Below are 115,343 nucleotides of genomic sequence, written 5' to 3' on the forward strand. Positions count from 1 at the left end.
CAACCGGCTCACCTGCTAGTTTATCGAGTTCAATAATGGAGCCCGCTGATAGCTCAAGAATTTCCTTTACCGATCGTTTTGTTCTGCCAAGCTCAACCGTAACCTGTAGTGGAATATCAAGAAGCATATTTAAATTCTTTGATTCAGACTCTTGCAGGTGAACAGGCTCAAAGTTTGAAAAGACTGCAGGCTGTACATTCGCCTTTGGACCTTCAGGAAATGCTGAACCAAAATGCTGTGGTCCACTTTGGTGACCTGTTTGCTGATAGGACTGCTGATATGCCGCTTGCTGATTCCCAGGTGATGGATGCTGTTGGTAGCCTCCTTGTGGATACACAGGTTCATGCTGCACGTTTTGCGGCTGACTGTAGCCCTGCACTTCAGGCTGTTTATCAAATGCAAATTCTGGCTGTGTGTGTGATGAATTTGCTGGAGTGTTCACTTTATCCTTTACACTGGAATCATTCGATTCACCACCACCAGGATTCAACAATTCTTCAACCAAACCTTTTGCAAAATGAAGCGGCAATAGCTGCATAATATTTGAATCTATTAAATCACCAATTTTTAGTCGGAATGATATTTTCACTAAAATATCATCATCAGGAATTTTATCGGTTCCTTCCCCTTCTTGTACATCTAACATATCAATCATAGGAGGAGAAATATCTACCTTCTTGCTAAATATAGTCGACATTGAAGTTGCTGCAGAACCCATCATTTGGTTCATTGCTTCCTGAACTGCGCTTAACTGGATTTCGCCCATTAATTCAGAAGGATTCCTTCCATCCCCACCCAGCATTAAATCAGCAATAATGGCCGCATCCTCTTGCTTAATCACTAATAAATTACTTCCATGAAATCCTTCTGTATAACTAACTTGAATAGCAACATATGGATGCGGGAATTCCTCTTGTAATTTTTTTTGTGAGATGACAGTTACTGTCGGCGTTGTAATATCTACTTTTTGATTTAGTAAGGTAGATAAAGCTGTAGCTGAGCTGCCAAATGAAATATTTCCGATTTCTCCTAAAGCGTCTTCTTCCATACTTGAAAGATAATCTTCAACAGTAAAGGAATCATCCATTATTTCTTCAGTATCCTCATCATCTCCACCACGTAATAGAGCATCGATTTCATCTTGTGATAGCATATCACCGCTCATCATCGACGTCTCCCCCTTTCACTATATCCAACACTTGAATGGCTAGTTTCTTGTTTACTTTTCCTGGTTGTCCAATAAATTTCGGAATATCTCCAACTTTAATAATGAGCGGTTGTTCAATTTGCTTATTCAGCTCAATAACATCCCCTATATCTAGCATTAAGAAGTCTTGGATGCTAATTTCAGAATTTCCAAGTTCGCTGACAATTGGAACTTCTGCACTTTGAATGTGTTTCTCTAATCTTTCTATTTCTTCCGGCACGCGATCTTTTTTATCCGTCTGCATCCAATAATGGACGGAAAGCTTAGGAATAATAGGTTCAAGAACAACATGCGGAATACAAATATTCATCATGCCGCTTGTTTCTCCAATGGTTGTATTTAATGAGATAACAACAACCGTTTCATTTGGTGAAACCATTTGCAAAAATTGCGGATTCACTTCAAAATCCATTAGCTGTGGTTCCATATCAACAATAGTGCTCCAAGCTTCTAAATAATTTTCAAATGCACGTTCAAACGTATTGGACATAATCTTTGTTTCAATCTCGGTTAAGTTTTCGACATTATTAACGCTTGTCCCTTTCCCGCCCATCATTCGATCCATTAATGCATACGCGATGTTCGGATTGACCTCCATTAGGATCCTGCCATCTAAAGGCGGCACATCAAACACATTTAATATGGTCATTTTAGGAATGGAACGAATAAATTCTTCGTATGGAATTTGGTCAGCAGATGCCACCGTAATTTGTACATACGTTCTTAATTGAGCAGAAAAAAATGTCGTCAAAAGCCGCGCAAAATTATCATGGATTCTTGTTAAACTCCTAATTTGATCTTTTGAAAATCTTAGCGCTCGTTTGAAATCATACACTTTTACTTTTTTCTCAGTTTGTTCCTTCTTCAATTCGTCTGCATCCATCTCGCCTGTAGATAATGCAGACAACAGGGCATCTATTTCATTTTGTGATAAAACTTCCCCAGACACGTTCCCTCACCTCCAGTAAAAAACTATGGCTCATTTTGCTAATGCTGTGACTGTTCATTATTTTGTTTATATTGTAAAGTCATGCAACATCATCTCAGAAAAAGAGCAATCAATTAAATCGATACTATTTGCTATTGGAGGAGAGATTCGGTGATATAGACCTCTTCTACCTTACCCTTTTGCATGAGGCCATTTATTTTCCCTTTTAATGCCTCTTTTAACTTCAATTGACCTCCTTTTCCCTGTATATCTTCAGCGGTCATTTCTGATAGCTCTTGGATAATAATATCCTTTACTTGAAAATCTCTTTTCTCTAATTCTTCTTTTGCCTTTTTGTTATCTGTTTGAATCTTGAAAGAAATACGAATAAAATCATTGCTTGCTAAGTTGGTAGTTAGCTGTGGAACATCAACAGACGCTTCCAAAACTTCATCGATCGATGGTTCTTTTGAACCGGACTCATCATTATTAAGCTGCTTGACAACAATAACTGCAACAGCACCAACTAGGGTAATGGCAACAAGCATAATTATCATAATCATTACAAGCTTATTATTCTTCATCTTCATCTTCCCCCACATGCTGATGCCCTAGAAGGCTTACAGATTGATAGAAATCTTTTACTCGCTGTATAACGATCTCCTCCGTCTCCTTCACAACATATTTCCGCCCATTCGTGAGTGTAATAGTTGTATCCGGAAACGTTTCAACCGTTTCGATAAAAACAGCATTCAATACAAATGCTTTCCCGTTTAAACGCGTTACCTTAATCACTGTATGTTCAGGACTAAAAGGCAAAGCCTCTTAGCCCTGTCCCTCCCTTAGCCTATCGTTTTAAGTTAACTAACTCTTGCAGGATTTCGTCTGATGTTGTAATTATTCGTGTGTTGGCTTGGAAACCACGTTGAGTAACAATCATTTCAGTAAATTCCTCAGAAAGATCAACGTTGGACATTTCTAAGGAACCTGCTGCAATTGATCCTCTACCACTACCAGGAACATTAATATTTGCAGTCCCTGAGTTAATTGTTTCTTGGAATAAGTTATTCCCCGCCTTTAAAAGTCCTGAAGTATTACTGAATTTTGCCAATGCAATTGTTCCAAGGCTTCTAATCTGTCCATTTGAATACACACCATTTACTTCACCAGTAGGACCAATATTAAAACTTTCTAATTTTCCGGATAAATTCCCATTAGGATTAGCTTGTGCTGTGATTGAATCTCCGTCTTGTTTAAGTTTATCAACATTAATTTTAGCAGTTCCTGCATCTGTTAACTCGAGTGTTGATAAATCTATATCAGCAGGTGCAGTATATGTTTTATTTGTTGCATCATATGCTAATGTAACTGTTATACTCGCTTTTGGATCAGTTGTAGATTTTTGATTTGTAATCTTAACTTCCCAAGTCCCAGAATCATTGACAACATATTGATAGTCTAGAGTATGTTCAACACCTTTTTCATCAACAATTTTCATCTGTTGAACATCACTGGCTGCACCAGGTTTTAAAGTCGTCGGATCTGGCAAACTACCATTTAAATTTATTTCATTAGTTGCTAGTGCAGGTAATGTAGCATTCACATTCACTACAATATCTTCAAGTACCCCAGATTTATATGCTTGTACTTTAAGACCATCCGAATTTACAAGAGTTCCGTTATCATCAACATAAAAATTTCCTGCTCGAGTATACAAAACCTGATCACCTTGTTTAACTACAAAATAACCATCTCCATCAATTCCCAAATCAAGAGCACGACCGGTTGACTGTAAACTTGATCCGGTATGAATGGTATCAATAGTTGCTAATGCTGAGCCAAGGCCAATTTGCATCGGGTTTGTTCCACCACGATTGTCTGTTGCTGCACTTGCCCCAGCAACCATTTGGTTCATCGTGTCCTTAAAAGTAACACGACCTTTTTTAAAGCCATATGTGTTTACGTTAGCAATATTATTACCAATTACGTCTAGTTTTGTTTGGAAGTTCTTCATTCCGCTTATTCCTGAGTACATTGAACGTAGCATTTATAAGTTACTCCTCTCTTATACGGCCTGCTTCGATCATTCGGCAAGCCATGGCTTCCTTTTGCAGGTCCAGCCATCTTTTTATTGGTCTAACAGTATTGTGCCATTGATATTCGTGAAAATTTGTGTTCGGGCTTCTTCCCGATCCATTGCCGTGATCACTGTATTATTTTTTGCGCTGACAATTAATGCTGCATCCTTTAGTAATACAAGTGATTCCTTTACACCCTTATTTTTTGCTTCTTGAACTTTTTCTTCAATCTGATTCCATCGCGCTTCATTAATATGTATCCCTCTTTGCAGCAGGCGCTCTTTTGCATGTTTACTTACAGTTAACTTACTGTCAGTCTGTAATGCATGTTGAAAATGGACAGAAAATTTATTGTTCGATTGATAGGTCTGATTGACCGATGTTGCTTTGGGTTTAATAACGGCCTTTGATTGAATCGGATGAAACATCATTTTATCCATTCAATCACTTCCTTGTTTTTATTCAATTTTTGTAATTTGTGAGGAAGAGATTGTTTTTCCACCTTCTAGTTCAAAGACTGTTTTTCCATCCTTAAATGATACAGATATAACTTTTGCAGAACTTTCTTTTTTATCTTCACCTATGAAAGTAACTTTCTTACCGATCATCATACTTGCCTGAACCATCGCATTTTCTTTTGATGTTTCATTGATTTGAGAAATATTTGCTGGTTCTAACTTTGTTCCATCATCAAGAATAAAAACCACACTATTATCCTTAAATTGAACTGAGGCCACTCGACCTGTTCCTTCTTCAATCACAGGATCCTTCCCCTGCTCCTTTGACGGAGTAATTTTATGCCAAGTGATATCTTTTCCGACAAATTGATTATAGGCAATAATTTGGCTTTGCTCTTGAACCTTTACAAAATTCTCCATTGTTTTCCCCATGTTTGTAATTTGCTCTAAAGTGGAGAAAGTTGCCATCTGTGCAATAAAGTCTTTATCCTGCATGGGATTCGTTGGATCTTGATTTTGAAGCTGTACCATTAAGATTTTCAGAAAATCATCTTTTCCTAGTATGTCTGAACCTGTTTTTCGCTGTTTTTGCTGATAGTCAGATAACAGCAGCGATGAATCAATTGTATTTGTCATTTCGCATCCCACCTACGCTTCCGTATTAAGAAGTGCTTCTTCAAATGAGTGTGTAAAATTATCATTTGATTGCTGTTCCTTTTGTTCTTCCCTTGGCTGCTGTCTTTCCTGCCCATGCTGCTGTTCTCTATTAAAGGTCCGGTCCTGCCCTGTAAACTGTTGAGAGATTTCCACTCTTTCAATTTGAATATTTTGTGAACTAAACGCCTGCTTTAATCCATTAAGCTGTGATTCCATCATATCTTTTGCCGTAGATGTAGATGTTAGGATTCTAGCAATAATCATTGAATCCTTTTGAATTAGTTCTACTCGAAGTGCACCTAAATGCTCAGGATTTAATTTGATGAAAAGCTTCTGTGTGCCGCCATTCGTCATAAATTTACTTCTAGAGAGAATAGATTCAAACTGTTCTATCAACTGTTCTGCCGTTACAGGTCTTTGTGTATTCGTCATCAGCGTTAATTGCTCAGGCTTTGAAAGCTGCTGAAAATGAAGAAATCCTGGATGAACACTATCTGTTTTAGTCAATGTCGTAGTTACTTTTTCACCGCTGATTTCCGTACTAACAGGCGGCACTGGAGTTTTACTGTTCATTTCCTGAACAACGTTATTGAACGTCTTTTGTAAATACTCTTCTCTTGCCGCTGGCGCTTGAGCATTTAATTTAAGTTCCAGCTTGTCTTTTATGCTTTTTATTAAATCTTTTAATCTTGTTTCATTGCCGTATGAATCCTGTTGGGCTGCTATTAGATCAAATAGCTTTACTGCCTTCATTCCTTGTGCAAGATCTTTATCTGGTACGAGATTTACATTTTGTTGTATTTGCAGGGATGAAATCAATTGTAATAACGAAAAAATCGCTTCATTTACATCATCTTTTGAAGGACCTCCGTCAGCCTGTTTTAATAAATCATTATCAATTACATTTTCATCAGAAGAAGTCAATTGCTTGTAAAGATTCGTTAACAGCTGTAAAAGTTCTTCAGCAGAAACATTTAATTGTTCTTGGATAAGAGATACAGCATCAACGTCATTTTGAAGCATTGTTTTTCCTAACAGTTCACTTCCATTTTCAAGCTCAAGGATATCATTCATTTGCAAAAACTGAACAAGTCCAGCAAGTTCATCACTTGTGAGTTCATTTACCTGCTCCATAACTCCCAGACTATCTGACGACTGAGGAGTTCCAGCCATCATATTAGTAAATAGCATTGAAAACCCATTTGCATTTTTTCCTGCAGTTGCTGAATTCCCGCCTGCCGCTGAAATAAGAGAATTGATGGTTCCTAAGCTTCCTATTTCCACTTTTTTCACCTCCCTTCATTGAAAAAACAGTTATTCACTCTCTTCGACTTTTGCTGATAAAAGCTCCGTATATCTTGCTGCTTCCTCAGGCTCCATATTCTCCATAATTTTTGCAAGCGTATCTGATTTAAGATTTGAAAGTATCTGTAATGCTTCTGTTTCGCTCATTTGTGAAAGAATGGGAGCTGCCTTTTTTGCCGAGATTGTTTCGTATGTTTTGAGAATATCCTTAAATGCTCGTTTGTTCTCTTCTTTCATCGCAGTCAGTTCATCGATTTCTGCTTGAAGCTGCTCCTTTTCAAGATCAGCTCTGGAAATTTCTTGATCCTTACTCTCTAATTCCGATTCAAGCTTTGTAATCTTAGCTTCACGATCCTTAATTTCCGCCTCAAGTTCGATCATTTTTGTTTCAATATCTTTTGCTGAGTCGGAATCATCATCCGAAATTGCAGATGAAATGAATGGGATTTTTTGCCCATATTCCTTTGTTAGCTCAAAAACATTGTAACCAAGAATTGTCATCACAATTAGGGCGACCGTTACGGTAAATAACAGCGGAATAAGGACAACAAATATGAAGCTTTGAAACTTTGATGTTTTTTTTGATTCTAATTCTTCTGCAACTTTATCCACGCTATCACCTAACTTCCCCGACTCATAAATTGCTGGATCGAGATATCATCCATTTGTTTGCCTTCTAACTGTTTCATATTTTCAGTGAAATTCGTAAAGTCTTTTTCTTTAATCTTTTCATATTTCTTTACTTCCATATTCTTTTCCATCAGTTTTTCTTGGTAAAAATTCATATGATTTCTAGCATTAATCACAATTTGTTGATAATGATTAATTGTTTTTTCAAGATTATAAATAAAATGCTGATGGTGCCTCATTTCTTGAACAGGTATTCCATTTACAAGCCTTTCGGATTGGTAGCTTTCAAGATCTTCTTTTTTCTTAAGAAGGCCATATAACTTTTCTGCAGCCTCTTCGAATTTTCTGACTGCCTGATTATACACATTAAAGGCTTCATCTTTTTCTCTTTCTTTTATAGAAAGGATTTTTTCGAATTTATATTGGTACTGCACAAAAGTTACTCTCCTTTCCCAATTAGACTATATAATTGCTGAATACTTTCCTGAAATGAAATCTTTTCATGTGTCGCCTGTTTTAAGAACGTAATAATCTCGGGGTAAAGTCTGATTGCTTCATCAATATCCATAGAGGAGCCTTTCTTGTATGCTCCAATATTAATTAAATCTTCGGAGTTTATATACGTACTTAATACTTCCCTTAATTTCTCCGCCGATTTTATATGATTTTCATCGACAATATTATTCATGACCCTGCTAACACTTTTCAGTACATTGACAGCAGGATATTGACCTTTATTTGCTAAAGCACGATCAAGAACAAAGTGACCGTCCAATATGCCACGAACCGTATCCGCAATTGGCTCATTCATATCATCGCCATCAACTAAAACTGTATATATGGCAGTAATCGAGCCTTTTTCATTTGTTCCGGTTCTTTCCAATAGCTTAGGAAGAATAGCAAAAACAGAGGGTGTGTATCCCTTTGTCGTTGGTGGCTCGCCAATTGCAAGACCTACTTCCCTTTGGGCCATTGCCACCCTTGTAACAGAATCCATCATCATCATGACATTCAAGCCTTTATCACGGAAATATTCCGCAATTGCTGTAGCCGTGAATGCGCCTTTTATTCTCATTAGTGCAGGCTGATCTGAAGTGGCAACGATCACAATTGATCGGCTTAAGCCCTCTGGTCCAAGATCCTTTTCAATGAATTCCCGAACTTCTCTTCCACGTTCTCCAATCAGTGCAATGACATTTAAATCTGCCGTTGTATTTCTTGCTATCATTCCAAGCAATGTACTTTTCCCAACACCACTTCCCGCAAATATCCCAACACGTTGGCCAATGCCAATGGTTAAAAGACTGTCGATCATGCGCACCCCGACTTCAATTGGTGAAGAAATCGGAGGTCTTTGTAGCGGGTTTGGCGGATCTTGGTCTGTTGGTACGGAAGAAAGTCCTTTTGGCAATGCTGAACCATCTAGTGGCTGGCCAATCGAATCAAGAACTGAGCCAATTAACCCGGCACCTACTTTTATTTCTAATGGTTTAGAAGTAGCTTCAACTAAGCTGCCTGGGGCAATATCATTGATCGTTGTATAAGGCATTAGAATGACATTTTCATCCTTGAACCCTACTACTTCTGCCTTTATAATTCTTTTCCGTTTTTGCCCTACATGAATATAGCAAACGTCCCCAATGGAGCTTTCTGGCCCTTGGGATTCGATCATCAGTCCAACAACCCTTTTCACTCGCCCATAACGTTTAAATGTATCCAATTGGTCAATTTCTTCAATTAAATCAGCGAGTTCCATTTCTTATTCACCCTCTAGCAATTCGATAAGCTTTTGCTTTATTTCTTCTAGCTGACTATCAATGCTCGCGTCAATTCTTCCATTTTCAGACTCTATGAAACAGCTTGTTTCAGATAAATCATCATCTGGATAAATATAAAAATTAATATCCTTTGGAAATAATGCCATAATTTCATCTTTATTTGCCAAAAGAAAATCGTAATGCACAGGGTGTACATGAAGCTGAACTTCCTTATTATCTCTTGCTTCTTTTAATGCTCGCTTTACAATGGATATAAATTCTTCTTCATTCTCCTGCAATTTTTTTCCGAGAATTTTACTAGCAACCTTTACTCCAAGCTCAAGGATTGTTCTTTCAGAAGAATCTACATGCATACGATAATCCCTTTTTGCTGATTCAACTACATCCCGTGCCGATTGAATGATCTCGTGCACCTCATTGTATCCTTGCTGGCGTCCTTCTTCTAAACCTTGTGTAAAACCAATTTTGCGTGACTGTTCAACTATTTCTATCTTTTCAATTTCAAATGCTTGTCTCTCTTCTTCCACTCGATCAAGAAGATTTTTGGCTTCAATCTGAGCATTGCCAATTATAGATTCGGCTTGCAATTCCGCTTCGCTCATCATTGTTTGTATATGTTTTTCTGTCTCGGCTGGTGTGTATTCCGTGTCTTCTTTCGGATTCAACGGTTCAAGAACTTTTATGGATATAATTCTCTCTTCACTCTGTACTGGAGGTGCCCATCCAGTTGCTTTGATGAGCCTAGACAATAATATCATCTCCTCCGCCACGGGCAACAACAATCTCTCCAGCTTCCTCTAGACGACGGATAATCGCAACAATTCTTGATTGTGCCTCCTCCACATCGCGAAGCCTTACAGGTCCCATAAATTCCATTTCATCTTTAAAGGTTTCAGCCATACGAGAAGACATATTTTTGAAGATGATATCTTTTACTTCATCGCTAGAAACTTTAAGTGAAAGCATTAAATCTTCGCTCTCACAATCACGAATAACTCGTTGAATTGCACGGTTATCAAGCGTAACAATATCTTCAAATACAAACATTCTCTTCTTAATTTCCTCTGCCAATTCTGGATCTTGTATCTCTAATGCATCCAAAATAGTACGCTCTGTTGAACGGTCTACACCATTAAGAACATCAACAACCGCTTCAATACCACCCGTTTGTGTGTAATCCTGCGTAACAGTTGCTGAAAGTTTTCTTTCGAGTATTTGTTCAACTTCATTAATAATTTCCGGGGAGGTACTATCCATCACAGCAATCCTACGAGCAATATCCGCTTGCATTTCCTGTGGAAGCTCTGACAAAATCTGCCCCGCCTGGGCCGCATCCAGATAGGATAAAATTAATGCTATCGTTTGCGGATGCTCGTTCTGGATAAAGTTCAAGATTTGTGCTGGGTCCGCTTTTCTTGCAAAATCAAATGGCCTAACTTGTAAGGATGAGGTCAATCGATTAATAATAATGGCTGCTTGCTCATTTCCCAAAGCTTTTTCAAGAACTGTTTTTGCATAACCAATCCCGCCCTGAGAAATATAATCCTGCGCTAAAGCAATATTGTGGAATTCCTCAAGAATTTCTTCCTTAGCCTGTGATTCGACCTTACGCACGCCCGATATCTCTAAAGTTAGTTTCTCAATCTCTTCCTCACTTAAATGTTTATAAACAGAAGAGGCCACCTCAGGACCAAGGGAAATTAAAAGAATGGCTGCTTTTTGCTTACCCGTTAATTCTTTTTGATCTCTTTTTGCCACTATTCATTCCCCCTAATCTTCAGCAATCCATGTACGTAACAGTTTTGCAAAGTCCTCTGGTTTTTCTTTAGCCATTTTCTCTAACTGTTTCTTTCTCATGGTGCTCTCTGTTTCATGTTCTTCGTTTACGTCAGGTACATGTAAAAGTTCCTCTTGAATAATACTTTCTTCTTCTTCTCTCGCACGTTTCTTTTTTGCCCTAATAAATAGGAAGATAAGCAGTGCGATAATCACTAATAGAACGCCGCCTACAATGTATGCCCATAAAGGAAGAACAGGCTTTGTTTCATCTGGAAACTCAACTTTTCCATTGAAAGGCTGAACAGAGACAACAACTTTTTCATTTATATCCTCTTCTGTAAGTTCCCCGCCATTAGCTTGCTTATCAATCGTTGTCCGTACAATTGTTCCAAGGATTTTTGTTATATCATCAATTCTTTCCTGCGGAAGCTCTCCATCTTTAGGAGGATTTACCATTACTTGAATCCCTAAATCCCTTACCTTATATGGACTTTCAACAATTTCCTTACGGATTTTATTTACTTCATTATTAATAGTTTCTTCAATTCGTTCATAATCCCCATTTGCTCCATTTCCTTCAAGATAACTAGAACCAAGCGCATCGCTAGGATCTTCCCCCTGAGGAATTCCTCCAACTGCATCCCCATTCCCTGTAAAAGTTTCTGTAATTTTATGCGCACTAATCGCAATGCCTTCCATATCTTCTTCATTTACAGGTGTGACAAGATTCTCTTCTCTGTTTTCCTGAGTAAAATCAATATCTGTTGATACAGACACAACTACATTTCCTGGCCCCATCAAAGTACCAAGCATACTCTGTACTTGGCGCTGAACATCTTTTTCAATTTGCTTTTTTATTTCATGTTGTGTCGCAAATGTAGATCCAGACTGAGAGTTTTCATTTTTTTCTAAATCAAAATACTCAAAATTTTGATTCATTATGACGATATTATCAGTAGGTAAGTTAGGAATACTTTTTGATGCTAAATGATACAATGCTTTTACTTGCGAATCTTCAAACTCGTAACCTGGTTTTGTATTTAAGATAATGGACGCAGAAGCTTCTTCAGAAGGGTCGCTAACGAAAATACCTTTCTCAGGTAAATTAATCATCACTTTCGCATCCTGTACGCCATCAATCCCCTTCATTAGATTAGCTAGTTCAGATTGCATGGCATCCAGTTTTAAAACGTTAAATTCATTTTCTGTCATACCAATACCAGCATTTTGGCTGAAAAAGGAGTAATCAATGCTGCCCGATTTCGGAATGCCCTCAGCAGCTAGTTCTACTTTTAGAGTATCCACTACTTTTTCTGGTACTTTTATTGTTGATCCGCCATCAGTAATTTCAGATTGTATTCCTCTACCATCTAAGTTCTCTTTTATTGTGCCTGTTTCAGATGGAGACAGATTGCTATAAAGTGGTACAAGCGTTGTTCTTGTAGAAAAATAGGAAATTAGTGCAATTAATACAATTAATAAAAGAGCGGAACCAAAAAGCATTATTTTCTGCTTTTTGGTTCGGCTGCTAAAATATTCTTTCACTTTATCTTTATATTTTAGAAACGATTCTTTCATCTTAATCCCCCGGTTATTCTGTCTCATATTAGGCTTTCTAATAACCGCAAATTATTAGTTTTCAGCTTTATTCAAGAAACCTATAATTGCTCTTTTTCCATTTATGACTCAGCTTAGTTTCGATAAGTTTGCAAAAATCTAGACTAAAGCTCTTCCATTAAACTTGCATTCTCATTGTCTCTTGGTATGCTTCAATCACTTTATTTCGAATTTCTAATGTTGCTTGCATAGTTATACTTGCCTTTTGAGAAGCAATCATTACTTGATGCAAATCAATATTTTCTCCATTTACAAGCTTTTCAGTCATTTTATCAGATTGAATTTGTTGTTCATTCACTTTTTCAATTGATTCCTTCAACATGGAAGCAAAACTTTTTTGTGCTTCGTAAGGTGTATTTGTATGAACCCTATTTTCTGTTTGAGGTTTTAATACGTGAGCTGCCGATGTAACTGACCCAATATTTATCATTTATGCTTCCCCCTTACTTGCCAATTTCAAGCGCCTTCATCATCATGCCCTTAGATGCATTAAAAACGGTTACGTTCGCTTCATATGATCTAGTTGCACTAATTAAATCTACCATTTCCCGTAAAGGATCAACGTTGGGAAGTTCTACATATCCTTCATCATTCGCATCAGGGTGTTCTGGATTATACACAAGCTTGAATGGTGTTTCATCTTCAACTATCTTAGTTACTTTTACTCCATTTCCAACAGAGCCATCCGAATGTTTATTCATTGCAACATTTAAAAAATTTGAAAATTGCCCTTCTTTCGGTTGAAGGACAACGGACTTACGTCTGTATGGCTGCCATTCTCCGTTCACATTCTTTGCTCTTGTTGAATCAACATTTGCCATGTTTGAGGAGATAACATCCATACGTAATCGTTGTGCAGATAACGCTGACGCAGTATTATTCATACTATGAAAAATTGACATCCTTATTTACCTCCCCTTATAACACTTTGTAAGCTAGAAAATTTCCCGCTTATTCTTTCAATTAGTGCATTATAATAGATTTGGTTCGTAGCTAAATCTGCCATTTCATTATCTACATCCACACTGTTCCCATTTTCATTAAAAGAAACATTTTTCCTTGTAACGATTCCCTTATTAGACGGTTCGCTAATACTAAATTCATAATGTCTACTATCAGTACGATAAGCGGGTACCCCTTGCTTAACAGCCGCCTGCAATGTTTCTTTAAAACTAACATCTTTCGCTTTATATCCAGGCGTAGCTTCATTGGCAATATTTTGCGATATCACCTTCTGCTTAAGAGAAGAGTAATTCAAACCCTTTTCAAGGGATGTTATCGTATTAGAAAACAATTTCATATACGCACCTCATTTTTATTCAGTTCATTGTAAATATATTAATTAAGTATGTATGATTTTGATGATTATTCTCATAATTTGTCGACCTATAGTACATTGTAAAGAAAATGAAATAATATGTCCATGCACAATAGATTACTTTTAACAGGACATTCGACCCATTTTTATTATAATTTGATAGAATTCATTCTGGTACAGGAAATCATTGTAAATAATTACGAATTTCCGAACAAATAAAAATGCTGACGGAGAAATTACATATGTATGCACGTTTTTTATCTAATTTATTAGTTCTTTTGTAGTAAGTATTACTTACTGCATTTTATTTTTCTGCATTGTAATGGTCTTGTAATAAAAAACGCCAACTTGTCGAAAGTTGGCGTTTTTTAACATATTATTGTTTGTTAAATTGTATTAAAATAAATTAGTTTGATTTTAATTTTTCTAGTTCAAATAAAAATTTGTCGTTAAGCACCTTAATGTAAGTACCCTTCATACCAAGGGAGCGTGATTCAATAACACCAGCGCTTTCTAATTTTCTAAGGGCGTTAACAATTACTGATCTTGTAATTCCTACTCGATCAGCAATTTTTGAAGCAACCAATAAACCTTCTTTGCCGTTTAATTCTTCAAAGATATGTTCAATTGCCTCAAGTTCGCTATAAGATAGTGAGCTAATAGCCATTTGGACCACAGCTTTACTGCGGGCTTCTTCCTCAATTTCTTCCGCTTTTTCACGAAGGATTTCCATCCCTACTACAGTTGCTCCGTATTCAGCAAGAATTAGATCATCATCATGGAACTGCTCCTTTAATCTCGCAAGAATTAAAGTACCTAAACGGTCTCCCCCACCAATAATTGGAACAATAGTCGTTAAACCATTGCTGAAAAGCTCTTTATTTTCGATAGGAAACGCTGTATATTCACTATTCACATCAAGGTTTGAAGATGTTTCCTGAATGTTAAAAAGACTATTTGTATATTCTTCAGGAAATTGGCGTTCTTCTAGCATTTTTTTCATGCGTTCATTTTCAATTTGCTGGTTCGCTGCATAGCCTAAAAGTTTTCCTCTTCTGCTTACCACATAAATGTTTGCTTCAATGACGTCACTTAAAATTTCTGCCATTTCTTTAAAGTTTACCGGTTTACCTGCAGCTCTTTGTAACATTGCATTAATTTTTCTCGTTCTCGTTAATAAATCCATTCTTTCTTCCTCCTACATGCTAACACAAGTCCTATTTTTGATTATTTTATCTTGTCTACCCTTTCACAAACCATTTAAAACAAAACCTACAAAATGAATTGACTTAAATCCTTGTTTCTTGAGATAGCTCCTAATTTCTCCTCAACGTATTGCGGAGTAATTTTAATTTTTTCCAGCGTAATTTCTGGTGCTTCAAAAGATAAATCTTCTAGCAGCTTTTCCATGATCGTATGGAGACGCCTTGCACCAATATTATCTGTATTTTGATTCACTTCAAAAGCAAATTCAGCGATCCTACGAATAGCATCGTCAGAAAATTCAATTTGTATACCTTCCGTTTCCAATAATGCTTCATATTGTTTAATTAGTGCATTATCGGGCTCAACTAAAATATTGAAAAAATCGTCAACAGTCAGTTTCGTCAGTTCAACCCGAATCGGAAAGCGCCCTTGTAATTCAGGAATCAAATCTGATGGTTTTGCCATATGGAAGGCACCTGCTGCCATAAATAGGACATGATCAGTTTTCACAGAACCGTATTTTGTCACGACAGTTGAGCCTTCAACAACAGGCAAAATATCTCTCTGCACTCCCTCTCGAGAAACATCCGCACTCGATCCGCCACTATTTTTGCTGGCGATTTTGTCAATCTCATCGATAAAGATAATCCCTGATTGTTCTGCTCGGAATACCGCCTCTTGTGTCACTTCATCCATGTCAATCAGTTTTTGTGCTTCCTCATTTGTTAAAACCTTTCTCGCTTCACTTACAGTCAATTTTCTTTTTTTGCGGCGCTTTGGCATCATACTGCCAAGTGCATCCTGCATGCTCATTCCCATCTGTTCCATTCCTGAACCTTGAAGCATATCGAACATGGAAGGCTGCTGTTCCTCTAGCTCAACTGTAATAATTTCATTTTCAAGTTCGCCTAAAGCAAGCTTTTCTTTCACAACTTTCCGTTTCCCTTGAAGATCCAAATCATCCGTTGTTTGATTATCCTGTTCAGATTGAACGTTTCCACCGCCAAATAACATTTCAAGGGGGTTCTTGTAGTTTGCAGACTTTTTACTAGATGGCACGAGCAATTCAACAATAATTCGATTTGCACTTTCCTCTGCACGTTCCTTTACACTTGCCATTTTCTCCTCTTTGACAAGTCGTACAGATGTTTCAACAAGGTCTCTTACCATCGATTCAACATCTCTGCCAACATAGCCAACTTCAGTAAATTTCGTTGCCTCAACCTTAACAAATGGAGCCCCAACTAATTTTGCCATCCTCCTAGCAATTTCAGTTTTACCAACTCCTGTAGGTCCGATCATTAAAATGTTTTTGGGACTGATTTCATCACGCATTTGCTCATCAAGCAAGCCGCGGCGATATCTGTTCCTTAATGCAACTGCAACTGCTTTCTTCGCATCTTTTTGACCAATAATAAATTGATCTAGCTTTTCAACAATTTGGCGGGGTGTTAAGTTCGTTCCTTTAACCATGATCGCACACACCTTCCCTTAAAGTTCTTCCACAATGATATTGGAATTTGTATAAACGCATATTTCAGCTGCCATCTCAAGAGACGCCTTCGCTATTTCTTTAGCTGATAAATGATCCCCTGCATAACGCTTTAATGATCTCCCAGCAGCTAAAGCATAATTCCCTCCTGATCCGATAGCTAAAACACCATCGTCTGGCTCAATGACTTCTCCCGTCCCAGAAATAAGGAGAAGATTTTCCGCATTCATTACAATAAGCATTGCTTCCAACTTTCGTAAAACTTTGTCGCTTCTCCATTGTTTTGCAAGTTCAACTGCTGCACGCTGCAAATTGCCATTATACTCCTCAAGTTTCCCTTCAAACATTTCAAACAACGTAAATGCATCAGCAACTGAGCCGGCAAATCCAGCAATTACCTTTCCATTAAACAGCTTTCGAACCTTTTTCGCAGTGTGCTTCATCACAACCGCATTTCCAAAAGTCACTTGGCCATCTCCAGCCATTGCACAATTTCCATTGTGCTGCACTGCGAAAATAGTTGTCGCGTGGAATTGAGACATGATTAATCCTCCTCTTACTTTTAATCCATTGTCCTCTTACTAGCCAATACCTTGCCTAAAACAAACCAATCATTATTTAGGCTCTAGGATGATGGGTATTATATGTTTTTCTTAAATATTCATTCGACACATGTGTATATACCTGTGTTGAAGACAAAAAAGCATGACCTAGTAATTCTTGAACCGTTCTCATATCAGCACCATTCGCAAGCAAATGAGTAGCGAACGTATGTCTAAGCATATGTGGATGTATTTTACCCGTCAAGGTAGATTTTTCAATCAGTTTATCAAGGATCAATCTTATCCCTCGAGATGTTAACTGCCCCCCCCGAAAATTTAAGAATAAGTAATCATTGGGAGTATCTCTTTTTGAAAGCAGGCTCTTGCGACCATTATTTATGTAATTCTGAAGTGCATCATGCGCAAAGCTTCCAAATGGTATATAACGCTGTTTATTTCCTTTTCCATGGACAAGCACAGTTGAAAGATACATATCCAAATCCTTCATGCGAATCTGACTGCATTCACTCACACGCATCCCAGTCGCATAGAGCAGTTCAAGCAACGCTTTATTTCGCTGGCCTAAATGAGTTTCCGTTTCACAGGCATGAAATAAAGCCTCCATCTCCTCTTCATAAAAAAATTCCGGAAGCTTTTTTTCTGCCTTTGGGATAAATGCAAGCGCAAATGGGTTATCTAGAACTAGCCTTTCTCTAACCAAAAACTTAAAAAAACTGCGAAGGCATGAAATTTTCCTTGCAACGGTCTTTCTGGCAAGTTTCTCATCATACAACTTTGTTAAGTAAATTCGAACATCTAAATACTTAACTTCATTCAGGCTGACTATTGATTGTTCAGTCATGAACATAAAGAATTCACTGATGTCATGGTGATAATGTTCAATAGTATATTGTGAATAATTTTTTTCAATTTGTAAATATTCAATAAACAAAGTTAACGAATTGTTCACATTTGGATCCATTCAATCACCTCACAAGGGCTTCTAAATCTTATCACATTTTAGAAGCCCTTGCAATTAAATCTCCTTATTTTTCGCAAAGTTCTGAATTGTTTCTAACGCCCTTGTTGCATGTTGCTCATTTCTTTCTTTTTTCCCCTTTATCTTAACAGGAAGATCTGGCAATAGGCCAAAATTGGCATTCATAGGCTGAAAGCTTTTTTCATTCGCAGAAGTAATATATCTAGCCATACTGCCTATAGTCGTTTCATGAGGGAATTCAAGAAGCTCTTGGCTCTTTACAAGACGTGCTGCATTGATTCCAGCAACTAATCCGCTTGCTGCAGATTCTACATACCCTTCTACACCCGTCATTTGACCAGCAAAAAATAGATCCTCACGATTATTAAATTGATAGGTAGGACGAAGTACTTTTGGTGAATTAATAAAGGTATTACGATGCATTACCCCATAACGGACAATCTCAGCGTTTTCTAGACCTGGAATTAATTGAATCACTTCTTTTTGCGGGCCCCATTTTAAATGCGTTTGGAAACCTACGATATTAAATAATGTTCCTGCCGCATCATCCTGTCGAAGCTGAACGACTGCAAACGGTCTTTTCCCGGTTTTCGGATCTTCTAAACCAACAGGCTTCATTGGACCGAACAGCATTGTTTTCTTTCCTCTTCCAGCCATTACTTCAATGGGCATACACCCTTCAAAAAAGATTTCTTTTTCAAATTCTTTTAAAGGAACGGTTTCAGCAGAAATTAATGCTTCGTAAAAAGTATTGAATTCCTCTTCAGTCATTGGACAGTTTAAGTATGCTGCTTCTCCTTTATCATAACGAGACTTTAAATAAACCTTATCCATATTAATTGATTCCTTTTCTATGATTGGAGCTGCTGCATCATAGAAATATAAATATTCTTCACCCGATAATTCCTTAAGTTTCAACGAAAGTGCTTCACTTGTAAGTGGTCCTGTTGCAATAACAGTAGGGCCTTCAGGAATCTCTGTCATTTCTTCTGTAATAACAGTTACATTTGGATGGTTTCTGACCTTATCTGTTACCAAGGCAGCAAACTCATGTCTATCGACTGCTAAAGCTCCACCAGCTGGAACGGCGCATGCATCAGCAGAAGCGATAATTACAGAGTTCAACTTTCTCATTTCTTCTTTCAATACACCTACTGCATTTGTTAATGTATTTGCTCTCAATGAATTGCTACACACAAGTTCAGCAAATTTATCTGTATGATGTGCCGGTGTTTGTCTAACTGGTCTCATTTCGTATAGGCGGACTTGGATTCCACGATTAGCAATTTGCCAAGCGGCTTCGCTTCCAGCTAAACCAGCACCTATGACATTAACTGTTTCTTTCATTGGTAAGAACCTCCAACTAACTATGTAAATGAAACTTCACTCTTAACTTTCCCAAATTTCAAACCATCTTGCATTATATACTACGTTCGTAAAATAATAAAGTTTTAAATATAAGAAGAAAAATTTATTTTGTACACACAAGACAAAGATTAACAGAAAAGAGTGAGCCATTTAGCCCACCCTTACCCTTGCTTTTCTTCCTTGTAGTCACATTCTACGCATTGCACCTGGACACCCTTTTTAAGCTTCTTCTCTACAAGAAGACTCTCACATTTTGGACAGCTGCGCGGCAGCGGTTTGTCCCAAGAAATAAAATCACATTCAGGGAATCGATCGCACCCATAAAAAATCCGGCGTTTTTTACTTTTTCTTTCAATAATATTTCCTTCTTTACAGCTTGGGCACTTTACTCCAACCTCTTTAACAATTGCTTTCGTATTTCTGCAATCAGGAAAGTTACTGCATGCCATAAACTTCCCGTAACGGCCCATTTTAAAGACCATTGGATTTCCACACTGCTCACAATCTTCTCCAGCTGGCTCATCCTTAATCTCTACTTCTTGCATTTCTTTCTCCGCTTTTTCGAGTTGTTTTTCAAAATCACTGTAAAAATCATCAATGATTTTGACCCATTTGACTTTCCCTTCCTCAATATAGTCTAAGTCCTGTTCCATTTTAGCAGTAAACTCAACATCAAGAATATCAGGGAAGAACTCGAGGATTGATTCTAAAACAATTTCCCCCAGCTCTGTAGGAATAAACCTTTTATTATCTAAAGCAACATACCCGCGTTTTTGAATGGTGTCTATCGTCGGCGCAAACGTAGAAGGTCGGCCAATGCCAAGCTCTTCAAGTGTTTTAACAAGCCGCGCTTCTGTATATCTTGGTGGCGGTTGTGTAAAATGTTGCTTTGGTTCAATATCTTTCTTTAAAACAATATCTCCTTCTTGAAGATCTGGAAGCATCTTATCTTTTTCCTCTGCATTGTCGTCTGTGCCTTCCACATATACTTTCATAAAGCCAGGAAACTTCACTTTGGAACCAGTAGCTCTAAAAATGACATCTTCATTCTTTAAATCAACACTCATTGTATCCATAACCGCTGAAGCCATTTGGCTAGCGACAAACCGCTCCCAGATGAGACGGTAAAGCCGCAGTTGGTCTCTTGATAGAAATTCCTTTAAACTAGATGGCTCCTTAAAAATACTTGTTGGACGAATCGCTTCATGTGCATCCTGAGCATTTGATTTTTTCTTCTCTTTTTTCTTTCCTGTCTGCAGAAACTCTTTTCCATATGATTGTTCAATATATTGTGATGCTTCACCTTGAGCAATTTCTGAAACCCTAGTAGAATCGGTTCTCATGTAAGTAATCAAACCAACTGTCCCTTCTTTGCCAAGGTCAATCCCCTCATAAAGCTGCTGTGCAAGCATCATCGTTTTCTTCGCTCGAAAATTCAATTTCCTTGCAGCTTCCTGTTGGAGTGAAGAAGTAGTGAACGGTGCTGCAGGATTTCGTTTCCGTTCCTTTTTTGTGACAGATGTCACCTGAAATTTATTTCCATCCATTCTGTTAAGAACATTTTCAACTTCTTCTCTTGATTTTAATTCGCACTTTTTATCGGCAGCTCCATAAAAAGCTGCTTCAAACTTTTCTTTTCCTTTTAAGAACTCCCCATCAATTGACCAATATTCTTCAGGAACAAAGGCTTGAATTTCTTTCTCCCTGTCAATAATTAATCGAACAGCTACCGATTGAACACGTCCAGCACTTAACCCTTTTTTTACTTTCTTCCATAATAAAGGACTTATGTTATATCCAACTAGACGATCAAGCAGCCTTCTTGCTTGCTGAGCATCGACAAGATCCATATTAATTGGTCTAGGATGCTTAAATGATTCTTTTATAGCATCCTTTGTAATTTCGTTAAAAACAACGCGGCAATCAGATGTAACATCCATATTGAGACTATGAGCCAAATGCCAGGCTATTGCCTCTCCTTCACGATCCGGGTCAGCCGCGAGGTAGATTTTTTTTGCTTTTTTGGCTGCTGTTTTCAATTCTTTTAATACAGGGCCTTTCCCACGGATAGTTATATACTTTGGTTCAAAATTATTTTCTTTATAAACACCCATTTGACTTTTTGGAAGATCCCGAACATGTCCCATAGATGCTTTCACTTTATATTTTTTTCCTAAATAACGTTCAATCGTTTTTGCCTTTGCGGGCGACTCAACGATTACAAGAAACTCTGACATCAATAGTCCTCCTTAAGAGGGATTTTTAAAATTATTTAAACACGTACCGATTTGGGAATAGATAATAACATATAACATACGATTCACTATGCTTTTTATTTATATATATTTAACATCAGCCTAGTGTCATTATATTAATAAATGGCAATGGAAATAGTTTTCCTGCTTGAAATTGATTGCATCCAAATTAATATATAAATGTATAAACAATCCAATATTATCTTGAAATTCTCCATTATTATTGTACATATATTACATATTTGTCAAACATAATCGTAATGTTTCGTAAGCGCTTTTATACTTTAACACATATCTAGATATAAATCTAAAGAATATGTTTTTTAGAAATTATACAGCAATTTTCTAAAAATAATACATAAAGTTTAATATATTAATTCTTCTAATATATCTTCCGGCGTATTGACCAGTTTCGCACCAAGCTGAATGAGCTCATTTGTGCCCCTTGAATATGGACTAAATATACTGCCTGGTAGAGCGAATACTTCTCTTCCTTCCTGTACAGCACAGTTCGCAGTTATCAGTGAACCACTTTTGCTTTTAGCCTGAATAATGAACGTTCCTTTGCTAATTCCACTTATTATTCGATTCCTCATGGGGAATTGCCATCTTTCTGGTTTTGTATGTGGGGGATATTCTGAAATAATTAAATGGTTTTTCATCATTTTTTCTGCCAAATTTATATTTGCAATTGGATAAATGTGGTATAACCCTCCAGCAATTACACCAATCGTATGCCCATTATTTCGGATGGCTGAATGATGGGCAATTGTATCAATTCCCTTCGCAAGACCGCTTACAATAATTATTCCCCCTTCTATTAATCTCGGTAGTATATAATTTATCGCTTGCTCTCCGTAGTCTGTATACTGTCTAGAACCGACAACAGCTAACAGATTGTTCTTTTTCAATAAACTTACATCCCCTTTTGCATAAATTACCCATGGAGGCTGATAGGTTTCTTTTAATAAAAGTGGATATTGATCATCAAAAATCGTAATTATTCGTATGTCATTTAGTATATATTGTTGGATTTGTTCATGAATAAGATAAGAATGAAGATCATTAAGAGCTGTTTTAATGGAGGATTTTTGAGGGTTTAAATCATCAAATCTATGGTCATAAAGAAATTTGAGCTCTGGGTCTGCCTTTAAAATATGATAAATTGTCTTCCAGCCAATTCCTTTGCAATGATGCAAATGAACTAGCCTTTTTGTAAATTCATCCATTGGAACCTCCTATTTTATTATTATACTAAGTGGTTTAGAGTAGAGGAAAATACTGGGGAAAGATGTATAAATAGTCCCCCTTCTTAGGGGGACTACTCATTAAGGTATTCATTCACATATTAATGTGTTTTACATTTGTCATAGAGGCCCTTTTCTTTAAGAACCTTAATTAATGTTTCTCCCATTACTGATGGTGTATCTGCAACTTCAATGCCGCATTCATTCATTACGCGGATTTTCTCATCAGCTGTACCTTTCCCACCTGAAATAATAGCACCTGCATGTCCCATACGTTTTCCAGGAGGTGCTGTGCGTCCTCCAATAAAACCAACAACAGGTTTAGTCATATTCGCTTTTACCCACTCTGCTGCTTCTTCTTCAGCTGTTCCGCCAATTTCACCAATCATGATCACAGCATATGTTTCAGGATCTTCATTGAACGCCTTCAACACATCGATAAAGTTTGTTCCATTAACTGGGTCGCCACCGATACCTACAGCTGTTGTCTGTCCGATTCCTGCTTCAGTTAATTGATGAACTGCTTCATACGTTAATGTTCCTGAACGAGAAACAACACCTACATGACCCTTAGTATGAATATATCCTGGCATAATTCCAATTTTACATTCATCCGGAGTAATTACACCTGGGCAGTTTGGCCCTACTAGGCGCGTTTTCTTGCCTTCCATATAGCGTTTCACTTTAACCATATCCAGAACTGGGATATGTTCAGTGATACAGATAGCTAAATCCAGCTCAGCATCAACAGCTTCCAAAATAGCATCTGCAGCAAATGGAGCCGGGACATAAATAACAGAAGCAGTTGCACCAGTAGCTTGTACAGCTTCCTGAACTGTATTAAATACAGGCACTCCTTCTACTTCAGAACCGCCTTTTCCAGGTGAAGTTCCTCCAACAATCTTTGTACCATATTCAAGCATTTGTTTTGTATGAAAAAGGGCTGTTGAACCCGTAATCCCTTGAACAATAACCTTCGTATCTTTATTAATAAAAACGCTCACGTCAATTCCCCTTTCTTATCTCCAATGCTTAGCCAACTAAGGAAACAATTTTTTGTGCACCGTCAGCCATAGACTCAGCTGCAACAATCTCAATATCAGATTCTGCAAGAATTTTCTTTCCTAAGTCTACATTCGTACCTTCTAAACGAACAACTAATGGTACTTTCAAGCCTACTTGCTTAGCAGCTTCAACAACACCTGTTGCGATAACGTCACACTTCATGATTCCACCAAAGATATTAACGAAAATACCTTTTACATTAGGATCAGAAAGGATAATTTTGAATGCCTCTGTAACCTTTTCTGCCGTAGCACCGCCCCCAACATCAAGGAAGTTAGCTGGATCGCCGCCATAATGTTTAATGATATCCATTGTAGACATCGCAAGACCTGCACCGTTAACCATACATCCGATATTTCCATCTAATGAAATGTAGCTAAGGTCATATTTTGATGCTTCGATTTCTTTTGCATCTTCTTCTTCAAGGTCACGATACTCTAGTACGTCTTTTTGACGGTATAATGCATTTGAATCAAAGTTTAATTTGGCATCCAATGCCATAACTTTTCCATCGCCAGTGACAACTAATGGGTTAATTTCAGCGATTGAACAATCCTTTTCAATGTAAGCTGTATATAAACTCATCATGAATTTAACAGCTTGTCCGACTAGCTCTTTCGGAATATTGATGTTAAATGCAATGCGGCGAGCTTGATACGCACTTAAACCAACAACTGGATCAATTTCTTCCTTGAAGATTTTCTCAGGTGTTTTTTCTGCTACTTCTTCAATTTCTGTTCCGCCTTCTTCAGAAGCCATCAGAACAACTCGTGAAGTGGCACGGTCTAGAACTAAACCAATATAGTATTCTTTTTTAATGTCACAGCCCTCTTCAATTAGCAAGCGTTTAACTTCTTTTCCTTCAGGACCTGTTTGGTGCGTAACAAGTGTTTTGCCAAGAATTTCATTAGCATATGTACGAACTTCATCTAAATTTTTCGCAACTTTAACACCGCCAGCCTTCCCACGGCCGCCAGCATGTATTTGTGCCTTTACTACACAAACTTCTGTGCCTAATTGTTTTGCTGCTTCAACAGCTTCGTCAACTGTGAATGCAACTTTTCCATTTGGTACTGCTACCCCGTATTTTCTGAGGATTTCTTTACCTTGGTACTCATGGATATTCATTTCCCATCCTCCTATAACTCTTTACAAAAATAGACTGCGCTTTCATTTTATAAAACTACACAAACCTTGTCCACCTTTATTAGGGAAATATTATATTTCTTTTAAAATTTCTAAAATTTAGAAACTAAAATACCCTCTACTTATTACAATATTCACTTGATAAAGGGAAAATATTATTTTTTTAGTATAAAGTACATTGACGAACATCTGCTCACAACCAAGTATGTTAATATCGGCCTGCCTAATATTACTGCACTGGTTATTACTTCGTATATAAATGCTTGTTCAATTAATCAGACCGACGTAAATCAATAAATTTAACTATTTTTTTTCACCGCTTCGTCCGTACGATAAATAAATGCAAAGATTTCAGCTACGGCTTGATATAGTTCATCTGGAATTTGCTCGTTGATTTCTAGCTTTCCTAGAAGTTCGACCAAGGATGGATCCTCCTGAATTGGAATATGATTCTCCTTTGCTTGTCCAAGGATGTTTTCAGCAACTAAGCCCTTCCCTTTTGCAATCACTCGAGGGATATCTTGTCCAAATTTATTGTATGATAATGCCACTGCCTCTTTCCGCAAATGCTTCTCCTGCTTCATATCCGAAAATCAACCCCGTTTACTTGACTCGTTTGAGTAGGCACTGCAATCTTTGCCTTTAATTTATTCACATTCTCTTCTTTTGGTTTTTCAAAAACAATAGATGATAGCTGGTAATTGATTTTTGATAAATTTTCCTTTAAATGAGGGATGAAAGGAGCAGCGAGCATTCTCAAATCAGTCCGCTCATTTATTATCGAAATGTTCATTATTCTATTCTGCACCTGTAAGTCAACAATTGTTTCCTTCAATTGATTCAGATTCAGATAGAAAAGTACACGGCAGAAATTAGGATCGATTTTACCATTCTCCGTTTTCCTTCCACTCCATTGCATAGTTAAGTCTGATTTCATCTCCCAAAAAGACAATGGCACTTGAAATACATATTGCTGAATCGGCCCTACCTCCTGTGAGAGCAACTGGAAGCCTGTTATTTTGAATAATAGCTTCTCTGCTGTATCTTTTATTGCTGGTGAGGCTTCCTCGGATAGCAACTGCATCAGAAGCGGTTTAAGCGTATCTGCTTTATTAACAATATCCCCTTCTCGGTTTTTCAGTCCACTTAACAGCTCGTGTTCGTAAGAAAGGCCGATTGAGTGTACTAAATGTTTGATCTGATCCTTTACAGCATGCGAATTATCCCACTGTACCCCAGCTATTTTTATGTCATTCTTGATCTGATTGATAAGTGTTTGTTCTTCATTAGATAGACTAGTCGTCATTTTAGCCTGATCCATGAATAGCATGTTATCCAGTTTTGAAAGTGACTGTTGCGTTTGGCTTAAAATAGGAAGAATTTGCTTCCATACTGCGGTACGATTGGGTAATTCCATCCTGTCAGTCTCTTGTGCTAATAAATGAAAAATGGCTTTTGCTAAAGCTTTCATATCCCTTTCATTTAAGGGAGGGGAAATGTTAGAGCTCCTTATTTCAGATAAGACTTTCTGGATCTCGCTTAAAGCTTTCGATTCCGCCCCGCCGTTCACTTCACTTTTTAGTAAATTTTGAAGCTTAGTTAGCGTTAAAATGAGCTCCTCTCTGCTGCCGTTACGATTATTTTCAACGATTTCAGGAATTATATTTAACGGTTGAATGCCTTTCGTCTGCACGATGCCTGCATTTATCCATTTTTCAAGAGCTTGCTGGATCATCCCCTCTTCACTTGTATTTGAAGAAATGAACCCTGTGTTCTGGAGGAATTGAAAAGCTGTTTTTGATTGTAGGTGGTCCGTTGAACTAAGCCAGTCTTTTACTAGCTTTATTAAAGCAATATTGCTCATCTTTTCCTTTTCCGTTATTATCAGTTCTGCTAATAATGCTGAAAGCTTATTGCTGGAGTCCGTTGGCATGCCATCCTTGATCTGAGTTAACAGGTTTTCCATTAACAAAGACATAGGTTCATTTTTCAGGATAGAAGTCAGGGAATAGAAGACATCCTTTGTAAAAGGGAGCTGCTGAGTCAACAATATTCTAATCCCCTCTAATCCTTCCTTAAAAGATTCGCTGCCTTTCAGCCATTCAGCTGCCATATGAATCGTATCCTTCGTAATTGGAAGCTGTTCTCTCAAAAAGAACTGGAGCAAGGAAACATTTTCTTTTGTAACTGGAATGTTCAGCTGTCTTAATAGGTTCTCAACTGAAAATTGCTTTCCATTTAAGCCAAGTGATTCCATTACTTTTAGCTGTACCTGCCCATCCATAGATTGAACCTGAAAAAAGTGCCGGTCATTTACAGATAGACCTACCTCTAATTGAGCAATAATCTTTTGAGAGCCAACCTGTACTTCAGCCATCTGATTCGGAAAGAGCTTTAAAACTTTCCCGCTAATAATCTGCCCTGGTCGAAAGGTAAGGGGTCTATTAGTCGCTAGTTTATTTTGTGAGATTAAATCCTGAACGATATTCAACGTTCGCATGCTATCACCTTCTTCCTATTTGTCCACATACTCCTTTATCGGAGAAAAGCTTTTTCGATGATAGGGAGTAATACCAAACTTTTGAATGGCAGCAAGATGCTCTTTTGTTCCATATCCCATATTTTTCGCAAACCCATATTCAGGGTACTCATTGCCTATACCGGACATTAGCCGATCACGTGTTACCTTTGCAATAATTGATGCAGCTGCAATAGATATACTTTTCTCATCACCTTTAATAATAGCTTCAAACGGATACGGAGTGTCGAGTTTAACTGCATCTATTAGTAGAAAATCAGGTTGTACATTTAAATGGACAACAGCATCTGTCATAGCCTTTTTCGTCGCTTCATAAATATTAATACGATCTATCTCATCGACATGGATTATTCCAACACTAATTGCAGTCGCTCGGGATTGAATGATTTCAAAATATTGCTCACGCTTTTGCTCTGAAAGCTTTTTCGAGTCATTAAGACCTGGTAAATAAAAATCGGCAGGTAATATAACAGCTGCCGTTACAACAGGACCTGCCAGCGGGCCTCTCCCCACTTCATCTATACCAGCAATATGTTGATAGCCAAGATTTCTGTATTTCTGTTCATACCTAGTCATTTGCACATATTTTTCGTGTACCTTTTTCTCTTCTTCCTTCCGGCGGTGCCACTTTTTTAAAAGGTGTTGAACGCCCTTTCGTTCATCATTGGCTAGTAATTCTATAAACGAATGATCGATTTCATTCTTTGCTATTAATATTTCCTCGATTTCACGAATGCTAATTTTTCCCATGATTTTCCCCTTCAGTTTCTATAACCTATGTATCGGCATTTTATCAAAAAAATGAAGGCCTTCTATAAGGAGAAGGCCTTGGTGTTAGATGATATTAATTGTTCGCTGGATCATTCTAATAAGTCTTCAGGACGTTCCAAAGTAACAGCTCCTAATTTCTCTGTTCGAAACTCTCTAATCACTAGTTCTGTCACTTTATCATAATCGATTTCGCCCCGTCCCATAAGGCATCCTCTCACCTTGCCAATCGCATCAAACATTTCAACAATATCTTCAGGAATAACTTCCATTTGATAGCGGTCTTTCAATCGATCTGGATAATATTTTTCAAGAAAACGAAGACCAAATACGGCAATGTCCTGTAAGTTTAAAATCGTATCCTTTATTGCACCCGTAAGGGCCAGTTTTAAGCCAACTTCTTGATCTTCAAATTTCGGCCATAAAATCCCTGGAGTATCAAGCAATTCTAGTTCCTTTCCTACCTTAATCCATTGTTGCGCTTTCGTTACCCCTGGCGTATTTCCGGTTTTTGCAATATTTTTTTTTGCAAGTCTATTAATTAACGTGGACTTCCCAGCATTTGGAATGCCAACAATCATTGCTCGAATCGCCCTAGGTCTTACACCCTTTGCTCTCATCCGATCAAATTTCTCCTGTAGTATTTCCTCAGATGCAGCAACAATTTCTTTCATCCCTTGCCCTGCCTGAGAATTTATAGCAAGAGCCTTTATTCCCTTCTCTTTGAAATATTTAATCCATTGCTTTGTCGCTTCTTTATCTGCCATGTCCGCTTTATTAAGAAGAACTAATCTTGGTTTATGCTGAATGATTTCATCGATCATTGGATTTCTAGAGGAATATGGAATTCTAGCATCGACAAGTTCAAAGATGATGTCCACAAGCTTTAGTTTTTCTGTTACCTGTCTGCGGGCTTTCGCCATGTGACCCGGAAACCATTGGATGGTCAAGGCTGCCACCTCCATTTGTAAAATTTTGAAGTAATTAACTTTGAATTATGGTACTTTTTGAGGGGAGAGATAGGAGGTTGATGAGAAGCAAATAGCCTATGAACCAGTTGCTTCCCATCGATTATTTTACGATACGAATATCTTCTATTGGCCAATAAATAATCCCTGTATTCCCTAGTACTTTTTCCATCGGGACAGCCCCAATATGACGACTATCCTTGCTGTATCTACGATTATCACCCATAACAAATAGATGACCTTCAGGAACCGTTTCCGATCCTATTTTTTCTTCAAGAGTAAATGGTTCAGTTAATGGACCATCAATCACTTGTTTCTTATACTCATCCAAATATGGTTCTTCATATGCTTTTCCATTTACATAAAGCGTGTCATCTTTGTATTCAATCCGATCACCTGGGAGACCAATGACTCTCTTTATGTAATCCTTATTTTCTGGTGCATGAAAAACAATGATATCGAAACGTTCGGGCTTGCCAATTTTATAACTGAACTTGTTTACAATCATCCGATCTTGATCATGCAATGTAGGCATCATTGACAATCCATCCACTACTATTGGAGCAAATAAAAAATATCGGATAACTGCAGCTAACAATACTGCAATAACAAGTGCCTTTGTCCATTCCCACAGTTCATTTTTCTTCTTAGCCATGATTTCCCCACCAATCTCTTGTAAAAAATATCCATTAAAAAATCCACTTTTAATGGGCTCGTTATATACCTCTAATATATATATTACAAAAATCTCCCTAAAAAAACAGGATAGGAGCCTTATATATTTATTATTAATCAAATATGTAAATTTATTTGCTAAGAAAAAGGAGCTTGTTGAACAAGCTCCTTTCCGCTTTTTTTATTATCGAATTTCTTTGATACGAGCTTTTTTACCACGTAGGTTACGTAGGTAGTAAAGTTTCGCACGGCGTACTTTACCGCGGCGGATAACTTCAAGCTTCGCAATCTTTGGTGTGTGTACAGGGAATGTACGCTCTACGCCTACACCGTAAGAAATCTTACGAACTGTGAAAGTTTCGCTGATTCCACCACCACGACGCTTAATCACAACTCCTTCATACACCTGAATACGCTCACGTGTTCCTTCAACAATACTTACGTGTACACGTACAGTATCACCAGGACGGAAAGAAGGAAGATCTGTACGAAGTTGTTCTTTTGTGATCTCTTCAATTAATTTATGCATCGTTTTCAACTCCTTCCAACAGATGCTCTTGCACATCATTTCTTCCAATTGCAGCGGAACATCTTAATAAGACGAAAACTGAAGTTGTCCAGCTGCAGCCCTAGCCCCCTCGAGGTCATAAGCCGCTCCGACTTTCTTCCAGCCTAAGTCACAAAAAATATTGTAACATACATAGCAATCAACATCAATGCTATTTACTCTCTTTTTTGATTTCTTCTAGCCATTTTTTTTGTATCGCAGATAATTCTATCTGTTCAAGTAAATCCGGCCTTCTAAGCACAGTCCTTCTTAATGATTCTTTCGTCCGCCATTCATCAATAAGCCGATGGTTGCCTGAAATAAGAACGTCCGGTACCTTCATCCCTCTGAAATCTGCTGGACGTGTATAATGAGGATGTTCTAACAGTCCAGTACTAAACGAGTCACTTAAGTGAGACTCTACTTTTCCTAACACACCAGGCAGGAGACGAACAACGCTATCAATGACAACCATTGCTCCAAGCTCCCCTCCTGTTAGCACAAAATCACCAATCGAAATTTCATCGGTCACGACATGTTCACGAATTCTCTCATCGTACCCCTCATAATGGCCGCATATAAAAATAAGGTGATCTAAACCAGCTAACTCTTCCGCTTTTTTTTGGGTATATTTCTCTCCTTGCGGACAAAGAAGAATCACCCGAGGGACTGAGGCGCTTTTTTCACGTAGATCTGCAACCGCATCAAAAATGGGCTGAGGTTTTAGAACCATTCCAGCTCCTCCCCCATAAGGGTAATCATCAACCGTTTGATGCTTATTATCAGCATACGCTCTAAAATTCACTACATTGTAATCTACCGCTTTATTTTCTGACGCTCTTTTTAATATTGATGAACCGAGGACTCCTTCAAACATTTCTGGAAAAAGGGTTAAAACATCAATCTTCATCATGAAAGTAGTCCTTCAATCGGATCAATGATTACGTTCTTAGCTTTTACATCTACTCTTTTTACTACATCTTTTATGTAGGGAATTAAAATATCTTTCCCGCCTTTCCCCTTGATCACCCATACATCATTGGCACCCGGTGAGAGAATTTCTCGGATTTTTCCGATTTCCTCTCCCTCAAGTGTTGTAACTGTACAGCCAATAATTTCGTGGTAATAATATTCATCCTCTTCGAGCTGACCAAGCTGGTCCTCAGATACCTTTAATATACCACCCTTCATTTTTTCTATATCATTAATATTTTCATACCCTTCAAAAGTAAGTAAATCAAATGACTTATGAGTACGATGTGATTTAATTATTAGCTCGATGGGGGTATTCGTGTCGGGCATAAATAAAGTTAATTTATTTCCAGGCTTATAGCGTTCATCAGCAAAATCTGTTTTTGAAATTACACGTGCTTCTCCTTTAATTCCATGTGTGTTTACGATCTTACCGACATTAAACCATTTTTCCATCCCGTATTTCACCTCTAACGTATTTCATCAATAATGCCATCTTTTATTATAATTGTCTTTTCTTTTTGCACCGCTTCCCAGCGATCTCCTACTTCAATATCGATTATTGCATTTACTTCTTTTTCCTTCAGCTCACTGCCTAATGGTAGTATATGTAATTGTTCAATTTGAAAATCAAGCAGCTTTGCTTTTTCTTCCCGCTTTTGAATCTCTTTCTCAAAATGCATCCTAATATTATTGGGCTGAAACCTTTTCTGTTTTTCTAATTTTTTTAATTCAAATTGGAGCTGTTCGCACTCTTTTTTTAGCTGTTGTTTATTTTTCTCATAGCTTTCTAGCAGCACCAATTTGCTTTTCTCCGTAAGAACTTGCTTTACCACGACAGATTGAATTATTTTCAACAGGCAACGCCTCCCAAGGGCTGTGAACGTGTTCTAGCACTCATTTAAAGTATATGAATTCCTTTGATAATTGGAAAAAAAGGAGGGTATGAACCCTCCTTTCTCTCGCTTTTCTTATTGTCTAGCTTCGGCGCCTAGTCCCTCAAGGTTATAAGCCAATCTGCCAAGAAGGTTAAATTACAACCTTCTCGACAGCTCGTCTTATACTTGTCGGGACTAAGCAAGGCGCTTTCGCTTTTCTTATTCACTAATCTCTAAGAAGATTTTCTTCTGTTGCGAGGATCCTGCTGCATAGACAACAGTTCGTATTGCTTTCGCAACGCGCCCTTGCTTCCCAATTACTTTCCCCATGTCAGTCTTGTTGACAGAAAGCTGATAGGTCACGCGATTTTCTTCTTCAAGAACCATTACTTGAACATCTTCCGGAAAATCAACAAGGGGCTTCACAATCGTTTCAATAAGTTCTTTCATGTGTTTATGAATTACTTACCGTTTTTTGCGTTATGGAATTTTTCCATAATGCCTTGTTTAGAGAATAGGTTACGAACTGTATCTGATGGCTTCGCACCAGTTTGAAGCCATTTAAGAGCTAATTCTTCATTAATATCAACGATTGCAGGATCTGCAACTGGATTGTAAGTTCCTACTGTTTCAATGAAACGTCCATCACGTGGTGAACGAGAATCAGCTACTACGATACGATAAAAAGGAGACTTTTTTGCTCCCATACGTTTTAAACGAATTTTTACTGCCATTTTAATAAGCACCTCCGAATAGTTTCACACAAGATAGTATATTATCAGATTCCTAAATAGTTTGTAAAGGTTTTTTTCTTTACAGCTAAAATTTTTTTTCTTCTTTCACCTAAAAAGGATTAAATGGAAGCTTAAATCCACCTTTTTTCTTTCCTTTTGGCGAGCCGCCTGTCATTTGTTTCATCATCTTTTTCATATCTTCGAATTGCTTAAGCAAGCGATTCACTTCAGGAACAGTCGTTCCACTTCCCTTAGCAATTCGTTTACGTCTGCTCGCATTAATCGTTTCCGGATGAATTTTCTCATCCTTTGTCATCGATTGAATGATTGCTTCCACATGGGTGATCTGTTTTTCATCCACTTGAAGATTATTTAAACCTTTAATTTTATTAGCTCCTGGCATCATTTTCAGAAGCTCATCGAGTGGTCCCATACTGCGAACCTGACCTAATTGTTCCAGGAAATCATCGAATGTAAAAGAAGCATTGCGAAATTTCTGCTGCATTTCCTTGGCTTTTTCTTCATCTACATTCGCCTGAGCCTTTTCAATTAGCGTAAGAACATCGCCCATTCCTAATATCCGTGAAGCCATACGTTCCGGATGAAAGGGTTCGAGAGCGTCTAATTTTTCTCCAAGACCAACAAATTTAATCGGTGTTTCAGTTACTGCACGGATCGATAATGCTGCTCCCCCACGTGTATCACCATCAAGTTTTGTCAGTACAACACCTGTCAGACCAAGCTGTTCATTGAAGCTTTTGGCCACGTTGACCGCATCTTGTCCAGTCATCGCATCAACGACTAGGAATATCTCATCTGGTTTAGCGAGCTCTTTAATATCTTTAAGCTCATCCATCAGAGCTTCATCCACATGCAAACGGCCAGCTGTGTCGATAAGAACATAATCATTATGATCTTCTTTCGCCTTTGCAATTGCCTGCTTTGCTATTTCAACTGGGCTTACTTGGTCACCAAGTGAAAATACAGGCATATTTAATTGCTTCCCAAGTGTTTCAAGCTGTTTAATCGCAGCCGGTCGATAAATATCTGCTGCAACAAGCATTGGATTACGGTTGTATTTCTTGCGGAGTAGATTGGCAAGCTTACCAGTCGTTGTTGTCTTACCCGCACCTTGTAAACCAACCATCATAATCACGGTTGGCGGCCGGTTAGAAACGGCAATTTTGCTTTGTTCTCCACCCATTAACTCCGTAAGCTCTTCCTTAACAACCTTAATAACCTGCTGTCCAGGCGTTAAACTTTTGAGAACTTCCTGGCCAACAGCTCGTTCACTTACCTTTTTAACAAAATCTTTGACGACCTTAAAGTTAACATCCGCCTCTAATAGGGCAAGACGAACTTCACGCATCATGTCTTTTACATCCGCTTCATTTATCTTTCCCTTGCCGCGGATCTTCTGGATTGTATTCTGCAGTCGGTCGGCTAATCCTTCAAATGCCATCTTGCCGCCTCCTAATCTAATTTCTCAAGCTCGGCTACTGCCTTGAAAATTGCTTTATTTTCAGGATCATCTTTTGCAAGCATTTCTTTTATTTTGACAAGCAGTTTGCTCCGCTCTTGAAATTTCTGAAATAATAACAGCTTCTCTTCATACTCTTCAAGCATTGCTTCAGTACGTTTAATATTGTCGTATACCGCTTGTCTGCTAACATCGTATTCCTCTGCAATCTCTCCAAGTGAAAAATCATCCAGGTAATAAAGGGACATATAGCTTCGCTGCTTAGGAGTCAACAACGATTGATAAAAATCATAAAGATAATTCATTCTCGTTGTCTTTTCTAACATCCCTACTCCCCCTTGTTAAGTGAAAAGCCTTTACAATAGTAAGTTTACCTAGAAGCACAACGCATGTCAATAGAAAAGCGGAGGCGACTTGCTTATCTCCGACAAGCATAAGACAAACTGGATGGAAGGTTGTTCTTTAACCTTCTAGCCAGGTTGGCTTGTGACCTCGAGGGGGTAGGAGCCGCAGCTGGACAGAGAAAAGCGGAGACGACTGCTGGACATTGAAAAACAGCTGGCATCCATTTTGCCAGCTGTTTTTCCTCCCTGTTTTTATGCTTCCTTTTCAACTAAGTCTGCAAACAACCCGTATACATATTGTTCTGCATTAAATTCCTGAAGATCATCCATTTTTTCACCAAGACCTACAAATTTCACCGGAATATTAAGCTCATTTCTAATAGCTAAAACAATTCCCCCTTTTGCTGTTCCATCTAGCTTCGTCAATACAATTCCGCTCACATCTGTTGCTTCCTTAAATGTTTTCGCTTGGATCATTGCATTTTGACCGGTTGTTGCATCAAGAACCAATAATACCTCATGTGGCGCTCCTGGAATCTCCCGTTCAATCACGCGCTTCACTTTTTCAAGCTCTTTCATAAGATTTACTTTGTTTTGCAATCTTCCTGCTGTATCACAAATAAGAATATCTGCTTTACGGGATTTAGCAGCTTGTACAGCATCAAACATTACTGCTGCAGGATCGGAGCCAGCTCCTTGTTTAATGACCTCAACACCGACTCTTTCTCCCCATACCTCCAGCTGTTCAATCGCACCGGCACGGAACGTATCACCAGCTGCTAACAATACCTTTTTTCCTTCACTCTTAAATTTATGGGCGAGCTTTCCAATTGTTGTTGTCTTTCCAACACCGTTTACACCAACAAATAGAATAACTGTTAAGGAGTCGTCTTGCATATTTAATTCAGCAGATCGGTCCCCGCCTGCTTCATAAATTTCAACAAGCTTTTCAGAGATCACACTTTGAACCTCTTGCGGATCCTGGATATTTTTACGCTTTACTTCCATTTTTAATTCTTCAACTAGCTTCATGACAGTATCAAAGCCGACATCCGCTTGGATCAAAATTTCTTCAAGTTCTTCAAAGAAATCCTCATCCACTTTCCGATATCTAGCAACAAGATCATTCACTTTTCCGGAAAAATTATCTCTAGTTTTCGCCAAACCATCTTTAAACTTTTCTGTCACACTATCCGTTTGCTTCGTGATTTTTTCTTTTAATTTTTTAAAAAAACTCATGATTTCACTTCCTTTTATTGGGCAACTAATTCCTTCGTTTCTTCCAGACGAACGGATACTAATTTAGAAACACCTGATTCCTGCATCGTTACTCCATATAGCACATCCGCCTCTTCCATCGTTCCTTTCCGATGGGTGATGACAATAAACTGTGTTTCTGTGCTGAATCTCTTTAAATATTGACTAAAGCGAGATACATTCGCCTCATCAAGCGCTGCTTCCACCTCATCCAAAATACAGAATGGAACAGGACGTACTTTCAAAATTGAAAAAAGCAGTGCGATTGCTGTTAGTGCACGTTCACCACCAGATAATAGTCCAAGGTTTTGCAGTTTTTTCCCTGGCGGCTGTGCAACAATCTCAACACCCGTATTTAATAAGTCTTCAGGATTTGTTAATTTAAGATCGGCTCTTCCTCCGCCAAATAATGAACGGAAAACAGTTTCAAAATGATAGCGTATCCCCTCAAACGTTTCTTGGAAACGTTTTTTCATTTCAGTATCCATTTCATCTATTACCTGAAATAAAGTATCTTTTGCTTCCTGGAGATCATTTTTCTGTTCAAGTAGAAATTCATACCGTTCAGAAACACGGTCATACTCTTCAATTGCCCCTAGATTGACAGTACCAAGCTCTTCAATTGCCAATTTAATCAGTTTTACTTTTTTCCTTGCTTCATCTGCGGGGATAGTCAACGGATATTCTTCCTTTGCAGCATCGAAGGACAGTAAATATTCCTCGCGTAAATGGTTTAATCTATTTTCCAATTCAACATCAAGCCTATTCAGCTTTACCTCTTGATCCTTTAATGCTTCAGTCATCCCTTTATGCTGTCTCTTAAGTTCTTTTGTTTCAAGCTCTAAGTCCTCTAGTGCAGCTTGAAGCTTTAAACGTTCTTCTCTTCTTGAAGAGATTAGCGCAATTGTTTCTGTTTTATCCTGAAGCTTTCTTTTAGCCGCATCCTCAAGCTGCTGTTCACCTGAAAAGCTATTGGTCATTTCTGAAGATAATAATTCTATATCCTCTTTAATCGTTTCTAGCTTTTCTTTATTTAATGACAATTCTAAGGAGAGTGCTTCGAATTTATCTTTCTTATGGTTCAATTGCTCAGTTATTGAAGCATATTTCACTTTTAAATCATTTATTTCAGAATAAAGAGATTCCTTTGAGGATTGCTGCATGTTTTTCTGATCAGTTAACCTATTAATTTCTAAATCGAAAGAAATAATCTGATTTTCAATTTCCGACAGCAACGTATTTAGCTCCGACTTTCGTGTGATCAATCTTTCCTTGTCTTCAGAAAACTGTGCCTTATCAAGATCATACAGAGACAGTCTTTCATTCAAGCTTTTTTCTTCAAATTCTACTTCCCGAAGATCGCTTTTGACAGCTTGTTCCTTTAGTCGAAGCTCTTCCCCAGTTTTTCTATGCGTCTCAAGACTTTCTTCAAGCTTTTGAATATCTGCCTTTAGCATCTTCACTTGCTCTTCCATGCTAAGTGTTTTCGTTTCCATATCGATAATTCTAGTCTTTAATTCCTCGAGCTCACCTTTTCTGCTTAAAATGGAGGAAGATTTTTGTTTCAGCGCGCCCCCTGTCATTGAACCGCCAGGATTGACCACATCTCCATCAAGTGTGACGAGACGGACCCGATATTGCAGAATCTTCGCCAATTCATTTGCACCTTGCAAATCTTTCGTAATTACTACATTCCCAAGCAAATTATTGATCGTTTCATTGTACTTTACATCTGTGTCTATTAATTTTGCTGCCACACCAATGTATGCAGAATGATGTTGAATAGATTGAAGCTGCCCTTGGTTTAAGCTCTTCCCTTTTATCACATTTAGTGGAAGGAATGTTGCTCTGCCGAAAGAATTTTTCTTCAAGTACTGGATCGCATCCCTGCCATCCTTTTCAGATTGAACAACAATATGCTGCGTCGCTCCACCTAAGGCTGTTTCAATGGCAATTTCATAATCCTTAGGTACTTGTATTAATTCAGCAACGGCACCCTCGATCCCGTTCAACTTGCTTCCTCGTGCCTTTAAAACCTCTTTTACACCTTGAAAGAATCCTGAATAATCATCTTCCATTTCTGCAAGCATTTCTTGTCTGGATTTAGCCTTCTGCAAATATTGATAGGCTTGATACAGTGTTGTTTCTTGTTTTTGGTAGTTATTTTTTGCCGTTTCTAGCCTTCTTTGCTCATCTCTATATTTCTTTACCTGCTCGTCCAATTCATTCTGAACGCTTTGAAGAAGAGATTGAACGGTTTCCTTCTTTTCTATAATTGCTTTTCGCGTTTGAATAAAACCTTCATTGTCTTTTTCAAGCCTAGATACTCGATAGCCCAATTGGCTTTCCTGCTGCTCAATATTTTGCAGTTCATTTTTAGCAGCTGCTTGTTTACTTAGAACTTCAATATAATCACTTTTAAGTGTTTCAAGCTTTTCCTCTGTATTTTCGCTAAATAGCTTAAGCTGCTCTTGCTTTTTCTTTAATTCCTTTTGCAGCACAGAAGCAGCTTGTTCTACTTCTACTAATAAATGTAATTGCTTTTCTTTTTCCTTCGTCAATTCCAAGTCTTTGTTTGTCAATTCTTCTAAACTTCTATGGAGCTGTTCTTTATTCTGGGAAGCATTCTTCTTTCTTTCTTTTAAAACTTCTTTTCTTCCTTCAAGCTTTTCAAGCTCTTCACTCGCATGGAGCAATACATTCTGCAAATCATTAATTGATTCATCAATCGCTTGTGCATGGTCCCTCAATTCTTCGATTTTTGCCTCTTTGCTTTGCAGTGTTGCTGAATGCTTTATTTCATTTTGCTTGTGAAGTTCTAATTCCTGCGAAAGTTTCTCCCATTTCGAATGTAAATCCTCGATTTCGAAAACAGTAAGTGCCACTTCAATTTTTTCTAGTTCTTCCTTATGTTCTAAATAATCCTTCGCAATGGATGCTTGAATTTTTAATGGTTCTACTTGTGTTTCTAATTCAAACACTATGTCATTCACACGATTTAAATTCTCTTGTGTTTCAGAGAGCTTTCCCTCTGCTTTTTTCTTTCTTGTCTTATATTTAAGAACTCCAGCAGCTTCTTCAAAAATGGTTCTTCTTTCTTCAGCTTTACTGTTTAGTATTTCTTCTACTCTACCCTGACTAATGATGGAAAAGGCTTCTCTCCCTAAACCTGAGTCCATAAATAAATCAACAATATCTTTTAGCCTGCAAGTTTGTTTATTTATTAAAAATTCACTTTCCCCAGAGCGATATACTCTTCTTGTGACGCTCACTTCGTTATAATCAATGGGCAAACGCTGATCCTCATTATCTAAGGTGAGCGTAACCTCTGCAAAATTCAACGCTTTACGCGAATCGCTCCCAGAAAAAATAATATCTTCCATTTTTGCACCGCGTAATGATTTTGCTGATTGTTCCCCCAACACCCAGCGAATGGCATCAGTAATATTGCTCTTCCCGCTTCCATTGGGTCCTACAACGGCTGTGACCCCAGGAACAAAATCAACCATGATCCTCTCAGCAAACGATTTAAATCCAACAACATCTAACCGTTTTAAAAACAAATACTGCTCCCCCTTACCCCAGGGTATTACTCCCCTAGTTCTTTTCGCCTTTTACGTATGACTTTTTAACACCTCAAGTGCCATTTGGGCAGCGTGCTGCTCTGCTTCTTTCTTCGACCGGCCAGTTCCAATCCCTAATTCTTTTCCATTCATAGATACTCTCGAAACAAATTCCCGATTATGTGCAGGCCCTTTTTCTTGTAATATTTTATACTCTATCAAACCTATGCCATCCCGCTGAATAAGCTCCTGAAGCTGGCTTTTAAAATCCATCACATGCGCAAATGCACCTGAATCGATCTTTGGGAAGACAATTTTTTCTAAAAAACGAATAACGGTTTGGAGCCCTTGATCAAGATAGAGCGCACCAATAAATGCTTCAAATACATCTGCAAGCAAAGCAGGTCTTTCCCTTCCCCCAGTCATCTCCTCGCCTTTTCCTAATAAAATTAACTTCCCAAAGGAAAGTTCATGTGCAAATGCCACTAATGAAGGCTCACAGACGACCGCAGCCCTTAATTTCGTTAGTTCTCCTTCACTCATCATTGGATACTTTAGGAATAGAAAGTGCGAAACAGTTAATTCAAGGACCGCATCCCCTAAAAATTCTAATCTTTCATTATCTTCATGTGGTTTACGGCGGTGCTCATTTACATAAGATGAATGGGTGAATGCTTGCTTTAGTAGTTTCTCATTTTGAAACTGGATCCCTAGCTTATTCTGAAATTCTTTGAATTGCTTATCTATAGAACGAATCATACGTTTTTCTTTGTCTTTTCCGTTATTATGCATATTGTTTCACCCTTGTTAGATATAAAATTGTCTTCTATCAATAGCTATTCCCGTTTTTACAGAATAAAGCCCCGTTTTACGAACGGAGCTTTAAGAATATCGTATTTACTGTCCACAATTACCTAAAAAATAACCCAGGTAATAATGGACAGGAAATACGAATTTTTTAGTGCAGTGAGGGCTTGTGTACCCTCACTGAAAAAGTTTAATTGATTCTCTTAGATTATTGCTTCGCTTGTATGTAGTTAACAGCATCACCAACTGTTGCAATCTTTTCAGCGTCATCATCAGAGATTTCCATATCAAACTCATCTTCTAATTCCATTACCAATTCTACTACATCTAGGGAATCAGCGCCAAGATCATCTTTAAATGAAGCCTCAAGCTTAACCTCTGATTCTTCAACACCAAGACGGTCTACGATAATCTTCGTTACGCGTTCTAATACATCTGCCATACTTATTCACCTCCCCTCAAGATATTATAGAGTATTTTTCACAATTAATAAATGCTCCAGCGTGAATTTTTAATTTCAGCAAAAAAACTAATGGGTCGGCGATGTTCTCACATCCGACATCCAGTCTACATCACCATTCCACCATCAACATGAAGGGTTTGCCCAGTCATATATCGACTGTCCTCAGATGCTAAAAACACAACAACATTCGCAATATCCGATGGTTCACCGAATCGAGCTAATGGGATTTGCTTTAGCATTTGTTCCTTTACATCCTCAGTTAGCTTATCTGTCATATCGGTCGTAATAAATCCTGGTGCAATCGCATTTACAGTGATTCCGCGAGAAGATAGTTCCTTAGCAGTTGTTTTCGTCAGACCAATTACACCGGATTTTGCAGCAACATAATTCGCTTGGCCAGGATTGCCACTTACACCTACGATGGATGAAATGTTAATAATTCTTCCACTACGCTGCTTCATCATTTGTCTTGTAACTGCTTTTGTACAAAGGAAGACTCCTTTAAGGTTGATGTTAATTACATCATCCCATTCCTCCTCCTTCATTCTCATAAGAAGATTGTCTTTCGTAATTCCAGCATTATTGACGAGAATATCAAGCTTTCCAAAGGTGTCCATTGTTGCCTTTACCATATTAGCTACAGACTCGCTATTTGAAACATCGCACTGAACAGCGATCGCATTTCTTCCTAGCTCCTTAATTTCAGCAACCACTTGATTTGCTCTTTCTTCACTTCCGGAATAGTTAACAACAACGTCTGCTCCTTGTTTTGCAAGACCTAGTGCAATCTCTCTTCCAATTCCTCGAGAAGCACCTGTTACAAGGGCAACTTTCCCTTCTAGCTTCATTGACTTTCCTCCTTTAAAGACTCAATTACCTCAAGACACGTATCTTTATCTGAAACAGCATATATCCGGGCTGTTTTATCAATTTTCTTTACTAAGCCAGATAGTACCTTGCCTGGTCCAATTTCAATAAACGTGTCGACACCTAAGGAAATCATTTTTTGAATAGAATCTTCCCATAATACAGGGGAGTACAATTGTTCAATTAATCGATTCTTTATCTCTGCAGATGTAGACATTTCTGTTGCAGAAACATTTGCTATCACAGGAATTCCGGCATCATTTACTGAAATTTCATTAAGTATGTCTTTAAATTTTTCAGCAGCAGGTTTCATAAGCTCTGAATGAAATGGACCACTTACCACTAATGGCATTGCACGCTTGGCACCTGCTTCCTTTGCTCTTACTGATGCAAGCTCGACCCCTTTTTTGGAACCGGAAATAACAATCTGGCCAGGACAATTTAAATTAGCTAATTGAACAGGGTGTCCCTCGTTAGTAATCTCTGATGTAACAGCAGCTAGTTTGTCCCGGCCAAGTCCTAAAATTGCAGCCATCGAACCTTCTCCATTAGGAACTGCCTCTTCCATAAATTCGCCTCTTTTTCTAACCGCATAAACGCCATCTTCAAAAGAAAAGGCTCCAGCAGCAACAAGTGCCGTGTATTCTCCAAGGCTATGCCCTGCAACATAATCTGGTTCAATACCTGATTGTTTAAAAAACTCTAAGATCGCAATGCTAGTTGTTAAAAGGGCAGGCTGCGCATTCGTTGTTAAGGTCAGCTCTTCTTGCGGACCTTCAAAAATAAGAGCAGAAAGCGGAAATTTCAGTTTTTCATCCGCTTTATCGAAAATAGACTTTACCTTTTCATCCAATTCAGCTAAAGATTTGCCCATTCCAACTGTTTGAGAACCTTGTCCCGGAAATAGAAATGCTATTTTACCCATTTCAACTCTCCTTTTTCAAGTTTATTTTGAAGCTTCCTTTTCCACTGCTTCTTTGATCGTTTGTGAAACTGCATGTTCAACCATGTTTCTTGTTTGTTTAACAGCACTGAATAGTGCATTAGCATCTGATGAGCCATGTGCTTTTATAACCGGTGCTTTTAAGCCAAACAAGCCAGCACCGCCATATTCCGAATAATCCATTTTTGATTTCAATTGAGTGAGATCTGGTTTCAAAACAGCTGCAGCCATTTTACTTTTAAAGCTGCTAGTCAGTGCTGTTTTCATCATTTTAAAAACAGAGAGTGCTGTGCCCTCGATCGTTTTAAGAACCATATTTCCAGTAAAGCCATCGGTCACTACGACATCAGCAACCCCATCCAGCAAATCACGTGCTTCTACATTGCCAATAAAATGAATATTTGCTTTCTGAAGAAGCTCAAACGTATTCTTAGCAAGCTCATTCCCTTTTTTCTCTTCTGTTCCAATGTTCAAAAGACCTACTCTAGGATTAGATACCCCGCGAACCTTTTCAGCGTAAATAGCGCCCATAATTGCGTATTGCAGCAGATGCTCTGGTTTCGCATCAACATTTGCCCCTACATCAAGTAGCAGGAATCCTTCTCCGCCAATTGTTGGTAATGTTGGTGATAGGGCTGGGCGTTCAATTCCTTCAATTCGGCCAACTACGAAAAGGCCTGCAGCCATTAAAGCTCCTGTATTCCCAGCGGATATACAGGCATCTGCTTTTCCATCCGCTACCTGCTGTGCAGCAAGAACCATAGAAGCTGTTTTCTTGCGCCGTACGGCTCTAACGGGCTCATCCGTTGGCAAAATGACTTCATTTGTATGTAAAACTTCCATTCGTTCTTCGGATGATAAATATTGTCTGATTTTTGACTCGTCTCCAACAAGAGTTATGTGAATATCTTTATACTCACGTATCGCTTTCATTGCCCCTAGAACTATTTCCTTAGGCGCATGGTCACCGCCCATTGCATCAATTGCTATTTTCATATATCTATAACTTCCTTTGTTATTAATTTGAGGGGGAATTCAAGACCTTCGTCCTACTTCAGAACGAAACATATCAAATTCACCTTTAAAGACAATTTCATTATTAACAAAGCTAGTCACTTCTACAATTGTTCTTCCTTTTTCAGAATCTATGTTGACTACCCTTGCCTTCGCAATAACCCTTTCATTTTGTTTCACAGAGCGGGTAAATTGGATATTTGCTTTGGCAGTTAATGCTAGTTCATCATTGATTAACGCAACTGCAAGCGAATTTGCTTGGGCAAATAAGTGATGCCCTCTGGCAATTTGGTTTCTTCTAAATACATGCTCTTCTTTAATATCCAATATGGATATAGCTGTTTTATCCAGCTCTACATCAATTATTTCACCGATTATTTCCTCTATTGGCAGTGCCCGCACTTCATCATCAAATCTTTTTTCAGCGACATTTTTAATCCGTTCGCGCAATTCAGGGATCGATAGCTCTAGACGGTCCAAACGAATGGTTTGAACACTAACCATAAACTTTTCCGCAAGCTCTTCGTCCGTAACAAAAGGATTCTCCTTTATTGTTGTCATTAATAATGCCTGCCGTTCCTTTTTAGTTCTTTTCATTTAACACACCGTCCGCGATATTAAGACTAGGTACTAATAGTAGTATATAATTATGAATCGCTTTAATCAAGTTTTTCTCCTTCTAAAACTCCTGATACCTTCAAATAATTTCTTAAATACATATATTCAGAGGAATGCCAAAACTCATTTGACTGTATCAATAAAGCAGCATCATTCCTTGCAGTCTCTAAAGCCCGATAATCATGAACCATATCTGCCACTTTAAATTCGGGAAGACCACTTTGCTTTTTACCAAAGAAATCTCCTGGACCTCTCAGTTCAAGATCCTTTTCACTAAGGAGGAATCCATCATTTGTATCCGTCATTATCTTCATCCGTTCCTTACCGACTTCTGTTTTAGGGTCAGCAAGTAAAATACAGTAGGATTGCTCACTTCCTCGTCCCACTCTCCCTCTAAGCTGGTGAAGCTGTGCAAGTCCAAATCTTTCCGCATCATAAATGACCATCATCGTTGCATTTGGCACATTTACTCCTACCTCAACTACTGTAGTTGATACAAGCACTTGTTTTTCATTTTGGCTAAATGCCTTCATAACCGATTCTTTTTCGTCTGAAGTTAGTCTACCGTGCATGAGTCCGATTTCATATCGTCCATTAAAATAATGTGTTAAGTTGCTGTGAACATCAATCGCATTTTGAACATCTAATTTATCTGATTCCTCGATAAGGGGGCAAATGACATAGGCTTGATGACCGGAACGCAGTTCTTTCTCCACGAAAGCAAGTACGCGATCAAGCATATCAGGCTTTGTCCAATATGTTTCAATGATCTTTCTTCCAGCAGGCATCTCATCAATAATCGACACATCCATTTCACCAAAAACAGTGATCGAAAGGGTTCGCGGAATAGGGGTAGCGGTCATAAATAGGACATCAGGATTTTCTCCCTTTTCCCTTAAAACTCTACGCTGTTCCACTCCAAATCGATGCTGCTCATCTGTAATGACAAGCCCAAGATGATGAAATTCGACCTCATCCTGAATTAATGCATGGGTTCCAATTAAAATATCGATTTCCCCTGCTTTTAATAATTGTAATATTTCTTTTCGTCGTTTCCCTTTTACAGAGCTAGTTAATAACTCACAGCGAAGCTGAAACGGTTCAAGCATCGCCTTCAGCGATTCCATATGCTGCTCGGCCAGAATTTCCGTTGGTACCATCAATGCCCCTTGAAAACCGGCAGTTGTACTAGCGTACAAAGCAATTGCAGCAACTGCTGTTTTTCCTGAACCAACATCCCCCTGTAATAGCCGATTCATCCTAAAAGGAGATTTCATATCTGTTAGAATTTCATTCACTACCCGCTTCTGAGCATTTGTTAGCGAGAAAGGAAGTGATTTAAGAAATGATTGTAAAGATTCAAGATTATATGCTTGAGCAATCCCATTCGTATGGTCTCTTTCAATTTTCCTTAACGCCTGCATTTTTAATTGAAAATAGAAAAATTCTTCATACACAATCCGTCGTCTTGCTTGCTTAAGCTCTTGCTGATCAGTTGGAAAATGCATCATCCTTATGGCTGTTTTCTTATTTAAGAGCTTGTAGTTTTTTATATATTGTTCAGGTAATGTTTCTTCAATATATTCCCCGAATTGGTTAAAGGCTAAATGAATAAATCTTCTTAAACCCTTAACTGTTAGCTTTCCCTTTACTGTATATACGGGTTCAAAATCTTTAGACTTCGTCTGTGTACCAATATGTATTTCACTTGCCGTTATTGTTTGTCTATGCTGATCCCATTTTCCTGTTACTGACACCGTTTCATTAATGACAATCTTTTTTTTCACGTAAGGCTGGTTAAATAGAACGACCTGAACAAGATACCTTCCCACAAGTACTCTTACTGTTAATCTTGAACGCTTTCGTCCATAATAAACGAGAGAAGGCTCACTATGTACCTTCCCTTCAATTGTAATTCTTTCTTCATGCTTTACATCAGCTAAATCACGAAGACGATAATCTTCATAACGATATGGGAAATATTCCAGCAAATCATTAACTGTTCGTATCTTCATTTCACCAAGAATTTCTTCTGTTTCTCCACCGATTCCTTTAATGGCTGTTATTGGCTGATTTAAGATTTCATTCACGATACTTAGCGGAAAATATCATATCCGCCATCCCCCTCCCTTATTTATTTCATGACAAAAAAGAAGGGGATCCCCCTTCTTTTAACGAAATTTATTCAATAGCGAAGATAAATGCATATAGCGGCTGCTTTCCGTCATGCACTTCGATTTCTATATCTTCATTTTTTTCTTCTAAAAAGCTAACTAGTTCTTGAATATCCTCATCAGCGGCATCTTCCCCTTTTAAAATGGTGACGATTTCTGAATCCGCATCAATCATGTTCATTAATAAATCTTTTGCCGTTTGGACTTTATCTTTATTCTTTACGACAATTTTACCTTCATTAATCCCCATGAAATCATTCTTTTCAATTTCAAGACCATCAATGCTTGTATCTCTAACAGCAAATGTCACTTGCCCCGTTTTCACATGCTGTAATGCATCTTTCATCACTTGTTCATTTTGCGATAAACTTGTACCTGGATTAAATGCAAGCAATGCAGACATCCCTTGTGGAACTGTTTTTGAAGGAATAACAATCACTTCTTGGTCAGAAACCTCTGCTGCCTGCTGCGCTGCCATAATAATGTTTTTATTGTTAGGCAGAATAACCACATTCTTAGCGTTTACTTCATTAATAGCTTTAACAATGTCCTCCGTACTTGGATTCATTGTCTGACCGCCTTCAATAACTGCATGTGCACCAATGCTGCGGAACAAATCAGCAATCCCGCTTCCCATAGAGACAGTTACAATCCCATATTCTTGTTTTTCTTTTTTTGATACATTTTCAGAAACAAGTGGTGTTTGTACTTCATCAACTAAATTAGAATGCTGCTGACGCATGTTTTCAATCTTCATGTTGATCAGGCTGCCATAACGCTGGCCATATGTTAAACAGTCTCCTGGCTGTTCAGAATGAATATGTACTTTAACAAGTTCTTCATCAGCAATAACTAATAAAGAATCTCCATATTTGCTTAAATCCTGACGGAATTTTTCTTCACTAAATGGGTTATTTGCAAGCTTTTTACTTTCAAATTTCACCATAAACTCTGTACAGTACCCAAACTCAATATCCTCTGTATTCATAAAACTATGGACGTTTTTGTGGTGTTCCGCACTAACTAGCTCGTCCATTTTTGGAAGAGAAGCAGGTGCATCCGGCAATTCTTCCCCTTTCAATTCAGCAAGAAAGCCTTCGTATACGAACACGAGTCCTTGACCACCACTGTCAACCACTCCTACTTCCTTAAGAACAGGCAATAAGTCAGGTGTACGGTTTAATGAAGCTTTTGCCTCTTTCACTACCTCATCCATAATAACAATGAGATTATCTTCATTTTTCGCTACTTGGACTGCTTTTTTAGCGGCATCCTTTGCAACAGTTAAAATTGTTCCTTCAACAGGTTTCATTACTGCTTTATAGGCAGTTTCTACCCCGCTTTGGAGTGCAGCAGCAAAATCTTTGCCATTTACTTCAGCTTTTTGTTCAATCGCTTTTGAGAATCCACGAAATAACTGTGACAATATGACACCGGAATTCCCTCTTGCCCCCATCAGCAAACCTTTTGAAAGTGCTGACCCCACTTTTCCAATATGGGGCTGAACATTATTCTTTACTTCCTTTGCGCCTGAAGTCATGGATAAATTCATATTTGTTCCTGTATCCCCATCAGGAACTGGAAAAACGTTGAGTGCATCTACCAATTTCGCATGGGCGGATAAATGGTTTGCACCCTGAATAACCATTTCGGCAAATCGTTTTCCGTCTAAAACTTTAATTGACACAAATCTTTCCTCCTCACTACGGGTTCGTTACACGAACACCCTGAACGTAGATATTGACCGACTCTATGGCAAGGCCAACTGTTTGATTAAGCGTGTATTTTACTTTCGATTGCACATTGTGAGCAATCTCGGAAATTTTTGTTCCGTAACTAACAATAATATACATGTCGATATGTATTTCATCGTTTTCTTGGCGAACAATTACACCGCGGGTAAAATTCTCTTTACGTAAAATTTCTGTTAAGCCATCTCTTATTTGTTGCTTAGAGGCCATACCAACTATACCATAGCAGTCAACAGCCGCTCCACCTGCAAGCGTAGCAATCACGTCATTTGAGATATCAATTTGGCCGAATTTCGTTTTAAGTTCGATTGACATATTTCTTTCCCCCTTTAAATTGTTCTACCCATATTTTCGCTCCTTGAGCTCTAGCTTTCGAAGTAGCTTATCCACACACCTTAAAATATTTTACTATAAGTACATTTATTTTGAAAGCTGCAGTCCACCTTTTTATTATAGCTTACCCCATCATAGTGTATGTCAAGGTTTTTTTCTTGAAAGTCAACTATTGCAATAAAAGGGGTTGTATGATAAATTATTAAAGTATCTTTTAATGTCAAAAATAAGTTTTGCTTTTTTTAACATTAAATCACTATGGTCATCAAAAATGCCAAATGATTCTTAAAAAAGCTTTTTGCTTATGTGTTAAGGAGGGAAATGAATATGCCACGTAAATGTGTCGTAACTGGTAGAAAAACAACTACAGGTAATGCACGTTCTCATGCTATGAATGCCAACAAACGTACATGGGGTGCTAACCTTCAAAAAGTACGTATCCTTGTAGACGGAAAACCGAAGCGTGTTTGGGTTTCTGCAAGAGCGCTTAGATCTGGTAAAGTAGAACGCGTTTAATTACGTGATAGGACATCCCCTATGGGATGTCCTTTTTCTTTAGCAAAGCGCCCCCCTTGGTCAACGCCGAACAAACGAAGAAGGCCCGATTCTTCTGATGTTTCTTTTATCGAAGGAAGGGACCGAAGTGACATATGAGCTGGAGCTAGACAATTCTCAAATGCAAAAAAATTAAGCACCTTTAACAGGTGCTCTTTTGCTTCATGAAACGATTCAATTTTTCTTGAAGGTTCCTAACATGGCACGGACAATGCCGCCTAAAAACTTTGGCAATTTAATTGTATAAAATCTCATTACTCGTGTCCCTCCTCACGATCTCACACATCCATCTTCACCATTCATCATATTCAAAATAAATAGATAAGTACTAATCAATTTTCAGACCTAATCATTACTTCTTACAACCATTAATATGCCTTTTGAAAATGAAAAATGACCACAATCGTGAATAAGTTCATTACTTATGCATAATGTAGAGCCTAAAGGGAGGGATTGATCTACTAAGGGATATTTAAAGCCTTCAAGCGTAATACCGGTAACTTCCATTGTAATTGGCAAAAAAGAAATATATTGATAGCACCGGTTTTTCTTTACCGAGTACTTTCCTGGCATTCGAAGAAAAACCATATTATTTTTATCGAGAATTTCCACTTGCATTTGCTGATCCATTTGCAATGGTTTCATAAGCAATTGTATATTTGCGATAAAATGATCGATCCTTCCTCCTGTAGCTCCAAAAATTCTAATAATGGCCGGCTTTTGCTCAATCGCCCATTTCATCGCCAGTTCCATATCTGTTTCATCCTTTTCAGGCATGAAACGGTTCAATTTACTAACATTTTGTTCGATCGCAACCATTTCCTCAACTGTCACCGAGTCGAAATCACCAAAAGCAATCGTCGGTTTTATTCCTTTAGATAGGAGTGTAAAGACCCCTCTATCGACTCCCACCCAAATATCTTTGTCTGTTTGAAAACTTTCTACATTCGGCAGAAATTCAATCGGTCCGCCAGCCAATATATTTATGTTCATTTCTTTGACCACCTCATTATGACAAGCTAAAAAGAAGTCAGCTAGGGACAGCTGACTTCGAACTAATTGTGTATTGTACTGCCTTTAATTGCGGCAATTGCCTTGGCACGGTCCTCTTGATTATAAACTGCTGATCCAGCTACAAGTACATTTGCACCTGCTTCGATACAAAGCTTTGCCGTCTCTTCATTTACTCCGCCATCTACTTCAATTTCTATAGTCAATCCTTTATTATCTGCCATCTTCTTGACAGCAGCAATTTTTCTAAGGACAGATGGAATAAACTTTTGACCGCCAAAACCAGGGTTTACTGTCATTAGCAGAACCATATCCACATCATCAATAATATCCTCAATCATTTGAACAGGTGTTGCAGGGTTTAATACAACACCAGCTTTCACACCTAAAGACTTAATAAAATGGATTGTCCGGTGGAGATGATGACAAGCCTCCACATGAACAGTAATATAATCAGCTCCAGCTTTCGCGAAAGACTCGATATATTGGTCTGGATTCTCAATCATAAGATGAACATCAAGCGGGAGCTTCGTCACTGGTCGAATCGCTTCAACAATTAAAGGACCTATTGTAATATTCGGGACGAAATGCCCGTCCATTACATCGACATGAATGTAATCTGCTCCCCCTCTCTCAACATCTAGAATTTCCTCCCCAAGCTTTGAAAAATCAGCTGATAAAATAGAAGGGGCAATCTTAACCATAGTTAGTACCTCGGCTTTCTATCTTTAATTTCTTGCAAAAATGTCGTATAGTGCTCATATCTATAGGCTGGGAGTTCCCCATCTGCAATAGCTGCCTTAACTGCACATTTAGGTTCTGCCATGTGTAGGCATCCCCTAAATTTACATTCTTCACTCAACTTTTCAATATCAGGGAAACAAAAGTTAAGGTCTGGAATCTCTATATCTATAAAATCGAGAGAGCTAAACCCTGGCGTATCTGCAACCAAGCCTTGCCCAACTCTAATTAGTTCAACATGCCTTGTTGTATGCTTCCCCCTCCCAAGATGGGAAGAAATATCATTTGTTCTTAAATCTAAATCTGGATTAAGCGCATTTAGGAGAGAAGATTTTCCAACACCTGACTGTCCAGCAAAAACGGAAATTTCCCCCTCCAAATAAGGGAATAATTCCTTAATTCCTTCTTCCGTTTCAGAAGAAGTTAAAAGAACATCATAGCCTGCTTTCCTATAGTCCTCAGCAAACCTTTGTATTTCCTTATTCTGCTCCTCATTTGTTAGATCCATCTTAGTGATACAAATGATCGGCTTAATTCGATTAAACTCAACTAATACAAGAAAACGATCAAGAAGTGCTGTGCTAAAGTCAGGCTCAACAGCAGAAAAGACCAGTATCGCCTGATCTACATTTGCAATTGGCGGCCGTACAAGTTCATTCTTACGCTCTTTTACTTCTAAAATATATCCTTCTTTATCGTTTTCGGCTTGGAAAACAACCTCATCTCCAACAAGCGGGGTAATTTTATTCTTTCTAAAAACCCCTCTACCACGACATTGAACGGTCACGCTTCCATTCAAAACATAATAAAAACCGCTTAATGCCTTTATAATTTTGCCCTCAGGCATAGCAACACTCCTATTCTGGATAATGCACTTCCTGCTGTTCAATGACAGTATTATCCCTTCTAACATGATAAACTGCTTTCTGCCCGTGCTGAATTTCAAGCTCTAATCTGAACTTTCTCGTTTCAGTAATGTATTCTGTAATAAAAGGATCCGTTATACTTCGGTTCATATCATTAATATAAATTTGTACTTCCTGTGGCTGTCCTTCTATTTCAGGCTCATATGGGACGGTTACCTCTACAAATACTGTTTTAGGAGGGATCTCCTTTTTCCCTTTAGAAATAAATACCTTTACTTTGCTTCCCTTTGATACTTGCGTCCCAGGTTTAGGATCTTGCGAGAAAACAAGACCTTCCGGAACACTTTCATTGTAATCTTCCTTCCCAAACTCAATCTTTACACCTGTCGATTCTTCATATTCTTGAAGCCCTTTTTTATTATACTCTCTTAAATTCTTTAAGGTAATTAAACTTGGTCCCTTACTAACGGTAAATATTAATTCCGTTTCTTCTGGAACAACAAGCTCTCCCTCTGGAAAGTTTTGCTCTAAGATCGTACCAGCCGTTTCATTTTCGTCATTTACTTCTTCTTTCTCGATATGTTTGAAATTCTTGCCCAATAATCGAACAACATCATCAAAAGATTGACCCTTATAATTGCCTAATTCAAACTTTTCCTTCCCAAGACTTTCATAAAGATCAACTTTTGCTCCTTCTTTCAGCACTGTGCCAGCCTTCGGATCTGTTTTAATAATTAACCCTTCTTCTACATCCTCATCATTAATTGTTATCGTCTCGCCAATAACAAACCCCGCTTCTTCAAGCTGTTTAATTCCATCTTCCGTTTTTTCACCGGAAATTTCAGGTACAGATATTTCATCCGGTGCCAATAAATCAGGAAGAACAAATACAACAAATATCCCAAGGATAATTAAAGCAAAAAAAGTAGAAATTAGTATTGTTGGCCACTTTTTACTTTTTTTCTTTTCTTTCTTTACTTTTTTTTCCTTTTTCGGAGCTGTTTCCTGTGCTGCGTGATTCCCTTTTATGTCCTTGTCCCGAATAACCGTTTCATCCATATTTGTATATGCCTGGCTATCTGTTATGATCGGAATTGCCTTTGTAGCATCATTATCGATTGGGACAATAAACTTTTCCTCATTCATTCGATCAGGCTCTAGTGCGGTCTTAATATGCTCTTCCATTTCCTCTACACTGTCATACCGGTGAAATGGATCCTTTGCAGTTGCTTTAAAAACGATATTTTCGACACTCTGTGGGATAGAGGGGTTCCATCTCCGTAAAGAAGGCGTTTCAGATTGCAAATGTTTAAGTGCTATAGAAACAGCAGATTCACCAGAAAAAGGCAATCGACCCGTCAATAATTCAAACATAACTATCCCTAACGAATAAATATCTGATTTTCGATTGGCCATTCCGCCTCTTGCTTGTTCAGGAGATAAATAATGCACAGATCCCAAAACAGAATTCGTTTGCGTTATACTAGTAGCACTTAAAGCCATAGCTATTCCGAAATCTGTAATTTTCACGTTCCCAAGCCGGTCAATTAGTATATTATGAGGCTTTATGTCCCGATGGATAATATGATTTTGATGTGCATGAGAAATGGCTGATGTTAATTGCTTCATAATATCAAGCACTTTATCTACCTGAATCGGACTATTCTGCTGTATGTATTGCTTCAATGTTTGTCCATCCACGTATTCCATAACGATATAATAGATCGAATCTTCTTCTCCTACATCGTAAATACTAACAATATTCGGATGTGCAAGACTTGTTGCAGATTGTGCTTCACGATGAAAACGGCGAATAAACTCCTCATCATTAGCAAAATCAAGACGAAGCATTTTAACCGCTACATCACGGTCTAGAATCATGTCGTGGGCTAAATAAACATTAGCCATTCCACCCCCGCCAATGATTTCAAGAATTTTATATCTTCCGCTAATTCTTTTTCCAATCATCATAGGCTATCACCAAATTCACTACCATCAAAAAACTCAACAATGACAAGGGTTATATTATCTTCGCCGCCATGGTTATTCGCCAATTCGATAAGTGTAGTAGCTTTATTATTTAAATCAGTCTTACTTTCAAGAATATCAATCATTTCAGTTTCAGTCACTTTATTTGAAAGGCCATCAGAGCATAGTAAAAGTAAGTCTCCTTCTTCAAAAATGATCGTTTTAATATCTATGCTTACAGATTCTTCTGTGCCCAATGCTCTTAAAACGACATTCTTCATCGGATGATGTTCAGCATCCTCTTTCGAAATTTGTCCTGTTCGTACCAACTCATTCACTAAAGAATGGTCATCCGTTAATTGCTGAAAACCCGTTTCATTTAAAATATAGCATCTGCTATCACCAATATTTGCTACACTTGTAAAACGATCCGTACAAATAGCTGCAACCATTGTGGTCCCCATACCTTCGCATTCAGCAACCTTCTTTGAATGCTCATAAATAAGAGTATTTCCTTTTTCAATATTTGTTTTCAGCCATTCTTCTGCCTCATCAGCGGTTTTGATTTCTTCTGTTTCTCCCCATTGATTCTGTAAATTCGTCAGTGCCATTTCACTAGCCACATCACCAGCGCGATGACCGCCCATGCCATCTGCTACGATGGCAAGGCGCTGACCACTTTTATTCATAAAAACTCCGCCGTTATCTTCATTATGCTGACGAATTCTGCCTCTGTCTGTCATATAAACAGCTTTCATCTTGTCACCTCGTCTCCTCTTTTCGCTCCTTTGCACGAAGTTGTCCACATGCTGCATCAATATCATGACCCTGTTCTCTGCGAACAGTTACATTCACGCCATGATTTTTCAACGTTTTCTCAAATTTAACAATTTGCTCTTTTGGTGTTCTTACATAATCTCTTTCAGGAACATAGTTGACAGGGATTAAATTCACATGACATTTCAGCCCTTTGATCAGTCTAGCTAATTCTTCTGCATGTTCAACCTGATCATTCACACCGCCAAATAATCCATATTCAAAGCTGACGCGTCTGCCTGTCTTATTTATATAATAGCGTATGGCATCCATTAAGTCAGGCAATTTATACGCACGATTAATAGGCATTAGACGACTGCGGAGCTCTGAATTAGGTGCATGCAACGAAATGGCGAAATTAATCTGCATATTTTCATCGGCAAATTTATAGATTTTCGGGATAATGCCACTGGTAGAAACAGTGATATGACGTGCGCCAATGTTCAAGCCCTTATCATGATTAATAATTTTTAAAAACGAAAGCATATGATCAAAATTGTCAAATGGTTCACCAATTCCCATGATAACAACCGAACTTACACGCTCATTGGTCTCATCAAGTGCCTGCTGTACTTTTACTACCTGTGCAACAATTTCTCCTGCTTCTAAATTCCGTTTTAATCCACCTAATGTAGATGCACAAAACGTACAGCCAATTCTGCATCCTACCTGTGTTGTTACACAGACGGAATTCCCGTAATCATGCCTCATTAATACTGTTTCAATTGAATAGCCATCATGCAGTTCAAATAAAAATTTGATTGTACCGTCTGAGGATTGCTGCTGGATAATCGTTTTTAAAGTTGTTAAGGTAAACGCTGATTCCATTCTTTCCCTTAACTGTTTTGATAAATTAGTCATCTCTTCAAATGAAGTAACTCTTTTTGTATAAAGCCAATCAAAAATTTGCTCCGCACGAAATGCCTTTTCATTATTCTCTTTGAGCCAGTCTTTTAGCTCCTGCAGTTGTAAAGAATAAATGGAGGGTTTTTGATCTATTGTTGATTGTTTCTTAGCTGTTACTTGTTCCATTCCTACACCTTCTTTCTTAAACAGGCTATATAAAAGCCGTCCGAACCAATGTCCTGTGGCAAAATTTGAAGTTCAATCCCTTTAATTAATGGCCGAATCGCTTCAGGCATCCGATCCTTTAATGTAAGATCTCCTTCAAATTCCACATTTTCCTTTAAAAATGACTCTACTACATGCTGATTCTCTTCTCTATCAACTGTACATGTACTATAAACTAAAATACCACCTTTTTTCAATAAAGGGGAAACTGCCTTTAATAAAGTTAGCTGTATCGATGAGAGCTGCATTAAATCTTCTTCTTTTTTCGTATATTTCATATCCGGCTTCCTTCTCATTACACCTAGACCAGAGCACGGTGCATCAAGTAAAATTCGATCAAAGGATTGCTTTTCAAAATGGTCTTGAACCTTTCTGCTGTCAAGTACGTTTGTTTCAATATTAGAAAGGTCTAATCTATTAGCAGTTTCCTTAATGAGCTTTACTTTATGTTCATGAAGATCTAATGAAATAACTTGTCCGGTATTATTCAGCTTCTCTGCAATATGAGTGGATTTTCCACCAGGTGCAGCACAAGCATCCAGGATTCTTTCATTTTCCTTTTCCCCAGCACCCAATGCATAGGCTGCAAGCATCGAGCTTTCATCCTGAATCGTCAACAACCCTTCTTTAAAAGCAGTCGAGTTTGCAAGATTACCTCTATAGCACTTAATTGCCTCTGGAATGGCAGGACTTGCTTCTACTTGGTATCCTTCCTCATTAAGCTTTGTGATGCAATCCTCTCTCGTAATCTTAGTTAGATTCACTCTTGCAGTCTGCAATGGGGCCGTTAAATTGTTCTCACACATCTGTTTTGCTTGTTCCATACCAAGCTGGTCGACCCATCTTTTTACAAGCCATAGCGGGTGACTTGTTTCAATAGATAGCCTTTCAATAGGATCCGCTATTGATTCAATCGATGGCAGACCTTGTCTCTGAATATTTCTTAGGACGCCATTGACCATTCCGGATATTCCTTTATGCCCTTTTTGCTTAGCAATCTCCACCGCCTCAAAAATGGCTGCCCGATCAGGGATTTTATCTAAAAAAACCATTTGATACAAGGTAAGGCGCAATAATTGCTTAACCCAGCTTTCCACTTTTTTATTTCCTTTTAAAAATGGTTGCAAATAGAAGTCAAGACTCATTTTCCGCTGCAGTGTTCCATAAGTTAATTCGGTAAGCAAGCCAATGTCTTTTTGGTTTATCTCATTTTTCTTAATCGCATTATTTAGAAGGAGATTGCTGTATGCCTGATTTTTTTCAATGGATTCTAGCAGATCAAGAGCAGTTTCTCGTACATTTTTCTTACGCTCTTTCTTCATCGTTCGTCCCCTAGGCGGTCGCCAACCTGAATTTGCGAACCAGCCCCTCTTAAAAATTGCTCAGCTGACATTTTTTTCTTGCCTGATGGCTGGAGCTGAAGAATTTTAATAGCCGTATCATTTCCGGTAGACACGATTACGGACTGTTCATCTACACCAATTATTGTCCCTGGTGCCTTATTAATAAGATTTTTCGTTTTCTCTGCCCACCAAATCTTAATAACTGCACCATTTAAAGTTGTATAAGCAACTGGCCAAGGATTCATCCCACGAATGTGATTATATATTTCTTCCCCTGTTTTTGACCAAGCAATCTTTTCTTGTTCTCTTTTAATATTTGATGCGAAAGTGGCTTCCGCATCATTTTGAGGGATAGGAGTCAAATCCCCTTTAATTAATTTCGGCAATGTTTCAGATAATAGCTGTGATCCTGCAGCACTCAATTTATCATGTAAAGAACCAACCGTATCCGTATCAGCAATCGGCACCTCCACCTGGGTTAAGATATCCCCTGCATCGAGTTTTTCCACCATATACATAATTGTAATTCCCGTCTTTTCTTTTCCTTGAATAATCGAATAATGGATAGGTGCACCTCCTCTAAGCTCAGGAAGCAAAGAAGCATGAACATTAATACAGCCGAATTTCGGTGCTTCTAGCAGCTCCTTTGGCAGAATTTGCCCAAAAGCTGCCGTAATAACTAAGTCAGGCTCCAATGCCATTATTTTTTCAAGCTCTTCAGGCTGACGAATCTTTTCCGGCTGAAAAACTGGAATCCCGTGTTTTTCTGCTTCCACCTTTACTGGCGGCGGTGTCAACACCTTTTTTCTTCCTACCGGACGATCAGGCTGTGTCACAACCCCAATTACTTCATAGCCATCATTTAAAATTTGCTGCAGGACAGGAACTGAAAAATCTGGCGTTCCCATAAATACAATCTTTGTCATTCGACTTCCAACCCTTCCAACTCTTCTTCTTCTAAATATCTTGTAACCTTCGAAGTGAATAATACACCGTGCAGATGATCGATTTCATGCAAAATCGCTCGTGCTAAAAAGTCCTCAGCCTCAATCGTATAAGCCTTTCCTTTTCGATCCTGTGCTTTTATTTTCACATAAAAGGGCCTGCTGACTTCTCCAAATAAATTAGGAAAACTTAAACACCCTTCCGGTCCGGTTTGTTCTCCGCTCACTTCAAGAATTTCTGGATTTATCATTTCGATTGTCCCATTTTCATCATCAATATCAACGATTGCTGCTTGCATATCTAGACCGATTTGGGGAGCTGCTAGTCCAACCCCGTCAAATTCAATCATCGTATCATACATATCATTTAAGATTTTTGTTAATTTTTTATCAAATTGTGTAACAGGCTTACACTGAATCTCAAGAATTTCTGCGGGGTATTCAACGATTTTTCTAACTGCCAATTTCCTTCCTCCTGTATAAACTCTATCCAACTATTTTCAACAATTTTCTGCGTATTCATAACCATACGTTCCTTTTTACATAAGAATATATGGATTCACATCTACGGAAATTTGCAAACCTCCTAATGAGATTTCCTGCTGATATTGATCGAGTATTTTCTTTAATGCTAGATTTAGCTCTGGTTCCCGTTTGTATTTTATCAAACATTGATATCGATATCTATTATTGATTCTAGGAATCGGAGAAGCGACAGGGCCTAAACATATCGCTTCATCGGAAAGTCTGGATCGAATATACGCGGTTATCTTTTCTGTTATCGACACTGTTTTCATTAATTCTTCATGGCTGACTGTGATGAGAGAAATATAATAAAAAGGAGGGTACTTATGGATTTTCCGCATCATCATTTCTTTTTCATAAAAGCGGTCAAAGTCCTGTTCTCCTGCAAGTTCCACACTATAATGCTCAGGCGTATAGGTTTGAATAACAACTTCTCCTTCTTTCTCATGCCTCCCCGCTCGACCGCTTACTTGTGTTAATAGTTGAAAGGTTTTCTCAGATGAACGGAAGTCGGGTAAATGAAGCATCGTATCCGCTGATAAAACACCGACTAATGTAATATTTGGAAAATCAAGACCCTTTGCAATCATTTGCGTGCCTAAAAGAATATCTGCATGCCCTTCTTGAAATTGGTCAAGCAGCTTTTCATGTGAGCCTTTCCGGCTTGTTGTATCTATATCCATTCGTATCACTTTCGCGTGTGGCAAAATTTTGACTAGCTCTTCTTCTACTTTTTGTGTGCCAGTGCCAAAGTACCGAATATGCTCACTGTTACATTCTGGACAAGTATTAGCTACATTTGCCTCATATCCGCAATAATGACATTTCATTCGCTGATTGGCGCGGTGATACGTCAGGGAGATATCACAGTTTGGACAATTGACAACATACCCGCAGTCTCTACACAAAACGAATGATGAATGGCCTCTTTTATTAAGGAAAAGAACAATTTGTTCATTTTTATCTAATCTGTCCTCGATTTTTTCTAAAAGAAGACGAGAAAACATCGAGCGATTGCCCTCTCGTAATTCTTCCCTCATATCAATGATATCTACTCGAGGCATCATTTGATTATTCATCCGATTTGGCATAGTAAGCAGGGTATATACACCCTTTTGTGACCTTGCAAAAGATTCAAGTGAGGGGGTAGCACTTCCTAGCACAACAGGACACTGATGGGTATTCCCGCGTTTAATTGCGACATTTCGCGCATGATACTTTGGATTATCCTCTTGCTTGTAGCTTGTCTCATGTTCCTCATCAATGATAATAATCCCTAAATTTTCGAATGGAGCAAATATGGCCGATCTTGCTCCGACAACAACTTTTACTTCCTTCTTCTGGATCTTTCGCCACTCATCATATTTCTCCCCAGCGGAAAGCCCGCTATGTAGAACGGCCACTTCATTTCCAAATCTTCCTTTAAAGCGTTTAACCATTTGCGGGGTTAATGATATTTCTGGAACAAGAACAATGGCCTCTTTCCCTTCCTGCAGCACTTTTTGAATCGATTGAAGGTATACTTCCGTCTTTCCACTCCCTGTCACCCCATATAATAAAAAGGTTTGATGTTTATGCTCACTTATGGATGCAAGAATTGGAGTCATCGCTATTTGCTGATCAGCTGTAAGAGGTAGTGGTTCTGTGTGCGAAAAAACTCTTTCTTCAAATGGATCACGATACACTTCCATCTCTTTTTCCACAAGAATTCCCTTTTGAACCAATCCCTTAATTGTTGAAGCAGAAATACCAAGTGTTGATAATAGCTTGCGCAACTCTACTGGCGCATCTGCATGAAGAAAAAAATCAATGACTTCCTTCTGTTTTGCAGCTTGGATAGGCAAGTGTTCCTTCTCTTCTTCTAATTGCTGTTTTGTTAGCCTAGACTGGATATGTTTTAACTTTTTCTTTCTCACACGCTCTTTTACTTCATATATAATTTCAACAGTTCCGTTTGCAACTTCCTTTTGTAAAAGGTTCAAACAGCCAAGTTTTACTGCTTCCTCCCAAGGAATCATATCATTAGGTCCAAACACAGCTCTGATCTCAGCTGGCAGGTTATTCACATCTGCAGACATTTTTAGTTTTTTTTCATATTTTGCTTTTAATGCAGCAGGGAGCATCACTTGAAAAGCAGAAATTTTATAGCAAAGTGTTTCATAGGTCAGCCATTCTCCAAGTGCTAATAGCTCTTGATTTAATATCGGCGTTATATCCATTGGTTCTATTAGTTCTTTTAATTTGCCAAATTCTGATTCTGGCTTTACTGCAATAACAAAACCTTGAATTTTTCGAGGACCAAAGGGAACGATGACTCTCATTCCCGGCTTGACCACTTGAACTAAATGATCTGGAATTACATAATCAAACGGCCTGTCCGTTTGTTTAGCAGGCACATCTACAATCACACTGGCAATCGTCATTTCATTTCATTCCCTATTAATTGCGCAGCTTCATTTAGGATCGCTATGGCAACTTCGTTTTTCGATTGAAGAGGTAACTCTGTTGCACTCCCATCCCGTTTGAAGAGCGTTACAATGTTTGTATCCGTACCGAATCCAGCACCTGCAGTCTTTACATTATTGGCTACGATCATATCAGCATTTTTCTTCAAAAGCTTTTTCTGTGCGTATTCAGCGACATTGTCCGTTTCTGCAGCAAAGCCAATGAGAATCTGTTCTTTCTTGTTTCTTCCTAGCTCAAAAAGAATATCCGTTGTTCTTTCAAGCTCCATACACTCGTCCCCATCTTTTTTCTTTACCTTATAATCATAGCTCGTTTTAGGACGATAATCTGCGACAGCAGCGGTTTTGATGACAATATCTGCATGATTAAATTCCTTTATAACAGCCTGGTACATTTCTTCGGCACTCTCCACTTGAATAAGCTCTACTCCTGCAGGTGCAGCGATGTTGACAGGTCCAGAAATGAGGACAACCTTTGCACCTGTTCGTACCGCCTCTTCTGCTATAGCATAGCCCATTTTTCCAGAGGAATGATTGGTAATATATCTGACGGGATCTATTTTTTCGCGGGTAGGTCCGGCTGTAATGACAATTTTTCTGCCTGAAAGCTTGGAAGCACTTTGATGGAAAAAACGCTCGATATTGTCAACAATTTTCTCCGGTTCTTCGAGACGGCCCTTCCCTACATAACCACAAGCAAGATAGCCTTCTCCAGGCTCAATAAATCGATGCCCAAAGCGATATAAAGTCTCAATGTTTTTCTGAACAGCTGGATGACTATACATATGGACATTCATTGCAGGGGCGATCCAGACTGGTTTTGTTGCCGCAAGCAATGTAGTTGTAATCATATTATCAGCAATGCCATTTGCCAGTTTTCCAATCACATTTGCCGTTGCTGGTGCTACTAATATGAGGTCAGCCCAATCTGCAAGATCAATATGGGCAATGACCTTAGCGTCCTTTTCATCAAATGTATCTGTATAAACATCATTTCTTGATAATGCTTGGAATGTAAGCGGGGCAACAAATTCACAGGCAGATTCACTTAAGATTACCTTCACATCTGCACCTGCCTGGGTAAGCTTGCTTGTTAGAGCGGCTGCCTTATATACAGCAATCCCACCTGTTACACATAATAGTATTTTTTTTCCGTGCAGCATTTTAAAACCCCCATCTATTTCTATCATTTTCTCTCCTTTATTATGCAAGAAGAATGGCTTTTTTTCACGTTTTAAGTCGAGCGAAATAAAAATAACAACCTGAAGAGAGGTTGTTATTTTTGTCAGTTATTCGTAAGATTCGTCCTTAATTTTAGCTGATAGACGATAATGAAGCTGATCCGCATTAATTTCCTCAAGTGCCTTACCAACGTTTTTATGGGAAACATATTTGTCTAACTGTGGCTTGGCATTTTCTTGCATTTTTCTAGCACGCTTTGCAGCTACAGATACAAGTGAATATTTAGAATCAATTTTTGTCATTAATGAATCAATAGATGGATAAAGCATTTAATCTACCTCCAGCATTTTAATATATCTTGGTTCTACTCGTTCCCGGCGGCAGTGTTCAGCTACAACAATCGCCTTTATTCTATCACATGCGCGCTCAATCTGATCATTTTCTACAACATAGTCATATAAATTCATCATTTCTATTTCTTCTTTCGCAACCGTCATCCGGTTGTTAATTACATCTTCCGTTTCCGTACCCCTAGTTACAATTCGATTTTTTAGCTCTGACAAACTAGGCGGTACTAAAAAAATAAATAATCCATCAGGGAATTTTTCACGTACCTGGCGTGCCCCTTGAACCTCGATTTCTAGAAAAACATCTTTCCCTTGATCCAGCGTCTCCCTCACATAGTCAACAGGCGTTCCGTAATAGTTCCCGACAAACTCTGCATACTCAAGCAGTTTATCCTGCTCAATTAACGTTTCAAATTCCTCGCGTGTTTTGAAAAAATAATCTACTCCATCTACTTCTCCTTCTCTAGGAGACCTTGTAGTCATTGAAATTGAATATTCAAAAGCTGTATCAGGCTGTGAAAAGATCTCCTTCCTTACCGTTCCCTTACCAACGCCAGAAGGGCCAGATAAAACAATTAATAATCCTTTTTCCTGCATTCATCCATCCTACCCTTCATCGATTATTTCATCACGGTCATTTAAGCGATGAGCCACAGTTTCAGGCTGAACAGCTGAAAGGATAACATGATCACTATCCATTACAATAACTGCTCTTGTTCTTCTGCCGTATGTCGCATCAATTAATGACCCACGGTCACGGGCATCTTGTATAATTCTTTTGATTGGTGCTGATTCCGGGCTGACTATTGAGATTATGCGGTTAGCTGACACAATATTGCCAAAACCGATATTAATTAATTTAATCGACATATTCGTCCTCCAAGCATCAGTTATATATTTTGACCCCGCAAAACCATTTCTAAACAAACCTTATTCAATATTCTGCACTTGTTCTTTCATTTTTTCGAGACAGCTTTTCAGCTCAACAACCTCAGAGGCAATTGCCGCATCATTTGCCTTTGAACCGATTGTATTTACTTCCCTGTTCATTTCTTGAATTAAGAAATCTAATTTTCTGCCAACGCGGTCATTTACTAGAAGAGTCGCATCAAACTGATTCATATGGCTTAACAGCCTTGTCAGCTCTTCACTAATATCTGCCTTATCTGCGAATAGAGCTACTTCTGTTAAAATTCTTGCTTCATCCAGCTGACCTTCTAAAAACAAGCTCATTCGTTTGGTTAGACGCTCTTGATATTGCCCTACAACATTTGGTGCAAGCTCTTTTAAATGATTAATTCGTTTAGCCATTTCATGAAGATGAAGCTTTAAATCCTTTTCTAGCTCAGCACCTTCCATGATCCGCATTTGCAATAAGTGACGACTTGCCTCTTCAATTGCAGCCAGCACAATTTTTTCAATTTCCTCATTTCCAGTATCCTTTTCTTCAATTGAAATGATTTCATCTCTTATAAAGTCATGAATTGCAGGTCCCTGAACAATGGAAAATCGATCCATAATTTTCGTAATGTATTGGTGATACTCATCTAATAAAGCCCAATCAACCTGTACTTGACGAGTGGCTAGCCGATCGCCTTCTACTGTTACATATACTTCAATTCTGCCACGATGAATAAACTCACCAAGCTTTTTCTTTATTTTATCTTCCATATGAAGAAGCTGTCTCGGCACCTTGATCTGGTACTCGGAAAATCGGTGATTAACCGACTTTATTTCTACAAGTGCAGAAAATTGATTTGAACTTTTTTTGCTTCTGCCAAAACCAGTCATACTAACGACCATATGTAACACATCCTGTCTGAAAGGAATGTCATTTTTATGTAATTACTACAAGCAATTAGTTCGTATTTTATCATAAATGTAGGAAATTGTATGCAAAATAAATAGCATTAGCAAACATTTTATATAAGATCATCCAGTTACACAGAAAAAAGTAGTAGAGAAAATCTCTACTACCTTTTTAATTATAACATAATTTATTTTCTTTTTGTCAGTAAAAATGACCCTGCTAGTAAAAATGTTGGGACTGCAGCAAGTCCAGTAATCATTAGCCAATCTTTCATTTCTATTGGAACCGTATGGAAAATAGGCTGTAACGGTGAGTAATAAATAACGACGAAAAGCAATAGTAAGGAAGAAATAACCGCCCATACTAAATATTTGTTCCCTAATGGATTCCTCGCGAATACTGATTTTTCACTTCGGCAATCAAATACATGGATCAATTGTGCGAGTACTAGTGTCGCAAAGGCAACAGTTTGGGCATAGGCTAAATTATCTGGGTTGGAATGATAGGCGAATATAAACGCAAGTAATGTCGCTACTCCAATTAAGAACCCTCTTGACACAACCTTCCATCCAAGTCCTCTCGCAAAAACGCCCTCTCTTGGGTTTCTCGGCTTTCTTTTCATCACATTATCTTCAGGTTGATCAAGACCTAATGCCATCGCCGGAAGTCCGTCAGTCACGAGGTTCACCCATAGAATTTGAATGGGCACTAATGGAAGTGGAAGTCCTAATATCATCGCAAATAACATAACAAGAATTTCCCCTACATTAGAAGCAAGCAAGTATCGAATGAACTTACGAATATTTTCATAAATATTTCTGCCTTCTTTGATTGCCGCTTTAATTGTTGCAAAATTATCATCTAACAGAACGAGTGCAGATGCTTCCTTAGCCACATCTGTTCCTGTAATGCCCATGGCTACACCGATATCTGCAGCTTTTATCGCAGGTGCATCATTGACACCATCGCCTGTCATCGCCACAATATGCCCTTTATTTTGCAAGGCCTTTACAATTTTCAATTTATGCTCAGGTGAGACTCGAGCAAATACAGCTACATCATCGACAACCTCTTCAAGCTCATCCACATTCATTTCAGACAGAGCTTTCCCATCAAGAACCTTCGATTTATTCGTTAATATGCCAAGTTGTTTTGCAATTGCCTTCGCTGTAATCACATGATCTCCAGTAATCATAACCGTTTTAATTCCCGCTTCTTTACACTCTTTTACTGCATCCTTTACTTCGGGTCTAGGCGGGTCAATCATTCCTTGAAGACCAATAAAGGTTAATCCCTTTTCCGCTTCCTTTTCATCGAGGATGATGGTGTTTGGGGATAATTCTTTTACACCGATCGCAATCGTTCTTAATGCCTGTGAAGCTAAATCTTCTATTGCCTTTTGGATATGTCCGGCAGCTTCTCGATTCAACAATTTACGTTTTCCATCCCAAAGAATAGATTCACAAACAGCTCCTAATACATCTGGTGCTCCCTTTGTAACAACATATTGCTTGCCATGCTGATCTTTAACTATGATACTCATCATTTTTCTTTCAGAATCGAAAGGAAATTCCTTCATAATATGGAACTGACTAAGCAATGTATCACGATTATATCCAGCTTTCATTGCTGCAACAAGCAAAGCCCCTTCCGTTGGATCCCCATCAATCACATATTCATTCTCTTTTCTATTTATTTCCGCATGGTTACAGAGCATCCCAAACATAAGCATTTGCTGAAGCGCCTTTTCTTCCTTCGGTTCCACCTGATTGTCATTTCGATAAAATTTCCCTTGAGGCTCATAACCGACTCCATCAACAAGCCATTGTTTTCCTCCGCTCCATAAATGGGTAACCGTCATCTTATTTTGAGTCATCGTTCCTGTTTTATCAGAACAAATAACAGAAGCACAGCCTAGCGTTTCTACTGCAGGAAGCTTTCGAACTATTGCTTTTTTCTTGATCATTCGCTGGACACCCAGTGAAAGGGCTACTGTTACAATCGCCGGCAATCCTTCAGGGATAGCTGCAACAGCTAACGAAACTCCTGCTAAGAACATCGTATAAAGATCATGCCCTTGAATGACTCCAGCTACTACGACAAGCATTGTAAGAATTAATGCAACAGTAATGAGAATTTTCCCGAGCTGTTCCAGCCTTCTCTGTAAAGGAGTCGTCATTGTTTCTGCATTTTGCAATAAATCGGCAATTTGTCCCATTGCCGTTTTCATCCCTGTTGCCACAACGATCCCTAACCCGCTGCCGCGTGTAACCAGTGTGCTCATAAAAGCCATATTTTCCATATCGCCTATTCCGATATTTGACTTTTTGATCGCGCTTGTAATTTTTGATACCGGCAATGATTCCCCTGTTAAAGCGGATTCCTCTACCTCTAAACTATTCGATTCAATGATTCTTACATCCGCCCCTACTCGATCACCACTCGAAAATTTGAGAAGATCCCCAACAACTACATCTTTTGAAGGAATCTTTATCCACTCTCCATCTCTTAAAACACTAACTTGTGGAGCAGAGAGTTCTTTTAATGCTTGCAGTGACCTTTCTGCCTTTCTTTCTTGAAAAAATCCAAGCAATCCATTAATAATAACGATGGCAATGATTGCAATCGCATCAATGTATTCACCAAGCAGTCCAGAAATAAGTGTTGCAGCAAGTAAAACAAGGACCATGAAATCCTTAAATTGACTAAAAAACAAGAGTAAGGCTGATTGCTTTTCCCCTTCTTCTAATTCATTCTTTCCGTATTGACTTCTGCGTTTTTTTACATCATCGTCAGTTAAGCCTGTTGACACATCTGTATTAAGTGCCTGCTCCACTTCTGTTTCATTCATTTCATGGAACTTCATTCGGACATCACTTCCTCCTCCAGCCATACTTATCATCTAAAGAAAGCTTATTCAGCCTTGTCCAAAAAAATGCTATGATATTATTAAAAGCGCCATCGGCTTGGTCAGACCCGACACGCTTAAGATCAAAAGTGGTTTGTGTTTGAAATGTTTGGCTACTAAAGATGGGGAAAAAAGCGATGATGGAGAATCATTAAGGATTATTGATTCCCTAAAAGTGGGAAGAAAGAATTGATGGAACCAATAGGGGACATGCACCCTAAAAAAGGGAAAAATGGCAATTAGGGATGCAATATAATAACGATAATTGGATCCATATGAGCCCATTGGCTACTCCTCAGCAGAAAGTCCTACAATTTAGAGCCAAGGCAAACTTAAATAGAAAAGGATGTTACATATGTCATTCGACGGTTTATTTACGAGGGCTATAACGGAAGAGCTTACCCATGAGTTAAAAGGGGGAAGAATTAATAAAATCCATCAGCCATATAAAAATGAAATCATTTTGGTAGTAAGAGCAAACGGAAAAAATCATAAGCTGCTGCTCTCTGCTCATCCAAGCTATGCAAGAGTCCAGCTAACAAACGAAGCACATGATAACCCTTCAGAGCCGCCGATGTTTTGCATGCTGTTAAGAAAGCATCTCGAAGGATTTTTTCTAGAGGAAATACGTCAGGTTGGCTTAGACCGAATTATTATTTTCGAAGTTAAAGGAAGAAATGAGATTGGTGATACCTCTTACAAACAGTTAATTGTAGAAATAATGGGCAGACATAGCAATATTACCTTAGTCGATAAAACAAGAAATATAATTTTGGACAGCATTAAACATGTGTCATTTGCCGTAAATAGCCATCGGGCTATTTTGCCTGGCCAGGAATATGTTTTGCCTCCGCAACAGGATAAGATGAATCCTTTTGAGGCAAGCGAGGAAGATGTATTACGGCAAATTGATTTTAATAGCGGGAAACTTGACAAACAGCTTGTTAGTGCCTTTGCTGGAATATCACCATTGCTGGCAAAAGAAGTGCTATTCCACGCTGGATTGGCTAACAGGACAACTGTTCCCAAAACATTCTTACGCTATATCCAATTGCTGACAAATCACCAAATTTCCCCTGCTATCACGAGCGGTGAGCTGAAGGAAAGTTTCTACCTTTTTCCTTTAGAGCATTTACAAGGGGAATCTAAAGAATTCAATTCACTAAGTGATATGCTTGATCGTTTTTATTTTGGCAAGGCAGAGCGGGATCGTGTCAAGCAGCATGCAAATGACTTAGAGCGCTTTATTCACAATGAAAAAGATAAAAATGAAAAAAAACTAAAAAAACTGGAAGCAACATTAAAAGAAGCAGAGAATGCTGATCAGCACCAGCTTTACGGTGAACTGATCACCGCAAACATATATGCGATTAAAAAGGGAATGAAGGCGGTAGAGGTCAATAATTATTATGACGAAAACGGAGCAATGGTAATCATTCCGCTTGATCCGCAAAAAACACCATCTGAAAATGCACAGAAATATTTCACTAAATACCAAAAAGCAAAGAATGCAATTTCAATTGTAAAAGAACAAATCGAAATGACTAAGAAAGAGTTTGCTTATTTCGAAGCCTTGCTCCAGCAGGTAGAATCCGCATCACCAAAGGATATTGAAGGAATACGTGAAGAATTAATCGAAGGCGGCTATATTAGAGACAGACAAAAAAGGAAAAATAAAAAGTATCAAAATGCAAAACCAATCCTTGACCGCTACATCTCTACTGATGGAACGGAAATCTATGTCGGAAAAAACAATAAACAAAATGACTACTTAACAAATAAATTAGCAGCAAGAGACGAAATTTGGCTGCATACAAAAGATATTCCTGGGTCGCATGTAGTAATTCGCAGCAAGGAGCCTGCCGAAACAACAATATTAGAGGCGGCTAATTTAGCGGCATATTACAGCAAAGCACGTAACTCAAGTTCAGTACCAGTAGATTTTACTCAAGTTCGGCATGTAAAAAAACCTAGCGGTGCCAAACCTGGATTTGTGATCTACGAGAACCAGCAGACTGTTTATGTGACCCCAGATGAGGAAATAGTTCTTTCATTAAGACAAGGGTAAAATAATGTGGGACGAGGGGACAGGAACCTCGTCCCATCTAAAATAATAGGCAGCCTTCTTTGATGGACGATATGGAATCACCTTTGATTACTATCAAATATGTATGTTGCAATTCTTTTCGTTCTAAAGTACATCATAATTATTCTACGATTACCTTTTAATGCTATTTTTCTTCCTTAATGGGCATCATCACCTCTCTTTGATTACCGCTTAGTTCTTTTTTCATTATAGCCCTACTGTCATTTAGACAAAAAAATAGAACTCTCTTTGTACCTAACCATACTTTGAGAGAGTTCCATTTTTCACTTAGACTGATCCATTAGGAAATTGAAATAATGATCTATTATGTTCAGTTGTCGTTTTTTGAACTACATTATTGATTCACTGTTCCCCATGCTGCTGGATTTCTTCGCCATTCAGCAAGCTTTTCCATATCTTCTTCCTGAATATAGCCTTTTTCTTTAGCAATCTGTGAAAGGGTATCAAAATCAGTCAGTGCAACAGCTGAAACATTTGCATTTTCAAGCAATTTTCTTCCCTTATCCAATTGGTAAGTAAAGATAGCGACAACCCCTAATACTTCACATCCTGCTTTGCGCAATGCCTCAACTGCTGTGATGACACTTCCGCCTGTTGAGATCAAATCCTCAACGACAACAACTTTTTGACCAGCCGTGACTTTTCCTTCAATTTGGTTTCCTTGCCCATGGCCCTTGGGCTTGGATCGAACATAGCACATCGGCAAATCCATTAAGTCGCTAACCCAGGCTGCATGAGGAATTCCAGCAGTTGCAGTTCCAGCGATAACTTCAGTTTCTGGAAACTTCGCTAATATAATTTCTTTCAATCCATTAGCAATCTCCTTCCGAACCGCAGGATAAGTAAGCGTTAACCGATTATCACAATAAATCGGTGAGCGCATGCCAGATGACCATGTAAAAGGGTCACTTGGCTGTAAGGCAACAGCTTTAATTTCTAGTAATCGTTCGGCAATTTGTTGTTTCATTGATGAACACCCTCCCATGATTGTTTGAATTCCATATATTTTTCCAAAGGGTTAACTGATTTTGTAATTGGTCGGCCGACAACGATTGCTGATGCACCTTCAGATTTAGCATATGCAGGAGTTGCTACTCGTTTTTGATCCTGAACATCATCTGATTGTAGTCGAATCCCCGGGACAACTGTTAAAAAGGAATGACCGAGTAAATGACGAATGGACTTAGCTTCGAATGTTGAGCATACAACCCCGTCAAGGCCAGATCTTTTTGTTAAAGCAGCATAATGAAGAACGGATTCCTCCAATGGGATCTGAATTAGCTGCTCTTCACGCATTTGCTCTTCTGAAGTGCTCGTTAACTGTGTCACAGCAATACAAGAAGGTCTGTTGTTCCCAGCAGCTGTACCCGCATCCAAACCTTCTAGAGCAGCTTCCATCATTTCTTTCCCGCCTGCAGCATGAACATTCACTAAATCGCAGCCAAGACGAGCCAGTCCCTTCATTGCTCCTTTGACCGTATTCGGGATGTCATGGAGCTTTAAATCAAGGAAAATATTATGCCCTTTTTCTTTTAAATCAAATAGGATACTAGGACCTTCCTGGTAATAAAGCTCCATGCCTACTTTCACAAAAAGCCTCTCGTCTCCAAATTGATTTAAAAAATGAAATACTTCCTTTTTATCAGCAAAATCAAGCGCGATAATAAGTGATTTATCCATTTTTCCAGCTCCTTCCGGTACATTCAGAAATATGGTCAAAGCCTAAGCTTCTTACTATTTCCGGTAATTCTTCAATGATTGTTGGACAGACGAATGGGTCGACAAAATTTGCAGTACCGACAGCAACCGCACTAGCCCCTGCATAATAATACTCAATTACATCTTCCGCCGATTGAACGCCGCCTATGCCAATAATCGGCAGAGATACGTGTTGACTCACCTCATAAATCATTCGTATGGCAACTGGCTTTATCGCAGGACCAGATAATCCGCCTGTTTTATTTGCTAAAATTGGTTTCCCAGTCTTCATATCAAGTCTCATACCAACGAGCGTATTAATCATCGTTAATCCATCTGCACCGCCATCTTCTACAGCCTTTGCCATTTCGACTATATTTGTCACATTAGGCGAAAGCTTGACATAAACAGGAACTTGGGACACTTCCTTGACTTTTTTTGTTAAACTTTTAGCCACCTCAGGGATCGTTCCAAAAGCGATGCCACCTGTTTTGACATTCGGACAGGAAATATTTAATTCCAAGGCATGAACATTCGGTGCTTTAGAAATTTCTTGCGCGACTGTAATATAATCTTCCTCTTGTGAACCCGCAACATTGGCAATAATCGGAACATCGAATTGATCAAGCCATGGCAGTTCTTCATTCATTACTTTTACAAGCCCAGGATTTTGCAGCCCAATTGCATTTAACATTCCTGCCGAAGTTTCAGAAACTCGAGGAGTCGGATTCCCAAAACGAGGTTCATACGTAGTTGCTTTTATCATAATCGCCCCAAGTAAGCTAAGATCAAAAAGCTGGCTGAATTCACGGCCAAAACCAAAGCAGCCTGAAGCAGGCATAATTGGATTCTTTAATTCTAGTCCGGGCAAGCTTATTTGTAATGAGTTCATAGAAGCACCTCCCCAGCTTTAAAAACGGGTCCGTCACTGCAAACCTTTTTATATGTGTGTCCTGTAGGATCATCACCAGTGTGGCAAACACATGCAAAGCAAGCACCGATCCCACAGCCCATCCGTTCTTCTAATGAAAGGTAAACTTTCTTATCCTGATAATTATGCTCAAGTGCTTTTAGCATTGGTGTTGGACCGCATGAATAAAGCACATCAAACGTAAGCTTCCGATCTTCAATGATGTTGGTGACAAAGCCCTTCGTGCCATAACTGCCATCAACTGTAGCAACGTATGTGTCGCCTAGCTTTGTAAAATCCTCTTCATAAAAAACAACTTTTTCTGATTGGAATCCAAGAACGTGGATGACTTTAACCCCACGTTTGACAAGCTGCTTAGATAGCTCATATAAGGGAGGAACCCCAATACCCCCACCAACGAGCAACGCTACCTCTCCAGCCGACACCGCCTCAATTGGGAAACCCTTCCCTAGAGGACCAAGCACATCAACAACTTCCCCTGGCTTTTTCTCAGAAAGTAATGAAGTTCCCCTGCCTTCTGCACGATAAATCATTGTAAATTGGTTTTCCTTCTTATTAATATCAGAAATACTTATCGGCCGTCTTAGAAGTGGTTCAGCATGGTTAGATACCTTCAAATGAACAAATTGTCCAGGCTCATCCATTTCGCGGACAAGCTCACCTTGAAGGGTGAGCCTGAATATATGTTCCGCTATTTCTGCTTGAGAAACGATTTGGCATAATTCTTTTTTGATCACGCGAAGACCGCCTCCTGGATTTCAGCTGGCTTTTCCATTGCATCTGCTGAAAAGTTCATTGATTCAATTACCTTTAAAATCGCATCTGCTGTGTCTAGCGAAGTTAAACATGGAACGCCATTTTCAACAGCTTCACGACGAATGCGGAAGCCGTCTCGTTCCGGCTGTTTTCCTTTTGTTAACGTATTAATGACAATTTGCGCCTTGCCATTTCGGATGACATCAAGTAAATTTGGACCCTCTGATCCAATCTTATCAACTACTTCAACGGCAATCCCTGCAGCCTGCAAAAGCTGTGCTGTTCCGCTCGTAGCCAGCAAACGATAACCAATTGATGCAAAGCGTTTAGCAAGATCAAGTGATTCTTCCTTATCCTTATCAGCAACAGTCATTAGAACCGAACCAAATGAATGAATCTTCATACCAGAGGCAACTAATCCTTTATATAAAGCTTTTTCAAGCGTTGAATCTTTTCCCATTACCTCCCCGGTTGATTTCATTTCTGGTCCGAGTGTAATATCTACTCTTCTTAATTTTGCAAAAGAGAAGACCGGTACTTTTACATATACTCCTGTTTTTTCTGGCACAAGACCTGTTTGATATCCTTGTTCCCTTAGCGATTGTCCTAGTATCACTTTTGTTGCGATATTTGCCATCGGCACATTAGTAATTTTGCTTAAGAAAGGCACGGTTCGGCTTGATCTTGGATTCACTTCAATTACAAACACTTCTTCATTTGCGACAATGTACTGGATGTTCAGTAAGCCTATGATCCCAAGTCCCTTAGCAAGCTTTTTTGTATAATCCACTAGCTTACCTTTTACCTCAGGGGAGATACTCTGTGGCGGATACACGGCAATCGAGTCACCAGAGTGGACGCCTGCCCGCTCAATATGTTCCATAATTCCAGGGATTACGACTGTTTCACCATCTGAGATTGCATCCACTTCAATTTCCTTCCCTGTTAAATAACGGTCAATTAATACAGGATGCTCTGGATTAATCTTTACCGCATTTTTCATGTAATGAAGAAGCTCTTCCTCTTTATAAACAATTTCCATCGCACGTCCGCCAAGAACATAGGATGGGCGGACAAGTACAGGGTAGCCAATGCCATTCGCAATTTTGACAGCCTCTTCAACAGATAAAGCTGTTTTTCCCTTTGGCTGGGGAATATGAAGTTCAGATAAGGCTTGTTCAAACTTATCTCGATCCTCTGAACGATCAAGATTCTCAAGTGAAGTCCCTAGAATTTTCACGCCTCTTTCTACTAGACTAGCAGCGAGATTAATCGCTGTTTGCCCGCCAAACTGAACAACAACTCCTTCAGGTTTTTCTAAGTCAATAATATGCATGACGTCTTCAATCGTCAGCGGCTCGAAGTAGAGCTTATCGGAAATACTGAAGTCTGTTGAAACTGTTTCAGGGTTGTTATTAATAATAATAGCTTCATAACCCGCTTCTTTAATCGCCCAAACCGAATGTACAGTTGCATAATCAAATTCAACCCCTTGCCCGATGCGGATCGGTCCTGAACCGAGAACAACAACACTCTTTCGGTCTGTCACCACCGATTCATTTTCTTCCTCATATGTGCCATAGTAATACGGTGTTTCCGATTCAAATTCGGCCGCACAAGTATCAACCATTTTATAAACAGGCACGATGCCATTATCAGCTCTCCATTTATAAACCTCTAATTCAGTCGTATCCCAGGCTTTAGCGATGGTACAATCAGCAAAGCCCATCTCCTTCGCTTTTCTTGCATGTTCCTTTTCAAATCGATTGGCTGAGAGTTCCTTTTCAAAGGAAATAATTTTCTTCATTTTGTGCAGGAAAAATAGGTCAATTTGGCTCCATTCGTGAATGGTCTCGATTGTAACCCCTCTTCTTAGTGCTTCACCGATATAGAATAGTCGTTCATCCCCAGCCTTACGGATTCTTTTTTCTATCAGTTCATCACTAATCTCATTTGCCTCATTTAGTGTTAAATGAAACACATTTGCTTCTAGAGAACGCACAGCTTTTAACAATGATTCCTCAAATGTGCGTCCGATTGCCATTACCTCGCCTGTTGCCTTCATTTGTGTTCCAAGTGAACGATTGGCTGATTCAAATTTATCGAACGGCCAGCGGGGAATTTTCGTGACAATATAATCTAGTGCTGGCTCGAAGCTTGCATATGTTTTACCAGTAACGGGGTTCATCATTTCATCCAACGTTAAGCCGACTGCAATTTTTGCTGCAAGCTTTGCTATTGGGTAGCCAGTTGCTTTCGATGCTAACGCAGATGAACGGCTTACCCTTGGGTTAACTTCAATAATATAATAATTGAAGCTAAACGGATCGAGTGCCAGCTGAACATTACAGCCTCCTTCGATTCCTAACGCACGGATAATTTTCAATGAAACATTTCTTAATAATTGATATTCACGGTCACTTTGTGTCTGGCTTGGAGCAACGACAATCGAATCCCCTGTATGGACGCCAACTGGATCAATGTTTTCCATGTTGCAAACAACAATGGCATGATCGCCTGAATCTCTCATAACCTCGTATTCAATTTCTTTGTATCCGGCAATGCTCTTCTCTAATAAACATTGTGTCACTGGGCTATTTTTCAAACCGCTTGTAACAATTTCAATAAGTTCTTCCCTATTATGGCAGATGCCTCCGCCTGTTCCTCCAAGGGTGAATGCTGGACGAACAATGACAGGAAAGCCAATCTTGTTCACAAATTCATATGCCTCTTCCAGCGTATGGATAATGTCACTTTCAGGCACTGGCTCGCCGAGCTCATTCATAAGATTTCTGAAAAGGTCTCGATCTTCAGCCTTTTCAATTGCCGAAAGCTTTGTTCCTAAAATTTCTACCCCACATTCATCTAGGACACCTGATTTAGCGAGTTCTACTGCAAGGTTAAGCCCAGTTTGTCCTCCAAGTGTTGGGACAAGTGCATCTGGACGTTCTTTGCGAATGATTCGGCTCACAAATTCCAATGTAAGCGGCTCAATATAGACAGCATCCGCAATTTCTGTATCAGTCATGATCGTTGCTGGATTAGAATTGACAAGGATGACTCGGTATCCTTCTTCTTTAAGAGCGATACATGCCTGCGTTCCAGCATAATCAAATTCTGCTGCCTGACCGATGACGATGGGACCTGATCCAATAACTAATATGCTTTTTATATCTGTACGCTTTGGCATTTGTTCGCACCTTCCTGTTTCTCAAATTCAATCATAGTTAAAAACTGTTCAAATAAGCCGTTGGCATCCTCAGGGCCTGGAGAAGCCTCTGGATGATATTGGACAGTAAATGCTGGATAATCTTTATGTTTTAATCCTTCAACTGTTCCATCATTTAAAGCAATATGCGTAACTTTTAATCTTGTATTGATGATTGATTGTTCTTCAACTGTGTATCCATGATTTTGAGAAGTAATAGCTACCTTGCCTGTTGATAATTCCTTTACCGGATGGTTTGACCCGCGATGACCAAATTTCATTTTCTTTGTATTAGCACCGCAAGCAAGTGCAAACAGCTGATGTCCAAGACAGATGCCAAACAAAGGAACCTTGCCCAATAATCCATTAATCATTGTTATTGCTTCTGGCACATCTTTTGGATCTCCTGGTCCATTTGAGAGCATTACTCCATCTGGACTTAAGTTAAGAATTTCCTCAGCTGTTGTGTTGAAAGGCACTACAATCACGTCACAGTCACGTTTATTCAATTCTCGTAATATCCCATGCTTCATGCCAAAATCGACAAGAACAACCCTTCGTCCGCGCCCCGGACTTGGATAAGGTGTTTTAGTGGAGACCTGCTTCACTTGGTCTATTCGAAGCTTAGTCGCTCGTAATTTCTCTAATACGGATGCCACATCCTCATCTATTCCGCAAATTGCCCCCTTTAAGGTTCCATGCTGACGGATAATTCTCGTTAATTTTCTCGTATCCACTCCAGCAATCCCCGGGATATTTTTCATTTGAAAATATTCATTTAGTGTTTTTTCATTTCTCCAGTTGGAAGGAAAGTCTGCAGCTTCCTTGACAATAAAGCCTTGAATGGCTGGATAAATCGATTCAAAATCATCTCGATTTATTCCGTAATTGCCAACAAGAGGATACGTAAGGGTCACAATTTGACCGCAATAGGAGGGATCTGAAATAATTTCCTGATAGCCCGTCATCCCTGTATTGAAAACAACTTCCCCCATTGTATTTTCATCACTGCCAAAACCCTCTCCGATAAAAACAGTGCCATCTTCTAAAATTAGCTGTTTCTTCATGCTGTTACACTCTCCTTGCTCCATGCAATTTTTCCATTTACAATGGTTAGCACTGGCCAGCCTTTACATTCCCAGCCAGCAAATGGGGTATTCTTTCCTTTTGATAAAAATTGCTCTGGACTAATTTTTTCTGAGTGGTTCAAGTCTAATAAAACGATATCTGCTGCTGCCCCAATTTCAAGCTTTCCTGATGCGAGATTAAAACTTTTCGCAGGCTTAACTGTAAGAAAGTCGATTAGCTGTTTTAATGAAAATATTCCCTTTTCAACAAAATGTGTATAGAGAAGCGGGAAAGCTGTTTCTAAGCCAACGATTCCAAATGGTGCAAGCTGCATTCCTTCTGCTTTCTCCTCTGCAGTATGCGGTGCATGATCTGTTGCGATAAAATCAATTGTTCCATCAAGAATTCCTTCAATTAAAGCTGCTCTATCAGCTGCTCCTCTAAGAGGAGGATTCATTTTATAATTTGCATCAAGACCTGGGATATCTTCTTCACATAAAAGCAGATGATGTGGTGTTACTTCAGCCGTTACCTTAATTCCTGCACGCTTTGCATCTCTTACCACTCTTACTGATTCCTTTGTGCTAATATGGCAGACATGGTAATGGCAGTTAGCTGCTTCTGCTAAAAGTACATCCCTTGCAATATGAACCGATTCACAAACAGATGGAATGCCGTTTAATCCGTTCTTTTCTGAAAAATCCCCTTCATGAACAGCCCCTTTATTAATCAGCGTATTCTCTTCACAATGGGCAACAATCGCCATATCAAGTTGAGCTGCCTTCTTCATCGCGTGCAGCATCATCGCAGCTGATTGTACGCCTACACCGTCATCAGTGAATGCGAATGCTCCCGCTTCTTTCAAACTTTGAAAATCGGTTAATTCCTCGCCAAGCTCACGGATGGTGATTGATGCATAAGGAAGCACTTTTACTGAAGCCGTTTCTTCAATGCGTTTATTCAGCCAATCTAATTGTTCCTTCGTATCGGGAACTGGTCTAGTATTCGGCATAGCAGCAACGGTTGTAAATCCTCCCTTTGCAGCGGCTGCTGTTCCTGTTGCAATCGTCTCTTTCTTTTCACCGCCAGGCTCTCGCAAATGGATGTGAAGATCAAGAAATCCTGGAGCAACTAACAATCCCTCCGCATCAATGATTTCTTCCGCATCTCTAGCCAGTCCTTCACCAATTTCAATGATTTTTCCAGACTCTATATAAATATTTGCCGTTTTTAATTCCCCTTCATTAGTTAGCAACTGACCATTTTTGATTAACGTGTTCATTCTGACCGCTCCCTTCCATTTGTTCGATAGACCTCTTTAATACTGCCATTCTAATGTACACACCATTTTTCATTTGTTTAAAGATTCTCGAACGTTCACATTCTACTAAGCTATCCGCAATTTCCACGTTGCGATTTACTGGAGCGGGATGCATGATAATGCTTCCTTGCTTCATTCTTTTTTCTCTTTCTACTGTCAATCCAAAGGCTTGATGATAATCATCAGCCGCTTTTGTATCCTTCTCCCCATGGCGCTCATGCTGAATTCTCAGCAGCATAACAACATCAGATGTTTCTACTGCCGAATCAATATCTTCATATGAACCATTTTCTAGGAGATCTTCATCAAACCACTCTTCTGGTCCAGAAAAAACAACCTTGGCACCTAATCGAACCAGTGTATCTGCATTCGACCTTGCCACACGGCTATGTCTGATATCTCCTACAATGGCAACCTTAAGCCCCTCAAAGCTGCCAAACTCCTGCTTAATGGTTAATAAATCAAGCAGTGATTGTGTCGGGTGATGGCCACAGCCATCCCCAGCATTAATGATCGAAACATTTGATTTTCCGACAAGCTCATCAAAATACCGATCTTGATTATGGCGAATGACAACCGTATTTACTCCAATTGCCTCAAGTGTTTTTACTGTGTCATATAATGTTTCGCCTTTTGAAACACTTGATGTGCTTACCTCAAAAGGGATAATATTTAAGCCAAGTCTTCTCTCAGCGACTTCGAAGCTGCATTTTGTTCTTGTACTGTTTTCGAAAAATAAATTTGCTATAAATTGATTCTTCTTAGGTAGCCAGTCTCCGCCATCCAAAAAATATTGCGCGTCTGCGAGGATTCGAGAAATATCATTAATCGCTAAATCTGATGTCTGAAGTAAGTGTTTCAAGCTTATCCCTCCTATTTTTTCCCAATAAAAAACACCCTGATCATTTTCAGGGTGCAGATACTTCGAAGCATAGTTATGACTAAAGAGACATGCATGTTCTTCTTTTGCCATATCTTATACTCAACACCCTTATAAGCCTCTCTGGACTTGTTTAAAAGGTAACTTATTAAATTATTTCATCCTCATCTTGGACAAGTTCTCTTCCTGGTAAAACAAGGTTTAGGATGACCCCAACAATTGCAGCGAGTGCCATTCCTTCTATCGCAAAGGCTTCAGAAAATCTTAAAGCCGCTCCTCCGATTCCAATAACTAGTATAACTGAGGAGATCACCAAATTTCTGTTTTTGCCAAAATCAATCTTATTTTCAACAAGCATTCGCAAGCCGCTTGAGGCGATGATCCCAAACAATAAAATCGAAATGCCCCCAAGCACTGCCGTTGGAATCGTTTGGATCAATGCCATTGCTTTTCCGAAAAAAGCGAACAAAATCGCAAGAACTGCCGCACCAAAGATAACATATACGGAGTATACACGCGTAATTGCGAGGACGCCAATGTTTTCACCATATGTTGTTTTCGGTGGTCCACCGAGAAAAGCACTAACAAATGTCCCTAACCCATCTGCAAAAATCGAACGATGTAAGCCTGGATCTTTAATATAGTTACGATTTACTACTTTACCGAGTACTAATTGGTGACCAATGTGCTCAGAAATGGTGACAAGAACGATTGGAACCATTGCTAGCAAAACAGTAGAGGTAATGTTAAATTCATAATGGACTCCAGGAAATAAGAAATCAGGCATCGCAAACCATTTTGCTTCTTTTACTGGAGTATAATCGATAATTCCAATAATTGCTGAATATATATAACCTATAATCAATCCAAGTAATATCGGCATCGCACTTAAAATATTTTTAAAATACACTGTGAAGATGATTGCTGCAAATAATGTAACTAGTGCAGCTGTAAAGTGAATAAAACTATATTTATCGTTGACATTCATTGCCATATTCACTGCAGTTCCTGATAACCCTAACCCGATAACCATGATGACTGGACCAACTACAATCGGAGGTAAGAGCCGCATCAGCCATTTATAGCCAGCCTTCCAAATAACAAGAGCGACAAGCGAGTAAGTGATACCGACTGCCATTGCTCCAATCATTGCGTTTCCTGGGCTCTCTCCATAATTTGTTGCGATTAAAATGGGAGTGATAAAGGCAAATGATGAGCCTAAGTAAGCAGGAACTTTAAATTGTGTAATGAATAAAAAGATAATCGTAGCAATCCCACTCGTTAAAAGCGCAATTGCTGGGCTTAAACCGACTAATTGCGGGACCAATATCGTTGAGCCGAACATTGCAAACATATGCTGAAAGCTTAACGTGATTAGCTGTGTCTTGCTCGGAAAGTCATTGATGTCTAAAACTGGCTTATTCATATTTCATTCTCCTCGATTCCTTTTTAGCCTCACTGAGCTATTATTTAAAGGGTTTGCCAACTAGTTTTCAAAAATACTTACATGCTCATGTTCGTCGACCTCGCTAAGTTCAACAACAATTTTTTCTGAGCTAGAAGTAGGAATATTTTTACCGACATAGTCAGCTCTGATTGGCAATTCTCTATGCCCTCGATCAACTAAAACAGCAAGCTGCACTGATGAGGGTCTGCCAATATCAACTAGAGCATCGAGTGCTGCTCTTACGGTTCTACCTGTATAGAGAACATCATCTACTAATATCACTTTTTGATTGGTAATATCAACGGGAATCTCTGATCCCTTTACTAAAGGCTCATTATTTTCAGTCACCTTCGATAAATCATCTCGGTATAGGGTGATGTCAAGTTCTCCTACTGATATGCTTGCCCCTTCTATCTGCTGAATCCGTTCAGCTAAACGCCTTGCTAAATAAATTCCTCTTGTTCGAATGCCAACAAGGACGCAGCCTTCAATTCCTTTATTTTTTTCGATAATTTCGTGAGCAATCCTTGTCAAAGCTCTGCGGATTGCCTGCTCATCAAGAACAATTGCTTTTTGCGACATTATTATAACCCCGCCTTTTCCTTTTATATAAAAAACCCTCTCACCGATTCGGCGAGAGGGTAACGAGTACATAGAATTAGGGTAACACCCTAACACTTTTCCGTTTCCTTCTCAGCCTCACGGGACTGTATTAAAGGACCTATTATTTAACTAGGTTTAGTTTATTGCAATCATTGATACTTGTCAACGATTATTTTTCAGCTTGTCAACAAGCTGCTGAAAACCAGGAGGAAGCGGAGCTTCGAACTCCATGTATTCACCTGATCTCGGATGAACAAACCCTAAAATACCTGCATGCAAGGCTTGACCGCCAATATCTAATGTCTTTCTTGGACCGTACTTCGGATCTCCTGCCAGCGGATATCCAATATATTTCATATGAACGCGAATTTGGTGCGTTCTTCCTGTTTCTAATTGACATTCTACAAATGTGAAATCTGTAAACCGATCAAGTACATGAAAATGGGTGACTGCCTTCTTGCCATTATCAGTTACAGCCATACTTTGTCTATCCTTTTGATCACGGGCGATTGGCGCATCAATTGTACCATAATCATGGGGGATCACCCCATGGACAATCGCACGATATTTCCTCGTCACTGTTTTCTCAACTAATTGATTCACGAGACTTTCGTGAGCTAGATCATTCTTAGCTACCATTAATAAACCTGATGTATCCTTATCGATGCGGTGAACAATCCCTGGTCTCATAACCCCATTAATTCCTGAAAGGTCCTTACAATGAGCCATTAAGCCATTCACTAATGTACCAGTTAAGTGGCCAGGTGCAGGATGGACGACCATTCCTTTCGGCTTATTTACTACTAATACATCCGAATCCTCATAGTATATATCTAGATCCATGTTCTCCGGTACAACATCTAATTCTTCAGGAACTGGAATCGAGATCTCAATTCGATCATTTAACGAACATTTATAGTTTGTTTTAATTTGTTGTTTATTTACAAGGACATGCCCTTCTTTAATCCATTGCTGAACTTGTGTTCGTGACCATTCTTTGTTTAATCCTGAAAGAATTTTATCAATTCTCTCTCCTGCTTGCTCTTCAAGAATGGTGTGTTCCATTTTCTCCATGTGTTTTCTCCTTTTTTAAAGCTCTCTCTTCTAATAGCATTTGGATCATTAGCATCGCCACGCCAATAACTAGTGCGGAGTCCGCAATATTAAAGACAGGGAAGTCATAACCAAATATATAGGTATTGACAAAATCAACGACTTCGTTTCGGAAAACACGATCAATAAAATTCCCGATCGCTCCCCCTAGCATAAATCCTAACGATACTCCAAATAACATTTTTCCTTTAGCTGCTTTTTGAATGTAGTAAATAATTCCAATGATAACGATAACAGTGATTACATAAAAAAACCACATTTGTCCTTCAAGAATTCCCCAAGCAGCTCCTCGATTTCTGTGGGATGTAATATAAAGAAAGTCTTCAATCACTTTTATACTATCCCCAAGCTCCATGTTTTTGACAATTAAATACTTCGTTAATTGGTCAAGTGCAATAATAAATAAGGCAATTATGTAATAAAACACAAAGGCAACCCCCATATCTCTTATCTTTACCTTTGCATTTTAGCACACTCTGCATAAAAACGACAGTAAGCGCTTATTCTTATTCATACAAAGATTTTCGATAATAATGTTCCAACTGATTACAATCATCGAGTGTTTTTAAAGTCGGAACCTCCGCCAGAATATCGTCTGGAAGTAATTCACCAGAAATTTCACATTTTCCGAAAACCCCTTTTTCAATCCTTTCAAGGGCGCTTTCCACATCATATAATTCGTCCAAAATAAAAGGTCTAATCAGTTTTGAACTGCGATCATCCATTAATTTTTCCAATAGTTCCTGCCTTGTATTACGGAGTTCGGAATAGAGCTTCTCAACTTTTGCATCCATGTCTGTTCCTCCGTTCATATATTTTACCTTAGTATTTCTTGAGAGTCTTTTTTAGACACGGGCAAAGTTTTAACAACGGGAACAACAATTAACGGAGATGGAATTATTTATAGGAAAAGCGCAAGCAACTTGGTCAAGCCGTACAAGAAGCTTGCGCTAGACCATGTCTAACTCCAAAGTTATATTTTCTGAACGTATAAAAAAAGAGTCCCTGCGAAAAACAGGGACTCTTTTTGATTATACAAGATGGCTATAGTGATTTTGTACGACTTCGGCACAACGAGGACATAGGGTTTTGAATTCTTCAACCTTGCCTACTTCAGGTGTAACAATCCAGCAGCGTTCACATGTTTCACCCTCCGCCTTTGTAACAACAATTGCAGTATTTTCGAATTTAACTGCATTTTCCGGTGCATTTTCTAATTTTCCAGCTAGCTCAAATGCTGAGACGATAAATAACTGCTCTAAATTCTCGTCAATTGAATCAAGCAATTCCCTTACTTGTTCATTTACATACAGCGTAATTTTTGCAGTCAGTGACTTACCGATTACTTTATCATTACGTGCTTCCTCTAGCGCCTTTAAGACGTCATCGCGAAGCTTCATGAATGAAGTCCATTTTTCCTCTAGAGCTTTTGCCTTCGGTAGCTCTTCATGTTCAGGCATATCCGTTAATTGAACACTTTCTTCTTTTACTGAAGGGATGAAGCTCCATACCTCATCAGCTGTATGAGAAAGAATAGGAGCAACTAATTTCGTTAATGCAAGCAAGCTCTCATAAAGAACTGTTTGGATTGCCCGGCGATCCTTATGATCAGCGCCCTCAATATACAAAATATCTTTCGCAAAATCGAGGTAGAATGCACTCAAATCAAGTGTACAGAAATTGTTAATTGCATGATAAATGCCAGCAAACTCATAATTTTCATAGGCATTACGAACTGTTTTAATCAATTTATTCAGCTTAACAAGCATAAACTGATCCACTTCTCGTAAGTTTTCATATGCCACTTTATTAACAGCTGGATCAAAATCATCTAAATTTCCTAGTAAGAAACGGAACGTGTTGCGGATTTTCCGGTACACTTCGGCAACTTGCTTTAAAATTGGATCAGATACACGAACATCGGCTTGATAATCAACAGAAGCAACCCAAAGTCTTAAAATATCTGCACCAAGCTGGTTCATAACTTTTGCAGGAACTACGACGTTTCCAATCGATTTACTCATTTTTCTTCCTTCGCCATCAAGAGCAAATCCATGGCTTAACACGCCTTTATATGGAGCCTTTCCAGTAACAGCAACAGCTGTTGAAAGGGAAGAATTAAACCAGCCCCGATATTGGTCAGATCCTTCAAGATATAAATCAGCAGGCCGCTGTAGATCATCACGCTCTAAAAGCACAGCTTGGTGGGATGACCCAGAATCAAACCATACATCCATAATATCTGTTTCTTTTGTAAACTTGCCATTCGGGCTACCAGCATGTGTGAAGCCTTCTGGAAGCAGGTCTTTCGCCTCGCGTTTAAACCAAATATTTGAACCGTGTTCACGGAAGAGATTGGAAACGTGATTGATTGTTTCATCTGTGATAATTGGATCTCCATTTTCCGCATAGAAAACTGGAATTGGTACGCCCCAAGCACGCTGACGAGAGATACACCAATCGCCACGGTCACGAACCATATTAAATAATCTCGTTTCTCCCCAAGCAGGAACCCATTTTGTTTCTTTTACCGCGTCCATAAGATCAGTGCGGAAATCTTTAATGGAAGCAAACCATTGAGCTGTCGCACGGAAGATAACCGGCTTCTTCGTTCTCCAGTCATGCGGGTATGAGTGAGTAATGAATGCAAGTTTTAATAAGGCTCCTGCAGCCTCAAGCTTTTCAGTAATAGGCTTATTTGCTTCATCATAAAATAAGCCTTCAAAGCCAGTTGCTTCTTTCGTCATAACTCCGCGATCATCTACTGGGCACAGTACATCTAGACCATATTTTTGTCCAACATAGAAGTCGTCTTCCCCGTGTCCTGGTGCAGTGTGAACACAGCCAGTTCCTGCATCAGTAGTCACATGTTCACCTAACATAACAAGTGAAGCTCGATCGTAAAGCGGATGTTTCGCAAGAATATGTTCCAATTCAGCGCCTTTTACTGTTTTAACAACTTGCGGATTTTCCCATTCCACCTCTTTTGTTACTGCAGCTAATAAATCTTCAGCAACAAGATACTGGCTTCCTTTTTCCTCAACGACAACATAAGTAAGTTCTGGGTGAACAGAAATTCCTAAGTTGGCTGGAATCGTCCATGGTGTTGTCGTCCAAATGACAATTTGTGTATCTGCTTCAAGAACGTTCTTTCCATCTGCTACCTTAAATCCAACATAGATAGAAGGAGAACGTTTATCTTTATATTCAATTTCTGCCTCGGCTAATGCAGATTCAGATGATGGAGACCAGTAGACAGGCTTTAATCCTTTATAGATATATCCTTTCTTTGCCATTTCTCCAAAAACTTTAATTTGCTGTGCTTCATATTCAGGCTTTAAAGTGATATATGGATTCTCCCAATCTCCTCTTACACCTAAACGTTTAAATTGCGTACGTTGGCTGTCAATTTGTCCATAAGCATATTCTTCACAAAGCTTTCGGAACTCAGCAACTGTCATCTCTTTGCGTTTAACACCCTTATTTGTTAAGGCTTGCTCGATCGGCAGACCGTGTGTATCCCATCCTGGGACATAAGGTGCATTGTAGCCTGTCATTGATTTATGGCGAACAATGATATCCTTAAGAATCTTGTTTAATGCATGCCCCATATGGATATCACCATTTGCATAAGGCGGTCCATCATGTAGAACAAACATCGGACGGCCTTTCGTACGATCCTGTACTTTCTTGTAAATGTCCATCTCTTCCCATTTAGCTTGAATTTCCGGCTCGCGCTTCGGTAAATTCCCTCTCATTGGAAATTCCGTTTTTGGCATTAGTAATGTGTCTTTGTAATCCATGTCAATTCCTCCAATTTTGCTCATTAAGTCCATGATTTCCACTTCTTAGCACAAATAAAACTTGCTGTTAAGAAAATAAAAAAACCCTCTCATCCCAAAAAGGGACGAGAAGGTTTATCTCCCGCGGTACCACCCTTGTAGATAGAAAATTATTCACTTCCTATCCGCTCAAGCATTCTTAACGCGAATGAATCGCCTTTGCTTAATAATTCATTTGAATGTTCAGCAAGGAACTCAAGGGTGATTTTCCAATATTTTGCTTCAACCGGGCTTTCACCATCCCCGGATCGCTAACAGGCAAATGTATGCACTGATTAAAGCGTTCAAATATTGTACTGTCCCTCTCACAGTTCATATTTCCTAATTTACTTTGTTTTAAAAATTATATGCATATATTTGAATTTCGTCAAGCCAATGAATCTTCTTCTTGTGCAGACTTTAATTCAGTTGCATCAAGTTCATATTCAAGAAGATGATCCCAATCATCATTATTCAGTAGATCTAATTGAGCTTCAATTAGCATTTTAAATCGGGTCCTAAATACCTTTGATTGCTTTTTCAACTCTTCAATTTCAAGTGCAATCTTTCTAGCTTTAGATAAAGATTCATTTACAATCCGATCGGCATTTTTCTCAGCTTCTTTAATGATGAGTTTTGCTTCTTTTTGCGCATTTCTTCTTACTTCTTCAGCTGCTTCCTGAGCGACGACGATCGATTTATTTAATGTTTCCTCAATCGTTGTGAAATGGCCGATACGTTCGTTAAGATCATTAAGCCTTTCTTCCAATTCCTTTTTCTCCCGAATGACAATTTCATAGTCTTTTATCACTTGGTCAAGAAATTCGTTCACTTCGTCTTCATCATAGCCTCGGAATCCCTTACTAAACTCCTTATTATGAATATCCAACGGTGTTAATGGCATCTTGGCCACCTCCAAAATCCTTCAAGTATGTATAGAGCAATAATTCGACATCATGCACCATATTCCTGCAAATTGAAAAATAATTTTAATAGGAAATTACAAGCACAAGCCATATTTTAATGTATTTATATTTGCTGGCTATTCAATTATTTTGCTTTCCCGGCTGTTATTTTCCATTTATCTTTTTTCGTTTTTCCTTCAATGGAGATGATTTTTGAGCGTCCATATCCTCTGACAGATATCATATCATATTCTTTGCACTCAAATGCAGGGTTTTCAATTAAGGTCCAATTTAATTTTACCAAACCTTGCTGGATAAATCCTTGTGATTTTTGCCTTGATATATTATAGATGGCAGAAATGACAGTATCTAATCTCAGTGAAGAAGCTGTAACAGAAATTTCATGCCAATTCTCTTCTGGCTGAAGGGCATTTTCGAGTGGCTGGGCACGTAAGCTAACAGATGTTTTCCCAACAGAGTCGAATTGTGTACAAATATAGTCTTCTACATCTTTTGAAACAAAAAACTGAATTCTCCCATCATGGACAAGAATATCACCAAATTTCCCTCTTTTTAAGCCTAAAGACATTAGGCTGCCAAGCACTTGCGGATGTTCAAGTGAAATAAATTTTATTGGGTACTCTACTTCAAATAAACAAATCTGAAAATCATCTGCTTCCACTTGAAAATAATCCGGATAAATGATAGCACGCCTTCGCTCTGAAGAGTGAGTACCGCCAAATAATGCAAATTTTACTTCCGTTTGACTGCCAATGATTGATCTAACAATTTCCTGCTCCCTCGGATCAAGAAAATCAGTTAACTTTGGAGCATAGGACGCATCGACTGTATCCTTCCAGTTAAAAACTTGATCAATAAACTCCTTCTCTTCCGGTCGGAAATGCTGGTAAATCGTCATTCATTCATAAACCCCTTTATTTGACCATTTTAAAAAGGGCCGAAAAAGGCCCCTCTTTCGTTGTTTAACTTATCCAGGAAAATAATTGCGCTAACCCGGTTATTGCAAATTTAAGAACTAAAATGGCAACGATTGGAGAAATGTCGATCATGCCAAGTGGCGGAATAATTTTTCTAAACGGTTCTAAATAAGGCTCACAGATCCTTGCTAAAAATTGCCCAATTGCAGATTCTCTTGCCCCTGGAAACCATGATAATAGAATGTAAATAATTAGGGCCCATGAATAATAATTGATAATCGTTGCGATAATGTTGAATAATAGTCCCATTTAGTGCTACCACCTCGTATTTTCAAAATCTTGCTCTTGCATCATTTGTGAAATATTTCCTGAAATCTCAATGTTATCAGGTGTACAAAGGAAAATATCTGTACCGATTTTTTGAATATCTCCGCCAATTGCATAGACGGTTCCGCTTAGGAAGTCAACAATTCTTTTTGCTTGATCTTTTTCAATTCTTTGTAAATTAACAACAACAGCTCTTCTATTCTTCAAATGGTCAGCAATATCCTGTGCTTCCGCATAAACGCGTGGTTCAACGAGGACCATTTTGGATGACTTTTGCACACTTTGAAGGCTAACAATATTATTTTTTTGTGCTGCTGGCTGAGCTTTTGGCGATTGTTTAACTGGTTCCAATTCTTCTTCGACCATTTCCTCTTCCTTATAGTCATATTCATCATCATCTAAGAAGAAAAATGTTTTAAATTTAGTTTTGATACTCATTTTTGATCAACCTCCTACTCATTCTTCGCCTACTAAAGCGGTGCCTATTCTTATCATTGTTGCCCCTTCTTCAATAGCGATCATATAGTCATTGGACATGCCCATTGAAAGCTCTGTGCAAGGCGCATAATTAAGTTCTAAGTTTTTGATTTTTCTCTGCAACTCATTTAGTTTTCGGAAACAGGAACGCAGCACCTGTTCATTCTCTGTAAATGGTGCCATTGTCATCAGGCCACACACTCGGATCTTATCATACTTGCTTAAGCTTAATACAAATTCACTCACTTCATGAGGAGGTAGCCCTTGCTTAGACTCTTCTCCTGAAACATTCACTTGAATCAAGCAATTCGTTACTTTTTCGGCTCTTTTATTTATTTCTTCCGCAAGTGACATTCGATCCAATGAGTGGATGTAATCAACCTTATTGATGATATTTTTTACTTTTCTCGATTGTAAGGTTCCTATATAATGCCATGTTGGCTTGTCCTTTAATACACCCCATTTAGTCAGGAGACCTTCATCCCGGTTCTCTCCTAAATGGATAATCCCCGCCTCAACCGCTTCCTTTGCCCGTTCAATAGTTACATATTTAGTAACAGCAATAATCGTTACATCATTTGGTTGTCTGTTAGACCTTCTACAAGCCATCTCGATGTTTTCTTGAATCTTCTGCAGATTTTCTTCTACCTTCAAACCTGTTAACCCTCCTTCCAGCCGATAAAACTCATCATTCTTCCCGTATTCCCCTTGTCTCTTCGATGGGAGAAAAAATGTTCCTCATGACAGCTGGTACAAAAGTCTGAAACTTGAATGTTTTCTTCTAATACACCTGCGTGTTTAAGGATCGCTTTATTTACTTCCTTTAAATCTAACTCATATTGGTTTTCTTGTATTTGGTTAAATAGACGATTTTCAACTTCCCCTAACCTGCTCTTTACTAAATTAATCACAGGTTCGTCTACAATATAACAATTCCGGCATATTGAAGGACCGATAATCACATGAAGTTCTTTTCCCTCAATGCCTTTTGCTTTGTATAGATTCACCATTTCTTCTGCTATCCCACTTACAGTTCCCTTCCATCCTGCATGTGCCAATCCAATTGCCCCTGTATCTTCATGTAAAAAGAATAAAGGGACACAATCTGCAAAGCATAATGTTAACAAAATGTTTTTATCAAAGGTTAAAAAGGCGTCCGTGTCCTTGAAGGATTCTACATAACGAAGTGCACCTTTTCCAGCATCTTTCTTAATAACCGTTTCTATATTTACGTTATGGGTTTGTTCTGCTCCAACCCAGTGTTCTACTGGGTAATGAAGTGCGTCTGCCACACAGTGGCGATTTTTTTCAACACTAGATATTGAATCATTTACATGTAAGCCTAGATTCAAAGTAGAAAAATAGTCTTCACTAAAACCGCCATTTTTTGACGTGAATCCAGCAACTAAATTAGGGTATTTATCCATCCATTCCTTTATTAAAAAAAATCGAATATCATTCAAGACAAATGGTTCCATATATATCCCTCTGCTTCAAATTTCCATCACAGCGGATCTTCCGTAGACATTCAAATTTTTAGTGTGAATCGGAAACTTTTCGCTGTTCATATTTTCTTTAGTTTACCATAACAATCATTGACTTCACAGTTTTAAAAGACATATTTATGCATCTTCTTCTGCATTATTCAACATATTACTATCTTTATATCTCACTAATATAACGTCTTCACCAATTTTTAATATATTTTTCCATGGAATAACAATATCATCGTCACGTCCAAAAAAACCTAATACCTTCCCTGCCCCCCCAATAATCACAGCATCTATTTTTCCTGTCTGAATATTTATATCAATATCCCCAATATTTCCTAATTTTCTTCCGTTTGATACATTAACAACATCTTTTAATTGGAATTCAGAGATTTTAATCATTTCTCGCGCCCCCAGTAATTCATTCTATATAAAATATATGATTACATATGAAAAATTATTGTTATAACATGAGCCACAGCCTAATTAAATTTGTCAATGTCGGTCGCCATGCTTCTCTGCGCCTGTTATTCTTATTGTTCAGTTCACCAACCGACAATTTTCTTTTTACATTGAAAAAAGCCGCCTACTAGGCAGCTTTAGCTTTGGATATTTTTATTCATTTGTTTAATTGCCGCTTTTTCAAGTCTAGACACTTGTGCTTGTGATATACCGATCTCTTCAGCTACCTCCATTTGCGTTTTACCCTGGAAGAATCGTTTTCTAAGAATCATTTTTTCTCGATCATTCAGCCTCCTCATCCCTTCTTTGAGAGCAATCTCCTCAATCCACTGAATATCTTTATTTTTTTCATCACTTAATTGATCCATCACATAGATCGGGTCACCGCCATCATTATAAATTGGCTCAAATAAGGAGACTGGATCTTGAATTGCATCTAACGCAAAGACAATTTCCTCATGTGGTACATCAAGCTCTTTCGCAATTTCAGCAGCTGTCGGCTCCTTGGATGTTTTACTCATTAATCGTTCTCTCACCTGTAATGCCTTATAAGCAATATCCCTTAAAGAGCGAGAGACCCGAATGGGATTATTATCCCGCAAATATCTTCTAATTTCTCCGATAATCATCGGAACAGCGTAGGTGGAAAACTTCACGTTTTGACCTAAATCAAAATTATCAATAGATTTCATTAGGCCGATACAGCCGACCTGGAATAGGTCATCAACAAATTCGCCTCTATTGTTAAAACGCTGAATGACACTTAGTACGAGACGTAAATTACCATTGACGAGTTTTTCCCGTGCGGATATATCCCCCTTATGCATTTGCTTGAAGAGCTCTCTCATTTCTTCGTTTTTCAATACTGGAAGCTTCGAAGTATCAACACCGCAAATTTCTACTTTATTTCGAGTCAATCCTTTTCCCTCCTCACAGGAGCTGCTGTACAAAAAACAGTATTTCCTTGGGAAGGAAAAATATGCACATACTTCGAGTCACCATTCATGTATAAAATGAAAAAACTTCTTAAAATAGGCTGTATTTCAGTCGTTTTCAATAAAAAAAATATTTTTAGTTTCAATTAATAAAATAACTACACCATTTTATTAAATTCCTTCTTCAATCTTTTAATAATTCTTTTTTCCAATCGGGAAATATAAGACTGAGAAATACCAAGCATATCTGCGACATCCTTCTGAGTTTTCTCTTCCCCAGTTCCAAGACCAAAGCGAAGTTCCATGATTTGCTTTTCCCGATCAGATAGCTGATGTAATGCTTTAGAAAGCAGCTTCTTATCGACATTTGCTTCCAAATCCTTCGTGATAATATCTTCATCTGTTCCTAGTACGTCTGATAACAATAGCTCATTTCCATCCCAATCAATATTTAATGGCTCATCAAATGAAACTTCAGAACGAATTTTGTTATTTCTTCTTAAATACATAAGGATTTCATTTTCAATACATCTTGAGGCATATGTAGCTAGCTTTATTTTCTTCTCAGGGTTAAATGTATTGACTGCCTTAATCAATCCAATTGTCCCGATACTAATTAAATCTTCTATATTGATTCCTGTATTTTCAAATTTTCTAGCAATATAGACAACTAAGCGCAAATTTCTTTCAATAAGAATAGATCTTGCAGCCTTATCTCCATTAGGGAGCTTTTCTAATAATACTTCCTCTTCTTCTTTGCTTAAAGGAGGAGGCAGCGCTTCACTTCCGCCGATGTAAAATACTTCATCCGTTTTCAGACCGAGTTTCATTAAAATTTTATACCAATAGTATGAGATGCGAAGCTTTAACCTTTTCATGGAATGTCCTCCTCTGTATAGAAAATTATAGAATATACCCATTAAGCATGTTTAATATTAGCTATTTTAGTGCTTGTTAACATTTTTGGGTGTACGATACACTGAAATGCATCATCTGGTGAAAGCTGTTGTACGGAAAATGAAATCAAACCCCTTTCCACATGATAGAGCTCCCCTTCTTTTCCGATAAGAATTTTATCCGGCTTAATGGCTATGATCAATTGATGCTCTTGTCCAAGTACACTGTACGGGATAATACGCATTCTATTTTCCCAATCTTGTGCGACTGCTTCGGTTCCAAGAATGAACTTTTCAGGGTTTTGTGCCATTTCAACTAGATAGTTAGGAAAATCAGCTACTCTTTCTCTAATTGAAATAAACATTACAGGCATTTTTGAAATCGGATCATATAGCTGATTTCCACTATCAATTAATCCCTTAAATTGATATGATACATCATTTATCTGAATGATCACTTTGACTATTGAATCATATTGAATTTTTGTTATTTCAATGGCTTCCATATTTCGTTTAGAAAAATGCCAGGCTATCGGAAAACCTAAGAGAACAAATAACCAGCTAATTGGGTCACCAAAGCCCTTTATACTTGCCATTAAAACAGTATTTGAAAGATTAAAATCAAATTTAACAAAATAATGGACACCTATTAATGAGCCGCCAATTAAAAAAGTTACTAAATAAAATGTCAGTAAACCTCTTAGAAAAAAACGAAATCTTTTAAATCCAAAAGATGTCAGTACCATAACAATTGAAAACAACAATTTCGTTATCGGATGACCAGCATAGGAATGTAATGGAGTGATTGATAATAGAATAATGATTGAACCGATCAATCCCCCCGCAAAAATTCTCCAGAGCCGGGCATCCCTTTTTAAAATAATGGCTGTTAAATAAAGGAGGAGGCTATCAAATAAAAAATTCAAAGCCCATATAATATCTAAATAAACCTCCAATCTTCTTCCTCCCTTTATCTATTTTGACTAATTGGAATATACAAGAATGGAATTATCTTCTATCTTTAACCCTACTAATCTGTTAAAAAAAGTATAACGTACTCGCTAGATGGAGTGTGTCACTTTCTGTAATGAAAACGATAGAAATTTTCACTATTCTCTTCGGATTTTGTCATTATTTATCTATTTCATTCGTTAAAAATAATTCCTTTTCTAAAATGTGTGATGTAAATCACGGTGGTCACCTATTGAATTCACTATAATTACAAGGAAAATAGTGAAAAGGAGTTTTACAACATGTTAGAACAAAACACAATTGATATTATTAAGAGCACTGTGCCCGTTTTAGAACAACATGGGGAGGCAATCACAAAAACCTTCTATGAATTAATGTTCAATAATCACCCAGAATTATTAAATATTTTTAATCACGCAAATCAAAAACAAGGTCGGCAGCAAAAGGCTCTTGCCAGCACAGTTTATGCAGCTGCAAAGTATATTGATCAGCTTGAAGCCATTCTCCCAGCAGTCACTCAAATTGCCCATAAGCATCGTTCTTTAGGAATCAAGCCAGAGCATTATCCAATCGTTGGTGAGCATTTGTTATTAGCAATCAAAGAGGTGCTTCAAGATGGGGCAACAGAAGAAATTATTGATGCATGGGCAAAGGCATATGGAGTCATCGCAGATGCGTTTATTCACGTAGAGAAAGCTATGTACGAGGCCACTGAAAATCAGCCAGGCGGATGGAAGGATTTCAAAAATTTTAAAATTGAAAAAATTATCCAAGAGAGTGATTGCATAAAATCATTCTATTTTAAACCGGCAGATGGCAGTGAAGTTACTAATTTTTTGCCAGGACAATATATTAGCCTAAAGCTTACAAACATTCCTGGACAGCAGTTTACACATATTCGTCAATATAGCTTATCCACCTCTCCAAATAATGAGTTTTACCGTATCTCAGTTAAGCGCGAGGATGAAATGAAGGGTAAACCAGCTGGAATCGTCTCAAATTACTTGCATAATGAGATTCAGGTAGGTGATTTTATTGAAATCAGTGCACCTGCAGGCGATTTTGTATTTGAGGAAAACAATGACAAATCCATCCTTTTACTTAGCGGCGGTGTAGGTATTACACCTATGCTTAGCATGCTAAATCATTTAGCTGATACGAATAAGCGAACAGTATTCGTCCATGCGGCAATAAACGGAAATGTTCATGCATTTTACGATGAAGTGAAAGAAATTGACCTTAAAAATGAAAGTATAACAAGCTATATTTGTTATGAAAAGCCTACTTCCATTGACAAAGAAGAAAAAAGATTTGATAAGGAAGGATTTATTACAGCTAACTGGCTGAAATCCATTATAAGTGATAAAGATTCAATTGTGTATATGTGCGGACCGGTTGTCTTTATGCAAGCCATGTTCGAAGCTTTAATAGAAGCAGGAATTAAAAGAGAAAATATTCGCTATGAGTTCTTTGGTCCAGCTATGAAATTGAAAGAACCTGAACATTCATAAGAAAAGCGTTAGCGCATTGGTCATCACTGTACAATCGCAGAAGGAACAGTTTTTTTGATAAAAAAACAGTGAGAACAAACCGTTTTGACTTATCGTAGGAAGTACATCTGAAGTTTGATAAGTGATAGCACGTTGCTCAGATAACTCCTTTCAGAAAAAAAGACATGCTCTTAATTGGAGCATGTCTTTTACTATATTTTTAGATTATCTTCTTCTATTTCGGTTGCGTAAGAATGTTGGGATATCTAATGTTTCTTCTGCTTGTTGTGATGGAGTATTCCTCACTGGTTCATGCGAAATCTCTTCTCTCTTTTGCTCACGTTTAACAGTTCCCATCGCATTTGGCTTTTGTTGTCCAAATGATGGTCTTGTTTGTGGCTGCTTTACCTGAATGACATCTTCATTAAATCCAGTTGCGATAACTGTTACAAGAATCTCATCATTTAGATCCTCATTTATAACAGAACCAAAGATCATGTTAACATCTTGATCAGATGCTGTTGCAACAATGTCAGCTGCTTCTTGAACTTCATATAAACTTAAATTGGTGCCGCCAGTAATGTTCATCAAAACCCCTTGAGCACCATCAATTGATTTCTCAAGTAATGGAGACGAAATTGCTTTTTTTGCTGCTTCAGTCGCACGATTTTCACCTGAAGCAATCCCGATTCCCATTAAGGCTGATCCTTGGTTAGACATAATTGTTTTAACATCTGCAAAGTCTAAATTGATTAATCCTGGTGTAGCAATTAAATCAGAAATCCCTTGTACCCCTTGACGAAGGACATTATCTGCTTCACGGAATGCTTCCAGCATCGGTGTGCTTTTATCTACAATTTCTAATAATCGATCATTTGGGATAACAATGAGAGTGTCAACCGCTTCCTTCATTGAAGTAATTCCACCCGCAGCTTGTGTTGAACGCTTACGGCCTTCAAAAGTGAATGGACGGGTAACAACACCAACTGTCAAAGCACCTAAGTCCCTCGCAATTTGGGCAATTACTGGAGCTGCACCAGTTCCAGTTCCGCCACCCATTCCAGCAGTAACAAAAACCATGTCTGCTCCCTTTAATGCTTCTTCAATTTGCTCTTTACTCTCCTCAGCTGCCTTTTTTCCAACTTCAGGGTTAGCACCAGCTCCAAGACCACGTGTCAACTTTCCGCCAATTTGCATTTTTATTTCTGCTTTTGATAGATTTAAAGCTTGAGCATCGGTATTAACAGCTATAAATTCTACCCCTTGTACACCATGTTCAATCATTCGGTTAACCGCGTTGTTACCGCCGCCGCCAACGCCGATGACTTTTATCGTTGCTAATGAATCTAAATTAGTATCAAATTCCAACATGACAAATCCTCCTAATTCGTCGATGTTCCTAAAGAACACCATTTTTACTCAAAAAAGTATCCAAGGAACTTCTTCACTCTTGATGTAATTTTTTCTTCCGGTTGTTTTTCCGGCTTTGTTTTCGGTTGCGGTTGTTTTTGTACGCGTTTTTCTTTCATTTCCTGAGTATTGACAGAGGCTGCTCCCCCCATATCTCTTCCTTGAAGCTTTGCATTTTTATATGCAAATTTAATTAATCCAACTGCCGTAGTATATTGAGGCTCTCTAACACCAATATAATCCGGAATGGCAATACGAACCCGATTCTGTAATACATACTGAGCTAGTTCTAGTATCCCCTGCGTATTTGCCACCCCGCCTGACAATACATACCCACCAGGCAAGTCATGGGTGCCTAAACGTCTTATTTCATTTTGGATGAGATCAAAGATTTCTTCCATTCTTGCTTCAATTATATCGGATATTTCCAGCTGATTAAATTGCTGATGCTGGTCACTTCCGATAATAGGAACACTAAATACTTCATCTTCAGATGCATGATCATAGAAAGCATATCCATATTTTATTTTTATTTTCTCTGCATCTTCTGTAGAAGTCCGCAGGCCAATTGATATGTCTTTCGTAATATGATCTCCTCCGACTGGTAAGACACTTGTAGCTTTAAGTATTCCCTGCTCAAATAGAGCAATGGTTGTTGAACCACCACCAATATCCACTAGAGCAACCCCAAGGTTCTTTTCATCCTTAGATAGTGCATATGCTCCAGCAGCTAGAGGCTGAAGTGTAATATCAATAATCTCAAGACCAGCACGTTCAACACAGCGTAATGTATTATGTAGGACTGTCTTCGATCCAGTAATGATCGTTCCTTCCATTTCAAGGCGGACACCGATCATCCCGCGAGGATCACTGATCTCATCTAACCCATCGACAATAAATTGTCTAGGAATGACATCAATAATATCTCTTTCTGGTGGAATGGAAACGACTTGTGCCGCATCAATGACTCTTGCAACATCCTCATTTGATATTTCCCTATTCTCACTAGATACGGCAACTACACCATGTGAAGGCTGAAGCATGACGTGATTCCCAGTAATCCCCACTATCACACTAGTAATTTCCATTCCTATCATTCTCTCAGCCTGTTCAATTGCTTTCCTTATCGAATGAACGGTTTCATCTATATCAACAATGGATCCTTTTCTTAACCCCTCGGACTTTACACTGCCGACACCAATTATATTTAAAGAGTCGTTGACCATTTCTCCAATGATAACCTTTACACTGGATGTACCGATGTCAAGACTTACATATATTTCATTGTTGTTCATTCTTTGGCACCTCCTTTTGCATTTCAATACCCAATAACATTTTTCGTTCATTAACTTTAACTTTGATGGTTAAAAAAACTATATTATTCTGGTTTAATTGACTTTTTTTGAATCGAAAAGATAGTAGAAGGCAATATCGGAGCAAAAAATTCTTTAAAATACCCACTAAAGCACCATAATTTGCTCCAAATTTTCCTTTGATAATTTATTTATACTATAAAATTATTCGTCACAACTATCCTTTTCCCTTTTTAAAAATTAATTTTTTTCTGTTTTTTCCCTGCTGCTTGTCCATTTCGTTAACAAAATCCTTCTAATAACAGCAATATTTTGGAATAATCTCACCCCAAATGCAAATACTGCCGCTAAATATAAGTCTACACCAAGATGGACACCTAGAAAAGCCAAACTTGCAGCAAGTATAATATTAAAAAAGAAACCTGAAACAAAGACCTTTTCATCATAAATATTTTGAAGTTGCGCCCTTATTCCTCCAAAGAGTGTATCAAGGCCGGCAAGTACAGCAATTGATAAATAATTTGCGTATTCCTCAGGTACTTTTATTTCTGTAAATAATCCGAGTATCACACCAATAATTAGTCCTAATACAGGAAGCCACATTATGAATTGCCTCCTTTATCAGGATCTACAGGCTTCATATCCCTAATTCTAATTGAATTTTGATAGGCGGGGATTGTTATTTTCCCTTCTGGTTTAATCACTTTCACCCGTAAATTGTCAACAAAAAATTCATCAGCTGATTTTGATACTTGCATCCTGTTGTATAATTTCTCAGCTCCCTTTGCATCTTCAGCGATGACCATTATTTCAAATGGAAGTTTCTTAATTGAATGACCATCAATTTTTGTTTCATTATTTATATCTCGGATAACTGTAGTATTGATAAGACGTTGGTTATCTATTGCTATATGTGTTGCTTCATACATATTCAGTTCATTTACTAATCTTTTCAATAAGTCAGGAGATACATTAGATACTGTTTTGCCAATAAGTAAATCTTCCATCACAGGCTCAATTGATAAGATAATTCCATATCCAGTTACTTCTGTTAGTCCCGCCTCTTCCTTTAGCTCTTTCAAAGTATCTCTTAAAACTTGCTCCTTGCTATGCTTTAGCTTCGTTTCATACTGGGCAATCTTCGCTTCATGCGATTGAACTTCACGAATTAATTTTAGTTGCAGCTCGTTTTCTTTCAGGATGTCATCACGAAGCTGCCATGTATCTCGAGTATCGCGGACTACAGGCTCCTTTACCGTTCTAAACTGAATGGCAATCATAAAACCTATCACGATGGCAATAAGTGTGAAACTAAGATTATTTTTCTTCCTGTCCACGTTTTTCACCTTGCTTTCCAAACTTTATTTAAAAAGTGGACGTTAAACTAGTGTGAGAAGCTTTTACTAGGATCTATCTTCCCTATAAGTTAAGAAGCTTGTAATAATGGCTCCATTACTACTTCACCTTTCTCTTCTATAGTAAATTGAATATTTTCATTTACTAAGGAGTCCTTTACTCCTCCTGTTAAATTTAATGCAGAAGATAATACCTCAGCATCTCCAATAGCAGAAATAACAAAGGGAGCTGGATGCTGGTAACCGTCAATTTCAATTACAGGACCATTGCAAACAATATAGGAATTATGAGAAAGCCTTTGTCCATTAATGGCAATGGCTGAAGCACCAGAAATATACAATTCATTGATAACCTTAAAAACATGTTGTTCATGAACAATATAATTATTTATATTTTCTTCATCCGGGTTATAGGCGCCATCTGCGAGAGTCACCTCTACACCTTCCCCTTTTACTGCAATCTTCCCTAGATACATTCTTAATTTCTCTGTATCTTCTGCAAGGTTAAAATAAACTTGAGCTTCCTGTGACAATTCATTTTCAATTTCACGAACCTGCTCTTGCTTTTTATGCAAGTCCTTTTGTAATTTGAGATTTTTTTTCTCCAAATCAACCAATTGATGACGAAGTTCTAAATCTCTATCCCACTGTTTTCCTGTAATAGCTGTATTCTCTCCTTCACTTTTCGTCACATGATAAGAAAAGGCAATAATATAACCGAGAACTAGGAAAACTAATGAAAATATTACATGATTACCCTTCACCTTCAGTTTCTTCCTTATTTTCATTTTCATCAGCTCCCTCTTGTTCATATGCTTTAAAATAAGAGCCGACCTCCATATCAATAACTCCTTCCTTGGCAGGATCTAATTGGCTTACGATAGAAGGGTAATGTGCCATTTTTTCCGAAAAGCTTCTAACCGTAGCACTAACCTCAAATCCATCATTCATGAAAAGTGTAACATGATACTTATCAGTCTCTTTTGGGGTATGATGAATCTCTGAAATAGAATTGAACACTTCATCCGGCAGTTTTCCAAGTTCTTCTATCATTTCATTCAGGACATTGCCTTCGGAAAAACCGATAAGAATTGGGGCATTTGCTGGAATTTCCTCATTTTCACCAGTATTCTCTAATATCTTCCCATTTTCATTTACTGGAAAATAATGTTTATATTTTTTTATGTAGGCAATCCGTTTATATTCCTTTATAGTAATAGAAACTGTATTCGGCAAATTAACTTTAACAGTTGCCGTTTTTACTTCAGGAAGCTTTTTTAGTTTATCCTCAAGCGATCCTTCTTTCACCTTCCAAATATTCGTATTTTTTGAAAGGCCTGCTGTGTTTATCAGTTCATTGTCGCTATAAAAAGAATTTCCTAATACTTCAATTTTATGTACATGACTTAATGGTGATTGGAAATAAACAATAAATACAATAAGTGAAAAGAACAGAAGGAGTAAAAAAATAAGTCTTCTATTTGCTTTTTTTCTCCTTTGTTGCTTAAGTTTAGGAATCCGATCCTCAAGAGATACTATTTTCCCATTTTCCATTCCACTCCACCTCAAGACATCACAAAATTGCTTGTCCAATTATTGCATCCGAAAAGCGAGCACTAGCCTTTAGGATACAATAATTGAGAAAACAACGGCACGTCCAGACATGCCGCTTTTACCCGAATAATCTTATGATCATTAGAGTATAATTATATCACAAGAAGTTGAATAAGTAAGGATTATTTCCCGTTACTTTCGACCGATTATTTCCACTTCCGTGTGCATTTCAACCTGATATAATTCATAAATTTTATCCTTGATATAACTAATTAATGACAATACATCTTGTGCTGTTGCATTGCCTGTATTCACAATAAAATTTCCGTGCATATCAGATATTTTTGCTCCACCGATGGAATACCCCTTTAATCCAGCTTCCTGAATAAGCTTCCCAGCGTGATTTGGCAGAGGATTTCTAAAGATGCTGCCAGCACAAGGGAAATTCCATGGCTGGGTAACTTTACGATATTCCTTATTTTTTTGCATTTCCGAGAAAATAATGTCTTTGTCTCCTGATTGCAGCTGGAAAGCTGCTTCAAGAACTATGCCTGGCCGTTCCTTTTGGAGCACAGAGGTTCGATAGGAAAACATCATATCTTTATTTGATAGCCACTCAACTTTTCCGCTCTCAAAAAGGATGAGCGCCTTTGTTAATATATTGGAAATATCTGAACCGTGTGCACCCGCATTCATAAATACGGCTCCCCCTACTGAACCAGGGATCCCACTTGCGAATTCTAGTCCGCTCAGCCCTTGTCTGCTAAGCTGTGTAGAAAGACTGACTAAAGAATAGCCCCCGCCTGCCTTTACTTCTGTTCCGTTTATCGTAAGGCCAGACATTCCCCGTCCAAGTTTTATCACTGCACCCTCTATCCCTAGATCTGAAACAAGTAGATTTGAACCTCTGCCAATTGCTGTCCATTTCACTTTATATTCATTCATTAATTCCATTGTTTTAATCATATTTTCAATTGAAGAAGGCTCGATAAATAAATCCGCAGGACCACCTATCTTCATCGTCGTATGATTGGCTAAATATTCATTTTCCTTAACAATGCCAATATTTAATTCATGGAGCTTTGCAATTAACTCATTCACAAATATCCCCCTTCTCTTCCAAAAAAATCAATATTAATACAATTTTATGCACCTTTACTTATGTAGGCTACAGCCTTCGTAAGTAAAGGCATCATCCATTAAACTCTTACAAGTTCTTCCATTAATTGATAAAGTCTTCTTGCCGCATCTGGTATACCAAGTTTTTTTGCAGATTTTTTCATTTCCTTTAATTTCTGATCATCCATTAATATTTGATCCATCCCTTCAACAAGCTTTTTGCTTGTTAACTCTTGTTCTAATAGGAGGACTGCTGCTCCATGATCACTCAATGCCCTTGCATTTTTTTCTTGATGATTATTCGTTACATATGGACTTGGAATTAAAATACTCGGTATCCCCAGTGAAGTTAATTCAGCAAGTGTTGTTGCCCCTGACCTTGCAACAGTTAAATCCGTTCCAGCAAGAACCTCAGGCATATTATGTACAAACGGTTTAATCATAACATTTTTAGGATTTCCGATTAATTCAACTTCCTTCTTTACCTCTTCATAATGAACTTCCCCAGTTACATATAAAATCTGATATGGTTTTTCGCCAAGTTCAGTAAGAGATTTCAGGACTGCTTCATTGATTGGTTTTGCTCCCCTACTTCCGCCTACAATTAATACGAGCGGGACATTGGTCTTTAAACCAACTGAAAGTCTTCCCCTTATTCCATCCTTCCCAAGAACCTCAGATGCACGCGGATTTCCTGTTAAGACCACTTTTTCTTTAGGAAAATACTGCTTGGCTTCTTCAAAACAAACTGCCACACGGTCAACATATTTGCTTAGAAATTTATTTGTTAAGCCCGGGATACTGTTTTGCTCATGAATAATTGTTGGTATGCCTAGCTTTGCAGCGGCATATACGACAGGACCGCATACATAGCCCCCTGTACCAATAACAACATCTGCATTGAACTCCTTTAGCATCCTCTTACTCTCACGCACCCCTTTTAAAAACCTGAGCACAGTTTTAATGTTCTCAAATGATAGCTTTCTCTTAAAGCCCGTTATATGTATCGATTGAAAAGGAATATTTTCTCTTGGAACGATCGTACTCTCTAAACCTTTTTCAGTACCAATATATAAAAACTCCACGTCTTTTTCTTCTTTTTGTATTTCCCGAATAAGCGCTAGTGCCGGGTATATATGTCCACCCGTTCCGCCGCCGCTAATAACAATCTTCATCTTTTCACCTCAAAAGTCGAGTTTATTAATATATAAAACGGTTCCTCCACTTTCCACTATTCTACTATATAAAAACGTACGATTAAAAACAGAAACCGTTTTGATATGCAAATGTAATAAATATTGGGTAAATCATCCTACTTTATTTCTTTTATATAAAAAATGAAATAAAAAGAAACCCTGCTGTGCAGGGTCAGGTCTTAGAATTTTGAGTAACGGCTAATGTTTAACAACACACCGATAGCCATTAGCATAAGAGTTAATGAAGAGCCTCCATAACTTAAAAACGGAAGTGTAATACCAGTAACCGGCATTAATCCCGTTACAACCCCAATGTTAATCATAACCTGAATGGCCACCATAGCCACGATACCTACTGCAAGAAAGCTGCCGTATAAATCTGGTGCTCCAAGAGCAATCCTAATCCCCCTCCATAACAGCAAAGCAAACAATATAATGACGAAAGAACCTCCAATAAACCCAAGTTCCTCTGACAGTATGGCGAAAATAAAATCTGTTTGCGGCTCAGGCAGGTAAAAGAATTTCTGTCTACTTTGTCCAAGACCTAATCCAAATAATCCTCCAGGACCAATCGCATACAGGGATTGAATGATTTGAAAGCCGCTTCCTAACGGATCTTCCCACGGATCTAAGAAAGAAGTAATCCGTTTCATCCGATAAGGAGCTGAAAGCACGAGACCTACAAATCCAGCTAGACCAATGAGTCCTAAAATGACGAAATGGCGTATTCTTGCACCAGCAATGAAGATCATAACTATACAAGTGCCCACCATTACAGTTCCAGTCCCTAAGTCTGGCTGAAGCATAATTAGCCCAAAAGCTAAAAATACTAATCCTAACGAAGGAACTAACCCTTTATTAAATGAAGTAATTAGTTTCTGCTTTTCAGATAAAAATTTTGCTAAAAAAGAAATCATCGCTAGCTTCATAAATTCGGAGGGCTGAATTGAAAAGGCGCCTACACCTATCCAGCTCCTAGATCCATTTCTTTCATTACCAATCCCTGGGATTAATACGATGATTAATAAAATAAAACAGATAATAATAATTACCTTAGCCCAAGTTCGCCAAGTCCAGTAGTCAATGTTCATAATGAAAAACATGGCTGCAATGCCAACCGCAGCAAAAAGCATCTGTCTTTTTGCGAAGAAAAAGGAATCATTAAATTTATACTCTGCCCATACAGCACTCGCACTGTATACCATTGTTAGCCCTACAGCAAGCAATGTTAGTGTAACGATTATTAAGATTAAATCGGGAGTCGTTCTTTTTGTTGGCAACTAAAACACCTCGAATGCAAGTTTTAGGGCTTTGTAACGAAAGCTTTAACTCGCATACAAGCGAATAGGATGACTACCATGGTGTGTTTATCAGAAATCGTGTCCAAGCCCTCACTTAAGCATATGCACCGCTTGTATAAAAATGTCTCCCCTAACCTCAAAAGTTTTATATTGATCCCAGCTGGCACAAGCGGGTGATAAGAGAATCACATCTCCAGGTTCAGATAGCTGGTAAGCTAAGGGTACGGCTTTTTCCACATTATCGACACGCTTAATTGTTTTTATTCCTGCACTTTCAGCTACACGTTCGATTTTTTCCGCTGTTTGTCCGAATGTAACAACCGATTTTACATTCTTTAAAAATGGAGCGAGCTCATCAAAATCATTTCCTCGATCCAATCCACCAGCAAGTAGAATAACTGGCTCATTGAAGGCAGTTATTGCATTTTGCGTTGCAAGAATATTCGTCGCCTTTGAATCATTATAGAACTTTCTTTCCTTAAATTCACAAATAAATTGCAAGCGATGCTTCACCCCAGAGAACGTTTTTAAGACTCTTAAAATTGCATCATTCTCAACACCTGAAAGCTTAGCAGCCGCGATAGCAGATAAAATATTTTCTAGATTATGTGCCCCTGGTAAACGAATATCTTTTGTTTCTACCACTTGTTCATCATTAAAATAGATCCAGCCATCCCTAATAAAAGCCCCTTCCGCCAATATTCTTTTTGAAGAGAAAGGAATGATTCGGGCATTAGACTTTTTCGCAACAGTCATCGTTTCCTCTTGCTCAGCGTTTACGATAAAAAATTCACTAGAAGTCTGATTTTTAGTAATATTTGCTTTTGCTCTTACGTATTCTTTTCTTGTCCCATGATAATCGAGATGTGCATCATAAAGATTGGTTAATATAGCAATCCTTGGATTAAATGTTTCAATGCCCATTAGCTGAAATGAAGAAAGCTCGATAACAATCGTGTTTTCAGACGTTGCTTCCTGTGCAACAGATGAAGCAACTGTTCCAATATTGCCAGCAATAAGAGGGAGCTTTCCACCTTGCTTAAGCATGTCAAAAACAAGGGTAGTAGTCGTTGTCTTCCCGTTTGTTCCAGTGATTGCCACAAATGGTGCATCTGAAATTTGGTATGCAAGCTCCACCTCAGTTATGACTGGGATTCCTAACTCAATCGCCCTTTGTATCATTGGATTATGATAAGGAATTCCTGGATTTTTAACTACAAGCTGAAAGCCTTCGTCAAGTAATTCTACTGGGTGTTCGCCGCAAATTACCGTAATTCCCTGTTCAAGTAGCTCTTGAGCTTCTACATTTTCAGACAGCGGCTTAAAATCGTTTACGGTTACAAATGCACCAAGTTTATGTAATAGTGAGGCTGCAGCAACCCCACTCTTTGCTAGCCCAAGGACTAGTACTTTTCTATGAAGATAGTGATTAATCTGTTTCAATTACATCCACACCTCGATATAAATTCCAAGAATTGCACAAAGTACACCAACTGTCCAAAATGTAACAACTACACGCCACTCTGACCAGCCTACTAACTCATAGTGATGGTGTAACGGACTCATGCGAAATATTCTTCTTCCCGTTGTTTTAAAAGAAATAACCTGAAGAATAACTGAAAGCGTTTCAATGACAAATACGCCGCCGATTATTATTAATATGATTTCCAACTTTGTTAAAATCGCAACCGCAGCAATTGCTCCACCTAAAGCAAGCGAGCCAGTATCTCCCATAAAGACCTTGGCCGGATGAGCATTAAAAACTAGAAAGCCAAGAACAGCGCCAGAAACTGCAACAGAAAAGATCGATATTTCAAACTGAGATAAACTCCATGCCAAAACAGCAAACGCTCCAAAAGCGATTGCTGCAGTCCCTGAAAGAAGACCATCTAAGCCATCGGTAAGATTAACTGCATTTGAAAAGCCAACAAGCCAGAATATAATAAAGAATACATAAAACCATCCTAAATCAAAAGAATAATCCGTTAATGGGATATGAATGGCCGTTGAAAACTCATTTTGTCTTAGGATAAGGTAAAAAATTACAGATATGACGATTTGTCCGAGCAATTTTTGTAAAGAAGTCAATCCTAAGTTTCTTTTCATAACTACTTTAATAAAATCATCTAAAAACCCGAGTAAGCCAAATCCAAGTGTTACTAGCAAAAGTAAATAAATTTTCATTGTTGGCTCAGAGAATTTACTAGTCATAACTATGGTTGTAATTGTAATAGAGAGAAGGATCACGATTCCCCCCATCGTTGGCGTTCCTGATTTTTTCAGATGTGACTGTGGACCTTCCTCCCGAATACTTTGCCCGAACTTTAACCTCCGTAAGAAGGGAATAAAAAGCGGAGAAAGCAATGCTGATATTAAAAAGCCCATTATAATTGTGAAAATAATAACCTTCTCCATCATTTCGCTCCCTCCTTTCCGATCTGGAGCTTTTCCCTAACAGTCAGTATTTTTTCTGCCATTACAGCAATATCATATGTTGATTCGGTTTCTTTCAGACGTACTTCATCTAAAAAAAGAAAATTCGTCACTTCGTCTCGTGTTTGATTCATATTGCTAATATTTTCTATATATAGTTCCATCATGTCCTTTAAGCCTTTCAATAAGTCATTTGTAATAAAAATTGGGAAATGATTAGGAGTATAGGAAGGGATGCTTTCTCTCTCATCCCACAATGCAGCAATTGCTCCATTTTCTATCGCCTGACTCAACTTCCCTGATCCTTCCTCAAAAGGAATAAATAATCCCTTCGGCTGCAATACAGCAGAATTTGAAGCGACCGTATGAAAATACAGCTCATAATCCTGTATCCCATATTTATTTGGAAACAGTTTCGCTAATTCACCATACGTTAAAAACATGTTATCGCCCCTCTATCGCCTCTTTTGCTACTTCTCGGTCATCAAAATGAAGGTTTTGATGTCCAATTAATTGATACGTTTCATGTCCCTTCCCAGCAATTAGAATAACATCCCCTGCATTTGCCGCTTTGACAGCGTAATGTATAGCTTCCTTCCGATCAATAATTATCTTGTATTGATATCCCTGGACTCCTTCTTCCATATCTAATAAGATTTGTTTTGGGTCTTCGCTTCTTGGGTTATCGGATGTAAAAATCGGATCCGAGCTAAAGCGGCAAGCAATTTCAGCCATAAGTGGGCGTTTTGAACGATCTCTATCCCCTCCACAGCCAATAATGCAGAATACCCTTTTCTTCGCGAACTGCTTTACTGTAGTTAGGGCATTCTTTAAACTGTCTGGTGTATGTGAATAATCGACAATAACTGAAAAGTCCTGACCCGCATCTACCGTTTCAAAACGGCCTGAAACTCCATGTACGTCATTGATTGATTGAATGATTTGCTCAATAGGTATCCCAGTTGCAATACCTGCACCAATACTTGCAAGCACATTGTATACACTGAACTTCCCGATCAATTGCATTGATACAATATGTATCCCGAATGGGCTAATTAATTCAAAGGTTGTTCCAGTTGAAGTCATTTGAATATTTTTCGCCTGAAGATCGGACTTCCTATCAATTCCATAGGTTAATATATGTGCTGCAGTTGACCTTATATATGATCCAGTCGCTTCATCATCATTATTTAATATCGCATACTTAGGAGGATAATGCTGAAAACAACTGCCAAGCTGAGAAAATAGCAGCCCTTTTGCATTTTTATAGGCTTCCATTGTTTTATGGTAATCAAGATGATCCTGGGTTAAATTGGAAAAGACTGCAATATTAAAGTCACACCCATGAACCCGCCCCTCATCAAGAGCATGAGAAGATACCTCCATCACTGTAGAGTTTACACCTTCGTTCACCATTTGATTAAAAATTTTCTGCAGGGTTAAACTATCTGGTGTCGTATTTTTCACTTCATATTCTTTTCTACCAATTTTAGTATACATGGTCCCAATTAACCCAGTCTTTTTACCAGAGTCAGAAATGATCTTTTCAATTAAATGACTAATGGTTGTTTTTCCGTTTGTACCAGTAATACCTATTAAATGAAGCTTCCTGCTTGGCTGTCTAAAATATGCATCAGCTAATACCGCCATTGCTCGTTTGGAATTAGGGACAACAATGACAGGAACCGAAAGATCCAACTCTTTTTCAGCAATGATTGCAGCAGCTCCCTTTTCAACTGCTCGTGCAGCAAAGTCATGCCCGTCAACATTAAATCCTTTAATACAAATAAACAGGCTGCCTTTCTGGATATTTCGACTGTCGTTTTCTATTGAAGAGATGTTCGGGTTATCTCCGCTGTAAATCTTATATGGCTGCAAATAAGAGATAAGCGTATGTAATTTCATTTCAACCAACCCCACAATCATCGCGATTTTCATTTTACATGAAATCTAGCCATTTAGCTATTTGTTTATAGCTGGAAAAGAAAATGGAAATATGGGCGGCAATGACACCGCCGCTATGATAAATTTATTCCTCATCAAAATAAAGTCGAATGGTTGAACCTTCTTTTAATTTTATGCCAGCTTCTGGAGTCTGTTTTACTACTTTATTACCTGTTCCGCTTGCATCGATTTTTAAATTGATAAATAATTCACCCAACTCTTGTTTTGTTATTCCAACTAAATCAGGCACTTCAATCATAGGAACGTCAGACCATTTGTACTTTTTGGGCAATTGATCTTTTCGTGGCTCTACACCCATTGCCCTTAAACTATCCCCCATAATATTTCCAACTATTGGTGCAGCAACTACCCCGCCGAATTGCATGGTTCCTTTTGGATTATCAACAGCTACATACACAACAAGCTCAGGGTCATCAGCAGGGGCAAAGCCTATAAAAGAAACAATATGATTGTTTTCTAAATATCTTCCATCTTTCGCTTTTTGTGCAGTTCCAGTTTTTCCTCCCACCCGATAACCTTCAATAAATGCATTTCCCCCAGTTCCTTGAGCAACTACACTTTCTAATGCGTATCTTATTTTATCTGAAGTATCTTTGGAAATTACTGTTCTTTTCGCGGTCGGTGTTTTTCTCATTACAATTTCTCCTGTTTTAGGATCAATCAGTTCTTTTGCTACATACGGTGTATACAAGGTACCGCCGTTTATTGCTGCAGACACAGCAGCTACTTGTTGAATCGGAGTGACAGAAACCCCTTGGCCGAAGGCTGTTGTTGCCTGTTCGACAGGACCTACGTTTTCAAGATTAAAAAGAATTCCCGTCCCCTCTCCTTGAAGATCAATCCCTGTTTTTTCGCCAAAACCAAAATCCTTAATATATTTAAACAGCTTTTCTTTTCCTAACCGTTCCCCAAGTTCAACAAAACCAGGGTTACAGGAATTTTGTACCACTTCAAGAAATGACTGGCTTCCATGCCCGCCTTTCTTCCAGCACCTTAAGCGTGCACCACCGACTTTTACAAAGCCAGGATCATGAAAATGATCTTTTTCTAAGTCTACCTTTCCTTCTTCTAAAGCAGCAGCTAAGGTTATAATTTTAAAGGTCGATCCTGGTTCATACGTACTCCAGATTGGCAGATTCCGATTAAATATATCTGGGGAAACATCCCTAAAATTAGCAGGATCAAACCCCGGTCTACTTGCCATACCTACAATCTCCCCATTATTGGGGTTCATCGCGATTGCGATAATACCATCTGGATTATAGGTCGTTTCAGCTATATCTAACTCCCGTTCCATTATCGTCTGAACTTTGGAATCAATTGTCAATCGTAAATCTAATCCATCGACAGGTGGCTGATAATCATCCGCCATATCATTCATTCGCTCTCCCTTGGCATTCGCATAAAACTGCACAGAACCTTTCTTTCCCTTCAGTTCCTTATCGTAATAAAGCTCCAGTCCCATAAGTCCTTGATTATCAATACCCGCAAAGCCAAGCACATGTGATAAATAATCCCCAAAGGGATAATGGCGTTTAGAATCCTCCCCAATGTAAACTCCCTCTAAATTCAATGCCCTGATTTCCTTTGCTTTCTCGTGAGAAATTTTTCTTCCTCCGGATATCCTTACATACACTTCATTCTTTGTAATATCAGCATGAATTTTTTCTTTCGAAGCATTTAAAATAGAAGCCAATTTCCCAGCTGTATCTTTTGGATTCTTTACTTGTCTTGGTACAACATATATCGTGGGTGCACTCACATTTGTAGCAAGCGGCACACCATTTCGATCCACTATTTCTCCTCTTTCCGGCTCGAAAGGAATATCTCTGCTCCATAATTCCTTTGCTCCATCAGTTAAAGCCGTGCTTAAAAAAAACTGTACGTACCCAAGACGCAGATCAATAATAAAAAAGACAAGAATACCAACTACTAATGCGATCATCAACCGTTTTCTTACTGTTACATTGGATACACGCATGCAAGAACGAACCTCCTTAGATTATGGCTCGTTCCAATATATGCTTGTACCTTTTTGAATAGAATATTTAATCTTGAACTTCCATGTTTTCTTCTTCCGATTCTATTTCAGTTTCATTTCCTACGGCCTCTTCATCTTCACTTTTCGTGTATTTCTTACTCGGGAGTTCCAACTCAACAATTAGGTAGTCGCCCTTTTTAAATGTAGATCCTGGTTTTAAATTTTGCTTTACAACATACCCATTACCAACAGAGTTTAATTCCAGATTGCCTAATTTAGCAACCTTCATGACGTCCCTTAATGACCAGCCTGTCATATCTGGGATTGTTTGCTCCTTATCTGTTAATAGAACAACATTTTCCCCTGCCATCAGTTTTGTATTTTTTGCAGGGAGTTGATCGATAACCTTTTTCCCTTTGCCCATTACAATGGGGTTTACACCTTTCTTACTTAGGTTATTTTTCGCTTCCTCAGTAGATGCCCCAATCACACTTGGAATTATATCGTATTGAACTTTCGCCTGTTCCTCCGGCTCGATATTTAAATATTGGAGACTGCTCTTCATAACTGGTTTAAATATATCAGCAACTGGTTGGGCACCACTCGTATGAATATCAATTTGCGGCCGCTCGACTGCTACATACACGATTAATTTTGGATCATCGGTCGGAGCCATTCCTAAAAAAGAAAAGAAAAGATTTTGACGTCCAGTTAAATATCCTCCTCCTGGTTTCGGAATTTGTGCGGTACCTGTTTTTCCTGCCACTTCATAGCCTTCAATATTAAATAGTTTATAGCCAGTCCCCTTTGGAGAAGACACAACATCCTCTAAGATTTTCCTTACTTCATCTGCGGTTTTAGCAGAAATTGGATTGCCTGCTACTTCTGGTTCTGTTTTTTCTACGGAATCTTTCTTATTTGGATCAACAATTTTACTAATGATATGGGGCTTCATCATCTTTCCATCATTTGCGACAGCTGTTGCCGCTTGAACCTGCTGAATAGGAGTGATGGTTGATGCTTGACCGAAGCCTGTTGTTGCTTTATCCCGCGGCCATTCATATTGAATTTTCCCTGCAGCCTCATTTGGCAATTCAATGCCAGTAGGTTGATCCAATTTAAATTTAGAAAGATAGTCTCTGAACTTCTCATATCCTAGCTTTTCTTTTACAATTTTTGCAAAGGCAACGTTTGATGAACGAAGAACACCTTCATAGTACGATATTGTTCCCCAACCTTGTCCTTTATTATGGTCACCGACAGGTCTCGATTTTGGATCCACAGCATATTGGCCCGATTTATATAAATCATTCGGATTAAAGACCCCTTCTTCAATTGCCGCAGCTAAAGTGAAAATTTTCATTGTTGAACCAGGTTCAAAGGAGTTCTCTACTGCCTCGTTATGCCATGTCTCAGAAATTCCTTCCTTCGTCTTCGGATGAAAAGAAGGTCTTTGTGACATCGCAAGAATTTCCCCTGTTTTCGGGTCTGCAACAATGGCAATCATCTTTTTAGGCTTATATTTTTCATTCACTTTACTCATTGAATCTTCAAGGAATGTTTGGATTTTCTTATCGAGTGTTAAATAAATATCCTTTCCATCCACAGCAGGTGTTACTTTTTCCTTGCTGTCTGCTAATAAATATCCCCAAATATCACTCTCATAGTTTACTTTTCCGTTTTTCCCAGTAAGCACATCATTCAAGCTTTGTTCAATTCCCAACATACCGACTGATTCCGTTTTATTATCTTCCGTTTCCTTCTTCTCCACATATCCAACTAAATGGGAAGCAAAAACACCATTAGGATAAAAACGTTTTGTATCTTTTATAAAAGTGATACCCGGAAGCTTCAATTCTTCAATTTCCCTTTTCTTTTGATTGGATAGATCTCTTCCAGCTTTGCCAAACTCGACTTGAAACGGCTTTTCACCCGTTTTTGGATTAAGTTGAGTTAAAAGTCTATAAATCTCTGATTCTTTCATATCAATTACTTTTGCAAGCTCTCTTGCTGTTTTATCCGGATTAACAACATGCTGGGGATTTTTTTTATTCGTTGTCATACTCTCATCCAAAATAGCTATTAGTTTGTATGAATTTGTATCGGTTGCAATGACTTCCCCGTTTCGGTCGTAGATCGTTCCACGCTTTGCTTCGATTGTTCTTTCCTTTTCATATTTTTGCTGAGCTTTTACTGCTAGTATTTCTCCCCCGGCCTCTCCAGTTATCTGGATTGAAATAAAACGATACAGTAAGACAAAAAAGAGCAGACCAAATATTACAAATAATATCGCTGCTCCAAAATTAATATTCGGCTGTTTTTTAATCATTAATCTTGCACAACCTTAACATTATTTTCGTTTAATTTAAGACCTAATTCTTTTGCTTTTGCCCAAATACGTTCGTATGTACTTAGTTCGCCTACCTGCATTTGAAGATCAACATTCACTTTTTGTTGCTCTTGAATCATCTTTTTAGTATCCTGTACCTCTTTATTTACTCCATATATAACCGCTTGATTTGAAACGATGTGTATAGCGCCAAAACAAACAATCCCTGTAAAAATAATTCCTAAAATCTTTTCGCCAGGAGATAGCCATGGACTTCTTACCTTTACTTTTTTTGGTGCCTTTACCATTTGTTTATGCTGCTCATGATGCTGTTCTTGTTGGAGCTTTCGCGCTAAGTTACCCATAATTTCCCTCCTGCTTCATTTTGTTTTTCTTTCATCTCATAGTTTTTCAGCGACACGCAGTTTAGCTGATCTTGCACGATTATTATGCAGAAGCTCTTCTTCAGATGGAAGAGTAGGTTTTCTTGTGATTAGTTTTAAAATTGGCTTATATTCATCGGGAATGACTGGCAAACCTGGCGGCAGATTAGGTGTCTCACTCGCCTTCTTAAACGCAGCCTTACAAATTCTATCCTCAAGTGAATGAAAGGTGATTACACTAATTCTTCCACCTGGTTTCAGTATGTCAATCGCCTGCTCCAATGATCTTTCGAAAACACCTAATTCATCATTAACAGCAATTCTAATTGCTTGAAATACCCGCTTTGCTGGATGCCCGCCCTTTCTTCTGGCAGGTGCCGGGATAGCTTCTTTAATGATTTCAACTAGCTCTCCTGTTGTTTCAATTGGAGCTGCTTCCCTTGCCGTTTCAATTTTCCTCGCAATTTGCTTCGAAAATTTCTCTTCTCCGTATTTAAAGAAGATTTTTACTAAATCTGAATAACTCCACTGATTGACAACATCATAGGCCGAAACCTTTGCTTCCGTATCCATTCTCATATCTAGAGGCGCATCGTTATGATAACTGAACCCTCGTTCTGGAGTATCTAATTGCGGAGAAGAGACACCTAAATCATATAAAACCCCATCAACCTGTTTTACTCCTAGATGTTCTAATTCCTCTTGAAGATACTGAAAATTACTCTTAATAATTGTTATTCGATCACCATATTTTTCTAACTTTTCTTTTGCATGCGCGATTGCTGTATCATCCTGATCAAAAGCATAAAGCTTTCCTTTATCTGAGAGTCTAGACAAAATTAACTCACTATGCCCTGCCCCTCCTAGCGTACAATCCACATAGATTCCGTCAGGATGAATGTTCAGACCATCGACTGTTTCCTCTAATAACACTGTTGTATGTTTAAACATGTTGTCCACCTTTCTATCAGAGATCGGAGGTAAGAATAGTGATAAACCGGTGAGTATCCAATTTCTACTATTCTAAATATCGAATCCAATCATATTTTCTGCAATCTCGGAAAAAGATTCCTCTGAATCGGAGAAATAGTCTTCCCAAATTCCCTTACTCCATATTTCAATACGATTCGATACACCTAAAACGACACATTCCTTTTCGATTTTTGCATATTGCTGGAGTGGGGAAGCAATATTTATTCTTCCTTGTTTATCAATTTCGCATTCAGTAGCACCTGAAAAGAAAAAGCGAGTGAAGGCTCGGGCATCCTTTTTCGTTAGCGGCAAGCCTTTAAGCTTTTCCTCTAACAAGGCCCATTCTTCTTTAGGGTAGCCAAATAAGCATTGATCTAGGCCTCTCGTCAAAATAAAGGTATCTCCTAGATTATCACGGAATTTGACAGGCACGATTAATCGGCCTTTGCTATCAACGTTATGATGATATTCACCCATGAACATGCCCACTAACCCCACTTTCTTACTCAAATGTACCACATTCCCCCACTTTCCTCCACATATTTTTTATATTCTATTAAAAGTTGAAATCCCCTTTACATTTCAAAGAATTTCACCACATTTTCGTTCGTCTTTTCCTTACAAAAGAATGCATGTAGTTTGCTCCACTTCTTCCCTTCAACAAAAAAAGACCGCACCTATTAAGAGATGCGGTCTTTTTTTGTTGATTTTTATTTAATTTTTTATTGGAAATGAAAATTTTTTTCGTTAAATCCGAATAATTTTATGTGTCCCATCAAATGTAAAACGACAATTTAGAAGATCATCAATAAGGGACGGTCCATGCTGATTAATAAAGTAAAAACTGTTTAGTATTCTTTCCTG

At 38.4% G+C, this 115,343-nt stretch carries 113 protein-coding genes and 1 other annotated feature (2 of these 114 running past the window's edge); of the genes, 3 read left to right on the forward strand and 110 right to left on the reverse strand.

Features of this window, described 5'->3' with window-relative positions:
• From fliY to RUH74_RS02730, 50 genes are all read right to left on the reverse strand, one after another.
• On the reverse strand, positions 1-1,168 hold the 5' portion of the coding sequence (gene fliY, locus RUH74_RS02485; protein WP_313798670.1) for a flagellar motor switch phosphatase FliY. It extends 119 nt beyond the left edge of the window; 1,168 of the gene's 1,287 nt are visible here — the first part of the coding sequence; the start codon lies at positions 1,166-1,168; its stop codon lies beyond the left edge, outside the window.
• Entirely contained in the window at positions 1,155-2,156 is a 1,002-nt protein-coding gene (fliM, locus tag RUH74_RS02490; RefSeq protein WP_313798671.1) for a flagellar motor switch protein FliM, read from the reverse strand. Before fliM ends, fliY begins: the two co-directional genes overlap by 14 nt.
• 131 nt (positions 2,157-2,287) lie before the next feature.
• The gene (gene fliL / locus RUH74_RS02495) at positions 2,288-2,719 is read right to left on the reverse strand and encodes a flagellar basal body-associated protein FliL (RefSeq protein WP_313798672.1); all 432 of its coding nucleotides are present in this window, start codon (positions 2,717-2,719) and stop codon (positions 2,288-2,290) included.
• Complete coding sequence (locus RUH74_RS02500) at positions 2,709-2,930, reverse strand: flagellar FlbD family protein (RefSeq protein ID WP_313798837.1); 222 nt, start codon at positions 2,928-2,930, stop codon at positions 2,709-2,711. Before RUH74_RS02500 ends, fliL begins: the two co-directional genes overlap by 11 nt.
• Before the next feature lie 52 nt (positions 2,931-2,982).
• Positions 2,983-4,182, reverse strand: a complete 1,200-nt coding sequence (locus RUH74_RS02505; RefSeq protein ID WP_313798673.1) for a flagellar hook protein FlgE — start codon at positions 4,180-4,182, stop codon at positions 2,983-2,985.
• An 81-nt stretch (positions 4,183-4,263) separates the two neighbouring features.
• A complete protein-coding gene (locus tag RUH74_RS02510; RefSeq protein WP_313798674.1) occupies positions 4,264-4,653 on the reverse strand; it encodes a TIGR02530 family flagellar biosynthesis protein in 390 nt (129 codons plus the stop codon).
• Between the two features lie 18 nt (positions 4,654-4,671).
• The gene (gene flgD / locus RUH74_RS02515) at positions 4,672-5,307 is read right to left on the reverse strand and encodes a flagellar hook assembly protein FlgD (RefSeq protein WP_313798675.1); all 636 of its coding nucleotides are present in this window, start codon (positions 5,305-5,307) and stop codon (positions 4,672-4,674) included.
• A gap of 12 nt (positions 5,308-5,319) precedes the next feature.
• A complete protein-coding gene (locus RUH74_RS02520; RefSeq protein ID WP_313798676.1) occupies positions 5,320-6,612 on the reverse strand; it encodes a flagellar hook-length control protein FliK in 1,293 nt (430 codons plus the stop codon).
• Positions 6,613-6,642: 30 nt separating this feature from the next.
• Positions 6,643-7,245 (reverse strand): MotE family protein, encoded by a 603-nt coding sequence (locus RUH74_RS02525; protein ID WP_313798677.1) that lies wholly within the window; start codon positions 7,243-7,245, stop codon positions 6,643-6,645.
• Between the two features lie 8 nt (positions 7,246-7,253).
• Positions 7,254-7,697 (reverse strand): flagellar export protein FliJ, encoded by a 444-nt coding sequence (gene fliJ / locus RUH74_RS02530; protein ID WP_313798678.1) that lies wholly within the window; start codon positions 7,695-7,697, stop codon positions 7,254-7,256.
• A gap of 5 nt (positions 7,698-7,702) precedes the next feature.
• On the reverse strand, positions 7,703-9,019 hold the full coding sequence (gene fliI, locus RUH74_RS02535) for a flagellar protein export ATPase FliI (protein ID WP_313798679.1): 1,317 nt from the start codon (positions 9,017-9,019) through the stop codon (positions 7,703-7,705).
• Positions 9,020-9,022: 3 nt separating this feature from the next.
• Positions 9,023-9,799: a flagellar assembly protein FliH gene (gene fliH, locus RUH74_RS02540; protein WP_313798680.1), complete on the reverse strand. Its 777-nt coding sequence runs from the start codon at positions 9,797-9,799 to the stop codon at positions 9,023-9,025.
• A complete protein-coding gene (fliG, locus tag RUH74_RS02545; protein WP_313798681.1) occupies positions 9,783-10,799 on the reverse strand; it encodes a flagellar motor switch protein FliG in 1,017 nt (338 codons plus the stop codon). Before fliG ends, fliH begins: the two co-directional genes overlap by 17 nt.
• A gap of 12 nt (positions 10,800-10,811) precedes the next feature.
• Positions 10,812-12,398, reverse strand: a complete 1,587-nt coding sequence (fliF, locus tag RUH74_RS02550; protein WP_313798682.1) for a flagellar basal-body MS-ring/collar protein FliF — start codon at positions 12,396-12,398, stop codon at positions 10,812-10,814.
• 157 nt (positions 12,399-12,555) lie between these two features.
• The gene (fliE, locus tag RUH74_RS02555; RefSeq protein ID WP_313798683.1) at positions 12,556-12,867 is read right to left on the reverse strand and encodes a flagellar hook-basal body complex protein FliE; all 312 of its coding nucleotides are present in this window, start codon (positions 12,865-12,867) and stop codon (positions 12,556-12,558) included.
• A 13-nt stretch (positions 12,868-12,880) separates the two neighbouring features.
• Positions 12,881-13,339, reverse strand: coding sequence for a flagellar basal body rod protein FlgC (flgC, locus tag RUH74_RS02560; RefSeq protein ID WP_313798684.1), 459 nt, complete (start codon positions 13,337-13,339; stop codon positions 12,881-12,883).
• Between the two features lie 2 nt (positions 13,340-13,341).
• Positions 13,342-13,737, reverse strand: a complete 396-nt coding sequence (flgB, locus tag RUH74_RS02565) for a flagellar basal body rod protein FlgB (protein WP_313798685.1) — start codon at positions 13,735-13,737, stop codon at positions 13,342-13,344.
• Positions 13,738-14,161: 424 nt separating this feature from the next.
• Positions 14,162-14,941, reverse strand: a complete 780-nt coding sequence (gene codY, locus RUH74_RS02570) for a GTP-sensing pleiotropic transcriptional regulator CodY (protein WP_313798686.1) — start codon at positions 14,939-14,941, stop codon at positions 14,162-14,164.
• 86 nt (positions 14,942-15,027) lie between these two features.
• Positions 15,028-16,434 carry an ATP-dependent protease ATPase subunit HslU gene (gene hslU / locus RUH74_RS02575; RefSeq protein WP_313798687.1) on the reverse strand — a complete coding sequence of 469 codons (1,407 nt, stop codon included), beginning with the start codon at positions 16,432-16,434 and terminating at the stop codon, positions 15,028-15,030.
• 18 nt (positions 16,435-16,452) lie between these two features.
• Positions 16,453-16,995, reverse strand: a complete 543-nt coding sequence (hslV, locus tag RUH74_RS02580; protein ID WP_313798688.1) for an ATP-dependent protease subunit HslV — start codon at positions 16,993-16,995, stop codon at positions 16,453-16,455.
• Between the two features lie 76 nt (positions 16,996-17,071).
• A complete protein-coding gene (gene xerC / locus RUH74_RS02585; RefSeq protein WP_313798689.1) occupies positions 17,072-17,977 on the reverse strand; it encodes a tyrosine recombinase XerC in 906 nt (301 codons plus the stop codon).
• Positions 17,978-18,031: 54 nt separating this feature from the next.
• Complete coding sequence (gene trmFO / locus RUH74_RS02590; protein WP_313798690.1) at positions 18,032-19,342, reverse strand: FADH(2)-oxidizing methylenetetrahydrofolate--tRNA-(uracil(54)-C(5))-methyltransferase TrmFO; 1,311 nt, start codon at positions 19,340-19,342, stop codon at positions 18,032-18,034.
• A gap of 182 nt (positions 19,343-19,524) precedes the next feature.
• Positions 19,525-21,600, reverse strand: coding sequence for a type I DNA topoisomerase (topA, locus tag RUH74_RS02595; RefSeq protein ID WP_313798691.1), 2,076 nt, complete (start codon positions 21,598-21,600; stop codon positions 19,525-19,527).
• Between the two features lie 383 nt (positions 21,601-21,983).
• Entirely contained in the window at positions 21,984-22,847 is an 864-nt protein-coding gene (gene dprA / locus RUH74_RS02600) for a DNA-processing protein DprA (RefSeq protein ID WP_313798692.1), read from the reverse strand.
• Between the two features lie 119 nt (positions 22,848-22,966).
• Positions 22,967-23,869: a succinate--CoA ligase subunit alpha gene (sucD, locus tag RUH74_RS02605; protein WP_313798693.1), complete on the reverse strand. Its 903-nt coding sequence runs from the start codon at positions 23,867-23,869 to the stop codon at positions 22,967-22,969.
• 28 nt (positions 23,870-23,897) lie between these two features.
• Positions 23,898-25,058, reverse strand: coding sequence for an ADP-forming succinate--CoA ligase subunit beta (sucC, locus tag RUH74_RS02610; RefSeq protein ID WP_313798694.1), 1,161 nt, complete (start codon positions 25,056-25,058; stop codon positions 23,898-23,900).
• 317 nt (positions 25,059-25,375) lie between these two features.
• Entirely contained in the window at positions 25,376-25,660 is a 285-nt protein-coding gene (locus RUH74_RS02615) for an EscU/YscU/HrcU family type III secretion system export apparatus switch protein (RefSeq protein ID WP_313798695.1), read from the reverse strand.
• Positions 25,657-27,576, reverse strand: coding sequence for a hypothetical protein (locus tag RUH74_RS02620; RefSeq protein ID WP_313798696.1), 1,920 nt, complete (start codon positions 27,574-27,576; stop codon positions 25,657-25,659). The genes RUH74_RS02615 and RUH74_RS02620 overlap by 4 nt, the downstream gene beginning before the upstream one ends.
• A 15-nt stretch (positions 27,577-27,591) precedes the next feature.
• Positions 27,592-28,365 carry a ribonuclease HII gene (locus RUH74_RS02625; RefSeq protein WP_313798697.1) on the reverse strand — a complete coding sequence of 258 codons (774 nt, stop codon included), beginning with the start codon at positions 28,363-28,365 and terminating at the stop codon, positions 27,592-27,594.
• A gap of 110 nt (positions 28,366-28,475) precedes the next feature.
• The gene (gene ylqF / locus RUH74_RS02630; RefSeq protein ID WP_313798698.1) at positions 28,476-29,333 is read right to left on the reverse strand and encodes a ribosome biogenesis GTPase YlqF; all 858 of its coding nucleotides are present in this window, start codon (positions 29,331-29,333) and stop codon (positions 28,476-28,478) included.
• Positions 29,334-29,454: 121 nt separating this feature from the next.
• Complete coding sequence (gene lepB / locus RUH74_RS02635; RefSeq protein ID WP_102271477.1) at positions 29,455-30,006, reverse strand: signal peptidase I; 552 nt, start codon at positions 30,004-30,006, stop codon at positions 29,455-29,457.
• A gap of 204 nt (positions 30,007-30,210) precedes the next feature.
• A complete protein-coding gene (gene rplS / locus RUH74_RS02640; protein WP_313798699.1) occupies positions 30,211-30,555 on the reverse strand; it encodes a 50S ribosomal protein L19 in 345 nt (114 codons plus the stop codon).
• Positions 30,556-30,745: 190 nt separating this feature from the next.
• Positions 30,746-31,483: a tRNA (guanosine(37)-N1)-methyltransferase TrmD gene (gene trmD / locus RUH74_RS02645; protein WP_313798838.1), complete on the reverse strand. Its 738-nt coding sequence runs from the start codon at positions 31,481-31,483 to the stop codon at positions 30,746-30,748.
• Positions 31,483-32,001, reverse strand: coding sequence for a ribosome maturation factor RimM (rimM, locus tag RUH74_RS02650; protein WP_313798700.1), 519 nt, complete (start codon positions 31,999-32,001; stop codon positions 31,483-31,485). The genes trmD and rimM overlap by 1 nt, the downstream gene beginning before the upstream one ends.
• Positions 32,002-32,015: 14 nt before the next feature.
• Complete coding sequence (locus RUH74_RS02655) at positions 32,016-32,402, reverse strand: YlqD family protein (RefSeq protein WP_313798701.1); 387 nt, start codon at positions 32,400-32,402, stop codon at positions 32,016-32,018.
• Positions 32,403-32,642: 240 nt separating this feature from the next.
• Positions 32,643-32,873 carry a KH domain-containing protein gene (locus RUH74_RS02660; protein ID WP_313798702.1) on the reverse strand — a complete coding sequence of 77 codons (231 nt, stop codon included), beginning with the start codon at positions 32,871-32,873 and terminating at the stop codon, positions 32,643-32,645.
• A gap of 11 nt (positions 32,874-32,884) precedes the next feature.
• Complete coding sequence (rpsP, locus tag RUH74_RS02665) at positions 32,885-33,157, reverse strand: 30S ribosomal protein S16 (protein ID WP_313798703.1); 273 nt, start codon at positions 33,155-33,157, stop codon at positions 32,885-32,887.
• A gap of 109 nt (positions 33,158-33,266) precedes the next feature.
• Entirely contained in the window at positions 33,267-34,619 is a 1,353-nt protein-coding gene (gene ffh / locus RUH74_RS02670) for a signal recognition particle protein (RefSeq protein WP_313798704.1), read from the reverse strand.
• 11 nt (positions 34,620-34,630) lie between these two features.
• Positions 34,631-34,963 (reverse strand): putative DNA-binding protein, encoded by a 333-nt coding sequence (locus tag RUH74_RS02675; protein ID WP_313798705.1) that lies wholly within the window; start codon positions 34,961-34,963, stop codon positions 34,631-34,633.
• A gap of 270 nt (positions 34,964-35,233) precedes the next feature.
• Entirely contained in the window at positions 35,234-36,220 is a 987-nt protein-coding gene (gene ftsY, locus RUH74_RS02680) for a signal recognition particle-docking protein FtsY (protein WP_313798706.1), read from the reverse strand.
• Between the two features lie 14 nt (positions 36,221-36,234).
• Positions 36,235-39,801 carry a chromosome segregation protein SMC gene (smc, locus tag RUH74_RS02685; RefSeq protein WP_313798707.1) on the reverse strand — a complete coding sequence of 1,189 codons (3,567 nt, stop codon included), beginning with the start codon at positions 39,799-39,801 and terminating at the stop codon, positions 36,235-36,237.
• Positions 39,802-39,852: 51 nt separating this feature from the next.
• A complete protein-coding gene (gene rnc / locus RUH74_RS02690; protein WP_313798708.1) occupies positions 39,853-40,593 on the reverse strand; it encodes a ribonuclease III in 741 nt (246 codons plus the stop codon).
• Positions 40,594-40,816: 223 nt separating this feature from the next.
• On the reverse strand, positions 40,817-41,050 hold the full coding sequence (locus RUH74_RS02695; protein WP_053475633.1) for an acyl carrier protein: 234 nt from the start codon (positions 41,048-41,050) through the stop codon (positions 40,817-40,819).
• Positions 41,051-41,175: 125 nt separating this feature from the next.
• Positions 41,176-41,919: a 3-oxoacyl-[acyl-carrier-protein] reductase gene (fabG, locus tag RUH74_RS02700; RefSeq protein WP_313798709.1), complete on the reverse strand. Its 744-nt coding sequence runs from the start codon at positions 41,917-41,919 to the stop codon at positions 41,176-41,178.
• Positions 41,916-42,863 carry an ACP S-malonyltransferase gene (gene fabD / locus RUH74_RS02705; RefSeq protein WP_313798710.1) on the reverse strand — a complete coding sequence of 316 codons (948 nt, stop codon included), beginning with the start codon at positions 42,861-42,863 and terminating at the stop codon, positions 41,916-41,918. Before fabD ends, fabG begins: the two co-directional genes overlap by 4 nt.
• A 21-nt stretch (positions 42,864-42,884) precedes the next feature.
• Positions 42,885-43,877: a phosphate acyltransferase PlsX gene (gene plsX, locus RUH74_RS02710; RefSeq protein WP_313798711.1), complete on the reverse strand. Its 993-nt coding sequence runs from the start codon at positions 43,875-43,877 to the stop codon at positions 42,885-42,887.
• 39 nt (positions 43,878-43,916) lie between these two features.
• Complete coding sequence (fapR, locus tag RUH74_RS02715) at positions 43,917-44,492, reverse strand: transcription factor FapR (RefSeq protein WP_313798712.1); 576 nt, start codon at positions 44,490-44,492, stop codon at positions 43,917-43,919.
• 62 nt (positions 44,493-44,554) lie between these two features.
• The gene (gene recG / locus RUH74_RS02720; RefSeq protein ID WP_313798713.1) at positions 44,555-46,603 is read right to left on the reverse strand and encodes an ATP-dependent DNA helicase RecG; all 2,049 of its coding nucleotides are present in this window, start codon (positions 46,601-46,603) and stop codon (positions 44,555-44,557) included.
• Between the two features lie 91 nt (positions 46,604-46,694).
• Positions 46,695-48,374, reverse strand: a complete 1,680-nt coding sequence (locus RUH74_RS02725) for a DAK2 domain-containing protein (RefSeq protein WP_313798714.1) — start codon at positions 48,372-48,374, stop codon at positions 46,695-46,697.
• Between the two features lie 16 nt (positions 48,375-48,390).
• Entirely contained in the window at positions 48,391-48,753 is a 363-nt protein-coding gene (locus RUH74_RS02730; protein ID WP_313798715.1) for an Asp23/Gls24 family envelope stress response protein, read from the reverse strand.
• A 345-nt stretch (positions 48,754-49,098) separates the two neighbouring features.
• Between RUH74_RS02730 and rpmB the strand changes: the two genes are divergently transcribed.
• A complete protein-coding gene (gene rpmB, locus RUH74_RS02735) occupies positions 49,099-49,287 on the forward strand; it encodes a 50S ribosomal protein L28 (protein ID WP_053475625.1) in 189 nt (62 codons plus the stop codon).
• A gap of 213 nt (positions 49,288-49,500) precedes the next feature.
• On the opposite strand, the gene spoVM is transcribed toward rpmB, so the two are convergent.
• The 17 genes from spoVM to RUH74_RS02820 form a co-directional block, all read right to left on the reverse strand.
• The gene (spoVM, locus tag RUH74_RS02740) at positions 49,501-49,581 is read right to left on the reverse strand and encodes a stage V sporulation protein SpoVM (RefSeq protein ID WP_053475624.1); all 81 of its coding nucleotides are present in this window, start codon (positions 49,579-49,581) and stop codon (positions 49,501-49,503) included.
• Positions 49,582-49,671: 90 nt separating this feature from the next.
• Positions 49,672-50,319 carry a thiamine diphosphokinase gene (locus tag RUH74_RS02745; protein ID WP_313798716.1) on the reverse strand — a complete coding sequence of 216 codons (648 nt, stop codon included), beginning with the start codon at positions 50,317-50,319 and terminating at the stop codon, positions 49,672-49,674.
• Positions 50,320-50,381: 62 nt separating this feature from the next.
• Positions 50,382-51,041: a ribulose-phosphate 3-epimerase gene (rpe, locus tag RUH74_RS02750; protein WP_313798717.1), complete on the reverse strand. Its 660-nt coding sequence runs from the start codon at positions 51,039-51,041 to the stop codon at positions 50,382-50,384.
• A gap of 2 nt (positions 51,042-51,043) precedes the next feature.
• Positions 51,044-51,925 carry a ribosome small subunit-dependent GTPase A gene (rsgA, locus tag RUH74_RS02755; RefSeq protein WP_313798718.1) on the reverse strand — a complete coding sequence of 294 codons (882 nt, stop codon included), beginning with the start codon at positions 51,923-51,925 and terminating at the stop codon, positions 51,044-51,046.
• A gap of 10 nt (positions 51,926-51,935) precedes the next feature.
• A complete protein-coding gene (pknB, locus tag RUH74_RS02760) occupies positions 51,936-53,915 on the reverse strand; it encodes a Stk1 family PASTA domain-containing Ser/Thr kinase (RefSeq protein WP_313798719.1) in 1,980 nt (659 codons plus the stop codon).
• On the reverse strand, positions 53,912-54,670 hold the full coding sequence (locus tag RUH74_RS02765; protein WP_313798720.1) for a Stp1/IreP family PP2C-type Ser/Thr phosphatase: 759 nt from the start codon (positions 54,668-54,670) through the stop codon (positions 53,912-53,914). The genes pknB and RUH74_RS02765 overlap by 4 nt, the downstream gene beginning before the upstream one ends.
• A 4-nt stretch (positions 54,671-54,674) precedes the next feature.
• Positions 54,675-55,760, reverse strand: a complete 1,086-nt coding sequence (gene rlmN / locus RUH74_RS02770; protein ID WP_313798721.1) for a dual-specificity RNA methyltransferase RlmN — start codon at positions 55,758-55,760, stop codon at positions 54,675-54,677.
• A 2-nt stretch (positions 55,761-55,762) separates the two neighbouring features.
• On the reverse strand, positions 55,763-57,121 hold the full coding sequence (rsmB, locus tag RUH74_RS02775; RefSeq protein ID WP_313798722.1) for a 16S rRNA (cytosine(967)-C(5))-methyltransferase RsmB: 1,359 nt from the start codon (positions 57,119-57,121) through the stop codon (positions 55,763-55,765).
• Positions 57,118-58,068, reverse strand: coding sequence for a methionyl-tRNA formyltransferase (gene fmt, locus RUH74_RS02780; protein ID WP_313798723.1), 951 nt, complete (start codon positions 58,066-58,068; stop codon positions 57,118-57,120). The genes rsmB and fmt overlap by 4 nt, the downstream gene beginning before the upstream one ends.
• Positions 58,065-58,550: a peptide deformylase gene (def, locus tag RUH74_RS02785; protein ID WP_313798724.1), complete on the reverse strand. Its 486-nt coding sequence runs from the start codon at positions 58,548-58,550 to the stop codon at positions 58,065-58,067. Before def ends, fmt begins: the two co-directional genes overlap by 4 nt.
• Before the next feature lie 75 nt (positions 58,551-58,625).
• On the reverse strand, positions 58,626-61,034 hold the full coding sequence (priA, locus tag RUH74_RS02790) for a primosomal protein N' (RefSeq protein WP_313798725.1): 2,409 nt from the start codon (positions 61,032-61,034) through the stop codon (positions 58,626-58,628).
• Positions 61,031-62,239, reverse strand: coding sequence for a bifunctional phosphopantothenoylcysteine decarboxylase/phosphopantothenate--cysteine ligase CoaBC (coaBC, locus tag RUH74_RS02795; RefSeq protein ID WP_313798726.1), 1,209 nt, complete (start codon positions 62,237-62,239; stop codon positions 61,031-61,033). Before coaBC ends, priA begins: the two co-directional genes overlap by 4 nt.
• Before the next feature lie 126 nt (positions 62,240-62,365).
• On the reverse strand, positions 62,366-62,587 hold the full coding sequence (rpoZ, locus tag RUH74_RS02800; RefSeq protein WP_313798727.1) for a DNA-directed RNA polymerase subunit omega: 222 nt from the start codon (positions 62,585-62,587) through the stop codon (positions 62,366-62,368).
• On the reverse strand, positions 62,588-63,202 hold the full coding sequence (gmk, locus tag RUH74_RS02805; protein ID WP_313798728.1) for a guanylate kinase: 615 nt from the start codon (positions 63,200-63,202) through the stop codon (positions 62,588-62,590).
• A 9-nt stretch (positions 63,203-63,211) separates the two neighbouring features.
• Entirely contained in the window at positions 63,212-63,475 is a 264-nt protein-coding gene (gene remA / locus RUH74_RS02810; protein ID WP_003350261.1) for an extracellular matrix/biofilm regulator RemA, read from the reverse strand.
• Positions 63,476-63,535: 60 nt separating this feature from the next.
• Complete coding sequence (locus RUH74_RS02815; protein ID WP_313798729.1) at positions 63,536-64,408, reverse strand: YicC/YloC family endoribonuclease; 873 nt, start codon at positions 64,406-64,408, stop codon at positions 63,536-63,538.
• A gap of 194 nt (positions 64,409-64,602) precedes the next feature.
• Positions 64,603-67,281, reverse strand: a complete 2,679-nt coding sequence (locus RUH74_RS02820; RefSeq protein WP_313798730.1) for a cation-translocating P-type ATPase — start codon at positions 67,279-67,281, stop codon at positions 64,603-64,605.
• A 397-nt stretch (positions 67,282-67,678) separates the two neighbouring features.
• Between RUH74_RS02820 and RUH74_RS02825 the strand changes: the two genes are divergently transcribed.
• Positions 67,679-69,391: an Rqc2 family fibronectin-binding protein gene (locus RUH74_RS02825; protein ID WP_313798731.1), complete on the forward strand. Its 1,713-nt coding sequence runs from the start codon at positions 67,679-67,681 to the stop codon at positions 69,389-69,391.
• 373 nt (positions 69,392-69,764) lie between these two features.
• Here the strand turns inward: RUH74_RS02825 and pyrE are convergent, their stop codons facing one another.
• The 24 genes from pyrE to spoIIGA form a co-directional block, all read right to left on the reverse strand.
• Positions 69,765-70,397, reverse strand: coding sequence for an orotate phosphoribosyltransferase (gene pyrE / locus RUH74_RS02830; RefSeq protein WP_313798732.1), 633 nt, complete (start codon positions 70,395-70,397; stop codon positions 69,765-69,767).
• The gene (gene pyrF, locus RUH74_RS02835) at positions 70,394-71,110 is read right to left on the reverse strand and encodes an orotidine-5'-phosphate decarboxylase (protein WP_313798733.1); all 717 of its coding nucleotides are present in this window, start codon (positions 71,108-71,110) and stop codon (positions 70,394-70,396) included. Before pyrF ends, pyrE begins: the two co-directional genes overlap by 4 nt.
• Complete coding sequence (locus RUH74_RS02840) at positions 71,103-72,020, reverse strand: dihydroorotate dehydrogenase (protein ID WP_313798734.1); 918 nt, start codon at positions 72,018-72,020, stop codon at positions 71,103-71,105. The genes pyrF and RUH74_RS02840 overlap by 8 nt, the downstream gene beginning before the upstream one ends.
• Positions 72,017-72,796, reverse strand: coding sequence for a dihydroorotate dehydrogenase electron transfer subunit (locus tag RUH74_RS02845; RefSeq protein ID WP_396229799.1), 780 nt, complete (start codon positions 72,794-72,796; stop codon positions 72,017-72,019). Before RUH74_RS02845 ends, RUH74_RS02840 begins: the two co-directional genes overlap by 4 nt.
• Positions 72,793-76,005, reverse strand: a complete 3,213-nt coding sequence (carB, locus tag RUH74_RS02850) for a carbamoyl-phosphate synthase large subunit (RefSeq protein WP_313798735.1) — start codon at positions 76,003-76,005, stop codon at positions 72,793-72,795. Before carB ends, RUH74_RS02845 begins: the two co-directional genes overlap by 4 nt.
• Positions 75,984-77,090: a carbamoyl phosphate synthase small subunit gene (locus RUH74_RS02855; RefSeq protein ID WP_313798736.1), complete on the reverse strand. Its 1,107-nt coding sequence runs from the start codon at positions 77,088-77,090 to the stop codon at positions 75,984-75,986. Before RUH74_RS02855 ends, carB begins: the two co-directional genes overlap by 22 nt.
• On the reverse strand, positions 77,087-78,373 hold the full coding sequence (locus RUH74_RS02860; RefSeq protein WP_313798737.1) for a dihydroorotase: 1,287 nt from the start codon (positions 78,371-78,373) through the stop codon (positions 77,087-77,089). The genes RUH74_RS02855 and RUH74_RS02860 overlap by 4 nt, the downstream gene beginning before the upstream one ends.
• A complete protein-coding gene (locus RUH74_RS02865; RefSeq protein WP_313798738.1) occupies positions 78,336-79,274 on the reverse strand; it encodes an aspartate carbamoyltransferase catalytic subunit in 939 nt (312 codons plus the stop codon). Before RUH74_RS02865 ends, RUH74_RS02860 begins: the two co-directional genes overlap by 38 nt.
• A 166-nt stretch (positions 79,275-79,440) precedes the next feature.
• Positions 79,441-80,718, reverse strand: coding sequence for a solute carrier family 23 protein (locus RUH74_RS02870; protein WP_313798739.1), 1,278 nt, complete (start codon positions 80,716-80,718; stop codon positions 79,441-79,443).
• 60 nt (positions 80,719-80,778) lie between these two features.
• Positions 80,779-81,321, reverse strand: a complete 543-nt coding sequence (gene pyrR, locus RUH74_RS02875) for a bifunctional pyr operon transcriptional regulator/uracil phosphoribosyltransferase PyrR (RefSeq protein WP_313798740.1) — start codon at positions 81,319-81,321, stop codon at positions 80,779-80,781.
• Positions 81,322-81,504: 183 nt separating this feature from the next.
• Positions 81,505-82,416, reverse strand: coding sequence for an RluA family pseudouridine synthase (locus tag RUH74_RS02880; protein WP_313798741.1), 912 nt, complete (start codon positions 82,414-82,416; stop codon positions 81,505-81,507).
• Complete coding sequence (lspA, locus tag RUH74_RS02885) at positions 82,388-82,882, reverse strand: signal peptidase II (RefSeq protein WP_313798742.1); 495 nt, start codon at positions 82,880-82,882, stop codon at positions 82,388-82,390. Before lspA ends, RUH74_RS02880 begins: the two co-directional genes overlap by 29 nt.
• A gap of 79 nt (positions 82,883-82,961) precedes the next feature.
• Positions 82,962-83,249 (reverse strand): hypothetical protein, encoded by a 288-nt coding sequence (locus tag RUH74_RS02890; RefSeq protein ID WP_313798743.1) that lies wholly within the window; start codon positions 83,247-83,249, stop codon positions 82,962-82,964.
• Positions 83,250-83,486: 237 nt separating this feature from the next.
• Complete coding sequence (ileS, locus tag RUH74_RS02895) at positions 83,487-86,258, reverse strand: isoleucine--tRNA ligase (RefSeq protein WP_313798744.1); 2,772 nt, start codon at positions 86,256-86,258, stop codon at positions 83,487-83,489.
• A 97-nt stretch (positions 86,259-86,355) separates the two neighbouring features.
• Positions 86,356-86,615: a binding site (T-box leader), on the reverse strand.
• 49 nt (positions 86,616-86,664) lie between these two features.
• Positions 86,665-87,180, reverse strand: coding sequence for a DivIVA domain-containing protein (locus tag RUH74_RS02900; protein WP_053475593.1), 516 nt, complete (start codon positions 87,178-87,180; stop codon positions 86,665-86,667).
• 146 nt (positions 87,181-87,326) lie between these two features.
• Entirely contained in the window at positions 87,327-88,100 is a 774-nt protein-coding gene (locus RUH74_RS02905; RefSeq protein ID WP_313798745.1) for a YlmH family RNA-binding protein, read from the reverse strand.
• A gap of 64 nt (positions 88,101-88,164) precedes the next feature.
• Positions 88,165-88,428, reverse strand: a complete 264-nt coding sequence (locus RUH74_RS02910; RefSeq protein WP_313798746.1) for a YggT family protein — start codon at positions 88,426-88,428, stop codon at positions 88,165-88,167.
• 6 nt (positions 88,429-88,434) lie between these two features.
• Complete coding sequence (locus tag RUH74_RS02915) at positions 88,435-88,884, reverse strand: cell division protein SepF (RefSeq protein WP_313798747.1); 450 nt, start codon at positions 88,882-88,884, stop codon at positions 88,435-88,437.
• A gap of 18 nt (positions 88,885-88,902) precedes the next feature.
• The gene (locus tag RUH74_RS02920) at positions 88,903-89,577 is read right to left on the reverse strand and encodes a YggS family pyridoxal phosphate-dependent enzyme (RefSeq protein ID WP_313798748.1); all 675 of its coding nucleotides are present in this window, start codon (positions 89,575-89,577) and stop codon (positions 88,903-88,905) included.
• 5 nt (positions 89,578-89,582) lie between these two features.
• On the reverse strand, positions 89,583-90,401 hold the full coding sequence (pgeF, locus tag RUH74_RS02925; protein ID WP_313798749.1) for a peptidoglycan editing factor PgeF: 819 nt from the start codon (positions 90,399-90,401) through the stop codon (positions 89,583-89,585).
• Positions 90,402-90,545: 144 nt separating this feature from the next.
• Positions 90,546-90,815: a YlmC/YmxH family sporulation protein gene (locus RUH74_RS02930; RefSeq protein ID WP_313798750.1), complete on the reverse strand. Its 270-nt coding sequence runs from the start codon at positions 90,813-90,815 to the stop codon at positions 90,546-90,548.
• 197 nt (positions 90,816-91,012) lie between these two features.
• Complete coding sequence (gene sigG, locus RUH74_RS02935) at positions 91,013-91,792, reverse strand: RNA polymerase sporulation sigma factor SigG (RefSeq protein WP_053475586.1); 780 nt, start codon at positions 91,790-91,792, stop codon at positions 91,013-91,015.
• A 176-nt stretch (positions 91,793-91,968) separates the two neighbouring features.
• The gene (gene sigE, locus RUH74_RS02940; protein ID WP_053475585.1) at positions 91,969-92,688 is read right to left on the reverse strand and encodes an RNA polymerase sporulation sigma factor SigE; all 720 of its coding nucleotides are present in this window, start codon (positions 92,686-92,688) and stop codon (positions 91,969-91,971) included.
• Between the two features lie 41 nt (positions 92,689-92,729).
• Positions 92,730-93,662, reverse strand: coding sequence for a sigma-E processing peptidase SpoIIGA (spoIIGA, locus tag RUH74_RS02945; RefSeq protein WP_313798751.1), 933 nt, complete (start codon positions 93,660-93,662; stop codon positions 92,730-92,732).
• A gap of 297 nt (positions 93,663-93,959) precedes the next feature.
• On the opposite strand from spoIIGA, the gene hmpA reads away from it, so the two are divergent.
• On the forward strand, positions 93,960-95,189 hold the full coding sequence (hmpA, locus tag RUH74_RS02950; RefSeq protein WP_313798752.1) for an NO-inducible flavohemoprotein: 1,230 nt from the start codon (positions 93,960-93,962) through the stop codon (positions 95,187-95,189).
• A gap of 204 nt (positions 95,190-95,393) precedes the next feature.
• Here hmpA and ftsZ read toward each other — a convergent pair whose 3' ends face one another.
• From ftsZ to bshC, 19 genes are all read right to left on the reverse strand, one after another.
• Entirely contained in the window at positions 95,394-96,539 is a 1,146-nt protein-coding gene (ftsZ, locus tag RUH74_RS02955) for a cell division protein FtsZ (RefSeq protein WP_313798753.1), read from the reverse strand.
• Positions 96,540-96,583: 44 nt separating this feature from the next.
• Entirely contained in the window at positions 96,584-97,873 is a 1,290-nt protein-coding gene (gene ftsA, locus RUH74_RS02960) for a cell division protein FtsA (protein WP_313798754.1), read from the reverse strand.
• Between the two features lie 258 nt (positions 97,874-98,131).
• On the reverse strand, positions 98,132-98,494 hold the full coding sequence (locus RUH74_RS02965; protein ID WP_313798755.1) for a small basic family protein: 363 nt from the start codon (positions 98,492-98,494) through the stop codon (positions 98,132-98,134).
• Positions 98,494-99,228: a DUF881 domain-containing protein gene (locus tag RUH74_RS02970; protein WP_313798757.1), complete on the reverse strand. Its 735-nt coding sequence runs from the start codon at positions 99,226-99,228 to the stop codon at positions 98,494-98,496. Before RUH74_RS02970 ends, RUH74_RS02965 begins: the two co-directional genes overlap by 1 nt.
• An 89-nt stretch (positions 99,229-99,317) precedes the next feature.
• Positions 99,318-100,034, reverse strand: coding sequence for a DUF881 domain-containing protein (locus RUH74_RS02975; RefSeq protein WP_313798758.1), 717 nt, complete (start codon positions 100,032-100,034; stop codon positions 99,318-99,320).
• Positions 100,000-100,800 carry a cell division protein FtsQ/DivIB gene (locus RUH74_RS02980; protein WP_313798759.1) on the reverse strand — a complete coding sequence of 267 codons (801 nt, stop codon included), beginning with the start codon at positions 100,798-100,800 and terminating at the stop codon, positions 100,000-100,002. The genes RUH74_RS02975 and RUH74_RS02980 overlap by 35 nt, the downstream gene beginning before the upstream one ends.
• Before the next feature lie 192 nt (positions 100,801-100,992).
• Positions 100,993-101,901, reverse strand: coding sequence for a UDP-N-acetylmuramate dehydrogenase (murB, locus tag RUH74_RS02985; protein ID WP_313798760.1), 909 nt, complete (start codon positions 101,899-101,901; stop codon positions 100,993-100,995).
• A gap of 98 nt (positions 101,902-101,999) precedes the next feature.
• Complete coding sequence (murG, locus tag RUH74_RS02990; protein WP_313798761.1) at positions 102,000-103,094, reverse strand: undecaprenyldiphospho-muramoylpentapeptide beta-N-acetylglucosaminyltransferase; 1,095 nt, start codon at positions 103,092-103,094, stop codon at positions 102,000-102,002.
• A gap of 200 nt (positions 103,095-103,294) precedes the next feature.
• Positions 103,295-104,395 carry a stage V sporulation protein E gene (spoVE, locus tag RUH74_RS02995; protein ID WP_313798762.1) on the reverse strand — a complete coding sequence of 367 codons (1,101 nt, stop codon included), beginning with the start codon at positions 104,393-104,395 and terminating at the stop codon, positions 103,295-103,297.
• A gap of 111 nt (positions 104,396-104,506) precedes the next feature.
• The gene (gene murD, locus RUH74_RS03000) at positions 104,507-105,859 is read right to left on the reverse strand and encodes a UDP-N-acetylmuramoyl-L-alanine--D-glutamate ligase (protein ID WP_313798763.1); all 1,353 of its coding nucleotides are present in this window, start codon (positions 105,857-105,859) and stop codon (positions 104,507-104,509) included.
• Positions 105,860-106,834, reverse strand: coding sequence for a phospho-N-acetylmuramoyl-pentapeptide-transferase (gene mraY, locus RUH74_RS03005; RefSeq protein WP_313798764.1), 975 nt, complete (start codon positions 106,832-106,834; stop codon positions 105,860-105,862).
• A complete protein-coding gene (locus RUH74_RS03010; RefSeq protein WP_313798765.1) occupies positions 106,831-107,292 on the reverse strand; it encodes a hypothetical protein in 462 nt (153 codons plus the stop codon). The genes mraY and RUH74_RS03010 overlap by 4 nt, the downstream gene beginning before the upstream one ends.
• Before the next feature lies 1 nt (position 107,293).
• Positions 107,294-108,754 (reverse strand): UDP-N-acetylmuramoyl-L-alanyl-D-glutamate--2,6-diaminopimelate ligase, encoded by a 1,461-nt coding sequence (locus RUH74_RS03015; RefSeq protein WP_313798766.1) that lies wholly within the window; start codon positions 108,752-108,754, stop codon positions 107,294-107,296.
• A gap of 124 nt (positions 108,755-108,878) precedes the next feature.
• Entirely contained in the window at positions 108,879-110,795 is a 1,917-nt protein-coding gene (locus RUH74_RS03020) for a stage V sporulation protein D (protein ID WP_313798767.1), read from the reverse strand.
• A 67-nt stretch (positions 110,796-110,862) separates the two neighbouring features.
• Positions 110,863-113,124, reverse strand: coding sequence for a penicillin-binding protein (locus tag RUH74_RS03025; RefSeq protein WP_313798768.1), 2,262 nt, complete (start codon positions 113,122-113,124; stop codon positions 110,863-110,865).
• Complete coding sequence (gene ftsL, locus RUH74_RS03030; RefSeq protein WP_313798769.1) at positions 113,124-113,489, reverse strand: cell division protein FtsL; 366 nt, start codon at positions 113,487-113,489, stop codon at positions 113,124-113,126. The genes RUH74_RS03025 and ftsL overlap by 1 nt, the downstream gene beginning before the upstream one ends.
• Before the next feature lie 36 nt (positions 113,490-113,525).
• Positions 113,526-114,458: a 16S rRNA (cytosine(1402)-N(4))-methyltransferase RsmH gene (gene rsmH / locus RUH74_RS03035; protein WP_313798770.1), complete on the reverse strand. Its 933-nt coding sequence runs from the start codon at positions 114,456-114,458 to the stop codon at positions 113,526-113,528.
• A 72-nt stretch (positions 114,459-114,530) separates the two neighbouring features.
• Positions 114,531-114,962, reverse strand: coding sequence for a division/cell wall cluster transcriptional repressor MraZ (gene mraZ, locus RUH74_RS03040; protein WP_313798840.1), 432 nt, complete (start codon positions 114,960-114,962; stop codon positions 114,531-114,533).
• A 264-nt stretch (positions 114,963-115,226) separates the two neighbouring features.
• Positions 115,227-115,343 carry the final stretch of a bacillithiol biosynthesis cysteine-adding enzyme BshC gene (gene bshC / locus RUH74_RS03045; RefSeq protein WP_313798771.1) on the reverse strand. It continues 1,518 nt past the right edge of the window, so 117 of the gene's 1,635 nt are visible here — the last part of the coding sequence; the start codon falls outside the window, past its right edge; it ends in the stop codon at positions 115,227-115,229.

The organism is Cytobacillus sp. (assembly GCF_032154635.1).
In the GTDB taxonomy this organism is placed as follows: Bacteria; Bacillota; Bacilli; order Bacillales; family Cytobacillaceae; genus Cytobacillus.

What these genes read in the sequence shown, in the direction of transcription:
- gmk (WP_313798728.1), bottom strand. Translation starts at nt 63,202, where the DNA reads ATGCAGGAAAAAGGATTATTAATTGTTTTATCTGGCCCTTCTGGCGTT.
- RUH74_RS02505 (WP_313798673.1), bottom strand. Translation starts at nt 4,182, where the DNA reads ATGCTACGTTCAATGTACTCAGGAATAAGCGGAATGAAGAACTTCCAA.
- RUH74_RS02905 (WP_313798745.1), bottom strand. Translation starts at nt 88,100, where the DNA reads ATGACGATTTACCAGCATTTCCGACCGGAAGAGAAGGAGTTTATTGAT.
- fabG (WP_313798709.1), bottom strand. Translation starts at nt 41,919, where the DNA reads ATGAAGCTAGAAGGGAAAGTTGCCCTTGTAACAGGTGCTTCTCGAGGA.
- remA (WP_003350261.1), bottom strand. Translation starts at nt 63,475, where the DNA reads ATGTCGATTAAATTAATTAATATCGGTTTTGGCAATATTGTGTCAGCT.
- fabD (WP_313798710.1), bottom strand. Translation starts at nt 42,863, where the DNA reads ATGGGTAAAATAGCATTTCTATTTCCGGGACAAGGTTCTCAAACAGTT.
- rlmN (WP_313798721.1), bottom strand. Translation starts at nt 55,760, where the DNA reads ATGGAACAAGTAACAGCTAAGAAACAATCAACAATAGATCAAAAACCC.
- RUH74_RS02660 (WP_313798702.1), bottom strand. Translation starts at nt 32,873, where the DNA reads ATGAAAGAACTTATTGAAACGATTGTGAAGCCCCTTGTTGATTTTCCG.
- RUH74_RS02730 (WP_313798715.1), bottom strand. Translation starts at nt 48,753, where the DNA reads ATGTCAATCGAACTTAAAACGAAATTCGGCCAAATTGATATCTCAAAT.
- ileS (WP_313798744.1), bottom strand. Translation starts at nt 86,258, where the DNA reads ATGGATTACAAAGACACATTACTAATGCCAAAAACGGAATTTCCAATG.
- fliH (WP_313798680.1), bottom strand. Translation starts at nt 9,799, where the DNA reads ATGATATTATTGTCTAGGCTCATCAAAGCAACTGGATGGGCACCTCCA.
- ftsZ (WP_313798753.1), bottom strand. Translation starts at nt 96,539, where the DNA reads ATGTTGGAATTTGATACTAATTTAGATTCATTAGCAACGATAAAAGTC.
- mraZ (WP_313798840.1), bottom strand. Translation starts at nt 114,962, where the DNA reads ATGTTCATGGGTGAATATCATCATAACGTTGATAGCAAAGGCCGATTA.
- RUH74_RS03010 (WP_313798765.1), bottom strand. Translation starts at nt 107,292, where the DNA reads ATGTTTTTAACGTATGGTGAATTAGCGAAACTGTTTCCAAATAAATAT.
- RUH74_RS02620 (WP_313798696.1), bottom strand. Translation starts at nt 27,576, where the DNA reads ATGCGAACGTTGAATATCGTTCAGGATTTAATCTCACAAAATAAACTA.
- RUH74_RS03015 (WP_313798766.1), bottom strand. Translation starts at nt 108,754, where the DNA reads ATGAAATTACATACGCTTATCTCTTATTTGCAGCCATATAAGATTTAC.
- rpsP (WP_313798703.1), bottom strand. Translation starts at nt 33,157, where the DNA reads ATGGCAGTAAAAATTCGTTTAAAACGTATGGGAGCAAAAAAGTCTCCT.
- RUH74_RS02900 (WP_053475593.1), bottom strand. Translation starts at nt 87,180, where the DNA reads ATGCCATTAACACCGTTGGATATTCATAATAAGGAGTTTAGTAAGGGA.
- flgC (WP_313798684.1), bottom strand. Translation starts at nt 13,339, where the DNA reads ATGTCAATTTTTCATAGTATGAATAATACTGCGTCAGCGTTATCTGCA.
- rpmB (WP_053475625.1), top strand. Translation starts at nt 49,099, where the DNA reads ATGCCACGTAAATGTGTCGTAACTGGTAGAAAAACAACTACAGGTAAT.
- pknB (WP_313798719.1), bottom strand. Translation starts at nt 53,915, where the DNA reads ATGATGATTGGAAAAAGAATTAGCGGAAGATATAAAATTCTTGAAATC.
- RUH74_RS02880 (WP_313798741.1), bottom strand. Translation starts at nt 82,416, where the DNA reads ATGGAGAAAATGGAACACACCATTCTTGAAGAGCAAGCAGGAGAGAGA.
- pyrF (WP_313798733.1), bottom strand. Translation starts at nt 71,110, where the DNA reads ATGGATAAATCACTTATTATCGCGCTTGATTTTGCTGATAAAAAGGAA.
- hslV (WP_313798688.1), bottom strand. Translation starts at nt 16,995, where the DNA reads ATGTCTCAATTCCACGCGACAACTATTTTCGCAGTGCAGCACAATGGA.
- lepB (WP_102271477.1), bottom strand. Translation starts at nt 30,006, where the DNA reads ATGGCTAAGAAGAAAAATGAACTGTGGGAATGGACAAAGGCACTTGTT.
- RUH74_RS02510 (WP_313798674.1), bottom strand. Translation starts at nt 4,653, where the DNA reads ATGGATAAAATGATGTTTCATCCGATTCAATCAAAGGCCGTTATTAAA.
- rimM (WP_313798700.1), bottom strand. Translation starts at nt 32,001, where the DNA reads ATGGAAAAATGGTTTAATGTCGGTAAGATCGTAAACACACATGGAATT.
- RUH74_RS02910 (WP_313798746.1), bottom strand. Translation starts at nt 88,428, where the DNA reads ATGGGACTATTATTCAACATTATCGCAACGATTATCAATTATTATTCA.
- mraY (WP_313798764.1), bottom strand. Translation starts at nt 106,834, where the DNA reads ATGATGGAGAAGGTTATTATTTTCACAATTATAATGGGCTTTTTAATA.
- coaBC (WP_313798726.1), bottom strand. Translation starts at nt 62,239, where the DNA reads ATGCTGCACGGAAAAAAAATACTATTATGTGTAACAGGTGGGATTGCT.
- RUH74_RS02675 (WP_313798705.1), bottom strand. Translation starts at nt 34,963, where the DNA reads ATGTTAGAAAAGACAACGAGAATGAATTATCTTTATGATTTTTATCAA.
- dprA (WP_313798692.1), bottom strand. Translation starts at nt 22,847, where the DNA reads ATGGATGAATTTACAAAAAGGCTAGTTCATTTGCATCATTGCAAAGGA.
- RUH74_RS02965 (WP_313798755.1), bottom strand. Translation starts at nt 98,494, where the DNA reads ATGTGGCTTCCTGTATTAGGACTAATTATTGGTGTGATACTCGGATTA.
- codY (WP_313798686.1), bottom strand. Translation starts at nt 14,941, where the DNA reads ATGGATTTATTAACGAGAACGAGAAAAATTAATGCAATGTTACAAAGA.
- RUH74_RS02860 (WP_313798737.1), bottom strand. Translation starts at nt 78,373, where the DNA reads ATGAACACGTTAATCAAAAATGGTCAGTTGCTAACTAATGAAGGGGAA.
- RUH74_RS02930 (WP_313798750.1), bottom strand. Translation starts at nt 90,815, where the DNA reads ATGATTAAAATCTCTGAATTCCAATTAAAAGATGTTGTTAATGTATCA.
- trmFO (WP_313798690.1), bottom strand. Translation starts at nt 19,342, where the DNA reads ATGAAAGAAACAGTTAATGTCATAGGTGCTGGTTTAGCTGGAAGCGAA.
- trmD (WP_313798838.1), bottom strand. Translation starts at nt 31,483, where the DNA reads ATGAAGATTGATGTTTTAACCCTTTTTCCAGAAATGTTTGAAGGAGTC.
- rplS (WP_313798699.1), bottom strand. Translation starts at nt 30,555, where the DNA reads ATGCATAAATTAATTGAAGAGATCACAAAAGAACAACTTCGTACAGAT.
- topA (WP_313798691.1), bottom strand. Translation starts at nt 21,600, where the DNA reads ATGTCAGAGTTTCTTGTAATCGTTGAGTCGCCCGCAAAGGCAAAAACG.
- ffh (WP_313798704.1), bottom strand. Translation starts at nt 34,619, where the DNA reads ATGGCATTTGAAGGATTAGCCGACCGACTGCAGAATACAATCCAGAAG.
- flgD (WP_313798675.1), bottom strand. Translation starts at nt 5,307, where the DNA reads ATGACAAATACAATTGATTCATCGCTGCTGTTATCTGACTATCAGCAA.
- ftsY (WP_313798706.1), bottom strand. Translation starts at nt 36,220, where the DNA reads ATGAGTTTTTTTAAAAAATTAAAAGAAAAAATCACGAAGCAAACGGAT.
- RUH74_RS03020 (WP_313798767.1), bottom strand. Translation starts at nt 110,795, where the DNA reads ATGCGTGTATCCAATGTAACAGTAAGAAAACGGTTGATGATCGCATTA.
- sigE (WP_053475585.1), bottom strand. Translation starts at nt 92,688, where the DNA reads ATGAAAAGGTTAAAGCTTCGCATCTCATACTATTGGTATAAAATTTTA.
- carB (WP_313798735.1), bottom strand. Translation starts at nt 76,005, where the DNA reads ATGCCAAAGCGTACAGATATAAAAAGCATATTAGTTATTGGATCAGGT.
- fliI (WP_313798679.1), bottom strand. Translation starts at nt 9,019, where the DNA reads ATGGAACTCGCTGATTTAATTGAAGAAATTGACCAATTGGATACATTT.
- fliF (WP_313798682.1), bottom strand. Translation starts at nt 12,398, where the DNA reads ATGAAAGAATCGTTTCTAAAATATAAAGATAAAGTGAAAGAATATTTT.
- RUH74_RS02975 (WP_313798758.1), bottom strand. Translation starts at nt 100,034, where the DNA reads ATGAAAATAAGGAAGAAACTGAAGGTGAAGGGTAATCATGTAATATTT.
- ftsA (WP_313798754.1), bottom strand. Translation starts at nt 97,873, where the DNA reads ATGAACAACAATGAAATATATGTAAGTCTTGACATCGGTACATCCAGT.
- priA (WP_313798725.1), bottom strand. Translation starts at nt 61,034, where the DNA reads ATGACGATTGCCAGTGTGATTGTAGATGTGCCTGCTAAACAAACGGAC.
- RUH74_RS02745 (WP_313798716.1), bottom strand. Translation starts at nt 50,319, where the DNA reads ATGAACATAAATATATTGGCTGGCGGACCGATTGAATTTCTGCCGAAT.
- RUH74_RS02615 (WP_313798695.1), bottom strand. Translation starts at nt 25,660, where the DNA reads ATGAAGCAGGAGAAGCATTTGCGGAAAGAGGCAGTGGCATTATCATAC.
- hmpA (WP_313798752.1), top strand. Translation starts at nt 93,960, where the DNA reads ATGTTAGAACAAAACACAATTGATATTATTAAGAGCACTGTGCCCGTT.
- plsX (WP_313798711.1), bottom strand. Translation starts at nt 43,877, where the DNA reads ATGAAAATAGCAATTGATGCAATGGGCGGTGACCATGCGCCTAAGGAA.
- RUH74_RS02625 (WP_313798697.1), bottom strand. Translation starts at nt 28,365, where the DNA reads ATGGGAAAAATTAGCATTCGTGAAATCGAGGAAATATTAATAGCAAAG.
- murG (WP_313798761.1), bottom strand. Translation starts at nt 103,094, where the DNA reads ATGAAGATTGTTATTAGCGGCGGCGGAACGGGTGGACATATATACCCG.
- rnc (WP_313798708.1), bottom strand. Translation starts at nt 40,593, where the DNA reads ATGCATAATAACGGAAAAGACAAAGAAAAACGTATGATTCGTTCTATA.
- hslU (WP_313798687.1), bottom strand. Translation starts at nt 16,434, where the DNA reads ATGGTTAAAGGAACGAACTTAACACCCCGCCAAATTGTTGAAAAGCTA.
- spoVM (WP_053475624.1), bottom strand. Translation starts at nt 49,581, where the DNA reads ATGAGATTTTATACAATTAAATTGCCAAAGTTTTTAGGCGGCATTGTC.
- RUH74_RS02825 (WP_313798731.1), top strand. Translation starts at nt 67,679, where the DNA reads ATGTCATTCGACGGTTTATTTACGAGGGCTATAACGGAAGAGCTTACC.
- RUH74_RS02695 (WP_053475633.1), bottom strand. Translation starts at nt 41,050, where the DNA reads ATGGCAGATGTATTAGAACGCGTAACGAAGATTATCGTAGACCGTCTT.
- pyrR (WP_313798740.1), bottom strand. Translation starts at nt 81,321, where the DNA reads ATGTCGCAAAAAGCAATTGTTCTTGATGAGCAGGCAATCCGCAGAGCT.
- flgB (WP_313798685.1), bottom strand. Translation starts at nt 13,737, where the DNA reads ATGAAATTGTTTTCTAATACGATAACATCCCTTGAAAAGGGTTTGAAT.
- fliL (WP_313798672.1), bottom strand. Translation starts at nt 2,719, where the DNA reads ATGAAGAATAATAAGCTTGTAATGATTATGATAATTATGCTTGTTGCC.
- RUH74_RS02820 (WP_313798730.1), bottom strand. Translation starts at nt 67,281, where the DNA reads ATGAAGTTCCATGAAATGAATGAAACAGAAGTGGAGCAGGCACTTAAT.
- RUH74_RS02765 (WP_313798720.1), bottom strand. Translation starts at nt 54,670, where the DNA reads ATGAAAGCTGTTTATATGACAGACAGAGGCAGAATTCGTCAGCATAAT.
- rsgA (WP_313798718.1), bottom strand. Translation starts at nt 51,925, where the DNA reads ATGCCTGAGGGCAAAATTATAAAGGCATTAAGCGGTTTTTATTATGTT.
- RUH74_RS02815 (WP_313798729.1), bottom strand. Translation starts at nt 64,408, where the DNA reads ATGGTCGTTAGTATGACTGGTTTTGGCAGAAGCAAAAAAAGTTCAAAT.
- RUH74_RS02915 (WP_313798747.1), bottom strand. Translation starts at nt 88,884, where the DNA reads ATGAGTATCAAAACTAAATTTAAAACATTTTTCTTCTTAGATGATGAT.
- xerC (WP_313798689.1), bottom strand. Translation starts at nt 17,977, where the DNA reads ATGGATCCAAATGTGAACAATTCGTTAACTTTGTTTATTGAATATTTA.
- fliE (WP_313798683.1), bottom strand. Translation starts at nt 12,867, where the DNA reads ATGATAAATATTGGGTCAGTTACATCGGCAGCTCACGTATTAAAACCT.
- RUH74_RS02980 (WP_313798759.1), bottom strand. Translation starts at nt 100,800, where the DNA reads ATGGAAAATGGGAAAATAGTATCTCTTGAGGATCGGATTCCTAAACTT.
- rsmH (WP_313798770.1), bottom strand. Translation starts at nt 114,458, where the DNA reads ATGTTTAAACATACAACAGTGTTATTAGAGGAAACAGTCGATGGTCTG.
- pgeF (WP_313798749.1), bottom strand. Translation starts at nt 90,401, where the DNA reads ATGGAACCATTTGTCTTGAATGATATTCGATTTTTTTTAATAAAGGAA.
- rpoZ (WP_313798727.1), bottom strand. Translation starts at nt 62,587, where the DNA reads ATGCTTTATCCATCTATTGATTCATTAATGACAAAAATTGATTCTAAA.
- rsmB (WP_313798722.1), bottom strand. Translation starts at nt 57,121, where the DNA reads ATGAAGAAAGAGCGTAAGAAAAATGTACGAGAAACTGCTCTTGATCTG.
- RUH74_RS02840 (WP_313798734.1), bottom strand. Translation starts at nt 72,020, where the DNA reads ATGAACTCATTACAAATAAGCTTGCCCGGACTAGAATTAAAGAATCCA.
- ftsL (WP_313798769.1), bottom strand. Translation starts at nt 113,489, where the DNA reads ATGGGTAACTTAGCGCGAAAGCTCCAACAAGAACAGCATCATGAGCAG.
- RUH74_RS03025 (WP_313798768.1), bottom strand. Translation starts at nt 113,124, where the DNA reads ATGATTAAAAAACAGCCGAATATTAATTTTGGAGCAGCGATATTATTT.
- pyrE (WP_313798732.1), bottom strand. Translation starts at nt 70,397, where the DNA reads ATGAAACAACAAATTGCCGAACGATTACTAGAAATTAAAGCTGTTGCC.
- RUH74_RS02890 (WP_313798743.1), bottom strand. Translation starts at nt 83,249, where the DNA reads ATGGATGCAAAAGTTGAGAAGCTCTATTCCGAACTCCGTAATACAAGG.
- rpe (WP_313798717.1), bottom strand. Translation starts at nt 51,041, where the DNA reads ATGGTTAAGATTGCCCCTTCTATTTTATCAGCTGATTTTTCAAAGCTT.
- RUH74_RS02870 (WP_313798739.1), bottom strand. Translation starts at nt 80,718, where the DNA reads ATGAATAAGCCAGTTTTAGACATCAATGACTTTCCGAGCAAGACACAG.
- fapR (WP_313798712.1), bottom strand. Translation starts at nt 44,492, where the DNA reads ATGAAAAGAACTAAAAAGGAACGGCAGGCATTATTAATGACAACAATA.
- fmt (WP_313798723.1), bottom strand. Translation starts at nt 58,068, where the DNA reads ATGACAAAGATTGTATTTATGGGAACGCCAGATTTTTCAGTTCCTGTC.
- RUH74_RS02855 (WP_313798736.1), bottom strand. Translation starts at nt 77,090, where the DNA reads ATGAAGAAACAGCTAATTTTAGAAGATGGCACTGTTTTTATCGGAGAG.
- sucC (WP_313798694.1), bottom strand. Translation starts at nt 25,058, where the DNA reads ATGAATATCCATGAGTACCAAGGTAAAGAAATCCTCAGAAAATACGGG.